Raw genomic sequence first — 115,343 nt, 5'->3', positions numbered from 1 at the left:
ATACCCGGACTAAACGCCAGCACCTGCAAGACGCGATAGTGCGCGCGGCCCAGCCCGTCCTCCTCCAGCACGGGGGCCACGGCCTCGGCCATGTCCCGCGCAGCTAAAAACATGAGTGTCTGCGCCAGTCTCAAGCTTTCTTCGCGCAAAAAGAGCAGGTCAGAACCTGCGCGCTCATGGGGCGGTAGCATAACCATGCGCGTATTTACCCTGCGGCGGGTGCCGGGGTGGATGCCTGCACGCCAAAGCGGGCCTTCAGGCGACCTATGCGCAGCACATCGGCCAGACGCCTGTCTACAAACGCCTCAAATGCGGATTCGTCCTCCCCCCTACTCAGCCAGTACAGAAAAACCGAGGCATACAGACTGCCCAAAGTCAGCCGTTTGCTCACATAGGTCAGACCCGTCGCATCATCCTGCGCGGCCTGCCATATGGCGTTAACCGTGCGCAGCCATGCCCGCCGGAAAGCCTTTTGCCCTACACAGGATAAAAAAACCCGCATCCCCCGCAAAGCTGCCGTACGACGCTGCCTATCTGGCGGCAGGCGTAGCAGAATAGCCTGACGCACCCGCTGGCTCAGCCGGGGCTCCTGCGTGTCCTGCATGGCTTCCACCATCGCGCGGTCACACAGGTCTGACCAGGCTTCCACCATTTCCACCACCCCGGAGGAAAAAAGCAGATCGGCATCCGGCCCTGCCACGGATCTGAGCGTGGCCATGCTCCACCCGCGCTCCCCGGCAACGGAGGCCAGTTTGCGCAATGCGGCATCCCGGCCCATATCCCGCTCCATCGGAGCAGGCATAATGCCCGTTGCCAGCGCCGCCACCGCCAAAGACAGAGCCTGCTCCATTTTTCCCGGCATCATGCTCATGCCTGCACCCCATACCGTGTTATTTCCGCCTCAAAACCAAAGCGGGCCATATCTGTCATACGCATGGGATAGAGGATTCCGTCCAGATGATCCATTTCATGCTGCATGACATTGGCGCAAAAACCCGAAGCCACGCCCTCCACCCGCACACCGTTTTCATCCCAGCCCCTATAGCGCACACGGCGATAACGCGGCACCTCCCCCCTGAATCCGGGAACAGACAGGCACCCTTCAAGGCGTGACATCATATCCGCTCCATCAGGTTCGAGCACCGGGTTGATCAGAGCCTGCACCGGGCGTGGCGGATCGTCCTCCCCCTCACTGCGTGCTGGGGGCACCGAATACAAAAACAGCCTGAGCGGTACATGCACCTGAGGGGCCGCCAGGCCCACACCGCCACTTTCTGCCAGGGTTTCTCGCATGTTTTGGAGCAGTTCCCTGATCCGGGGCGCACTTATATCTTCCACCTCAACCGCGCGTTGCAGCAGAACCGGGTGGCCCATACGGGCAATAGCAAGAACCGACATGCTTTTTGTTGTCCTGTTTTTTTGCGCATCCACAATAAAACACACGGAAGTGCGGGTCTGATGCGCAAGAACGAATTGTATCTTGTCTTAAGGCCGTGTTATAGAGACCGCCAACAGTGGAATCGGCAGCCCGGAAGGGTAACGCGGATCTCCTTCCATAATGGCTTCCCAAAAACCGGTTTGCCGGATTTTTTTTGAACAGGGGTTAGTGACCAAGTGCACGTTCTAGTCCGTGACAACAATGTCGATCAGGCTCTTAAAGCGCTCAAGAAAAAAATGCAGCGCGAAGGCATCTTCCGTGAAATGAAACTGCGTCGGCACTTTGAAAAGCCGTCCGAGCGCAAAGCGCGTGAAGCGGCAGAAGCCGTACGCCGCGCACGCAAAATGGAACGGAAGCGTCTGGAACGCGAAGGCTTCTAAGTCAGCCTCCTCCTGTTTTGCAGGCATTAAAGGTCGGTTGTCCCACGGGCTCCGGCCTTTTTGTTTGCCTTAATACAAGCCGGAACGCACTTAAGCCCGCCAATAAAAAAGCCGCCTCACAATACTGTGGGCGGCTTTTTTATTGGAATGTGCTCCAGCTTTAGCTGTTCTGGAGCTTGTCCAGTTCGCGCACAATGGCTTCACCCATAACAGACGTGCCAACACGAGCCATGCCTTCAGCCATAATATCCGCCGTACGCAAACCGCTGCCCAGAACATTGGAAACCGCCTGCTCGATCATATCCGCTTCGGTCTGGAGGTTCAGGGAATACCGCAACAGCATGGCAAACGAGAGAATCTGGGCGATCGGGTTGGCAATGCCCTGCCCTGCGATGTCGGGTGCGCTGCCATGAATGGGTTCATACAGTGCCGGGCGACGACCATCAGCCTGTTCTGCCCCCAATGTGGCAGATGGCAGCATGCCAAGGCTACCCGTAAGCATGGAGGCCAGATCGGACAGAATATCGCCAAACAGGTTGCCCGTTACCAGCACATCAAACTGACGCGGGTTGCGCACCAGCTGCATGGCGCAGTTATCGGCCAACATGTGCGACAGCACCACATCGGGGAACTCGCGGGCATGCACATCGGTCACGACTTCTTTCCACAACAGACCGCTTTCCATCACATTGCATTTTTCCACCGAGCACACGCGGTTATCACGCTTGCGCGCCAGATCAAACGCAACGCGGGCCACGCGCTGGATTTCCGATGTGGTATAAACCTCGGTGTTGATGCCACGCTTGGAACCGTCGGGCAGGGTTTCAATCCCGCGCGGGTCACCAAAGTAAATGCCGCCCACTGTTTCGCGCACGATCATGATATCCAGACCACGCACAACATCGGGCTTGAGCGTACTACTATCCACCAGCGCGTCAAACACCTTGGCAGGGCGCAGGTTGGCAAACAGCCCCAGTTCCTGCCGCAGCTTGAGAATGGCGACCTCTGGCCGCTTGTCAAAACTGACATGCCCCCATTTGGGGTCCCCCACCGAGCCGAAAAGAACAGCATCGGCGGCCCAGGCCTTCTCGATCACCTCATCACGGATCGGCACGCCGTATTCCGCCAGAGAGGCACCACCCACAAGGTCTTCGGTCAGTTCAAATGTCAGGCCGCGCTTTTTTTCCAGCCATGCAATAATCCGGCCGACTTCGCGCACAACTTCGGGGCCAATCCCATCTCCGGGCAGGACAAGAAGTTTAACAGGCTGCTTGGGGTCTGTCATGGCGGTGCTCCGTAGGAATCTGTTCAGTCAAATTGAATGGTGGGCAGCCAGGATTTATCCTGATCCTGCCGTTTTTCGTATCTTGTAATCGTGGCTTCGTGCTTGAGGGTCTGGCCGATATCATCCAGCCCTTCGAGCAGGAGATGCTTGCGAAAGGCATCAATCTCGAACGGGACTTCTTCCCCATTGGGACGAATAACAACCTGACGCGGCAGGTCCACCGTCAGACGGGCGTTGCTGCCCATCTGGGCGTCACCCATCAGTTTGTCACACACCTCACGCGGGAGGTGGATGGGCAGGATGCCGTTCTTGAAGCAGTTGTTGAAGAAAATATCAGCAAACGACGGCGCAATAACGCAGCGGATACCAAAATCCAGTAGCGCCCACGGCGCATGCTCGCGCGAGGAACCACACCCCAGATTGTCATACGTGATCAGAATTTCAGCTTTGCGCCAGGGCAACTGGTTGAGTACGAAATCCGGGTTTTCCGCGCCATCGGGCAAGTACCGCATGGCATCAAAGGCGTGCTTGCCAAGACCGGTACGCTGCGTGGTTTTCAAAAACCGGGCTGGAATAATCTTGTCCGTATCAATATTGGCCTGCGGCAGGGCCGCAGCAATAGCGGACAGCGTGACGAACTTTTCCATTATGCCAGTTCCCTCACATCGGTCAGGCAGCCGGTTACCGCCGCAGCCGCAGCCATGGCGGGGGAAAGCAGGTGTGTGCGTCCACCCGGCCCCTGCCGCCCTTCAAAATTACGGTTGGAGGTGGATGCGCAACGCTGGCCGGGGGTCAGGCGGTCGGGGTTCATGCCAAGACACATGGAACACCCGGCCTCACGCCATTCAAAGCCTGCATCGAGGAAAATACGGTCCAGACCTTCTTCTTCAGCCTGCCGCTTGACGTTGCCCGAACCGGGTACGATCATGGCGCGCACGCCCGGAGCCACCTTGCGCCCAGCAGCAACCTGAGCCGCCATGCGCAGATCCTCAATCCGGCTGTTGGTGCATGAACCAATAAAGACCACGTCCACCGGTGTTCCGGCAATTTTCTGCCCGGCTTCAAGCCCCATATAATCCAGCATGCGCTGCAACTGGGCTTTTACGGCCGCGTCCGTTTCCTGCTCCGGGTCAGGCACGGTATCAGTAATAGCCAGAACCGTTTCGGGGCTTGTACCCCATGTCAGGGTCGGGCCAATGTCCTCGGCCCTCAGGGTTACTTCGTGGTCAAAATGCGCACCTTCGTCCGATGCGAGGGTTTTCCAGTAGGCAACAGCCTGTTCAAACCCCTCACCCTTAGGGGCAAACGGGCGGTTGCGCACATACTCGAACGTGGTTTCATCCGGGGCAACAAGCCCCGCACGGGCACCGGCTTCGATCGCCATGTTGCAGATGGTCATGCGGCCCGCCATGTCCAGCCCACGAATGGCAGACCCGGCGAATTCGATCACATGCCCCGTGCCACCGGCTGTGCCGATATGCCCGATAATGGCCAGCATGATATCTTTGGCTGAAACACCGGCACCCGGTGTGCCTTCCACGTTCACACGCATGTTTTTGGCAGGGCGTTGCAGAATGGTCTGCGTAGCCATGACATGCTCGACCTCGGACGTACCAATGCCAAATGCGAGCGAGCCAAGCGCGCCATGCGTGGAGGTATGCGAATCACCGCACACAATGGTCATGCCCGGCAGGGATATCCCCTGTTCCGGCCCGACCACATGCACAATGCCCTGATTGGCCGACAGTAGCGGAAAATAGGGAACGCCAAATTCCTTGACGTTGCGCTCGAGCGTTTCAATCTGGTTGCGGCTGTCCGCTTCCTCGATCGGCAGGCTCCGGTCGGATGTGGGCACGTTATGGTCCACAACGGCCACGGTCCTTTCCGGATGGCGCAGCTTGCGCCCGGCCAGACGCAGGCCTTCGAACGCCTGCGGGCTGGTCACCTCATGGACGAGGTGGCGGTCGATATAAAGAATGGAGGTACCGTCCGGAAGAGTTTCCACGACATGATCATCCCAGATCTTGTCGAACAACGTACGCGCAGCCATGCGCATCCTCCTTATCTTTACATCCGTGCGTACAGCTTTGTATGAGCGCTGCACACACCCTGTTTTATCACAAAGACCCGACTGACCACAGGCCAGTCGGGTTCACACAAGCCGTATCCGGCGTCGTGCCCAAAAGCCTTGTGGCTTTTAGCCTGCGGCTGCCGGAGCAACAACTTCACGCGGGCGTTCTGCAATACGTGCAGACTTGCCGCTACGACCACGCAGGTAATACAGCTTTGCGCGACGTACCTTACCACGACGCACGACCTTGATTTCGGCCACAGTCGGAGCGTACAGCGGGAACACACGTTCCACGCCTTCACCGTTGGAGATCTTGCGCACGGTAAAGTTGCTGTTCAGGCCCTTGTTGGAACGGGCGATCACAACGCCTTCAAACGCCTGAAGACGGACGCGCTCGCCTTCCTTGACCTGTACGGAAACACGCACGGTATCACCGGCATCAAATACGGGCACTGCGCGAGCAGCGGTCAGACGTTCAATTTCGGCAGCTTCGTACTGCTGGATAATGTTCATGTCGGTATCCTTCTCAAACCCCTAGGTCTGCCTGTGCGGCCCCGCCCACAGCTGCAGTCCTGTTTTCATTCTTGCGAGCCAGCCAGGCAGACCACAGATCCGGCCTTCTTTCCCGCGTTGTCTCTTCAGCCTTAGCCTGCCGCCACTGTGCTATGGCGGCATGGTTACCCGAAAGCAGAACCTCGGGCACCTCATGCCCATCCCATACGGCTGGACGGGTATAATGGGGGTATTCGAGCAGCCCATCGGAAAAACTTTCCTCCACACCGCTCTGTTCACTCCCCATAACACCAGGAAGCAGACGAACACACGCATCCAACAGAACCAGAGCCGCAGTTTCCCCACCCGAGAGAACATAATCCCCGATGGAAACCTGCTCGACACCCCTTGCCTGCAAAAAGCGCTCGTCCACCCCTTCAAACCGGCCACACAGCAGCATGACGCCTGGCCCCGCCGCGTAACGCCTTACATCCGCCTGTGTCAGCGGACGCCCCCGTGGCGTAAGGTACACACACGGGATAGTGGCGTCGGCCTGCGTTGCGGCAAGTGCCGCATCGGCCACGTCCGGGCGGATAACCATGCCTGCGCCACCACCAAACGGCGTATCATCAACAGCACGATGGCGACCAAGACCATGCTCACGCAGGTCCTGAGTACAGCAGGACCACACTCCGTTCTCCAGCGCACGCCCCGCAAGGGACTGCCCCAAAGGCCCCGGAAACATATCCGGGAAGAGTGTTACAACGGTGGCCTGCCAGCTCATGCTGGCACCCCCGCCTGCCGCCTGCCAACGCCACGCCCTTCTTCCCCCGAGATTTCCTCGGGACGAACAATGGTTATGGTACGCTCATCCAGCCTGACCTCAGGCACACAGGCCCGGGTAAAGGGAACAAGCGAGCCATCGCCCAGTTCAAGGCTGGCACCGGCACCGTAATCGTGCACCATGAGGACACGCCCCAGAGAAAGACCTTTTTCAAACGCTTCCATGCCGATCAGATCAGCGTGGTAGAATTCTTCTTCCTCTGGTTCTGGCAGGCAGGAACGCGGCACATACAGGCGGGTATTCACCAACGCCTGCGCTGCGGTCCGGTCCACCAGTGGCTTGCCATCTGCGTCTTTAAGCTCGGCAACGCCCTCCGCACCGCACCAGCGCAAGGACCACTTACGCCCCTGCGCATCTTGCAGAACTGCGTAATCCTCCAGCGTTGCAGCATCCGCCGCATAGGAATGCACGCGCACAAGGCCGCGTACTCCATGCGGTTTACCCACAACACCAATCAGGATCAGGTCAGGCTGCATGGCTGGCTCGGCTTAGCTCAGGCTGCGGCTTCTGCTGCTTTGGCGGCAGCGGCTGCGCGTTCCTGCGCCTTCTTCTTCGGAGCAGACTGCTTGGGCTGCTCGTTAAAGCTCGGCTTGGCGATCAGGCCGGCATTACCAAGGAAGCGAGCAACACGATCGGTCGGCTGCGCACCCTGAGAAAGCCAGTGCGTGATGCGTTCGTTGACCAGACGCACGCGTTCGGCGTGGTCGGCAGGCAGCATCGGGTTGTAAGCACCCACTTTTTCAATAAAGCGACCATCACGCGGGCTGCGGCTATCTGCCACAACAATGTGGTAGTAAGGACGCTTCTTGGCACCAGCGCGGGCAAGACGAATTTTAACACTCATTCGGAATACTCCAGACCGAAAAACAAAACCCGGAAAACTTAGGCAGAAACAGGCCGCATCAGCGGAAGGGAGAACCGCCAGGACCACCCGGCGGGCCTCCACCCATTCCCTTAGGCATGAGCGCAGACATTCCCTGGCGCATGAGACCTTTCATGCCCAGTTTGCTAAAACGCTTCATCATGGTGGACATCATGTCAAACTGCTTGAGCAGCTTGTTGACGTCCTGAACTGTTGTTCCAGACCCTGCGGCAATACGTTTTTTGCGCGAGGCCTTGATAATCCCCGGCGCACGACGTTCGCCCCGGGTCATGGAACCAATAATGGCAAGGTGCTTTTTAAGGACGGACGTATCAAGGTCCTTGTCCCCCAGCGCTTCCTTGACCTTACCCATACCCGGCAACATTCCCAGAATACCGGAAATGGAACCGAGCTTGTTGATCTGGCGGATCTGGGATGCGTAATCATCCAGATCAAACTTGCCAGCCATCATGCGCTGGGCCAGACGCTCACCTTCCTCGTGGTCCAGCGTATCCGCTGCTTTTTCCACAAGACCGGCAATATCACCCAGACCCAGAATACGACCGGCCACACGCTCGGGATGGAACTCGTCGAGCGCATCCAGCTTCTCGCCCGAGCCTGTCAGCTTGATGGGCGCACCGGTAATGGCCTTCATGGACAGGGCAGCGCCACCGCGTGCGTCACCATCCATACGGGTCATGACAACACCGGTCACACCCACGGCCTCGTTAAACGCCTTGGCGGTGTTCACCGCGTCCTGCCCGGTCATGGCGTCCACTACCAGCAGCGTTTCAGCCGGGTGTGTTACGTCCCTGATCTGGCGGACTTCCTCCATCAGCGCTTCGTCAATGGACAGACGACCCGCCGTATCGAGGATAACGACGTCATACCCTTCCTTACGCCCCACATCGAGCGCACGGTAGGCAATCTCAACTGGCGTCTGCCCCGCAATAATGGGCAGGGAAGTTACGCCTGCCTGCTGGGCAAGCTGGGCCAACTGCAACTGGGCGGCCGGGCGCTGCGTATCAAGCGAGGCCAGCAGCACCTTTTTACGCTCACGCGTAGCAAGACGCAGGGCCAGCTTGCCCGATGTCGTGGTTTTACCCGAACCCTGAAGCCCGACCATAAGCACCGGCACGGGTGGGGTGGCATTCAGGTTAAGGGGGGCAACACCTGCGCCGCCGAGGGCATCAATCAGCGCATCGTTAACGATTTTGGCGACAGCCTGACCGGGAGAAATGCTTGCCAGCACCTCCTGACCGACTGCGCGTTCCTTAACCTTGTTAACAAAGTCCTTAACAACGGGCAGCGCAACGTCCGCATCCAGCATGGCCAGACGGACTTCGCGCATGGCCTCCATCACATCGGCTTCAGACAGCGCGCCACGTTTGGCGAGACCATCAAAAACCCCGGAAAGCTTGCCTGAAAGAGCTTCGAACAAGTGCAACACACCCCATAACGAGACGCGCCACTGCGCGAACACTCGCGGAGTGGCGGTCCTGATTTAATGCAGGGCTTACGGTACGAGCGGGCCCTGAGTCAAGGAACTTCTGGTTTTTACTTCTTCTGGCTGTCGGAAGAAATCTGCTGGGCAGGATGCTGCAATGCATTCAACTGGCTGAGCAGGTCATGAATCTTCCGCTGCCGCTCGCGCATCTGGGTAAGCTGTCCGGGGGTCAGCACGTCATGAATCCGGCTGGCGGTCTGGAGGTGCCGTGCCTCCCGCTCTGCGCGCAGGGCAGCCATTTTCTGCTGCACCTGGGCAATCTGGTTCTGATCAAGCGGACCGGGTACGCTCAGCAGGTCCTGTATCTGCTCATGCAGGTTTTCAAATGCCTCCTGCGTATCCTGCGCCTGATCCTGATCATGCGCTTCCTTGAGGATGGTTGTAATCTGGTTGCGCTGTTTGCGGGTAAGGTCCAGCCCGTCAAGCACATTACCGCCCGGACCACCAAAGGTGGAGCCAACGCCCATGCCGCCACCCCAGCCGCCCGGCCCCGCCGCATGCGCCGACAGACCAGAGAGAGAAAGCCCCGCGATCATTGCCGTAGCCAAGATACCGTTGCTGATCTTCATGACCTGAAATACTCCCCTGCAAAAACGGATGCCACTGTATTGACAGTGACCAGAAAAACACCAAAACGCCCCATACGCAAACACCCCCCGCCACCGCGCCTGCGAAGCATGGGAGACCAGCGCTCAGGCCTGATGCATTAACGCTTCAAACCGTGCTGCTGTTTCCAGTTCCATCTGCAGACGGGCAATGCGGTCTGTGACCTCCGTATCCTGCCCCCAGACTGCCATCTGCTGGCGTTCATCCACCGTAGCGCAGGCGACCAGCTCCTCCACCCGCGCGCCACCAAGCAGGGCCAGCCCCAGCACCAGACTCCCCAGCGCCGGAACAGCCACCCCCAGCACGGCAAGCTGCGCGTCTGTCATGGTGCTCATAACCGTGCCGAGAACCCGCAGAGCCTGATCGGACTGATAGATGGGCATGACCCCCATCGTGGTCTGAAACGTAGCACCGTAGGTTTTGTCCAGCCATGCCAGCCACGGGTCCCACAGGGCCGCCTGCTGTTGCGCCAGCTTGCCGCCAGCGCCATCGCGGTAGCAGATCAGATCGCTATTGGCATAAGCCAGCAGGCTTTGCACCACACCGTCCCGCGCCTGCGGGATACGTTCGAGCATGGAGCCCGCCATACCGGTTAACGGCAGGTCATCGGGGGTAAAATAACCCTCCGCGGTTTGCCCGGCAGCCTGCCATTCAGCCACCAACGCTTCGGCCAGTGCGCGCGAGGAGACACACAAAACCGTTTTACCCGGCAGACGTACGCTGCGCCCATCCAGACTGACGGCTAATCCCCCTTCATGCGGGACAAGCTGGACCTGCTTCCAGAACCGTTTGCGACCTGCCGGAATACGCCCGGGCATACCCGTTCCGTTCGCGCTCACCGGAACAGCCCCAGACCATGCAGCATGTTCATGATCTTTTCCTCCCTGCTGGCTTTTTTTGTCACCATAGTCGGGCTTGGGCCATCGGCCCCCTCACGCGCAGCAGCAAGGAGCGCAGCGCAGGAAGGTGCTTCATCCCCCCCACCACCAATGGTAATGCCAACCCGTCCATCCTGTGCGGGGGCCATGCTCACCTGCGGACCGTTCCACGGCCCCGTAACATGCAGGAAGGACGAAGCCGAAGCCCCGCCAAGAAGAACCCGCGGAACCAGTTGCATGTTAAGCTCATGCGTCTCCAGAGTAACCGTTCCCTGCCCGCGCAGATTCAAAAAAGGGCTTCCCAGCCCTACCTGATCAATACGGGCCACACCATTGGCGAACTGCGCGTGCACGCCAAAGCAGCGGACGGGCATCTGCCCCTTGACCGGCACCTGCGGCCCCAGCAACCGGCGCACGAGCGCTCCCCCCACGCTCCCGTCCACCACGGACGCACCAAGGTGCCCGGCAAGGGAACTCCGGCGCGCAACCGCCGCATCCCCTTGGGCAGAGAGTGCACCCACAAGCTGGACCGTGCCCTGCATATCCGGGGCAACCTGCATCCATGCCTGCACAACCGCCAGAGGCAGGAACACCGAACGGGCGGAAGCCTCAACCTGCGCCTGCGGGCCGGACAGGTCATACACAAACCGGGCGACCTGCTGCTGACCATTACCCACGGCATGGATGGGGTCCAGCGCCAGACGGGCCTTGGCAAGCGCCACATGCGTCTGCACCTGCGACCACGTAACACCCTGCCAGCTTACGGCCTGCACCTGCATGTCCGCCGCCAGCACAAGGTTATGCATGACACCGGCAACCGTATGATTTTTGTACAAAAACGCCGTTTTATCGCTTTCAACATGCCCGCTCACCGTAAGCCCGGTGACATCTGGCCATTGCGCGCCAAACGCCAGATGGCCCAGCGTACCCTGCACATCCAGCGCGGAACGGGCAGCACTGAGCGCACCTTTGACCTGCATGGATGACTGCCCCTGCGTAAGCGCCAGATCAACCGGCACCGGAGTCTGATCCTGCATTTGCACAAGCTGCGCCAGAGCGCCCACAGACCCGTTAAGACCAACAGGCTGATTGCCCAGCTGCCCCTCCACATGCAGACTGAGCGGGGCTGCGGGGGTTGGTCCGTCCACAACAGCACGGACAAGAGTAGCCTGCGGCAGCCAGCGCCCCAGGTCCACACGCCCCGTGCGCACATGCAGGCTCTGGACCTGCGGAGCATCCCCACTCCCCGCCACGCTCAGATCAACCGAAAGATTTTGCCCATCGGGCAGGTTCGCATGGGGGAAAAAGGCGTTCAGGTCCTGCAATTGCCCGACCGAGCCGCCTATATGCAGGTTATACACGCGCTCGGCCTGTGGTGCGTTGATCACGCCATCCACATGCGCAAGACCTATGGAATGACCACCATTGTTCAGGCTCAGGCGGAGTTGCAGGGGCAATTGCGCGCCAAGCGGCCAGAACGGACCAGTCTGCCCGGTCAGGCTGAAGCTGGCGGCTCCTTTCTGGCCCTGTATGTCCAGATCGGGGGCAGTGCCATCCAGCCCGCGCAACATGGCCTTGCGCAGCCCGAACGTGCCCGAATACTGGGTAAGCGCATCATCCCACACCACATCCGCCTGCACAATATTCAGGTCGGATGCGCTTACGTTCCAGTGCATACGCACGGCAGAGGCAGGGAGACCCCCCTGCTCCGTGGCAGCGGGGGGGGGCGTAAGCAACCAGTCTGCCCGGCCATCACTCAGGCGGCGCACGGTGATTTTGGGGGCGATTACGCTCACCTCCCGAAACGTAATGCGGTGGGAAAACAGCGGCATGATGGATAACCGCGCCCGCACCTGCTTGACCACCAGAACGTCCGGGCCACCATCCTCCACGCCGGAAAGGCGCACATCCTGCGCTTCCACCCACGGAAAAGGCAGCACCCACACATGCAGTGCGCCAATACTCAGGTGCCGCCCCGTGCTTTGTTCCACCGCGTCACTCAGGCGGGTTTTCAGCCATGTGGCATCCTGCGTTGCGGAAAAAATTGTTCCGCCACCCGCGGCCACAGCCACAACACCCGCAAGCAGGCCAATTTTCCACTTAAACCGCATTGTCATGTTTTCTCCCGCGCGAGGTCGGTTGCCGCTCAGCCACCCTTGCGCGCAGGGGGCGGCGTTGTTCCGGGTGTAAAGCCAAGAGCGCGGAAGGTCTCGCGCATATGCGGCGGGAGCTCAGCGCTCACAACAAGGCGACCCCCCGCAGGGTGCGGCATGTCCAGCTCGCGCGCATGCAGGTGCAACTGGTCCGTAAAGCCGGACGGATGCGCCGTAGCCCCGCCATATTTGGGGTCTCCCAGAATAGGGGTGCCCAGAGATTCGCAATGTACGCGCAACTGGTGTGTACGCCCCGTAAGGGGGGAAAGCCCGAGCCACGAAAACTTGCGGGCTGCCGAATCCAGCACTTCGTACACGGTGCGGGCGGACTGGGCATCCTCGTCCTTGCGGTCGGCGGCAACGGTAATGGCACCCGGCCCGGCACCCAGACGCGCAAGCGGCTGATCGATCTCGCCCGAGAGCGGGTCCGGCCGACCGACCACAACAGCCCAGTATGTTTTTTTAACATCCCGCCCACGGAAGGAGGCCGCAAGCTTGGCAGCCACACCGGGGGTTCTGGCCAGCAGAAGCAGGCCCGATGTATCACGGTCAATCCGGTGGACCAGCCTTGGGCGGGGATCATCGGGGTTTTCACGCAGGCCATCGAGCATCATGTCCACATGGCGGGTAATGCCCGGACCACCCTGCACGGCAAGGCCGGAGGGTTTGTTCAGCACGATCAGGTGCCTGTCCTGATAAACGACCATACGCTGGACTTCGCGCACCAGCTTGTCGTCCAGCGGACGCGGCACATCACGCGCGGGCCGGGCAGCCATGGGAATGGGCGGCACGCGCACGCTCTGCCCCGGCTCCAGCCGGGTGGAGGCATCCACCCGTTTACCCTCAACGCGAATCTGGCCAGTACGGCACAGTTTTTGCAGCGCGCCCTGGGTCAGATGCGGGTAATGACGACGGAAATAACGGTCGAGGCGGATACCGGCCTCGTCCTCGCTCACGGTAAGATTGACAACACTCATGCGCTGATATTCACGACTGGCGCCGTTCCCGCAAGCGGGACCATGCTTCCAGCCTGTGTTTGACCTCCCGTTCGTAGCCTCTATCCGTTGGATTATAAAAGGTCTGGCGGCGCATACCATCGGGGAAATAATTCTGCCCCGAAAAACCTTCCTCCGCATCGTGATCGTATTCGTACCCCTTACCGTAGCCAATATCCTGCATCAGCCGCGTGGGCGCGTTCAGGATATGCGCCGGCGGGATAAGGCTGCCCGTGGCCTTGGCCGCGCGGCGTGCGGCCCCATACGCCTTGTAGGCCGCGTTGGATTTGGGGGCGGTCGCCAGATGCACCACAAGCTGGGCCAGAGCCAGTTCGCCCTCGGGGGAGCCAAGCCGTTCATATGTCTCCCACGCGGCCACGGCCAGTGGCAGGGCGTTGGGGTCGGCCATGCCCACATCCTCGGTGGCAAAGCGGGTCAGGCGGCGGGCCAGATAACGCGGGTCTTCCCCCCCTTCAAGCATCCGCGCAAACCAGTACAGTGCAGCATCGGGGTCCGAGCCACGGAGTGATTTGTGCAGGGCGGAAATAAGGTTGTAGTGCTCCTCCCGGTCCCGGTCATACAGAATGGCCCTTTTCGCCAGCAACCGGGCCAGAGCCTGCGCATCCAGCGGTTTTGTATTTTTCAGGCTCAGGACCTGCTCAACCATGTTCAGCAGATAGCGCCCATCCCCATCGGCCATGGCGCGCAGGGTGGCTCGCCCATCCTCCGTAAGGGGCAGGGGGGAACCTGTCTCTTCCTCCGCGCGGACCAGCAGGGCTTCGAGTGCCGGGTCATCCAGCCGGTTGAGCACCATAACCTGACAGCGCGAGAGCAGCGCCGAGTTCAGGGCAAAGGAAGGGTTCTCTGTTGTGGCACCCACCAGAACCACGGTTCCGTCCTCCACCACGGGCAAAAACCCGTCCTGCTGCGCACGGTTGAAGCGGTGGATCTCATCCACAAACAAAAGTGTGCCCACGCCCCCCGCCGCCAGCCTGCGTGCGGCATCGAACGCTTTTTTCAGGTCCGCCACCCCGGAAAACACGGCCGAAATCTGCATGAACCGCAACCCGGCGGCCTGTGCCAGCAGGCGGGCTATGGTGGTTTTGCCCACACCCGGACCGCCCCACAAAATCAGGCTGGGCAGCGTGCCGCGTTCGAGCATGAGTGTAAGCGTACCCTCCGGCCCCAGCAGGTGCCCCTGCCCCACCACATCGGCCAGACAGGCCGGGCGCAGGCGGTCCGCCAACGGCTGGGTTGGGGCTGGCCTGCCACCCGTGCGCACCGGAGCGGCATCGACACCCTGCGTGGGAGAGGCCCCGCCAAACAGGTCTTCCCCCGTCATGCTGCTCTGTGCCGTGTGGTCATGGCGCTCATACCTTCAGTCTCAAAATCCATCCTGTCCGCCATATAATATCGCCACGCGCGGCCCGTTTTTCCAGTAGCTGCGCAAACCGGCCGCACTGGGCCGATTCCGTTTGGAAAGACGCTATTCTTCAGGCTGAGCAGGCAGGTCGAACATGCTGGCCGGAATATCCGCCCCCGGATGCACATCAAACAGGGTAACGCGGGTCTCGCGGCCCTGTGCATCCAGCACGCTCCATGAGCGCAGAGCCAGCGGAGTTTCATAAAACACCAGTGTCAGGCTACCATCCCCAGGCGATGCCGTGCGCACCAGTTTGACCGCAACCAGCCCGGCTTCGTGGCGGAAGGCCGTTATTATTACCCCATCGGACAGGCTGACATGCGGGGCCAGCAGAAGCCCCAGCGGGGTCCGGTCCATGGGAATGACCGTCGTCTGGTCCAACTGGCTGTCGCGGAACACCACCTTGCCCTGATTAGCCACCAGCAGCAAAGGAGAGGGCGGGTCATAGGCCAGACGCATCTGCCCAGGGCGCTTCATCCACACCGTGCCGGTTGTGCGCTTGCCTTCCGCATCCACCTGCTGGATGCGGGCCTTGAAGGTGAGAGAATGGTTCAGCTCCTGCTCGATTCTGGCAACCCATGCCTTGTCCGCAGCGCTCAACCGCGCGGGTGCCACGGCGCTGGTCGTAGCAGCTTCGGCGCTACCTTCGGCATCCTGCGCATGGGCAGCCCCCGCCAGCAGAAGCAGACCGGCACATAATGGCGCAACAGCACGAAAAACTCTTATCATGAACAGGCATCTCACTTTAGACTGCCAGCTCTTACAGCCAGCCATTACCGCAAGCAAAAAACGCAGATACTCTCAAACCACCAGCAACCCGAGTGCTAACGCCAGCGCAATGGTCAGCCCGATTTTGCGATTGGCGTAAAACTGGGCAAGACACAAAGCCGGTTCAGCCGGGTCAACCGCTACAGCCTGCCGCCAGAACAACACACAGGGCAGCAACAGCGCGGGCCAGAACAGCCCCCCCACACCCGCGAGCACGCCAGCACATGCCAGCAGCACAAGGGTCAACCCATAGCACACACCAATAAAAAGCCGTGCCCGCCCCGCCATAAGGCGCGAGGTGGATTTAACGCCTATCCGGGCATCATCCTCCATGTCCTGAAAGCCGTAAATCGTATCGAACCCAAGCTGCCAGACAATCGTGGCGGCATAAAGGGCGACCTGCGCCCATGCCAGATCCCCCGCAGCCGCCGCGTACCCCATGGGTGCACCAAAACCAAACGTAAACCCCATGACAAGCTGGGGCCACCAGGTAAACCGCTTGGCCAGAGGGTAAAGACCTACCAGCACAAGCGAAGATACTCCCAGCCCCCAGGAGAGGGAGTTAAGCTGCACCAGCACCCCCAGCCCCATGATCAGCAGCAATGCCAGAAAGCCCGTGGCCTGCCGCATGCCCAGCGCGCCAGACGCCAGTGGCCGCCCCGCCGTGCGCGCAACCTGCCGGTCAATATCACGATCCCACATATCATTTACAACACAGCCTGCTGACCGCATGACCAGACTGCCAATGCCAAACAGCACAATCAGCCTGACCCGCTCCATGGGCGCCACGCCCTGAGGGAGCAGAATGCCCCACACACCGGGCAGCCACAAAAGCCATGTCCCCACCGGCCGGTCCAGCCGGGCCAGCAGGGCATAGGCCTGTAAGGAAGGAGGAAGGCGGGCAATCCATCCCGTAACACGGATGTCGGTATGGCTGGGGGAAGCAGACACGATTCTGATAAGGCCTCTGATCAAAAACAACGGGTACCATTGGGCACCCCTTCCTATGCCACAAACTGGTGCGCCCCATAACCTCCCCTTCACCACCTCCTTTGCAAAACAGGGTCTTTCGTGCGTAAACCAGGCCTGTTCCTCCCTCACCCGAGCAGATGCAGGATAAATGACCGGCATGAATGGCCTCTCCCGCCTCCCCCGCCTGTATGTGGACCCCACCCTTGTGCCTACGGCGCAGAAGGGCGCTCCCTGCCTGCTCACCCCCGAGCAGGCCCGCTATCTGGGCACTGTCCTGCGCAAAAAAGTGGGGGAACAGGTGCGTGTATTCCATGCTGGCATGGGTGAATGGCTGGCCAGCATTGCCGAAATCCGCAAGGATCGGGGCGGTTTGGTCCTTGAGCGCCCGCTACGCGCCCCACAACCCTGCCCGCCCCTGCCGCTGGCTTTTGCCCTGCTCAAGCGCGATGCCACCGATCTGGTCCTGCGCATGGGCACCGAACTGGGGGTGAGCGAATTTCTGCCACTTGTCACCGAACGCACCAACACCCATCGCATCAATCCCGAGCGGCTGCATGCCATTGCCGTAGAAGCGGCCGAACAATGCGAAAGGCTGGATATACCGACCATAGCACAGGTGCAGACCCTGCCCGCATTACTGGGGAACTGGCCGCACCAGACAAGCCTGTTTGCCGCAATAGAACGGCTGGACAAGCGCGAGAACACCCTCCATCTCCCCACACGACAGGTGCAGGAGGGAGACGGACTCCTGATCGGGCCGGAAGGCGGGTTAAGCGATAACGAGTGCCAGACCCTGCTCAAGCGCCCCTTTGTTGTCCCGGTTTCCCTTGGTTCGCTGGTGCTGCGGGCCGATACGGCGGTCGTGGCGGGGCTTGCGTTGCTGGGCAATGGCTTGCGCTCTGCCCCGGTTTCATCACAATAAGGCAATTGCTCCTGTCTTGCCCGCGACCGCAAGGCTGTTTTTGGGATACAGAAAACCTCATGTCCAACCCCGGTGCTTCCGACACAACGCCCATCCATTCCATTGCGCAGTTGGCCGAGCTGCTTGCACAGGGCTGCAAACCGCGTGATGCGTGGCGCATAGGCACCGAGCATGAAAAATTCGGCTTTGTGCGCCCAGAAGCGACAAAAGGCGCAGACGCACCCCAGACAGGCAGCGCAGTCTATGCCACGCCCCCCTATGCCCCACAGGGTATTGAAACCCTGCTGCGCAACCTCCACAAATCCGAACCCGATGACTGGACCTCCGTGCTGGATGATGGACACATTATCGGGCTCAAAGGTCAGGGAGAAGCTGCGGGAGCAGCCATATCGCTCGAACCGGCCGGGCAGTTTGAACTCTCCGGCGCCCCCTTGCGCACCCTGCATGACACGGCGGAGGAACTGAGCAACCACTTTGATGCCGTGCGCCCGCTGGCGCGCAAGCTGGGGCTTGGCTTTGCGCCTCTGGGCTTCCACCCCACCGCCACCCGCGCCGAACAGCCATGGATGCCCAAAACCCGCTACGGCATCATGCGCGACTACATGCCCAGGGTCGGCACCATGGGACTGGACATGATGCAGCGCACCTGCACCGTACAGGTCAATCTGGATTTTGGCTCCGAGCAGGACATGGTGCGCAAGATGCAGGTTTCCATGGCGTTGCAACCTGTGGCCACGGCGCTGTTCGCCAACTCTCCTTTTGTGGAGGGCAAGCCCAACAACTTCCTCTCCAACCGCGCACGCGCATGGACCGATACGGACAATGCCCGCTCAGGCATGCCCGCATGCGTGTTTGAAAAAGACTTTGGCTTTGAACGCTATGTGGAATGGGCGCTGGACGTACCCATGTACTTCATCATGCGTGAGGGCCGGATGCACAATGTGGCTGGCCGCTCCTTCCGCGCATGGATGAACGGCGAGCGGCAGGATGGGCTGGAAGGCTTTACCCCCACGCTGGGCGATTTTGAAGACCACCTGACAACCGCCTTCCCCGATGTGCGGCTCAAGCAGTTTCTGGAAATGCGCGGGGCCGATGCTGGCACGCCCGAAATGATGATGGCCCTGCCCGCCCTGTGGACCGGCCTGCTGTATGATGATTCAGCACTCGAAGCGGCATGGGAACTGGTGCGCGCCCGCCCGTGGGAAGACTACGTAAAGCTGCGCGAACTGGTCCCCATGATGGGGCTGGACACGCCATGGGGCGAAGGCACGGTGCGTGATCTTGCTGCCCATATGCTCTCCATCTCCATGGATGGCCTGCAAAACCGGGACATGGTGGACGAACAGAGCCAGACGAGCGAATGGGTGTATCTGGCCCCGCTCACGGCCCTTGCCGCAGGCGCGCCCACACAGGCCGAACACTGGCTGGAACGCTATTACGGCCCGTGGATGGGCGATGCCTCACGCATTTTTCTTGAAAGCGAAATCTGATTACAGGACGGACAGAAGGCATTGTTCCAGCCGGGCAGACTGGACCGATGCTCTAAGATGCTCCTGCGCCACCGCGCGGGCAGCCTGCCCCATGCCCGGACGCACGCCCGCTTCCAGAACATGGGCCAGTGCCTGCGCCAGTGCCGGTGCATCCCCCGCAGGCACAACCAGCCCCCCCTCGCCAAGCAGGGCTGCCTCCAGCCCGGCCTCGCTGGAGGCTACAACGGGCACACCACACATCATGGCTTCCGCCGCCACACTGGGCAGACCCTCCCGGTCCCCCCCCGCGGCACGCACACTGGGCACAACCAGCGCCACTGCATGTTCAAGCTGCTGGCGGAGCTGACCGGCACTTAACCAGCCCGCAAAACGGATATGCTCAAGCCCTGCGGCATACTGCTCCATGGCCGCACGCATTGGCCCGTCACCTGCCAGCACCACAGGCGGGGTTATCCCCTGTTCAGCCAGAATACGCAGGGCGTCAAGCAGAACAGGCAGCCCTTTTTTTTCCACAAACCGTCCGGCAAATACCAAACGGTCAAACGGCCCTCTGGCAGGTGCTGCATCTTCGGTGCCAATATTCAGCACCTCCAGCTTGTGGGCGGGTACACCACGCTCAAGCAGTCTGTTGCGCACCCCGTCAGACACGCACACGAACAGGGTACTGTAATCCAGCAGACCTTGCCACCGGCGCTGAAAAATAGACGGCGGAAAGCGCCATGCGTAATGCCTGTTCTTAAAGGCATCGCCTCCGTGGAATGTCACCACCAGAGGCAGGCCCAACTGCCGGGCAACAGGCAGGGCCAATGCGCCCCCCCGGCCAAACTGGGCATGCACCACAATGGGGGCCAGATCGGCCACAGCATGACCGGCCCCCCAGCCCAGTTGTTTAAATGCCAGCCGCCGCATCCCCCCCAATGCATGGCCTTCGCCAATAATACGCACAGAGGTGTCCATATCCGCCGGAGGGTGATCACGGTGGCAGCCGACCCAGTGCGGTCGCAGATGGCTGAAAGCCATATACTGCCTGCGCATGAAGGCATGTTCGGAAGCTGGCAAAAGCCGGTCCCTGTACACAAGGCAGGTTTTCATAGAGCCCTCTCCCGAGCTGTGCCCGCACAATGGTGCATTACGCAGAACGCCCACCCAGCAGACGACTGGCGCTGAGAAGTGTTGCAAACAGAGCCACACACCCTGCGACCAGCAGGCATTCACTGTTGGCGGCATCAGCCCGGAAGGTGAAAAAAGCAGCAACTCCCATAGCCCCAACGGTCTGCCCGGCCTGGCGGGCCACCTGCACCATGCCACTGGCACCACCAGCCCTGTGCAGGGGAGCCGCGACCATCATCGCCCGGTTGTTGGGTGGCTGGAAGCAGCCAAACCCCCACCCGGCAAGAGCCGTACGCCAGGCAATATCCCATAGCGCAGGGTGGACGGGCAGTTGCCAGAGCAGAAAAAACCCCAAAGCCGTCAGCCCCAGCCCGATGGAGGACAGGACCCCGGCCGAAATACGGTCTGCCACCCGGCGGATAACGGGGGCCGAGAGCATGATGCCAATAGGCCAGGGTGTTATGAGCAGGCCGGTCTGGGCAGAGCTGAGGCCCAGCGCATCATGCAAGGTAAAAGGCATGGAAACGATATAAAAATTGGACGCAATAAACCCGCAGAACCCGGTCGTGAACGCCACGGCAAAATCGGGGCGGCGCAAAAGGTCAACCGGCAGGATCGGCTGGGTCAGCCCCATCTCGCGCCGGACCAGCCACGCACCGGCCATAAACCCGCACAGCAGCAGGAGCAAAGAGCCAGCCCGGCTCTGGGCGTGGACCAGACCATCGCCCCCCATAATGCAGGCTCCAAAGGCCACAACACACAGCAGGCTTCCGGTAATATCGGGCATATGCAGCGCACGCGGCGTGTTGGGTAGGGCGTAAAACGCCATACCAAGGGCCGCCGCACCCAACGGCAGATTGATCCAGAACAGCCACGGCCATGATGCAAAGGTAAGGATACCCGCAGCAGCCGTTGGCCCCAGAGCCACCCCCAGAGCCACAACCAGTCCGTTAAGCGCCATACCGCGTCCGATTTCCGCCGAAGGGTAAATAAAGCGCACCAGAGCAATATTCACGCTTGTAATGCAGGCACCTCCTATACCCTGCAACACCCGCGCACCGGCCAGTACCGGCAGACTGGTTGCCATGGCGCACAGGAGGGAAGCCACCATAAAAAGCAGAATACCCGCCCGGCACAACCGTGCAAACCCCACCCGGCTGCCAAGAGCTGCCAGCGGAAGCAGGGAGACCAGACTGGCCATCTGGTAGGCATTGACAATCCAGATGGAGGAGGAAGAAGACGCCCTGAGGTCACGCGCAATATCTGGCAGGGCCACATTGGCGATGGCGTAATCGAGCAGCGCCAGAAAAACCGACAGGGCAACCGCCAGCATGGCCCAGTTTCTGGCCGGGCCATGCAAACCATCGGAGGGAGGTGGCTGGCTGGGCATGGTCTGCTGGGGGGGCGTCATGCTGGTTCTGGCTCCTTACTGGGGCAGCACACTGCCTGTGGCAGAACTGTCAGCCCATGACAAAGCCGCAGCAGATACCCTTTTTGCGCATTACCTGACCCGCTCGGGTCAGGTATTTGCGTATGGATTTTTGGTACCGCGCATTTGCAGCCGGATAGGCACACCGGGCATATCAAACGCTTCACGCAGGCCATTGACCAGATACCGCTTGTAATCATCGGGCATCTGCTCGGCTCTTGTACCAAAAACAACAAAAGTTGGCGGGCGGGACTTAACCTGCGTCATGTAACGCAGCTTGAGCCGCCTGCCCTCCACCAGAGGAGGCTGGTGGCGTTCAAGCATTTCCTCAAACCAGCGGTTCAGCGCACCTGTTGGAACGCGGGCATTCCATACGGTCCAGGCCTCGCGCACGGCGGGGAGCAGCTTCTGCACCGCCGAACCGGTCAGGGCGGAAAAAGTGACAACCGGCACACCACGCATCTGGGCAAGAGAAATGCTCAGCCGGTCCAGAATGGCCTTGCGCGTAGCCGTACGGTCTTCCACCGCGTCCCACTTATTCAGGGCGAGCACACAGGCACGTCCTTCACGCTCGATCAGGCGGGCAATCTGAAGGTCCTGCTCATGCACTCCAAGGGTTGCATCCAGCACCAGCACAGCCACTTCCGCCATTTTCAGGGCTTCAATGGAGGCCGAGACGGACATTTTTTCCAAGGCTTCATCAATACGGGCTTTTTTACGCAGACCAGCCGTATCAACAATCTCGAACGTATCGTCCCCGTCCCGCAGGGTTACGGCAATGGAATCGCGCGTAAGGCCCGGTTCGGGGCCGGTAATCATCCGCTCTTCACCCAGCAGCGTGTTCAGCAGCGTGGACTTGCCCGCGTTAGGCCGCCCGACAATGGCAACCTTGAGCGGACCTTTGGGCCGGATGTCCTCCTCCCCCTCTTCAGGCAGGTCGGGTTCGGGAGCCCACTCGTCCTCTTCCTCCTCCACCTTGTCTGCGGGCAGGCGTTCGGCAATTTCCCACATCAGGTCGGTCACGCCTTCGCCATGTTCGGCGGACAGGCCCAGCGGATCACCCAGACCCAGCGCATAGGCTTCCAGCGCGGCTGCCGTACCCTGCCGCCCTTCCGCCTTGTTGGCAATCAGCAGCACAGGCCTGTTCTGGCGGCGTACCCATTGGGCAAAATGCTCGTCAGCAGGGGTAATACCCGCGCGTGCATCTATGCAGAACAGAATAAGGTCTGCTTCCTGCACCGCACTTTCGGATGAGGCACGCATGCGACCGAACAGCGTGTCTGGTGCGGCTTCTTCCAGCCCGGCGGTATCAATCAGGCGTATGTGACGACCACGGACAAGGGCAACCCCTTCCTTACGGTCACGGGTAACGCCGGGAGTATCGGCCACCAGTGCCTGCCTGCGCCCCACAAGGCGGTTGAACAGGGTGGATTTGCCCACATTGGGGCGCCCGGCAATAACAACAACCGGCAGATCCCCCGTCGGTATCGGCGGAAGGGGGCGCATGGACTTGCGACGTTCAACCATAGGAGATCAGGTTTCCGTCATTAGTTACGATAAGCATTTGATTGTCCACAACAATAGGAGGCACGAAGGAGATGGCCTCCATGGCATCGATAGAGATAATTGCGCCGGTTACCGGGTTAATGCGGATCATGCCATTTTCTGGCAGAGTGCTCAGGCACACAAGCTGGCCACCCGCCATAATGGGGCCAAACCATGTAACAATATCCTTGCTTTCCTTGATCTTGCGGAAGCGGCGGAGCTGGGTAATCCAGCGCACATGGCCCGAAAGGCGGTCAATACAGGCGATCTGCTGGTCGAGGGAGACAACATACAGCCATTCCCCCACGCACAGAATGCTGTTCTGGCTGGCAACGGAACGCTCCCACACACGGCGGCCAGTGCGGATATCCACCGCGGCCAGCACCTGCGCCATGCTGATCGCATAAACAACGCTGCCCACAATAACCGGCAGGCCGCGTACGCAGTTCAGGTTGAGCGTGCTGGCCTGTGCGCCAACATTGCCAAGCATTTCGCTCCACACGACCTCACCACTTTCGGCGCGGAAGGCAATCAGGTCGCCCCCACCAAAGCCTGCCACCACAACGCCATTGGCGTAAGCGGGAGCAGCCTGGCCAAACACCGTAGTTTCGGCCGTTGTGGCGGCATATGTCCAGATCTGGTGGCCGGTTGCGGCATCGAGCGCAAAAAACCGCTCGTCAATCGTGCCAAAATAGACCCGCCCTTCGGCAATGGTCGGGGCGGAGCGGCCGGGCGTCCCCACATCGGTGCGCCACTTGACCTTGCCTGTTGCGGCATAAACGGCCACAGCCTGCGAAATGCCGTCCACAATATACAGCACATCCCCCTCAACCCCGATGCCGCCACCGATATTGCTGGAGCGCGACTGCTTGGGCCGCGGGTTAAAGGTCCACACATGCCGCATGGCAGGCCACGCAAAGGCACGGATAACGCCCTGTGCATCCATAACAAACAGCCGACCGTTATGGATAACAGGCGGGCAGGCCAGCATACCCCGCCCAAGCGAACCAAGAGCGGCCCACGCCATAAGGTCCGGCTCGGAAATACCTGCACCGATGCTATGCTTCCAACGGCGATGGAGCCCGCCCCACGCATAGTTGCTGCCCGTATGTTCGGGCACACGGCCACTGATCGGCCATTCAGAAACCGTAACAGGCGCAGGCAGCGTAATGACCGTACGGTCTTCCTTATCCACCATCAGCCCAGCCCCCGATGACAGGACATCCGTACGATGCCCTGCCAGCAGGGGTTTGTTATCGTCATCACCACAAGCGGCCAGTGTGGGGGCCAGAGCGACCCCGGCCAGCAGGCTCCTGCGGGTCAGGCCGGAGCGGGCTGCGCCGCCCGTATATGTTTTGCTGCTCATGGTTTTATCCTGCTGACGGATCAAGGGCCTGCATCATGCCCTGTGCGCGGTTGCGTACACCTGCTGGTGTTTCGGCCGAGTCCACAAGGGCAGACAGTTTTTGACGGGCATCATCCTTATGCCCTTCACGCACATCCAGAACAGCCAGCGCCTCCACGGCAAGGCCATTCCAGGCCTTACCTTGCCCGGCCAGCAGGGAAAGGCGCGAGCGCAGGGTAGGAATATCACCCGTATCAAGCTGATGCTGGCACCACAACAGGGTTGCAATGCTGCGCAGGGCCGGGTCGGCTGCGGGGTTGTCCTGCACGGCGTTCCATGCGGCCAGTGCAGCGGGGACATCACCCCGGGCGGCCTGCACTGCGGCTTCCTGCATCCGGGCCAGCGTTGCCACACCCTGATCACCCGACGTTGCCAGCTTCTGCAGGGCGTCCAGACCGCTCTGCGCCTTGCCAACAAGGGGTACGGGGCTGCTGCCCACCTGATCTGGCAGGTGATCAGTCTGGCGCAAGGCGACCAGATACGTGCCTGTCGCCGCCTGATCCAGAGCCTTGTGCTGTGCAAGCTTCCACGACCACAGGCCCGCACCGGCCACAACGGCCACCGCCGCAGCAACAGCCACACCGGCATAACGCCGGGCGACCGCACGCATGCGTTCAGCCTTCAGCTCTTCGTCAACTTCCCGGTAAATATCCTCTGCCACGATCCGGCCCGTTCCTGTTCCTGCCAATACATGCCTGTCCGTATTATGGCATATCTGCCCCAGCCGGACGCATCATACAAGGCGCAGCGTGTTTGTTATGCACCTGTTTACGGCCTTACGACCAAACAGGCGGCACGGCAAAAACCCCAAAGGGCCTAGTGCGCTGCTTTCTGCAACCTGGCACCCCCCACCTTGAGTGCAGATGTCAGCTGGGTAAAATTGGCCCCTATACGCTGCTGCACGGCGGTGCTGCCATCATGAATATAAGCAATTTTTTCCCGCGCTTCGTTGCTGATTGCGGTTTCTTCCTTCACCGCAATCCTGGAGACACAGGCATTATAGGTGCGGGCGGCTTTTTCATAAGCACTGACCCTGTCCACGCTGACATTATATTTTTCCACGCTGGAGACATCAACCACGGGGGCCTGAGGCTCCGCACCACAGGTGGAGGGCGCCCAGGCCCGCTCCGCCGCATGGGCAGGAGCACATGCGACCATCGCCACCAGCCCCCCGATGGAAGCCAGTAAAAAACCTTTCTGCAACATTGCCAAAATACCTTTATTGCCCGGACAGTGGACCATCAGGCAGGCGGCCTGCTCCATCCGGGCGGGCCAGCCTGCGCTGTAACGCTCCATCTTCTGGCATATGCCGCGCAAATGTCCATATCTGCTCTGCTTGGAAAAGACACGAAGAAACAGTATAGCCTGATGGCATGCGCATTCTTTTTATTACGGCCACCCGTCTGGGGGATGCGGTACTTTCCACCGGCATCCTCAACACACTTCTACAGCAATGGCCCGATGCGCGCATAACCGTTGCCTGCGGGCCTGTTGCGGCCGGGCTGTTCAGCCACATGCCCGGACTCGAGCGGGTTCTGGTCATGCACAAACGCCGCTACGACCTGCACTGGCTGGATCTGTGGAAAGCCTGCGCCCCCATCCGGTGGGACATGACCGTGGACCTGCGCGGCTCGGTCATCAGCTTTGTCCTGCGCTCCGGGCGGCGGTTTGTCATGCGGGGGGGACGCAGGCCCGGCAGGCGGGTTGGACATCTGGGCGCTCTGCTCGGCCTTTCCCCCGCCCCGCACCCTACGGTGTGGCTCAACAATGCGGACCATCAGGCCGCCGCGCAGATGATACCGCCACACACGCCTGATGCGCCGGTGATTGCCCTTGGCCCTACAGCCAACTGGCACGGCAAAGTCTGGCCGACCGGGCATTACCTCCCTCTGTGGCAGCGGCTTGCTGCCACCTACCCCCATGCCCGCCCTGCCATTTTTTATGGTCCCGGCCCGCAGGAGGCAGAACTGGCCAGCTCCGTGCTGCATGACCTGCCCCACGCCATAGACGCCGGAGGACGGTTTACCCTGACCGAAACCGCCGCCATGCTGGCCCGTTGTGCTTTGTATATCGGCAACGATTCCGGGTTAATGCATCTGGCTGCGGCGGCGGGCACACCCACACTGGGGCTGTTTGGCCCCTCCCGCGCATCGGAATATGCCCCCACCGGGGCCATTACGCGCTGGGTGGAGGCACCAGGGCCGGAGGGACACGCCCCTATTGCCGGGTTAAGTGTGGAGTGCGTAGCCCATGCGGCCCTGACACTCCTGCGTCATGGCCGGACATGAGCAGCCTGCCTATGGCTCCACTGCCCCACCCGGTCTAAAGTCTGCGCCTGCGGCCTGCATCCTTGCAAAAAAGGACAACACACCATGCCATTGCCTGCCCCACCCCACATCACCCGGCTTGAGGGCCGCACCATCCTCAAACTTTCCGGCGCGGACCGTGTGCGGTTTTTGCAAGGTCTGGTCACGGCGGATATTGCAGCCCTGCAACCAGCACAGGCGGTATGGGCCGCATGCCTGACCCCACAGGGCCGCTGGCAGGCAGATTTTTTTGCCCTGTCCGACCCCGATGATACCTGCCTGCTGCTGGACTGCGCCACCGAACAGGCCGAGGCCCTGCGCATGCAGCTCATGCGCTTCCGGCTCCGTTCGGATGTGCAGATGGAACTGACCGCTCTCCCCGTTTATGCCGCATGGGGTAACAGGCCCGAAGCTGCCTTGCTGGAAAACGCAATAAGCGTTGCAGACCCCAGACTGCCCAACGCAGGCTGGCGGCTGATAGATCCGCCCGCCAGCACGGAACAGACCGCCACCCAACTGGACTATGACCTGCACCGCCTGACCCTCGGCCTGCCCGATGGCATACAGGACTGCGAACCCGGCCGCACACTGGCAGCAGAAGCCAACATGGACCTGCTTGGCGGCATTGCCTGGAAAAAAGGGTGCTACATGGGGCAGGAAGTCACAGCCCGCATGCACTACCGCACGCTACTCAAGCGCCGCCTTGTACCCATTGCCGCCACAGCGCCCCTGCCCGCCCCCGGCACACCCGTCCTGCATAACGGGCAGGAGGTTGGTACCCTGCGCTCCTCGCGCGATCATGTCGGGCTGGCACTGCTCAAGGTGGACATGGTCGACAAACCCCTGACCTGCCTTGACCATAACGTGATTGCCCGCCCTCCCGCGTGGCTGCTACCAGCCCTTGGCACGCCACCAGAACCCTCCGCCACCACACCGGACAAACCATGACCTACACCGCACCTGACGCCACAGTGCTTGATGCAATGCTCAGCACAATCAAATACGATGCTTCCGGCCTGATTGCCGCCATTGCCCAGCAGCATGATACGGGCGAAGTGCTGATGATTGCATGGATGAACGCCGAAGCCCTGCGTGAAACACTGCTGAACGGGCGCGTCTGCTACTACTCGCGCAGCCGCAAAAAGCTGTGGCGCAAGGGGGAGACATCCGGCCAGATCCAGCATCTGCACGAAGCCCGGCTGGATTGTGATGCAGACGCCGTTCTACTTCTGGTCAACCAGATTGGCGTTGCCTGCCATACCGGTCGCAGAAGCTGCTTTTACCGCGCATTCTCCCCCACCGGGCTGCTGGAACTGACCAAGCCTGAAACTGACCCCGCCGAGCTTTATAAAACCCACGACCACACGCACGCCTGAGGAGCTGGGCCTACACCCGCCCCCGTAATGCCAGCAGGTCCAGCACGGCAGATGCCGCTGCATCCGCTGGCAGGCTCCCCCCCGGCCCTTCCAGCCCATGCAGGACCGTGGCAAAGGCCGCCTTCTGGGCCTGAGCCACCGCAGAGTTTTCAAATAACGTCCGCACTTCCCGCGCCAGCACGTCTGGCGCGCAGTTTTCCTGCAACAGTTCGGGCACGACCGCATGCCCTGCAAGCAGGTTGACCATAGCCACATATGGCACCCGGATCAGCCTGCGCGCCATAAAGGCCGTAATGGGGTTAACCCGGTATGTTACCGCCATGGGCACACCGGCCAGCGCCAGTTCCAGCGTGGAGGTTCCCGATTTGGTCAGGGCAGCCCCGGCTGCGGCAAATGCGTCGTGCTTGTCATCCACATCAGTCACCACAATCGGGCGAACGGGCCAATGATGCACGGCCTGCTCAACAGTAGCCGCCACCACGGGGGAAACTGGCACAACCGGCACCACATCAGGCATGCTGGTGCGAAGCTGGACCAGCATCTGCCTGAACACGGGTAACAGCCGCGGCACTTCCGAGCGGCGGCTGCCGGGCATAAGCACCAGCACCCGTGCGTTATCCGCCAGCCCATGCCTTGCCCTGAACCGGGCTGCATCCCCCTCCTGAGCACCGGATTGCAGAACCGGGTGCCCCACAAAGCGGGTTTTCAGGCCGTGCCTGCCAAAAAACTCTTCCTCAAACGGGAGCAGGCATAGCAGTTCGTCCCAAAGACCGGGGAATTTGCGCACCCTTTTCTGCCGCCACGCCCATACCTGCGGGGCCACATAATGCACGCGCAAAATACCCATACCTGCAATCCGCCGGAGCAGGCGCAGGGCAAAACCGGGGCTGTCTATGGTAATGACCAGATCGGGTTTCTGGGCCGCAATGTCTGCCACAGCCTGATTGAGCCTACGTGAAAGCTGGCGTACACGGGGCAGGATTTCCACCAGCCCCATAACCGCCAGGTCCCGCATGGGAAAAAGGCTGACAAGCCCTTCCTGCGCCATGCGTGCCCCCCCCACCCCGGCAAAGCGGATATGCGGGTTACGCGCACGCAGAGCGTGCATCAGCCGGGCACCCAGCACATCCCCGCTCGCCTCTCCGGCAAGGATCCATACAAAAGGTGATGACGGAGGGAATTCAAGCATATTCATGCACCTGGAACACAACACAAGCGAGTCACCATTCCGGCCAGACAGGGAATGTGCAAGCCGCGATAAGAAAAGAAAAACCTTTCCACTGCCACACAGGCCGACACGGCCTACATCTGCCCCTTAAACCGGGGTCGGGCGGCTTTTCTGCGTTTTGGGGAGCAGCCGCGTTGCCAGCACCGCAGCCGCTATGGCCGCATAGATAAATGGCTCAATGCGCCAGACCTTGAAGGCAATGCTGTAATGCACGCAGGCCAGCACCATGGCCACGTAAACCGTCCTGTGCAGCGGTGCCCACCGCTTGCCCAGCCGCATAATGGACTTGCGCGTGGAGGTGGCGGCCAGCACGCACAGGATTACAAAAGCCAGCAGGCCAAAACTCAGGAACGGGCGGGTGGTAAAATCTGCCCGGATCAGGGCAGGGTCAAGCCCGCGCGCCCATGTCAGATAAAGTGTTATGTGCAGGGCCGCGTAAGTAAAGGCCAGCAGTCCCAGCGGCCTGCGGTAGAGCATGAGGTTCATTCCGGCAAATCGCCGCAAGGGCGTGACCATGAGCGAAACCAGCAGAAAGCGGAACGCATAACGCCCAAAATCATGCAGACATTCACGGTAGGGTTTTGGCCCCAGCCAGCCTAGCCAGCCTTCCACCAGATCAAACACGGCGGGAAGCAGGAACAGGCTGTAAAGCAAAACCTGCCGCGCCAGTGGCGACAGGTTGTTGCGCCGTGCGCGACCAGCAACTGGTAGAGCCATGATCTGCCCTTATTCCTCCCCTGTGCCTGACCCGTGCCTGACAGCACATCCAGACCATGCGCCTTAACCTTGAAAGGAGTTTGTGCGTTATGTCCATAATACGCAAGAACATGCAGGAGTCTCTGATACCATGAGCACAGCAAAGACAATCGGCTTTATCGGGTTTGGCGCAATGGCCAGCCGCATGGCCACAAACCTGAAAAAAGCAGGGTTTGCAGCCGTGGCCTACACACCCTCCGGCAAGGGAGGGGATGAGAACACCGCCTTCCTGCCCAGCCCGGCAGATGTTGCCAAAACGGCGGATATTGTTCTTGTGTGCGTACCCGATGATGAATCCCTACGCGCCAGCATGTACGGCCCGCAGGGTGCGCTGGCTGGCATGCCTGAAGGAGGGCTGTTACTCAATACAAGTTCCGTCTCCCCCGAGGCGGCGCAGGACCTGCTCGATGCAGGCCGGAATCTGAAGATCAGCGTTGTGGACTGTCCTGTTTCCGGCAGCACGCCCGAGGCGGACAGCGCAGCTCTGGTTGTACTGGCGGGGGGCAGTGAGGATGAAATGGCACGCGCCAAACCGGTGTTTGACGCCATTGGCCGCCTGACCATTCATACCGGTCCTGCTGGAAGCGGCGCACGGCTCAAGCTGGTGATCAACGGGATTATGGGGGCCGGGCTGGCCGCTGTGGCCGAAGGCATTGCCTATGGTCTGGCCGCAGGGCTTGACCGCGCCATGCTGTTTGACGCGCTGGATAACATGGCCGTGATTTCCCCCCATCACAAGCGCAAGATCAAAATGGCCAAGGATGGCGATTTTTCGCCCCAGTTCCCTACCCGGCTGATGCAAAAGGACATGCGCCTGCTTATGGATGCCTGCGCCCGTCTGGCCGTACCCGTGCCGACCATGGCCGCAGTCACGCAGGAACTCTCCCTGACCCGCCGCGCCGCAGCGGATGCAGACTATTCCGCCCTGATCGGAGTCATGGAAAACATTGTGGCCAACGACCCGTAAGGGTTTTGTACGCTCACAAGCCGTTCAACCGCGCCCGAACGCACGCAGGGCCTTAACACCCTGCCACATGAGTGCAGCGCGGTCCCCCAGCCCACGAGGTTGCCCTGCCTGCGCGGCTGTGCCTGCAAGGTCCCGCCGTGCCAGTACAGCAGGCAGGGCCGCAAGGCGGAAAGGTCCGGGCAGATGGGGCCAATCCAGCGCGGCCAGCCATACCCGCCCCTGTAGCCTGAGCGCGTCCACCTGTGCAGGCCAGATAAACCGCCCCGATTGCTCGAGCACAGGCCAGTGCCGCAGCATGGCCCCTGCCCCATAAGCCATGCCACAGGCTTCCAGCCTGAGCAGAATGGCAGGGTCTTCCACCCCGAGCAGTTCGCCCACCGCGCGTTGCAGCGCTCCGGGGCCATCACGCATCATGCCCTCCCATGCAGGCTGATCGCGCGCGCCAGCCAGCTCCATCTCGCAAGAGTGAACAAGGCGGAGCAGCGTGCCCTGCCGGGCCTGCCCGCACGCCATCATCTCCAGCAGAAAGGGGGCCAGAATATGTTCGGGGGGACGTTTTTTTTCCAGCACCTCGCGCCACCATTGCAGGCGGATCAGCCCGGCCATCGGCCCGGCAACCGCAGCCGAGCGGGCCGGAGCCAGCACACGAATCAGCTCGTTATGAAACGCCAGCAGCACAAGCCCGCCCGGCTGTGCTGTGACAGGCAGAAAACGCGCACAGAGCAGCCTGTCCGCATCCCCCGCCGCAAGCTCCGCCAATACCTGCATATCGCTGTGTGGTGGAGGGGTGTTCATGACTGTATCCTGCTTCTCTTACCCGGTGGCATGTTGCAAATACATGCTGTTTCATGCGTAATGCACATATAGCTTTCCTTACGGACTGCCGCGCCACCCCACCCCCACCAGCAGGGCAAGTTTCCGTGAGCAAGGGATAAAGAGACATCGGACCTTCATCCGCTGGCTCTGTGCCGCAATGGCGCACCCATAGCTCTGGACAGGCGCGTTTTTAACACGCCCTGCTTGATACGACGGAGTTACGTCATGGCTTTTGAACTGCCAACCCTCCCCTACGCCCCCAACGCCCTTGCCGCCCGTGGCATGTGCCAAGAAACGCTTGAGTTCCACCACGGCAAGCACCACCTGGCTTACGTAAACACCCTGAACACGCTGCTTGAAGGCAAGCCCGACCTTGCTGGCAAGTCTTTGGAAGACATCATTCTTGCCGCGCACGGCAAGGCTGACCTGACCGGCCTGTTCAACAATGCCGGTCAGCATTGGAACCACTCGTTCTTCTGGAACAGCCTGTCCACCTCCGGCGGTGCCATGCCCGAAAAGCTGGGCGCTAAAATTACTGCGGATTTTGGCAGCATTGATACCTTCAAGGAAGAATTCCGCAAGGCCGCCATCTCCCAGTTCGGGTCTGGCTGGGCATGGCTTGTGCTGGGCAAGGACGGCAAGCTGGCCATTACCAAAACCCCTAACGGCACCAACCCGCTGGCCGAAGGTCAGGGCACGGCGCTGCTGACAGCGGACGTATGGGAACACTCCTACTATCTGGACTTCCGCAACCGTCGCCCGGACTACATCACCAACTTCCTGGACAAGCTGGCAAACTACGAATTTGCCGAGGCCCAGCTGAACGCGGCCTGAACGCAAAACCACTGACTACAGGTGGGTCTTGTATAAAAAAGGCGGAGCTCCCACGGGGCTCCGCCTTTTTTCATATCGGCCATTCCATCGGGTGTGTGACATATGCACACATCCCCCTTGATTGTGCTGTTGCCTCTTCCAATCTTAGGAAGTGTCAACACGACAGACCATGCCTTCCATTGCCGCAGAGCGGGATGGGGCAAGGCCTTCAGTCGCCTAAGATAAAGGGACAAGAGGGATATTATGGATATTGCAAAATTTACCGAACGGTCACGCGGTTTTCTGCAGGCGGCACAGACGATTGCGCTGCGCGATTTTAACCAGCAGCTCACCCCCGAACACCTGCTTAAAGCCATGCTTGATGATGAGGAAGGTGCCGCATCGGCCCTGATCCGTGCCGCTGGTGGCAACCCCGATGCGATCCGCGCCGCCAATGAGCAGGCTCTGGCCAAACTACCCAAGGTGCAGGGCGGAGGCGCTGGCCAGCCAGCCGCCACCCCGGATCTGGTGCGTGCACTGGATTCCGCCGAACAGATCGCCCAGAAGGCAGGCGATAGTTTTGTCGCTCAGGACCGCCTGCTGGTAGCCCTTGCCGCAACCGACAGCGCGGCGGGTCAGGCGCTCAAAACCAACGGCGCGACCCCTGATGCGCTGGAAAAAGCCATAGCCACCATCCGCAAGGGACGCACAGTGACCAGCGAAAACGCTGAAGCCAATTTTGACGCGCTAAAAAAATATGCGCGGGATGTGACCGAAGTTGCCCAGCAGGGCAAGCTGGACCCGGTTATTGGCCGGGATGAGGAAATCCGCCGCGCCATTCAGGTTCTGGCACGCCGCAGCAAGAACAACCCGGTGCTTATTGGCGAACCCGGCGTGGGTAAGACCGCCATTGTGGAAGGTCTGGCCCAGCGCATTGTAAACGGCGATGTGCCCGAAGCGCTTAAAAACAAAAAACTCCTCTCGCTCGACATGGGCGCACTGGTGGCGGGTGCCAAATATCGCGGTGAATTTGAAGAACGCCTGAAAGCCGTGCTCAAGGAAATTGAGTCCGCCGAAGGGCAGGTCATCCTGTTCATTGATGAAATGCACACGCTGGTCGGCGCAGGCCGGACCGATGGTGCCATGGATGCCTCCAACCTGATCAAGCCTGAACTGGCGCGCGGCACACTGCACTGCATTGGTGCCACCACGCTGGACGAATACCGCAAGTATATTGAAAAAGACGCAGCTCTTGCCCGCCGCTTCCAGCCCGTTTACGTGGGTGAGCCTTCCGTGCCCGATACCATTTCCATCCTGCGCGGGATCAAGGAAAAATACGAACTGCACCATGGTGTGCGCATTACCGATGGCGCGCTGGTGGCTGCGGCAACCCTGTCCAACCGCTATATCACGGACCGCTTTCTGCCCGACAAGGCCATCGATCTGATAGACGAGGCCGCAAGCCGGCTGCGTATGCAGATCGACAGCAAACCCGAAGAGCTGGACGAACTGGACCGCCGTATTATCCAGCTCAAGATCGAGCGGGAAGCACTGCGCAAGGAAGACGACACCGCAAGCAAGGACCGTCTGGTATCCGTTGAAACCGAACTGGCTGATCTGGAAGAAAAGTCCAACACACTCAGTGCCACATGGCATGCGGAAAAAGACCGTGTGAACGCGGTGCAGAAGTTGCAGGAACAGCTGGATCAGGCTCGCTCCGATGTGGAAGTAGCCCAGCGCAAGGGCGACCTGCAACGCGCTTCCGAGCTGATGTATGGCGTTATTCCCAACCTGCAGGGCCAGATTGCCAGCGCGCAGCAGACAGAGGGACAGGAATCCAGAAGTGCGAACCTTGTCTCCGAAGCGGTGACTGATCAGGGCATTGCCTCGGTTGTCTCACGCTGGACGGGTGTACCCGTGGACCGGATGCTCGAAGGCGAGCGCGCCAAACTACTGCGGATGGAAGACGAACTGCGCAAATCCGTTGTGGGGCAGGAACCCGCCCTGCGTGCGGTCGCCAATGCCGTGCGCCGTGCCCGCGCCGGCTTGCAGGATCCCCACCGCCCGATCGGGTCTTTCCTGTTCCTTGGCCCAACGGGTGTTGGCAAAACGGAACTGACCAAGGCGCTGGCGCGCTTTCTGTTTGACGATGATAAAGCCCTGCTGCGGATTGACATGAGCGAGTTCATGGAAAAGCACGCCGTAGCCCGCCTGATTGGCGCGCCCCCAGGTTATGTGGGGTATGAGGAAGGGGGCGTGCTGACCGAAGCCGTGCGCCGCCGCCCCTATCAGGTCATCCTGTTTGACGAGGTGGAAAAAGCACATGAAGATGTGTTCAACATTCTACTGCAGGTGCTCGATGATGGCCGCCTGACCGATGGTCAGGGCCGCACCGTGGACTTCCGCAATACGCTGATCATCCTGACCAGTAACCTCGGCTCCGAATATCTGGCCAACCAGCCGGATGGAGATACACCAGCCATGGTGCAGGCACAGGTCATGAAGGTGGTGCGCGAGCACTTCCGCCCCGAGTTCCTGAACCGTCTGGATGAAGTTATCCTCTTCTCGCGTCTCCAGCGGGTGGATATGGCCAAGATTGTGGACATTCAGGTCAGCCGTCTGCAAAAACTGCTCGAAGACCGCAAGATTGGCCTGCATCTGGATGCTCTGGCCGAAACATGGCTGGCGAATGAAGGGTACGACCCGGTTTATGGTGCACGCCCCCTTAAAAGGGTTATTCAGCGCAGCCTGCAAAACCCGCTGGCGGGGCTGTTACTGGAAGGTGCGATCCATGATGGTGAGACCGTAAACATTTCTGCCAACGGGGACGGTCTGCTGATCAACGGTCAGGCCGCCACAGAGCCTGAACCAGCCTACTAACCCCAATACCCCCGCCTGTGGACAGCGCATAAAAAAACGGGAGGGCGCATGCCTTCCCGTTTTTTTATTGAACAAGAAAGGAATACAACCATGTCCGAGCCTGAATGGCTCATCTGGGCCAGAGAGGTTCAGGCCATTGCCCAAACCGGACTGACCTTTGCCAACGACCCGTTTGACCGTGAACGCTACGAAATGCTGCGCACTCTGGCCGCAAAAATGATGGCCCGTGGCAGTGGCGCCCCCCTCCAGCAGATAGAAGACCTGTTTGCCCAACAGGCAGGCTACGCCACCCCAAAGCTGGAGGTGCGTGCCGGGGTATTTGACGCCCATAACCGCCTGCTCATGGTACGGGAAGTAATGGATCAGAACCGCTGGACCGTGCCCGGCGGCTGGGCAGATGTAAACCTGAGCGCATCGGAATCCGCCGCCAAGGAAGTACGGGAGGAAACCGGCTACACGGTACGGATTACCCGCCTAGCCATGGTTCTGGACCGGGCAAGGCAGGGGCATGAACCGCCCGAGGCTTTCTCCATCACCAAACTGTTTTTTCTGGGAGAACTCACCGGTGGAGCCCCCACCACCAGTATTGAAACCAGCGAGGTCCGGTTTTTTGCACGCAATGAAATCCCGCACGATCTCTCAACCGGGCGTATCTCGCGCTATCAGATTGACCGTCTGTTTGCACACCATGCCAATCTGGGCCTGCCAACCGAATTTGACTGATTAAAAACGCCTGCCCGGCCAGATCAGACTGACTGATCCACCGGGCCGGGCTGCCCCGGCTACAACACTAGGCTATCTGGGGCGTAATGTGCTGGAACTGCCGCTCAAAACGCGCACGGTCTTCAACCAGCAGGCGCACGGTAATATCCGCCTCCTCCTCTCGGTCGTGGCGGCCTATAACCTCACCATGCTGGTACAGCCATGCCAGAGCTGCGCCATCGGCCAGTGGCAGGGCGTAACGCACCATTTCCATTCCCGCTGTAATGCGCTGGTCAATGCGGGCCAGAAGTCGATCCAGCCCGTCACCCGTAATGGCGGAAATGGCAACGCTGTCATCCCCTTGCAGGGCAGCCGCATGTTCGCCCAGCAGGTCCACCTTGTTCAGCACCTCAACCATGCGACCCGGCCAGTCCTGCTCAAGCATGTTATCCTTGGCCATGCTCTGCAAAACGCCCAGAACGTCCTTTTTCTGGGTTGCGCTATCGGGGTGGGCAATGTCGCGCACATGCAGGATAATATCGGCCTCGGCCACTTCTTCCAGCGTTGCGCGGAAGGCGGCGATCAGCTCTGTTGGCAGGTCGCTGATAAAACCCACCGTGTCCGATAGAATAACCTGCCGCCCCGATGGCAGCTCAATGGCGCGCATGGTCGGGTCCAGTGTTGCAAACAACTGGTCCTGCGCATAAACGGTGGCCCCGGTCAGGGCATTGAACAGGGTGGATTTGCCCGCATTGGTGTACCCTACAAGGGCCACGACAGGGAATGGCACACGCTTGCGGGCCTGCCTGTGCAGCCCGCGTGTGCGGCGCACCTGCTCCAGATCCTTTTTAAGGCGCACAATGCGCTCGCCAATCATCCGGCGGTCAGCCTCGATCTGGGTTTCGCCCGGACCACCCAGAAAGCCAAAGCCACCGCGCTGGCGCTCAAGATGGGTCCACAACCGCACAAGGCGGGAACGCTGGTACTCCAGATGCGCCAGTTCAACCTGTAATGTCCCTTCCCGCGTAGCGGCTCGGGCACCAAAAATATCCAGAATAAGGCCGGTTCGGTCGATCACCTTGCAGCCGAACTCGGTTTCCAGATTACGCTGCTGGGCGGGGGTCAGTTTGGTGTCCACCACCATTACGTCAATATTGTCGGCCTTGACTGCAATTCTGAGGGAATCGATCTGTCCCTTGCCCAGCAATGTGGCCGAGCGGCGCATACGCAGCAAAAGAACGGCTTTACGGACAATAACCAGACCGATTGAGGCCGTCAGGCCAACGGCTTCTTCCAGCCGGGCCTCCGCGGCCCTGACGTCCTGCCCATGGACTGAGCGCTCCCATGGCAGAATAACGGCAGCACGCGTTGCAACCGTTTGTTTTTTCTCAGTAAAACTCGTCGCCAAGAGATGGTTCCTTGTCCGCCTTTGCGTCCGCTCCGGTGGAGTCTGCAATATCTACGGGAATACTGGGCATAACTGTGCTGATGGCATGTTTGTAAATAAGCTGGGTCTGCTCATCACGCCGGAGAAGCACCACCTGATCATCAAACCACGTAATAAAACCCTGAAGTTTGACACCATTGACCAAAAATACGGTCACAGCCGCCCGGGAACGGCGAATCTGGCCTAAAAATGCATCCTGCACATTATGTGCACTCTCTTTTTCCACTGTGTGCGACCCTATTCCATTTTCTTTTTTCTTGGGAGCCAGATCCAACGCCTGCCCTGACTCGTAACAACTCACTGATCAGCCAGTGTTCCGCTCGTCCGATGTTACACCAAGCTGCTTGAGTTTACGATGCAAAGCGCTCCGCTCCATGCCCACAAACAACGCTGTGCGGCTTATGTTCCCTCCAAATCGTAATAATTGTGCCTGAAGGTACTGAGTTTCAAACAGGTCCCGCGCCTCGCGCAGTGGCAGGCTCATGACATCGGTCGAAGCATCAAACTTTAACAGCCCCGGTGCGTTCTCCCCTATTGTGGAAGGCAGCATGTCCGCACGGATCAGGTCCTGACTGCTGCCGGGCTGCATGATCAGCACCCGCTCCATCAGGTTCCGCAATTCACGCACATTCCCCGGCCAGTCATACGCCTGCAGAACCGCTACGGCATCAGGCGACAGATCGCGTGAGGGCAGGCCTGCCATCTCCGCCGCACGGTGCAGGAAGAGCGTGGCCAGACCGGGAATATCGTCCCGTCGTTCCTTGAGGGCTGGCATCCGCAAAGGCACGACCGCCAGACGGTAATACAGATCCTCGCGGAAGCGCCCGCCTACAATTTCGGCCTGAAGATCGCGGTTGGTGGTCGCCAGTACGCGCACATCCACCTTAACGCGGGAGCCACCACCCAGCCGCTCAAAAGTCTGGTCCTGCAAGGCGCGGACGATCTTGCCCTGCGTCTCCAGCGGCATGTCCGCCACCTCGTCCAGCAGCAGGGTGCCACCATGGGCGCGTTCGAGCACGCCTGTACGGCGGCCAACACCATCCACCCCGCCTTCCAGCCCGAACAGTTCCTCCTCAAACCGGCCCGGGGCCAGCGTGGCACAGTTGAGCGCCACAAAAGGTCCATCCGTCCGGCGGGAGCGGGCATGGATCATGCGGGCGGCCACCTCCTTGCCTGACCCCGGACCGCCACTGATCAGCACGCGTGAGCCGGTGGGTGCCACCTTTTCTATCTGGTTGCGAATGGCCACAATCTGGGCGCTGCTGCCATACAGGTCTGCATCCTGCCCCGCACGCAGGCGCAGTTCCTCGTTCTCGCGCGCAAGGCGCGATGCCTCAAGCGCACGGCGGACAATGACCAGCAGCCGATCGGCCTGAAACGGTTTTTCTATAAAATCGTAGGCACCATGCTGCAAAGCCGCCACGGCGGTTTCGATCGTGCCATGGCCCGAAATCATGACCACGGGCACGGAGGCTTCCTCCGCCTTCATGGTCTGCAGGATTTCCAGCCCGTCCATATCCGAGCCCTGCAACCACACGTCCAGAATGACCAGAGACGGCCTGCGAACCCGAAAAGCCGCCAGAGCCGCCTCGGAACTGGAGGCCACGCGGGCCTCGTACCCTTCATCACACAGAATGCCTTCTATCAGCATCCGGATGTCGGGTTCGTCATCAACGATCAGGATTTCATGCGCCATGGTCGTCTTTCACCGGCAAAACCAGAGTAGCCACAGTTCCCTTCTCTCCTGCCCTGTCTTCCAGACGAAGCGTTCCACCATGATCTTCCATGATTTTTTTCACAATAGCCAATCCCAGCCCTGTTCCCTTGGCTTTGTGCGTTACGTAAGGCTCGGTCAGGCGGTTCCTGTCGTCCTCGGGAAGCCCCACTCCATTGTCGGCCACGACAATAACAATGTTTTCCCCCTCCTGCGCAATACGCACCCACACCTCTCCTCTGGGAGCCGCTTCCGGCCCGGATGCGTCTGCCTGCCGGGGGAGCATGGCAATGGCATCGGCCGCATTTTGCAGCAGATTGATCAAGGCCTGACTGATAAGCCGCCGGTCGCACCGAACCAGAGGTCCGTGCTGTGGCAGATCAAGGTGGAACAAAATCTCATGATGGGCGTTACGTTGCAGGATGAGCACCTCCTGCGCAATACGGGAAAGGTTCTCACCCTTCATAACGGGCTGCGGCATACGGGCAAAAGCCGAAAATTCATCCACCATGCGCCCGATATCCCCCACCTGACGCACGATCGTGTCCGCGCATTGGGCGAATGTATCGGGGTCGGAGGTAATTTCCTTCAAAAAACGGCGTTTGAGCCGCTCGGCCGCAAGCTGGATGGGAGTAAGCGGATTCTTGATCTCATGCGCAATGCGGCGGGCCACATCCGCCCAGGCCGCCTTGCGCTGGGCCTGCTGCAAAGCGGTAATGTCATCAAAAGTCATGACATACCCTTCGGTTACGGAGCCGCGCAGTTCCGCCCCCACACGCACAAGCAGGGTACGCTGGCTGGTGGCGTGGCCGATCTGGATTTCACGCGTGAACACGGTCTCGGGCGAGAGGGTGATCTCTTCGAGCAATCCGGAAAATTCCGGCACACGGGTTGCCAGCGGCTCGCCCGTGGCATCTGCCAGATTGGTCTGGAGCAGCACGCTGGCCGCACGGTTTGGCAGTTCGATCCGCTGCTCCACATCCAGCCCGATCACCCCTGCGGATACACCGGACAGAACAGCCTCGGTAAAGCGCCTGCGCTCATTGATCTGCCCATAAGCCTGCATCAGTTCCGAACGCTGGCTGTCCAGTTCTTCCGTCATGCGGTTAAAGGCGCGGGACAGGCTTGCCACTTCGTCATCCCGGTCGGTTTCGGGCACATGGACGCGCAGATCGCCCTCGCTCACCCGGCGGGCAGCCATGCTTAGCAGGCCAAGCGGGCGGGCAATCTGGTTGGCCAGTGCAAAGCCGATCAGGGCGGCAACAGCCAGCACCAGCAGTGCCACCAGAGCAAAGATCATAACAAAGGTAAGCTGAATTTTGGCCTTGTTTCTATTGAGGTGTTTGTAATCCGCCACCACTTTTTCCGTCCGGTGCATATGCTCCAGAATGGACGGGTCAACCAGCCGGGTAATCACCAGCATGAGTGTGGGCGTTTGCGACAGTTCCACAACCGCACGCACCGTGCGCTCGTCCGGAGAATCCAGAATGGCCACATCATTGGAGCGCGCCATGAGCGTGGCCGCAGGCGGAGGCAGGTCCTGCAGGTAGCCTGTCCGGCTCATCAGCCCGCCCGCCGCCACAACGCGGTTGGTAATGGGGTCATACACAAGTGCTTCGGTCAGCCCGCGTATGGTCGCCTGACTGTCGAGCATCTGGGACAGGGCATCATGGTCTTGCAACAGTTCCATGCCGCTGGCGGCCAGCTCGTTCTGCGCACTCATGATGTAATTGGACATCGAGAACGCATCTGTACGGATATTGGCGTTATGCTCCTGCAAATACCCCCGTGATGTCTGCAAGGCCTCGTTCAGCGCCGTGTTGACCCGGTCGGAAAACCATATCTGTATTCCGTAATGGAAAAACAGGGTGGCAAACACACCCACCACCACTGTGGGAGCAACGGCCACAATGCCAAACAGGGTAACAAGGCGCACATGCAGGCGCGTGCCCGCCAGCCCCTTGCGGTATTCCACCAGAATAGGCCAGCCACGGACCCCCATGGCCAGCAGCACCAGCAGCAGCACCAGCCCGTTAACAAGCAGCACCAGCGGTTCAACCACAGCGTAATGCCCAAAAGACATCCCGCCCGAAAGCACAACAAATGTTGCAAACACAAGGCATAGCGCCAGAGCCACCAGCGTTACGGCCACGCTCCTGCGCTCAAGCGCACGCAACAGCCATTGCAGGCGCGTGCGCGAAAACAGGTTGGAAAAGGAGAACCGTGTTGCGTGTGTCATACCCGTGGCTAGACTACGCCACGCACAACGGGAATCTCAAGGTCACGTATTTTTTTACGCAAGGTATTCCTGTTCAACCCCAACATGGCGGCGGCCTTGATCTGGTTGCCCCGTGTTTCCGTCAGCGTCATCAGGATTAGAGGACGTTCCACTTCAGCAATAATACGGGCATGCAGATCATGCAACGGCATACCTTCGCGCCCGGCTTCCAGATAACGGGCAATATGGCGCGAGACTGAATCAACCAGTGGTTCGGCCACCTGCCTGCACTCTGGCACAAAATCATTCCCCAAAGGGTCAGCCAGTTCCGCATCTACCAGATCAGCCGTAATGGTCTCCTGCGAATACAGGGCCACAATGCGGCGGATCAGGTTTTCCAGTTCCCGCACATTGCCCGGCCAGCGCCATGCCTGCAGGCGGGTCATGGCGTCCTCATCCAATGTCCGGTAGCCTCCACCCGCCTCGCGGCACTGGGCCAGAAAATGGCGGGCAAGGAGGGATATATCCTCCCGTCGCTCACGCAGGGGGGGCAGACGCAGGGGTACCACGTTCAGGCGGTAATACAGGTCCTCGCGGAAAGCACCCGCCTGTATGGCCTGCCGCAGATCCCTGTGCGTGGCGGCCACAATCCGCACATCGGCATGCAGGGGGGTGGAGCCACCCACGGTTGTAAACTCCCCTTCCTGCAACACGCGCAGGAGGCGGGTCTGAGCTTCCTGTGGCATATCCCCGATCTCATCAAGGAAAAGCGTACCACCCGATGCCTGCTCAAACCGGCCGGGCATGCGACCCAGATTACCGCCCCGCTCGTAGCCGAACAGTTCGCTCTCAATCTGCTCACGCGGGAGGGCGGCCATGTTGACAGCAATAAACGGCCCACTGCGGCGGCGACCATATTCATGCAGGGCACGGGCCACCAGTTCCTTGCCAGTGCCACTCTCACCCGTAATCATAACAGTCAGGTCCGAGGTCGTCAGTCTGGCAATGCTACGGTAAATGCCCTGCATGACCACGGATTGCCCGATCAGCGGCAGCCGTTCCTCCGGCGTCTGGGGGGATGCGGGTTTTTCCGCCTCCTGCACCGGGGTTGTCAGCGCACGCGCCACAACCGCAAGCAGTTCCTTAAGGTCGAATGGCTTGGCCAGATATTCAAAAGCGCCGCGCTGCGTGGCCTTTACGGCAGTTGTCAGCGTGGATTGGGCACTCATGACAATAACCCGCAGGTCAGGCCGGATCTGGCGGATACGCGTGACCAGCTCCAGCCCGTTGCCATCAGGCATGGCCACGTCGGTAATGACCAGATCACCTTCTCCCTCCTGCACCCATTGCCATAGGGTGGAAGCATAGGGCGTGACCTGAACCTGATAACCCGCACGACCAAGTGCCTGCCCCAGCACGGTACGGATGGAGCGGTCATCATCAGCAACGAGAATGGTGGGCAGCGGGGTCATGCGTTTGGAACCAGAGGAATAACAACAGGGAGAGGCTTATCAGGCGCGGGCAGCCTCAAGGTCAAGACAGTCCAGCCCTTTCTTCCGCCAGCGGAAGGAAAAGACTGATCTCCGTTCTGCCCGGTCGGCTTTCGACTTCCATAACTCCGCCGTGATCATCCATTACCTTGCCCACCAGCGCCAGCCCCAGCCCGCTACCGTTGATCTTGGTGGACACAAAGGGCTCAAACAGATGCGGCCTGACAGTCTCCGAAATACCTGGCCCTGTATCCCTTATGGTGACCACCAGCGGCAGGTGCCGCCACTGGGTTGTGCCAGGAGCAGTCACGCGAATACCCGGGCGGTAACTGGTCATCAGGGTAATATCTCCCTTTCTGCCTGCTTCATGCAGAGCTTCCGCCGCGTTCTTGACCAGATTGAGCAGCACCTGCACCAACCTGTCCCGGTCCCCCCATACGTGGGGGAGCGAGGGGTCATACTGCTCTATAATCCGCAGGTTTTTGGCAAAACCATTGCTGGCCAGAAGCTTTACGTGTTCAAGCAGACGATGGATGTTCAGGGCGCGGTAGTCCATCTGCGCCTCACCAAACATGCCCATGCGCTCGACCAGCGCATCTATGCGGTCCACCTCATCACAGATCAGGGTAGCCAGGTCGCGGTCTGCATCTCCTACGGCCTGCTCAAGCAACTGGGCCGCTCCCTTTATGCCCGAAAGGGGGTTGCGTACCTCATGGGCCAGCATGGCCGCCATACCCGACACACTGCGCGCCGCCGAGCGGTAGACCTGCTGCTGGTCCAGCACCCGTGCGGTGGAAGGCAGATGAAAGGTAAGCAGCAGATGCCCCGGATGGTCCAGCACCTCTGCCCCCTGCACGCTCACCCCCTCGTGGTGGAAGCGTGGGGAACTGAACAGGAGGTCATGCTCGGTAACACTCCCCCCGCGCTGGCGCAGATGGGCAAGCAGAAGGTAAATCGGATGGTCAGGGGGGGCAATTTCGGCCATACCACCAGCCCTGATCTGCTGGCGGGACATACCAAAAAACTCTTCCGCAGCCATATTGAGCGCCAGAACAGAATTCCCTACCCCGACTTCAAGCAACGGGACAGGCAGACTATCCAGTAAAAGCGCCGCGTCAGGCTCTGCCCTGTCTGGCGCTTTTGTGCTCACGCCGCGTGAGCCTGTTCTTGCTGGCGCGCAACCTCCTGACGGGAGGCACGCGGTTCCCGCTGTGCACCGGCGGCAATCTGCTGGTCATAAAATTCGGCAATCCGGGCCAGAGCCTCATCCGGTGTTTCCACCTTGTTGAAGGCAGCGCGGAACGCAGCCGAAGCTGGCAGCCCGGCCGAGTACCAGGACACATGCTTGCGGGCCAGCCGCAGGCCGGGGCGTGGGCCAAAATGCTCCAGCATCATATTATAATGCTCCAGCACAATAGCTTTTTCCTGTGCCAGAGCCGGGTCTGGCATTTCCTCCCCCGTGCGCAGGGCATGGGCAACCTGTGCCAGAAACCACGGCCGCCCATAGCAGCCGCGCCCGATCATCACCCCATCAGCACCAGACTGGGCCAGTGCGTTACGGGCATCCGCCGTGGTCAGGATATCTCCGTTGACAATAACGGGCAGGTCCACCGCGTTTTTGACTGTGCGCACAAAAGCCCAGTCCGCCGTGCCGTTATAAAACTGCTGGCGGGTACGCCCATGCACTGTAATCATACGAATACCCGCATCCTGCGCAATACGGGCCAGTACGGGGGCGTTAAGGTGCTCATGGTCCCAGCCCATGCGCATTTTGAGCGTAACAGGCACGGACACCGCCCTGACCACAGTTTGCAGCATGCGCTGCGCCGCAGCCTCGTCCCGCATCAGGGCGGAACCAGCCATCTGCCCCACAGCTACCTTTTTAACCGGGCAGCCGAAATTAATATCGATCAGATCCGCGCCACGGTCCACGGCAATGCGGGCGGCCTCGGCCATGGCCTGCGGGTCACACCCGGCCAGCTGTACGGCATTGGGGCCACCGGCATCAGCCACTTCGGCCATACGCAGGGTTGTATCGTTCTCGCGCACCATTGCCCATGAGGCAATCATTTCGGAAACAACAAGGCCAGCCCCCAGCCTGCGGACCAGCCGCCGGAAAGGCAGGTCGGTCACGCCGGACATGGGCGCCAGAATTACTGGCGTATCAAGAACAACACCGCCCAGATCAATCGGACGCAGCAGAGGTTGCGTTTGCACAGTCATTTCCATTTGCCTACGAATTAGGCAGAAATACCGGTCCACGCGCCCCTGTGCAATGTTTTTTCGCTCTCGCTACACAGCAGGGCTTTACGGTACCAGAACGCTGACCGTAGCCGCACAGGCAATGCCTTCTTCCCGCCCGGTAAAGCCCAGCCGTTCAGACGTTGTGGCCTTGACCGAAATACGGTCCACATCCACTTCCAGCAATGCGGCAAGGCGTTCACGCATGGCCTGCGCATGAGGGCCAATTTTGGGGCGTTCGCAAATCAGGGTCAGGTCGGCATTGACCAGCATGCCCCCCCGCTCGCGAATACGCTGACCGGCATGGATAAGGAAGCGCGCGCTATCCGCATCCTTCCACTCGTTCTGGCTGGGAGGGAAATGCCTGCCGATATCACCTTCGGCCAGCGCGCCATAAATGGCGTCACACAATGCATGGATACCCACATCAGCATCGGAATGACCGGCAAGACCATGTGTGTGGGGGATGGTAATCCCGCACATGATCAGCGGACGCCCTGCCTCAAAGGCATGAACATCGTACCCAAGCCCCACACGCGGCAGCAATGTGGGGCCAATCAGCCTTTCAAGACGCACCAGATCAGCCTCGTATGTCAGTTTGATATTGTCTTCATCACCTGGCACAAGCGCCACGCTAAACCCGGACTCTTCAAGCAGTCTGGCGTCATCCGTGGCGTTAAGCGAGGCGGCTGCGCGGTGCAGGTCCAAAAACAGGCCAAAGCGGAAGCCCTGAGGTGTCTGCGCACGGAACAGATGCTCCCGCGAAACGGTGCCATCAATCACGCCATCTTTTTCGCGCTTGAGCGTATCAGCGACCGGCACAGCGGGAATGGCCCCCGGATGCTCCGCCAGAGCCGCCACAACATCGGCTACCAGTTGCCCGGTTACATAAGGGCGCGCGCCATCATGCACCAGAACCAGATCGGGCTTCTGCTCCGGCGGCAGGGCGTCCAGCGCCTCCAGCCCGGCGCGCACGCTGGCCTGCCGGGTTTGCCCACCCTGCACAGGTGGCAGAACAGCCAACCCCTGCAGCGCATCACTCAGGGAGGAAGGGTCCCCCACCGGCTGAATAGAGGAGACATGCGGCAGAAGAGCCTCTGCGGCATGTCGGATAACGGGCTGGCCTGCAAGCAGCACGTACTGCTTGGGCGTGGCGCACCCCGTGGTGGCGGCATAGCGGCTGCCTGTACCGGCAGCCAGTAGAATGGCAGCTACTCGCATGTCCGAAGCAATGAGGCCACACCCTTGCCTCGTCAAGTCTGAAAATGGGAAAGAGAGGCAGCCCCCACATGCGGGGTTGCCACCCTGATGGCCGCAAGGGCAGGCACCCAGACCCGGGGTTGCCAAACCCACCCTGCCACCAGACCGGTCTGCCCCTTAAAGAGCGGCATCCCCCGTCTCACGCGTGCGGATGCGGATGACACGGGCAAGGTCACTGACAAAAATTTTGCCATCCCCGATCTTGCCCGTATGCGCTGCATCCAGAATCGCTTCCAGAACCTGATCAAGCAGGGCATCGCTCACAGCGACTTCCACCTTGATCTTGGGCAGGAAGCTGATCCGGTATTCAGCTCCACGGTAAATTTCCGTCTGCCCTTTCTGGCGACCAAACCCCTTGACTTCCGAGACAGTAATCCCCTGAACACCCAGCGGCGCAAGCGCTTCACGGACATCATCGAGTTTAAAGGGCTTTATAATGGCGGTAATCAGCTTCATACTGCCTGCAACTCCCTGCTGCAAAACATTTCCATGACGTTACGATATTGGCACAGTTAAACACCAATTGCCAAGAGCTTTGATGCACCTCAAGGCAAGACGGCTGGTTTTGTCGCAATGGAGGGCGCATAGAAGAGGCATGATCCGCAACAGCCTGTGCGGCTTTCCGGGTTTGCCGCCTGCCAGATGTGTGAATGTTAAGGAAAAACCGCATGAGCCCAATCTCCCCCGACGCCACGGCAGAACACGCCAGCATCCACCACCCGCATGTGGCGGATGTGGATGTGTGCATTATCGGCGCGGGGCCTGTTGGCGCCGCCCTTGCGTGCCGTCTGGCACGTGGCGGCATGCAGGTGGTCGTAGTGGACAAGGCGGCCCTGCTCCCCATGGAACACCCCGATCTGGACGGACGGGCCTACGCCATTGCCGCAGGCCCCAAGGAGTTTCTGGAAAGTGCCGGGGTATGGGATCTGCTCCCCGCCGCTTCCTGCCCGATTGAGGAAATTCTGGTAACCGACGGCAGGCCGGGTGAGCCCGCATCCTCTCTTTTTCTCGAATTCACGCGGGAAGATGCCTCACAGCCTTTTGGCTGGATGGTGGAAGCCCGCGCCCTGCGCGTGGCGCTGAACAAATGCCTGAACACCACACCGGGCGTGACCGTTCTGGCCCCTGCGGAAGCAAAAATTACCCGCACGGCGCAAAGTGCGCATGTGCAACTGCTGGATGGCCGCAGCTTTAATGCCCGCCTGATAGTAGCTGCCGATGGTCGCCGCAGCCGCCTGCGCTCCGAAGCTGGCATCCCCCTGACCCGCCTGCCTTACGGGCAGACCGCCATTGTGTGCGCCATTGCCCATGAGTTCCCGCATGACAACAGCGCGCTGGAACACTTCCTGCCCGCAGGCCCGTTTGCGCAGCTCCCCATGACAGGCACGGACGAACATCCTTACATGTCCGCCATTGTATGGAGCGACAAGGACGGCATAGCCGAACGCTTTGCCGCCCTGCCCGATGACGCCTTTGCCCGGCAGGTGGAACGCCGCATGGGTAATACCCGCCTTGGCCGCGTAACACCCGTAGGTCGCCGCTGGACTTACCCGCTTTCCGCCCAGTATGCCGCACGTTATACAGATACACGGCTACTGCTGGTGGGGGACGCCGCACACGGGATTCATCCCATTGCGGGTCAGGGGCTTAACCTTGGGTACCGGGACGTCATTCACCTTAGCCCGCTACTGCTGGACATACACGCACAGGGCAAGGACCCCGGCGCGCCCGCAGTGCTTGCACGCTATCAGGCCTTGTGCCGCCCGGCCAATATGCTCATGCTGGCCGCAACAGATGCGCTGGACAGGCTGTTCAGTAACAATAACCCGGTCCTCCGTCTGGCGCGCGATCTGGGTATTGCGGGTGTGCATCGCTTTCCTCCCCTGCGGAAAGCCTTTGTAAAGCACGCCATGGGTTTGTAATTGCGGAGTAGCCGGAATGCAGGACGGTAACGTTGCCTCAGTCAGTTCCAGTCATTTTGAAGAAAGCAGCATGATGTGTGCGTCACAGCTGACCATCCTGTGGCAGCAGATGACGCAGGAAGCATGCAGCTGCCATGACCCGCTGGTACGCGGCCTGCTGGCAACCGGCGTACGGAGCCATTCCAGCTTTGCCTCGGCTCTGGCAGCCCTGATTGGTCGCAAACTGGGAGACCGCTCTGTGGCCGCCGATGCACTCTCCGAGCTGGTGGAGGAAGGCTTTGACGCCGAACCCGATCTGGTGTGCGCAGGCGCCGCCGACCTGCTGGCCATTCGGGAGCGGGACCCGGCCTGCCCGGACTTTGTAACCCCGTTCCTGTTCTTCAAAGGCTACCACGCGGTACAGACCTACCGCGTAGCACGCTGGCTCTGGCTATCCGAACGGCGGCATCTGGCCCTGCACCTGCAAAGCCGCGCATCGGAACTGTTCGGGGTGGATATTCATCCCGCCGCACAGCTTGGCCGCCGCATTCTGTTTGACCACGGCACCGGCATTGTGGTGGGAGAAACATCCATTATTGAAGACGATGTTTCCATTTTGCAAAATGTTACCCTTGGTGGCACAGGCAAACATTGCGGGGACCGCCACCCCAAGGTCCGCCGGGGCGTGCTGATTGGCGCTGGCGCCAAAGTGCTTGGCAATATTGAAATTGGCGAGGGGGCCAAAATTGGCGCAGGCTCTATTGTACTGGAGCCCGTTCCCCCTTTTACCACTGTGGTGGGCAACCCTGCCCGCAAGGTCGGTGTACGCCACAAAGGCATGCCCGCCCTGAACATGGACCAGACACTCCCCCCTATTGACTACATTATCTGACCATCCGGAGCACGGGGGCGCGCGCTACGGTGTTCTGCCCCCATACGCCTTGCCCAGCCCACTATTGGCACGACGGTTTACCCAGCCCCGCGGTACAGTGCGGCACCAGACAGTCCGGCGCAGAGCAGGCACAAAAAAAGAGCGGAGCGTGATCCTCCACCCTGACAGAATTTTACGGATTAAAAACTGGCGCGCCCTATTGGATTCGAACCAATGACCCACAGCTTAGAAGGCTGTTGCTCTATCCGACTGAGCTAAGGGCGCGAAAAGCCTCCTTCCCGCATAAAGGGAATGGAGGCCAAAAATCAGTGTGTCCAGTTCTGAACCCGGTTATAGCCAAAATTGTCAGCATAAACCTTGGGACGACGATGCCGCTGCACTGGCTGCTCGACCTCATAAGCAATTTGCTCATGCCGGGCGTAAGCCTCGGCCGCCTCACGGCTGTCAAACAGAAGGCGGAGCTGGGAACGGGTATCCGTGCTGCCGGTCCACCCCATAAGGGCGTCCTGCTGACGCGGAGCACCCTGACCGTATTCAAACACCCATTTACGGGTGCCTGCCAGACCGGACTGAGCAGCCGGTTTGGACTGCTGATAAATACGCGCTGGCATTATGTGCCTCCCGCTTTATTTATGGTCGGGGCGCCCGGACTCGAACCGGGGGCCTCGTGTACCCAAAACACGCGCGCTACCAGGCTGCGCCACGCCCCGAACAAGCGGGAAACTAGGCGTCTAATCATAAACTGGCAACCCTGTTGCGCTAAAAAAATTACTCCACACACTCTTTTTTGTTGCTGACCAGTGGCGGCACGAACAACGGAGCCGTATCCCACGGGAAAAGAACCCATGTCTCCTGTGGAACTTCCGTAATGAACAGGTCGGTCAAGGGCTTACCGGCAGGTTTGGCGTACAGGCAGGCAAAATAGGCTTTGGGCAGATATTCGCGCACAAAGCGCGCGGTCACGCCGGAATCGACCAGATCATCAATAATCAGGAACCCTTCTCCATCCCCTGCGGCCACTGGTGCCTTGATAATCTGGGGCTGACCTTTTTCTTCTTCGTCATAAGTCACGACGGAAATGGTCTCGATCAACCGGCAGCCCAGTTCCCGGGCTGCAATGGCTGCGGGGATCAACCCGCCACGGGTAACCGCGACAATACCTTTAAAGGGCATTCTGGGCATAAGGGCCGCCGCCAGTGCCCGTGCATCCCTATGCAGTTGCTCCCATGTTACCGTGGCATAATGCACCGCCATAAACACCATCCTTTAACAATCACGCCGCAGGCCGGGTTCCCCCACCTTCATGCGCCCTGTCTAGCAGGAAGATACGCCAGTTCCTACAGAGTGTTGCGCACCCGCAATCACCCATCTGTCAGGCCAGATCAAAACCGGGGCCAACAGACTGGCAGACCGCAGCGGCTACTGTGGGGTGATCAGTCTTCATTCTCCCCGCCGGGGGTATCACCAATCCGTTCCAGATATTCGGGTTCCCCGTAATCGCCTACGTCTTCATCCACATCCATACGCACAACAACGGCACCGGCAACATGCAGGATACCAGCCCGGATTTTATCTACACGCCTGCGCGCATCTTCCACATTCGGGCACACAACAGGCACTCCCGCCCGCAACACCGCCCCTTGCCATACAAATGGCTGAAACACGATCCGCTCCGCCACCGCCATGCTAGCCTCCCACATGCAATACGTTCCCAATTTGTTCTATCATGGATGCATGCTCGGACAAAAGCGATAATGCGCAGCCTGCACGGGCATACCATTACCTTTGTACAGTACCCTCAGCCGCCATATGGGGAAGCGGCATGCCATACTGCTCTCCATATCGTGCGGCAAACACATCACGTTCCAGCCGTTCGCAATAATCCAGATAGCGGATGAGTGCTTTTTCTGCCCGTACCGTACGGCCATAACTCCGTTTGTAATGCCGCCAGAGGATCAGCACATTCACGGACCATGCATCATAACTATGCCGGGTTACGCGCTGGCGTATGCTGGGAGGCAGGGCATCGAATGCCTGCCAGTCGTTTCCATCATACCTGCGCCAGACCTCATGGCGCAGGGTACGTTCGTTGCCGAAGGCTGGCGCGCGGGTCATTGCGCTGCGGGCTCCATCTGCCACGCAGGGAACCGGTCTGGCAGATTTGCAAACTCACTTGCATCAAAAAGAGTTTGTCCGGTATCTGGCACAAGACAGGCTTCCAATGCGGCGCGAATGGCAGCCTCATCCATATCATCCGTGCCGATAAACACCATTTCCTGTCTGCGGTCGCCATAAAGCCGGTCCCACCGGGAAACCAGCATATCCTGCCATTCCGTATCTTCCGGCCAATGTTCGGGGGGAATGGCAACCCACCAGTGCCCGGCAGCCTGCGTTTGCACCAGCGCACCAGCCTGTCCCAGCTCACCCACCCACATGGGTCTGGTCGCCAGCCAGAAATACCCCTTGCCGCGCACAACGCCCTGCCAGGCATGATCTATAAAAGCCTTGAATTTTTCGGGAACAAACGGACGGCGCGCCCTAAAAACAAAACTGCGGATACCGTATTCATCCGTTTCGGGAGCATGGTCTGCAAACCCGTAAAGCTCTTTGTACCATAATGGGTTTTTGTGAGCTTTTTCGTAATCAAATCGGTGCGTATTCAAAACCCTGTCCAATGGCACCACGGAATTGTCTGTTTCTACAAGATCGGCATCAGGGTTCAGGCTCATGATAATCTGGCGGGCGGCTACACGCTGTTCAGGCGTGGCGCTGGAAACCTTGTTGAGCACAACAACATCCGCAAATTCAATCTGCTCCACCAGCAGGGAAACAAGGGCGCGCTCATCGTCCTCCCCCGCGATTTCTCCCCGATCCTTGAGAAAATCGGTTGAGCCGTAATCCTTCAGAAGGTTAACCGCATCCACAACGCTTACCATGGTATCCAGCCGGGCTATGTCCGCCAGACTGGCTCCGGCTTCGTCGCGGAACTCAAACGTGGCGGCAATGGGCAGGGGTTCCGCAATACCGGTTGATTCCACCAGAAGGTAATCAAACCGCCCATCTTCGGCCAGCCTGCGCACCTCCTGCAACAGGTCATCACGCAAGGTGCAGCAGATGCAGCCGTTGCTCATTTCCACCAGTTTTTCGTCCGTGCGGGAGAGGTTGCTCCCACCGCGCACCAGATCGGCGTCTATGTTCACATCGCTCATGTCATTCACAATGACCGCGACCTTGCGGCCTGTGCGGTTATTCAGAATGTAATTGAGCAAGGTTGTTTTTCCGGCACCAAGAAAACCGGACAAAACGGTAACAGGCAGTCTGGCGGACATGGGAGAACCTTATTGTTGCAGCACACTCCCTCCGGTATATACGTTATAATATAACATAACAATTATGACCTGAAATTAAAGCGCCACTCCGCAGGCAAAGCAGCCCCAGAGCAGGCCATGCACCCATGCCCCACTCCGCCCATACCCGCTTTATGGCGCGCTGAGATGCGTATAAAGAATGGAACAGCCTATGCCGATCAGCGCGCACCCGCCCAGAATTTCTGCGTAACGGCCAATCCACACGCTGGCATGTCGGCCAATAATCACCCCCATTGTAGCCACAACGGTTGTAACACCGCCAATAACCAGACAGGCGGACAGAATATTCACCTGCATGACACCCAGACTAACCCCCACAGCCGTTGCATCAATGCTGGTGGCCAGTGCGGTTGTGACCAGACCGAGCACCCCACGCCGCGGCGACGCCTGATCCACAACCTGTTCTGGCTGGGTCTGCTCTTTCCCCCGCACGGCAAGGCGGATCATATTACCGCCAATGGCCAGCAGCAGGCCAAAGGCGATCCAGTGGTCAACCGCTGCAATCCATGTGCTGAGCGCCAACCCCAGAACCCAGCCGATGACTGGTGTTATGGCTTCAAAAAAACCAAAGACCGCACCTATGCGCACGGCGTCATTCAAACGGGCGTTCTGCTGGCTTGCCCCTTTACCAACTGCCGCGGCAAAGGCATCTACCGACAGGCTGAGCCCCAGAACACCCAGCGTGAAAAAACCAGTCATGAGAAGTCCACGGGCCGCAGGAAACACAAACAGCAGACAGAAATCCCCCGGCCACAACTGGGACTCCCTCCGCCGTTGGTCTTGCCTGGCGTTTTTTGCAAAACGCTGCCTCCACCATGGCCCTAAAGCCAAGTATGTTGATGAAGGCCCCTCAAAACTGAGGGTAACTACTCCCCAAGGACTGCGCGATGCCTACCAAGTGCTGCGCAGGATTGCAACCCTGTGTTTATCCGCTTTTCATCCACAGGCTTACCCACGCAAGCATCCTCAGAATCTGTGGATAATATAAGGGTCAACAACTGGTCTGCGCAGTCATGCGCCCTGATCTCTTTCCAGCAGTTTTTTGAACTCCTCCCCCCCTACTCTGTGAATAACCCGCCACTACGCCACACAACACGACCCACAATCCTGACGGGATAACTGCCATCTCGGGTCATTTGCTGTGCTTCCTGCGCGTTGATCTCATCGGTGGGATAACGCGGATTATCGCTCATAACCAATAAATTGCCATTTGCACGAAGAGAAAGCCTTTTTACCAGAAGCTGGTTGCCAACTCTTAAAGCATAGACACCACCTGTAAAAATATCTTTATCCATCAGATCGAAAACAACGCTGTCACCAGAAAAAATAACAGGCTCCATACTATCACCACGCACGGTAAAGCTGACCAACCTGCGTGATCTGGCTTTAAGATGATCTGGCAAAAGAGATGTGCTTATTTGGAAAGATATACTTTCTTCAGCATATACTGACGAAACACCATGCCCGACTGATAATTCCACATCATAGCCGGGGATATGCATGAGTTCTGTGGGTGTTTTCTGCCTGCATGCCACTGCGTTACTGCATGAATTGGGCTGATCGCCAAACAGCAGCCATTGCAGGTCCACATCGCACGCCTGTGCGATCTGTTCCGCGATCCCGATTTTCCACTCTCTTCCGTTCATGTAACCGCTAAGAGTGGTTGTACCGACGTTTGCCGCCACGGCGACATAAGCCAGCCCTCCGGCATTCTTTACAGCCTGCTTCAGGCGCGAAAAGCGCGAAAGCTCTTCCCACTTGCGATCTGCTTCTGGAAAATCACCGATTTCGGTGTTTTTCATGCTCATTTTTGGGAGTTTTCTGACGCTTTCCAGTGTTTATCCACAAGATATCCACTGAAAAGACGTGGGCACCAACCGAAAACGATTGACGTAATTCGGTGTGTCGCTATTTTCACGTTAGTTCCTCCGTTCATAACAGACGCGGTTGGACGAAAAAAAGAGGCCGGGGGGCAACCGACCTCAAAGCTCAGGGAGTCCACTTATGGCACAAAAGCCATCAGGGATGCACGCAGAGGATATTAACGCCAAACTTCGTAAGTGGTTTAAATCTCTCGCTACACTACCCCGTTATATGGGGAAGAAACCCGCCCCTGTTAGCGCCACGATCAGTCAGTCTGGATCTTATGGAAATGGAAACCACCTCCATTCAGGGTAGAACCCTTTGCGAGGTTTGGGAGCGGAGCCGGTTTCATACAGATGGGTTTTCTGTCTGTATACGTGTTGTATGGCCCCAATAAATGCACTGTGGATTGTCATGGTGGCTCCCATGGGACGCCCCGCCACCCGGCGTCAGACCGCTTTTACCCCTCCATGCCTTCGTGCACAGATACCGGCACAACATACATCCATACACATGGGCTTTTTTCCAATCTAAAATAATGAAAAAAATCATGGTGTATAATCGCATAATACTCCCACAAAGTTATCAAAACGTAATTGAAAAAACCTAACATCTTCTATACTTTGCGTGGAATCTTAGAATAAAAGAGATTATTTTGCTCCATTCCCTTGCATCTCGGATCATCTTTGTCGGCTTCATCGTCAGCGCTAATCTGATCTGCCTTTCCTTGCTGCTGCTCTCCGCCTCCGACAACATGATCTCCAGCTTTGAATGGAATGCCCACAGGCAGAAAATTACCGAAGTAGTCTCCGAAACCCTGTCTGACCTGCGAGAATCCCAGGCCGAAGAACGCGGCTATCTGCTCACCACAGACCCTTCCTTCGCCAAGGATTTTGACGACCGCATTGCCTCGGCCCTCGCCAATGTCAACATGCTTGAACAACTGGTGCAGGATAACCCCATACAGCATGAACGGGCACAAAGCCTGCAAGTTGCCACCAATGAGCGGCTGGATACCCTGAGCAAACAGATCGCACTGGCCCGTCAGGGCCGGTTTGATGAGGCCCGGTCACGGGTTATCGTCGGACAAGGGCGTATAAACATGGCCATTATTGCCCAAAAAGCCAATGAAATCCTACAGACAGAACAAGAACTGCTCATTGCGCGGGAAGCCACGGCCAGAGCGCACGCGACATGGAACAGGAAGCTGGTCATTGGCGGATGTCTGATTATTGTTCTGCTGGTAAACAGCCTTCTGTATTTTGTGCTCAATGGCATGCGCCGTTCCGTCAGCCAGATTACGCGCGCCATGTCCGATTTCGGGAATGGTAACCGCACCGTCCGTGTGGACGATCAGATGGGCTGTACGGAGTTTGATATGCTGGCCCATGGCTACAACACCATGGCCGAACGGCTGGACGCCGCCATGCAGGCCCAGGAAGCCAGCGACTATAAGCTGCTCCAGGCCAATGCCGAACTCAAACGCAACAACAAAGCCATGGAACTGCTGGGCGAAATGGCGCACCGCCTTCAGGCTGCCCGCACCAGCAGCGAGCTTTCTGCCATTATCGGCGCTTTTGTGCCCCGCGTACTACCCGGCATACCTGGTGCGCTGTACACACATAACCATATCACCAACCAGCTTGAACGCATTGCACACTGGGGTAGCCGTACACCCGTTGGCCGTGATGGCCTGCACCCTTCGTCGTGCTGGGCGCTGCGGCTGGGGCAGAGTCACTCCGTCAACTCTCCTGGCGGAGACGTGACCTGCCAGCATGTCGATAGCGATGTCAGCATCTACCATTGCGAACCCCTGTTTGCGAGTGGCGAGGTTGTGGGGCTTTTGTACCTGCAAAGCCATGTGGCGGAAGAAAACCGCTTCCGTCTTGTTGCACTGGTGGAAAACATTGCCTCTGCGCTGGTTAACCAGAACCTGCAAAAAGACCTGCTTGAACAAACAATCCATGACCCGCTGACAGGCCTGTTCAACCGTCGCTATATGGAAGAAGCCCTGAACACCGAAATTGCCGCAGCCAGCAGGAACAACACGACACTGAGCCTGATTATGGCCGATATTGACCATTTCAAACGCGTTAACGATGAATTCGGGCATGACGCGGGGGACATGGTCCTGCGCACCATTGCCAATGAAATCCAGAACTCCTTCAGAAGCAACGACATTGTATGCCGGTTTGGTGGAGAGGAATTCCTGATCATCACAACCTATCACCCGTTGAACGCGCTCATCCAGCGGGTGGAAAACCTGCGGTCGAACCTGTCCCGGCTGGAATTACATTACAGTGGCCGCGCTTTGGGCAAAGTCAGCATGTCGTTCGGTGTAACCACATGGGACAAATCCTTACCAACGGAAACGACCGCCATTATCCGCAAGGCTGACGCGGCTCTTTATCAGGCCAAAAAAAACGGACGGGACCGTATTATTGTCGGCTGATACCCACCGCATACGCGACAACGCCGGAATACACCCCCTGCCCCTCTCTTGATCTCGCGCCCGATCCGACCCATTCTAGGCCGGAACAAGATATCGCCTGACGCGCCAAAGCGTCCTACGCAATGTAGCACCGGCTGCCACGTCAGGAGACGTGCCATGCGCAGTAACGAGAAACATAGGACAAAGTTCATGGACCTTCTGCATACTCTCAAGCACCGTCATGCAACCAAGGCGTATGACAGGGAGCGCAAAATACCTGCTCCTGTCATAGCACAACTGCTGGAAGCCCTGCGTTACAGCCCCTCCTCCGTCAATTCCCAGCCATGGCACTTTTTTGTGGCCGACACGGACGAGGGCAAGGCCCGGATTGCCAAATCCACCAGCAGCATCTTTGCCGTTAATACACCTCGTGTCATGGACGCATCACACGTCATTGTGCTGAGTGCTCGCAACACGCTGCCGCCCGAATACCTGCAAACCCTCGCAGATCAGGAACAGGCTGATGGCCGCTATATCGATGCAGATGCCCGCGCGCTAACGCATAAAGGGCGGTTGGGGTTTGTGGGGCTGCATGAACAGGCAGGTGACGTACCCACATGGACACAAAAACAGACCTATATTGCACAAGGTTTTCTGCTTCTGTCTGCTGCTCTTCTTGGCGTGGATGCCACCCCCATGGAAGGTTTTGATGCAGCTCTTCTGAGCAAGGAACTGGAACTGGAGGAAAAAGGCCTGTCACCAGCCGTTATTGTGGCTCTTGGCTACCACTCGGATGCTGACTTCAATGCCAAGCTCCCCAAATCCCGCCTACCCGAGGAAGCCATCTTCTCGCATATCTGACGCCCTCCCTCTCCTGCACCTGAATCATCTTGAGCAGGAGAGGATTTTTTCCACAGATATGATGGATTAGGACCCGCCGCTGGTGTTGATCGGGTCATCATTGATTTTCATTTTTTTAATAATTTGCGCAAGTTCATGCGCATAGGCTGTTTTGACATCGGTAACAGCCTTGCCCACCCGCTCCTTGGGGTGTTTCTGACATTCGTCCCTTATGGCTTTGGACAGGCCTTTTGTAACCTCATCTGGCGGGCGGGACTCACTCATTTTGTCGCCTGAGTAATCTTCATGCTCGGAGTTGAGGTAATCTATACAGATTCCATTAGCGTTATTGGTTGTCTTCTGCATCAACGCCTTAAAGTCCCCGTCCTCCTCATTATCCTGCGCCATGGCAGGAACCGAGCACACGGCAAGCACACCGCCCAGAACAAGACTTATAAGCTGTTTACGCATGGTCCGTGCCTTCCATATTCCTGCCCCATGGGCATATGGCTGCCGATGTTACCATACCCGTCCATGACCTGCCTAACCGGCAGGATCTTCTGGCGTATAAAACTGGCGTAACTGTTGGTGCTGGTTACGGCCTTGGCCGTGGGCAACATGTCTCCTCTGCTGGCACCTGAGCCACTTTTTCCTCCCGGCAGGCTGATTGTTCCTATCCGGAATGAGTAAGCACGCAGCTACGCGCAGATGTAAGGAGCAATTCTTCCAGACGAGGTTATGGAGGCTTTTCCCTACACCGCTGTATTCCAGAACGGGGTTTTTCGGGGCATTACAGGGTGCCAGAGCGCCATAACACTTCAGCACCCGGTTACTTCCTGCAAACTTTGTCCAACATTTTTAACTTTTCAGTAATACCTGCCGCTCATCCTGTCAGATACTGACGTATAGCAGGATCCTTCCATGACAACACTTAACACGGCCCAACCAGCTCATATGGGCCTCTCCCACGCAGCCGGGTCCTACAATACGGCATTCAGCACAAACAATGCAGCGTCCGCTCCCGCCGCAGACAGTGGCAGCGCCACCACGGCGAAGCTGCCGGACACAGAAAAATCTGTACAAATAACATTATCTCAGGCTGGCATTGATTTTTTGGCAAATACATCTTCTGCGACCAGCGCGTATCTGGCCTCTGCGCAGTTGGCGCTGGGCAGACTGGATCAGCTTGCCAAATCAGGCCATGCCTCCGCCAAAGAACAGGCAGAGGAAAAGGTCAATATTCTCAAGGCGCAGATGCGCCAGCTTATGCAGTTCAAAGCTTTAATGTCGCCTAAAGCACTGGCGCAGGCTCTGGCACAGCTCGCACAGCAGCTTGCCGCAGCCGTTGCCCAATATACGCAAAGTGGTGGCAGCAATGCAGCCATAGGCAATGCCCTGCTGGCAACCCCACAGGGCACGTCCGGTACTCAGGGCGCCCCTGCCACACAAACACAACAAACCGATGCAGATACAGGCCAGAACAGCACCGCAACTGATAGCGCACAAGCTGCACCTTCACCTGCAAACGTAACAGACACAAAAAATTCGGAAAATCAGGATTTTGCACAATCGGTGCGGGGACTGGCCGCACAGATTAAAGCACTTCTTCCAGACAGCAGGCACCATTTTAAGAACACAGATACTCCCGCCGATACCGACCTCAAGGCCACACAAAATGCCCTTGACGCCGTGGAGCAGATGAGCCCGCTCCTGAGCGGGCAATAACCACGGCGCAGGCTGACACACAAAACAGGCAGGGGGTGGAAAAACAGCCTCTCTGGACTTTCCCCGACAAAACCGATTAAGAAAAACTTATGAGATGGTTTGCAACAAGCATGATCTGCCGCGTTCTCGGGCATAAATGGGGACCATGGCAGCGTCAGCGGTCATGGGACGGTAACGGGGAGTTCCAGCACCGCAAATGCATGCGGCGCGGTTGTCTGGCTACAGAGCAACGACAGGCGGGTAATGGTCCCGTCCGGGCAGTAAAGCCAGAAAGTTAACTGTTTTCCGTTGCATGGGATGGGATGTTGACAGAGGCGCAATACTCTTGAGCCTTGACCGCGTTATTTACGATTGCCCTGAAGAATCGACACTGGATTGACCGCTATGCCGGAGAATGAGAATTGGCGGAAGGGGTGGGATTCGAACCCACGGTACGCTCTCACGCACGCCGGTTTTCAAGACCGGTGCCTTAAACCGCTCGGCCACCCTTCCTTACCTGTTCAGGTGGCAGCCTTATAAACAGGATACAGCGGTTCTGTCCAGCGTGACAAAGCGGGGGAGTTCTCCGCGTAGCGCTTGCCCTTCCCGCCATGGAACTGTACAAGCCCCAGACAGAATAGCCATTCCTCTCAGGAACCAAGTATGAAACAGCAGGCAAACCTGATCCGTGCCGGTCAGGTGATTGAGCATGATGGCCGTCGCTGGACGGTTTTAAAACAGCAGATCATTACCCCGGGTAAGGGTGGTGCATTCATTCAGGTTGAAATGCGCGATCTCAAGACCGGCAACAAAACCAACGAGCGCTGGCGCACGGCAGATACGGTCGAACGTCTGATGACCGAAGACCGCGAATATCTGTATTCCTATACAGATGGCGAACTGCTGGTTCTGATGGACCCCGAAACCTTTGAACAGCTTTCTGTTCCTTCCGCCCTGCTGGGCGATCAAGCTCCCTTCATTCAGGATAACATGACCATCAACCTGCATCTGGTTGAAGGAGACCCGGTTGGCATTGACCTGCCCCCGCATGTCACGCTGGAAGTGGTTGAAGCTGATCCGGTTGTCAAAGGCCAGACTGCCAGTTCCTCCTACAAGCCTGCCATGCTGTCCAATGGTGTAAAAACCATGGTCCCGCCGTTTATCGAAGCGGGTGAACGCATTGTGGTCCGCACGGAAGACGGGTCTTACGTCGAACGCGCCAAGGACTGATTTTTTCAGTTTTTTTCTCTCCAGAGTCAGGACTTAATTACAGTGGCCATGCGTCTCTCCCCCGTCATGATGGTGATGCAAACCGCAGCCCAGAAGGCGGCCAAGCGTCTCCTGCGCGATTTTAACGAAGTCGAGCAGCTTCAGGTAAGCATCAAGGGGCCGGGTGACTTCGTTTCCCAGGCAGACCTCCGTGCAGAACAGACCCTGCGTGAAGAACTGGAACGTGCCCGTCCGGGTTATGCCTTCCTTATGGAAGAATCCGGGGAATCAGGCAGTGATAACTGGACATGGCGCTGGATTGTTGACCCGCTCGACGGCACCTCCAACTTCCTGCACGGCATTCCGCACTGGGCCATTTCCATTGGCCTCCAGCGCCGTCTGCCCGATGGCAAGGTGGAACTGGCTGCGGCTCTGATCTACAACCCCGCAGCAGGTGAAATGTTCTGGGCCGAAAAAGGGAGTGGCGCATACCTGAACGAGCGGCGCATTCGTGTGTCTGCCCGGCGGGATATGCCCGAATCCCTCTTTGCCACGGGTATTCCCTTTGCCAAGGTTCCTGCCCGCCAGCGCCTGCCCTTTGCCCGCGTGCTGGGCAACCTTATGCCCCGCGTGGCCGGTGTGCGCCGCTTTGGTGCGGCCTCGCTGGACCTCGCATGGGTCGCGGCAGGCCGTTACGAAGGGTATTGGGAATTCGGCATCAAGCCGTGGGACTGTGCCGCAGGTATTCTGATCGTGCGTGAAGCGGGTGGTCAGGTTACAGCCCCTGATGGCACGGAACTCGATGACCTGCCTGATGATATCATGATTGTCGCAGGCAATGGCAACATGCACGGCAAGCTGCTCGAAATTGTTGCCGACAGTCTGAAAAACCCGGAATAACACCCCGCCGACCAGCCTCTGGGCCACGCCTGAACTGGGGAGAGTAGCACTGCATGACTACGCATTTACCTCCTCACACAATCTCGGCTGGTCCAGAACCCGGTTTGGCATCCCCCCATACCCCAACAGAATGCCCACTCTGCCGCGCACAGGGAGCCGCTTTTGCATTCAGCAAAAATGGCTACGACCTGTTCCGCTGCCCCGACTGTGATTTTCTGTTCGTTCATCCCTATCCGGATGCCGCCACACTCCGTGCGTTTTACGAAACAGCGTATCGCGGTGCATCAGCCGATTTTTACCCCAAAGCCTTCAGCCGCCGCTGGCGCGCAGTGTGGAGGAGCCTCCCGTTCCTGCCCTATGTGTGGCGCAAGAATGTTCTGGATTTTGGGTGTGGTGGTGGTTTTATGGCCGAAGCATTCAGTCGGCTGGGCGCGCGTGTAACGGGTCTGGACATTAGCCAGAACAGCATTGCCTACGCAAAGCGCCACTTCCCCCAGGCCACATTCTACTGTGAAGATTCAGACGCTTTCCGCCAGCGCAACCTGACATTTGACTTTGTATTCAGCTCCGAAGTGCTGGAACATGTTGCCGGACCAGACGCGTTTATGCAGACACTGGCCGCAATTACCCGCCCCAATGGTTTTGTCTATATCTCTGCACCGGATGCGGGACACCCCGCCGTGCCACAGGACCTTCCATCATGGACGGATATTTGTCCCCCTGAACATTTGCAGTTTTTCAATCATCACAACCTCTGCCTGATTTTTGAACGCTACGGTTTTGTCATGCACAAAACCATAAAGAGCCTTACACCAGCCCACTCGGTCATTTTCCAGCGCAAGAGTTCCTGACCTACATCATTGCCGCTCGGCTCTGGCATTTGCCGCAGGAATCGCTCATGTAAAGTAAACCATGCAGCCATCCTTTCCTTCAGCCCACGAAGCCCCGGCCCTTATTCCCCATCAGGGACGGTTTTCGCTCCTGACAGAGGATGGAGAACTGCTCAGCCTGAGTGCTGGCGAAGTGCGCGAACGACTGCATGCCATGCCAGCCCCGCTGGTAGTGCATGCCCCGGCACTGGCCCGCAAACTGGACCTCCCTCCCACGGGCCAGCCGTCCCCCTGGCTGGACCTGCTGGAACTTTTCACATTTGTATATCCAGCCCGCCCCGTAGCCCCAACCCCGCGCGGCCTTGCGCTGGCCCTTGGGCTGGACGCACAGAGTATTGAGCAGGCAGAGGCGGACGTACTGCCCAACCTTTTATCCATCCTGCTGGGTGAACTGGCACGGCAGGCCAGAACCGGGCAGATTGACCTTCTGGCAGCCCTGACCGTCCGGCTCGGGCAGGCTGGCTGGATATGGACCGGTACTGTGGCGGAAACCATAGGCCTGCACAGCCGCATGACCAACAACGGCAGGCTGGCGGAAGATGCCATGCAGCCCACAGACGCCCTGCGTGTATGGCGGCACCTGCCCAAATGGGAGGAAAGCGCACAACGCCCTCCCCCCGCCTCCCACCCCATCAGCCCGGCGGAAGCGCGGGAGCGGCTGGTCAACATTCTGGGAAGCGATGCAGAGGTCCGGTCCGGGCAGGCGGATTTTGCCAGTGTCTCAACCGAGGCATTTACCCCACGCACCATGCGCGGCGACCCGGCCATTGTACTGGCCGAAGCCGGAACAGGCACCGGCAAAACACTGGGTTACATAGCCCCAGCCAGCCTGTGGGCGGAACGTAACGATGGCGCGGTGTGGCTGAGCACCTACACACGCCACCTGCAACGCCAGATCGAGCAGGAAACAAAACGCCTTTACCCCGAACCCGCAACACACCGCCAGAAGGTGGTGCTGCGCAAAGGGCGTGAAAACTACCTGTGCCTGCTGAACATGGAGGAAGCCGTCAACTCCGCAGCCTCCCGCCCCGCAGGCATTACCATTGCCCTGTGCATGCTTGCACGCTGGGCCCTGACCACAGCAGATGGAGACCTGTTTGGCGGGGATCTGCCCGGCTGGTTTGGAGACCTGTTCGGCCACGGCAACCTTGCCGGTGTGGCTGACCGCAGAGGGGAATGCATACACGGAGCCTGCCCGCATTATCAGCGCTGCTTTGTTGAACACTCCATCCGCCGCGCGCATGATGCCGCACTGGTCATTGCCAACCATGCGCTGGTCATGACACAGGCTGCCTACGCTCAGGCTGGGATGAGTGATGATGACGAAGCAGGCGAACAGGGCAACATTCCCACACGCTATGTGTTTGACGAAGGGCACCATCTGGCCGATGCGGCAGACAGCGCTTTTTCTGCCGAACTGTCGGGGCTGGAAACAGCCGAACTGCGGCGCTGGCTACTGGGGGCGGAAGGCCGACGCTCACGCGCAAGGGGGCTCAAGCGCAGACTGGATGATCTGGTTGTTGGCCATCCGAAGCTTGAAAACCCGCTGGATGCCGCCCTGCTGGCCGCCACGGCCCTGCCTGCGCCGGGCTGGTCCACGCGTCTGGCGCCAGAGGCGGCGAACACACCACCACCAGAACCCACGGAACTGAATACCCCGTTCCCGCCCGAACCTGCGGTAGACCAGCCGGTTATGGAAAACCCTACAGAAGCCTTTTTACGCCTGTTGCGTCAGCAGGCCATGGCCCGCTCGGCCGAGGGGGGCAAGCAGTCCATCCACACAGCCATGGAGTGCGACCTGCACCCGCTTGTACCCGACATGGCCGAGGCAGGCCAGCAACTGGCACGCGCGCTCAGCCGAATTGTGGAGCCCCTGCGCACCCTGAGCGAACGCCTGCAAGCCCGGCTGGAAGAAGATGCAGACACGCTGGACGCGACAACCCGTGGTCGCATAGAAGCCATGACCCGCGCCCTGCGCCGCCGCGCCATATCCCGGCTGGATGCATGGATGACCATGCTTGCAGCACTGGACCAGCCGCCAGAGCCAGGCAGCACACCTGCGCATATCCACTTCATCCGCCTTGAACGGCGCGACAAACAACGCATGAACGAGCAGGACGTGGGGCTTTACCGCCACTGGCTGGACCCGACCATTCCCTTTGCAGGCATTATGGCCATGCCTGCGCAAGGCATGCTCATGACCTCCGCCACCCTGCGTGACCAGCAGGGCGGCGGAAAAGAAAGTGACGAGGCCGAAACCGCATGGGAAGCCGCCGAAGCCCGTACCGGGGCCAATCATTTCCCCTCCCCGGCCCTGCGGGCCAGTCTGGCCAGCCCGTTTGATTATACCCGTCAGACCCGCGCCTTTATTGTAACAGACGTGGACAACAGCAGTCTTGTGGATTTGTCTGCGGCGTTTCGTACCCTTTTCCAGTCCTCTGGCGGGGGGGGGCTTGGTCTGTTTACCGCCATATCCCGCCTGCGCGGCGTGTATGACCGTATCGCCCCTACGTTGGAAGAAGAGGGCCTGCCCATTTACGCCCAGCATGTGGATGCAATGGACAACAATACGCTGGTTGATATTTTCCGGACCGAGGAACATGCCTGCCTGTTAGGCACGGACGCCATGCGCGATGGAGTGGACGTTCCGGGCAATGCCCTGCGTCTGGTTGTATTTGAGCGCGTACCATGGCCCCGGCCAGATATTCTGCACCGTGAGCGGCGGATTCATTTATCCGGAGGAGACCCGAAAGGGTTTGATGACCGCATTGCCCGACTCAGGCTGCGGCAGGCCTTTGGACGGCTGATTCGCCGACAGTCAGACCGAGGGGTTTTTGTCCTGCTGGACCGGCGTACACCTACGAGGCTTTTAAGCGCCTTCCCTGATGGGGTCGCCGTCGAGCGGTGTGGGCTTGCGCAAACGGCACGCCAGATCACCGCTTTTCTGGCGGAACAGGCCGGACAAAACTGACCAGCCCGCTCCCAGACCGCCTGATTAGAGCGGCTTAAGGTTGGTGGCCGCCTGCTTACCGCGCTCCTCCACCATGTCGTAGGACAGTTTCTGTCCATCATTCAACGCGCGCAGACCGGCTGCCTGTACAGCGGTAATATGCACAAACACGTCTTTCCCTCCATCATCGGGGGCAATAAAACCAAACCCTTTGGTGGCGTTGAACCATTTAACGGTACCTGTCGACATGAGCGAAGTCATCCTTATTTCGGCCAGTTACTCCTCCTGCACACGACGCGCCGCGAGGAGAAATGACATTCTCCCCCATGACCGGGGGCGCTTGTCAATCACAATTCAGCCTGCACCCCAATTCCTTTTGCCCGGACACCTTACGGATTGAGCCTGCTTTTGAGGAAGACAAGGCTGCGTTCCTGTGCCTGTACAAAGGCCTGCGCATTGTAAGATGCCCGTTCCTCACAGCCAAAACCGTGTTCCGCATTGTCATAAACATAAAGTTCGAGGTTGGGCTGAGAGGAACGGATTGCGGCGATATCGGTATGGGGAATACTCGTATCCCGCTCACCAAAATGTAATTGCACGGGGCAGCGTGGAGTCTCCTCCCTGTGGGCAGCTATACCCCCACCATACCAGCTTACGGCCGCAGCAAAATCATCCGTGCCTGTAGCGGCATCCCACGCCAGGGTGCCGCCCCAGCAATACCCGATCACCCCGACCTTGCGCGCCTTCAGCGCACGGGCTGCGGCCTGGACATCCAGCAGGGTTTTGGCGGTGGGTATCTGCGCACGCAGGGCAAGGCCTTTTTGGGCACCATCTGTTGTGTATTCCAGTTCCACCCCACGTTGTGCGCGGTCAAACAGGGCAGGAGCGATAACGTGAAAACCCGCCTGGGCAAACCGCTCGCATACCGTGCGGATATGGTGATTTACGCCAAAAATTTCCTGTAGCACCACCAGCGCGTACGGATGTGCGCCACGCCCGGTCTCCCACGCGGCAAACTGGTGGCCATCGGCGGCTTCCAACGTGCGTTTCTGTCCCATGTTCAATCTCCTTGTCTGGAATGACGTTAAAACAAAAAGAAACTTTACCCCATTCCTTGACTCACCCATGGGGCGTACCTACTTTCTGCCTTGGCACTCCTGATGATGGAGTGCTAACGCGACGCGGCGTTATGTTACGCGCGGTTCAAACGGGTGGCGCTGCTTTCTGACAAAGGGCGTCATCACAGCAAATGAATGTGGAGTGATCCATAATGACGAAGTTTCGTCCCTTACACGACCGGGTAGTTGTACGGCGCCTTGAAGGCGAACAGAAAACCGCCGGTGGCATTATTATCCCCGACACGGCCAAGGAAAAGCCCATGGAAGGCGAAGTGGTCGCTGTTGGCGCGGGTGCCCGCAATGAACAGGGTCAGGTTGTGGCGCTTGATGTCAAGGCCGGTGACCGCGTTCTGTTCGGCAAGTGGTCCGGCACGGAAGTGAAGATCGACGGCGAAGAGCTGCTGATCATGAAGGAAAGCGACATTCTGGGCATTGTCGCAGCCTGATCCGCACTGATCCGACCGTTTACCCACTCAAGATCCTCACAGGAGAAATTCAATGGCTGCCAAAGACGTAAAGTTTGGTGCAGACGCACGCCAGCGCATGCTGCGCGGTGTGGACATTCTGGCTGACGCCGTAAAGGTAACGCTGGGCCCCAAGGGCCGTAACGTTGTTCTGGACAAGAGCTTCGGCGCACCCCGCATTACCAAGGACGGCGTTTCCGTCGCCAAGGAAATCGAACTGGCTGACAAGTTCGAAAACATGGGCGCACAGATGCTGCGCGAAGTCGCGTCCAAGACCAACGACGTGGCTGGTGACGGCACGACCACCGCAACCGTTCTGGCTCAGGCCATTGTGCGCGAAGGCCTGAAGGCCGTTGCCGCTGGCATGAACCCGATGGACCTCAAGCGCGGTGTGGACAAAGCCGTTGCCGTGGTTGTTGAAGAGCTGAAGAAGAACGCCAAAAAAGTTACCACCCCGGCGGAAACTGCACAGGTCGGCACCATCTCTGCCAACGGTGAAGTTGAAATCGGCAAGATGATCTCCGAAGCCATGCAGAAAGTTGGCTCCGAAGGCGTTATCACCGTTGAAGAAGCCAAGCATTTCCAGACCGAACTGGACGTGGTTGAAGGCATGCAGTTCGACCGTGGCTACATCTCTCCGTACTTCGTGACGAACCCGGAAAAGATGACGGCCGATCTGGAAAATCCCTACATCCTGATCCATGAAAAGAAGCTCTCTTCTCTTCAGCCGATCCTGCCCCTGCTGGAATCCGTTGTTCAGTCCGGCCGTCCGCTGCTGATCATTGCTGAAGATGTTGATGGCGAAGCGCTGGCAACCCTGGTTGTCAACAAGCTGCGCGGTGGCCTCAAGATTGCTGCTGTCAAGGCTCCGGGCTTCGGCGACCGTCGCAAGGCCATGCTGGAAGACATCGCTATCCTGACCGGTGGCCAGGTTATCAGCGAAGACCTCGGCATCAAGCTTGAAACCGTTACGCTGAACATGCTTGGCACCGCCAAGAAGGTTCACATCGACAAAGAAAACACGACCATTGTTGACGGTGCTGGCAACGGCGACGACATCAAGGGCCGCGTCAAGCAGATCCGTGCGCAGATCGAGGAAACCACCTCTGACTACGACCGCGAAAAGCTGCAGGAACGTCTGGCCAAACTGGCTGGCGGTGTTGCCGTAATCCGCGTTGGTGGCTCCACGGAAGTGGAAGTGAAAGAACGCAAGGACCGCGTGGACGACGCCCTGCACGCAACCCGCGCTGCGGTTGAAGAAGGCATTGTTCCCGGTGGTGGTACGGCTCTGGCCCGCGCAACCAAGGCTCTTGCCAACCTGCACTACCACAATGACGATCAGCGCGTTGGTGGCGGCATTATCCTCAGCGCCCTGCAGGCTCCCCTGCGCCAGATCGCCCTCAACGCGGGTGAAGATGGTGCCGTGGTCGCCAACAAGGTGCTTGAAAACCCTGACTACAACTTCGGGTTTGACGCACAGGCTGGCGAATACAAGAACCTGGTTGAAGCCGGTATTATTGACCCGGCCAAGGTTGTCCGTACCGCTCTGCAGGATGCAGCCTCTGTTGCTGGCCTGCTGATCACCACGGAAGCCATGGTTGCAGAACGCCCTGAAAAGAAGGCAGCCCCTTCTGGCGGTCCTGACATGGGCGGCATGGGTGGCATGGACTTCTAAGCTACCCGGACCAGCCTTAAGGAATGGTGGAGGTGCTGGCCTGTCCAGCCCTCCACCACTCCCCCAAACAGGCATAAGGGCGTGCAGACCATTATGGTGTGCACGCCCTTTTTTTATGGCTTTTTTCAGCCATAAATCAGATTGTGAAACAATTCGGTATCAAACCGGATTGCCACCTCGGTCATTCCGGAATAGATACAATAAGATTAGGCCCATCGCTCCTTACACGAATCTGGCGAGCGTCAATGGCTGCGTATTTTAAGGAGAACGCATCATCATGTCAGCGCGACCCTTCCAAGCTGTCAATCCGGCGAGAGGTCCAGTTATTCGCAAGACCACGGCTGTTCTGTCAGCCTGTCTTGTCGCAGCCCTTGGCTGCTCTCAGGCTTATGCCGCAGACGCTCCCCCGCCCATAGACACGGGGGATACGGCATGGATGCTCACCAGCACCGCACTGGTGCTGATGATGACCATACCCGGCCTTGCCCTGTTCTATGCTGGCATGGTGCGTAAGAAAAACGTGCTGGCAACACTCATGCAGTCCTTTGCCCTGTGTTGCATCATGTCCATTGTATGGATGGTCGCGGGGTATTCCCTTGCCTTTACAACCGGGTCGCCATGGATCGGGGGGTTCTCCCGCGTGCTGCTCAACGGTATTGGCGCGCATATCCATAATGGCGCAGATGTTGGCTTTACACTGGGTGCGGATAGCCCCAACGCCACCACCATGACCATTCCTGAGAGCATCTTCATGATGTTCCAGATGACCTTTGCCATTATCACGCCCGCGCTGATCTCGGGCGCTTATGCAGAGCGCATGAAGTTCAGCGCCATGTGCGTGTTTTCCATCCTGTGGTCTCTGGTGGTGTATGCCCCCATTGCGCACTGGGTCTGGAGCCCGATCGGCTGGCTGGCTGGCCTTGGTACGGCTGACTTTGCCGGTGGTACGGTTGTCCATATCAACGCCGGGGTCGCCGGTCTGGTCTGTGCTCTGGTGCTGGGTCGCCGCAAGGGCTACGGGCAGGATGATCTTTCCCCCTTCAACCTGACTTACGCCGTTATTGGTGCCGCCCTGCTGTGGGTTGGCTGGTTCGGCTTTAACGCAGGGTCCGCTGTGGGCGCCAACGGCCGCGCAGGCATGGCTATGGCAGCAACCCAGATTGCTGCCGCAGGTGCAGGCGTATCGTGGATGCTGGCGGAATGGCTCCGTTCGGGCAAACCGACTGTTCTGGGTGTAATTTCCGGCGCTGTTGGCGGTCTGGTCGCCATTACCCCCGCTGCCGGTTTTGTGCTGCCGGGCAGCGCGCTGGTCATTGGTCTGGTGACAGGCGTTGTCTGCTACTGGGGCGCGACATCCCTCAAACACATGATGGGGTATGACGACAGCCTGGATGCCTTTGGCGTGCATGGTGTTGGCGGTATTGTTGGAGCACTGCTGACCGGTGTGCTGGCCTATGGCCCGCTTTCCGCTACCGATGCCAATCCTTCGGGTGTTGTGGGCTCCCTGCACCAGCTTGTTGTGCAGAGCGAAGCGGTGCTGGTGACCATTATATGGTGTGCCTTTGCCTCCTTCATCATCCTCAAGGCGATTGATCTGGTCATGGGTCTGCGCGTCACTGCGGATCAGGAACTGGAAGGGCTGGATATGTCCTTGCATGGTGAACGGATCAACAACTGATCCGTTCACCCGCCCGTCTTTTGGGTAAAAAGCCTCCGTGCTCTGGCATGGAGGCTTTTTTTATGGGCTCACGGTGCGCACGGGCATACAAACCATGCTATGCCCCGACCATGGCCATTCCGATCCTTCCTGCACTGTCTCTGCCTGAATCCGAACTGGAGGTCAGTTATATTCTGGCATCCGGCCCCGGCGGGCAGAACGTGAACAAGGTCGCAACGGCCGCACAATTACGCTTTGATGCCGCGCATTCACCCTCTCTTCCCGAACGGGTCCGTGTACGTCTGCTGGAACTGGCGGGTACCCGCGCCACACGGGAGGGCGTTATTGTCATAACCGCCCGGCGGTTCAGGACACAGATACGCAACCGCGAGGATGCCATAGAACGGCTGGTCGGCCTGATCCGCGAGGCCGCTCACCGCCCTGCTTTCAGGGTCGCGACACGTCCGGGCCGGGCCGCACGCCAGCGCAGGCTGGACGGCAAAGCCCACCGCGCCAGTGTAAAACGTACCCGCTCAGCCCGGTTTGAAGACTAGGCCTGCACTCCGGCCGGGCAAGGTATTGAACACGCACGGAGCCGCGCGGAGCATTAACTGATATTAATTTTCAGATACGGGCAAAAAGCCGTCAGGCTTGCATTTCTTACACATAATTTTTCATGATAATGATGGAATGCTGGCAGCATGGGCTGCCGCTCTCTTATCCTCCTTGCATGAGGTATATTCATGACTGTTGTTGCCCGCACCGGACTGGCCGCTTTGCTGCTTGGCTGCGCCACAGCCCTTTCTCTCCCCAGCGCCCACGCCATGACGGTGAAGGAGTGCCACGAGAAGTTCACACAGGCCAAAAACGCCAACACGCTCAAGGGCCAGTCCTTCAAGGAATTCAAGGCCAGCTCGTGCGATGTAGCCGCCACCCCGGCCAGTGCTGCCCCCAAAGCCCCCACACCAGCAACACCCGCCAGTACTGAGGCTCCCAAACCTGCCAAAGCTGTGACCGCCGCAGGGGCCGCTCCCTCCAGCGCAACCCTGCCCACCGCCGTAGCGCCGCAATATGCCAAGCTCAGCGCAGGCAAGGCCCGTATGCAGACCTGCCTTGACCAGTACAACGCCAACAAGGCCAGCAACGCCAATGCCGGTCTGAAGTGGATTGAAAAAGGCGGCGGGTATTACAGCATCTGCAACAAACGCCTCAAGGGCGAATAACGCCCCAAACCCTGGCCAGTGCTGGGGAATTTTTCTTCCCCAGCACTGGCGGTTGAGCAGAGCATAATCCGATCTGCCTGCTTCATATCCTGCGGCAGCAATACGACGGCCTCTACAGCGGCCCGCTACGATAAACTGAAACCAGCTCTTCTCGCAGCGCCGTTCAGTGCGCTTCCATTATCCTCCTTCTTGACTGACGGCACGCTCCTGACGGGTGTGACCCGTTGCAGGCATGACGTAGAGCATGTGCGTGCGATACGAAATCCATACCCTGTGGGCGGCAAACCAGTCCGCACCCAGCAGCATGTCCACCGTATCCTGCACGGGGGCGACCGTGAGCACGGGGGATTTTTCCTGCTCCTGCCCAATCTGCATCATGCCGAATTTGTGCCAGTGGTAGGTTTGCTGGTGGCCATCCACACCTGTTGTCAGCCCGCCGGGATCGGCAGCCAGCGTGTGCTGGCTCACGCCCATACGCTCTGCCGTCTGGGTTGAAACAATGCACGAGCGCGCTCCACTATCCACCAGAGCCTGCAGGGCGTGGCCATCCAGTTCCACACGGGCGATCACCCGCTCCCCCGCATTCTGCAACGGAACCGCGCGGTAGATGTAATGCCATCCCTCTGGACCAGAGCAGCCGGACGGACCTGCGGACCAGAAAGAGAGTGTCCCCTGCGCAACGTCAAATTCCACATCATAGCGCGAGAGCATATCCCCCCCCACCAGTCCTTCCACCGCAGGCTCCGTACGTGGCGCAGCAGGTAGCGCATCCACGGGAATGGAAACCGGACCAAACTCCAGCCCTCCTATTTTAAAGGAACGCACCACTGCATTGGGTACAATACGCCCCGCTCCCCCCGTACCATGCACCATGGTACGGGCCGAGCGGTCCAGTTTCGTATCAAACAGGGCGGCGGCCTCGGGCGAGAGCAGGCCACCTTCCGAGCCTGTATCCACGATCATGCGCGCGGCATGGTTGTTCAGGCTGACCGGAATATTCAAAAACCCCAGATCATTGCGCAAAGCCACACGGGCCATCAGCCTATGGCAGGACTGGGCACTGGCGGTCTGGAGCCCTGCCCCCATGCCAGCTACAACAGCCGCAGCGGCGGCACAATACCGCCATCCCCATTGGCTCTTCTGCCTGCCGTGCCGAGGTGTCATGCCAGTTCCTGCGCAAAATGGTCCGTGGCATTGAGCAGGGCGGTCAGAATACCGGGCTCAAACAGAGCGTGGCCTGCGGCATCGACAAGCTGAAAATCCGCCTCCGGCCATGCCCTGTGCAGGTCCCACGCCGTGCGCACGGGAGTTGCCATATCGTACCGCCCCTGCACGATCACGGCAGGAATATGGCGGATACGCGCCACATTGGCGATAAGCTGGCCTTCCTCCAGCCAGCCGCCATGAACAAAATAATGGTTTTCTATGCGTGAGAAAGCCAGTGCGTAATCGGCCTCATCATGCTGGTGTTCCATTTCCGGGCAGGGGAGCAGGGTCAGGGTCCGTCCTTCCCACAGGCTCCACGCCCTTGCGGCGGCCAGCCGCTCTGCCACGTTGTCCGAAATCAGGCGTTTGCGATATGCTCCCATCATGTCGCCCCGCTCCACAGGGGGGATGGGGGCAACAAAATCCTCCCATTTATCGGGGAACAGCCAGGATGCGCCTTCCTGATAATACCAGAGCAGTTCGGCCTGACGCAGGGTAAAAATGCCGCGCAGCATAAGGGCACTCACACGCTCGGGGTGGGTCTGGGCATAGGCCAGAGCCAGCGTAGACCCCCATGACCCGCCAAAAACAGCCCATTTTTCCACCCCGAACAGGGTACGCAACCGTTCAATATCGGCCACCAGATGCCATGTTGTATTAGCTTCAAGCGAGGCATGCGGGCGCGAACGCCCACACCCGCGCTGGTCAAACAGCACAATGCGGTAGCGTGCGGGGTCAAACATCTGGCGTTGTGCGGCCGAACATCCGCCACCGGGCCCACCATGCAGGAACACAACCGGAATACCATCGGGATTACCACACTGCTCCCAGTAAACCTGATGCCCTTCCCCCGTATCCAGATACCCTTGGGCGTAGGGTTCTATTTCCGGCCACGGGGTGCGGTATGCTGTGGTGATCATAACCCTCAACCTTCTTTTTTATGGGCGTTGTGCTCCATTTGCGCACGCGGATGCGCACGCGTCCAGACATCCAGCAGCCGCGCCTCATCCGCCAGTGTGTAACGTTGTGTTGTGGACAGGCTGGCATGGCCCAGCAGTTCCTGAATAACGCGCAGGTCAGCCCCCCCTTCCATTAAATGGGTGGCAAAGGAATGGCGCAGGGCATGGGGGGTTACATGCTCGGGCAGCCCGTTGCTGACCCGCCATTCCCGCATGGCCTTCTGGGCAATGGCGGGTTGCAGGCGCCCCCCACGGACCCCGACAAACAGCGGGCTGTCCGGTGCGGGGGCTGGGTGGCGTCTGCGCCATGCTTCCAGTGCCTTGCACACGGCCGGAAGCACAGGCACCAGCCGCTCCTTGCCCCCTTTACCGTGAATACGCAGAACCCCGCTGCCTTCCATGGTGCGCAGATCGGCAATATTCAGGTTCAGCGCTTCTGAAATCCGTAGCCCACAGCCATAAAGCAGCAGGAACAGGGTAGCGTTCCGCTGCTCCTCCATAGGGGTGTGGGCCATACTGGCTATCTCGTCCGGGGCGGCCAGTGCATTCTCCCGCGTCAGGGGGCGAGGCAGTGTCTTTTTGGTACGGGGCAGACGCAACAGCGAGACAGCCGGATTCTCCACCCCTTCCCTGCGCGCCAGATATTTAAAAAATGAACGCAAGGCAGAAACCCGGCGCGCACGGGTACGGGCTGCCTGATCCGATGTACTCCGGCGTGCATGGGGGCGACTGGCCTGCTCCTGCGCCTGTGCCACCTCATACGCAAGCCATGCCCTGAGGTCGCGCAGGGTTATGCTGGCAAGGCCGCTCATGGCTGGTGGGCCACCCAGATGTGTGGTCATAAAAGCCAGAAAACGGGCCAGATCCCCCCGATAGGCATCTATGGTCAAAAGGGAAGACCGTTTTTCCACCGCCATCCATGCCAGAAATTTTTGCACCGCGTCTTCGGCCGTCATATCCATGCGCCCCCGCTCCATGCTCCCTTTATCCTACGTTCAGGCAAAAAGCCCAACAGACAACCCCCTGTTCTTTGCGCTGCTGCGCGCTTAAACATAAGAGCATGGCAGTGGCACCTCCCTTCCCTCCTATGCATGTCTCCGGCACGGACCAGCCCGTAACGGAAGGGCTGCGCGTGCCCGTTCTGCTGCCCATGCCCTTTACTGGTCCCTTTGACTACAAAGCTCCCGCCAGCATGGCGCTCAAGCCGGGCGATATTGTAAGCGTACCTTTGGGTAACCGCCGCCAGACCGGCGTGGTATGGAACACACAGACCACCTTGCCACCAGACCTTGCCCACCCCACGCCGGGCAAAACAGTGGCAGATAACCGCCTGCGTGCCGTGGCCGAGCGGCTGGAGCTTCCCCCGCTTAATGCCGAACTCCGCCGGTTTGTGGACTGGGTGGCCGCCTATACGCTTTCCCCCCCCGGCATGGTGCTGGCCATGACCCTGCGCCTGCACATGAAAGGGGCCACACCCGCACCCACCATGGGCTGGGCCCCCCACCCAGCCCCGCCAGACGGTCTGCGCATAACCCCAGCACGCCAGAAGGTGCTGGACCTTATGGTGGATGGCTGCCCGCGCACCACTCCCGATATTGCCAGTGCAGCAGGGGTCAGTGCAGGTGTGGTCAAGGGACTGGCGGATGCGGGCGCGCTGCGCCCGGTTCTGCTCGAACCTGCCAGCCCGTTTGCCCGGCCAGACCCGCTGCACCACCAGCCTGTGCTTGAAGGAGCGCAAAAAGAGGCTGCCACCGCCCTGCGCCACAGCGTGCAGGACAAAAAATTTTCCGTCACCCTGCTCGAAGGGGTAACGGGCTCGGGCAAGACCGAAATCTACCTTGAAGCCATAGCCGCCTGTCTGGAGCAGGGCCAGCAAGCCCTTGTACTCCTGCCCGAAATTGCCTTGTCCGCCCAGTGGATGGACCGGTTTACACGCCGCTTTGGCGTGCGCCCCGCCGTATGGCACTCCGAAATCGGGCAGAAGGCACGCCGCCAGACCTGGCTGGGAGCTTCTGATGGTTCCGCTACGGTCATTGTGGGCGCACGCTCGGCCCTGTTCCTGCCGTTTTGCAACCTCGGCCTGATTATTGTGGATGAAGAGCACGAATCCCTGTTCAAGCAGGAGGAAGGTGTCATCTACAACGCGCGGGACATGGCGGTGGTGCGCGCAAGGCTGGCGGGGTTTGCCGCTGTGGTGGTCTCCGCCACTCCCAGCCTGGAAACACTGGCCAATGCGCAGGCCGGACGCTACCAGCGCCTTGCGCTGCCCACCCGCCACGGCGGCGCATCCTTACCGCAGACCCATCTGCTGGACATGCGTGAGGCCCCACCCGAGCGGGGGCTCTTCCTCTCCCCCAGGCTGGTGGAAGACATAGCCGCCACATTAGAGCGGGAGGAGCAGGCCATGCTGTTCCTTAACCGCCGGGGTTATGCCCCCCTTACACTATGCCGCACCTGTGGACACCGCATGGAATGTCCGCACTGCACCGCATGGCTGGTGGAACACCGCAACCGTCAGGTGCTCAGTTGCCATTACTGCGACCATACGGAGCCTATGCCCCCTGTCTGTCCAACCTGCAAAACCGAACACAGCCTGACTGCCATTGGCCCGGGGATCGAACGCATAACAGAGGAGGCACGCCAGTGCTTCCCCGATGCGCGCATTCTTGTCATGTCGAGCGATACGCTGGGAGGCCCTGCCGCCACGGCGGAAGCAGTTGCCAGAATTGCCCGCCGTGACGTGGACCTGATTATTGGCACCCAGATTGTCGCCAAGGGCTGGCACTTCCCCCACCTGACACTGGTTGGCATTGTGGATGCCGATCTGGGGCTTGGGGGGGCGGACCTGCGGGCCGGGGAACGCACGATCCAGCTTTTGCATCAGGTCGCAGGCCGTGCGGGCCGCGCCAGCGCACCGGGGCGCGTGGTGCTGCAAAGCTACATGCCCGAACACCCGGTTATGCAGGCCCTGCTTTCGGGCGATTTTGACCAGTTCATGGAGCAGGAGGCCGAACAGCGCCGCCACGGCTTCTGGCCCCCTTACGGGCGGCTGGCAGCGTTGATCATCAGCGCGGAGACCCCTCAGGCAGCCGATGACGCCGCAGCACGCTTTGGCCGCGCGGCTCCTTATGGGGAGGGGATTCAGGTGCTGGGGCCTGCTCCGGCGCCACTTGCCATCCTGCGCGGGCGGCACCGCCGCCGCCTGCTGCTGCGCACATGGCGCAGCATTGCGGTGCAACCTATTCTGCACCGCTGGCTGGGACTGGTCCCATTAGACAGGCACGTACGCGTTGAGGTGGATATAGACCCCGTCTCGTTCCTGTAACGGCACCTGCTCCGGGCTGGAACCTAGTCGTTGGCGGGCTTGGCTGTGCTGGTCAGCACGGTAGAAATGGTTTCACGCATCACCATAACGCGCACGTTGGGTGCGATTTCCACTTCCACTTCGCTCGACTCTTCCCTTGTGCGCTGCACAACACCCACAACGCCACCGGCTGTTACAATCCGGTCGCCACGACGGAGGGATTTAAGCTCGGATTTAAGCTGCTTCTGGCGCTGCTGCTGAGGGCGGATGAGCAGAAAATACATAATGGCAAAAACAGCCACGAACGGCAAAAAAGACATCAAGCTCGAAACACCGCCAGAGCTTCCAGCTGTCTGGGCGTAAGCAGCAGGGATAAGAAAATTGGACATAAGACTACAGACCTTCAACAATGGCTGGTTGCGGAAACAGAAGAAGTGACCATAATTTTCAATCCTCCCGCGTCAAGCTCCCATGCTGACGAAAAACCGCCAGAAAGACCCTTAATAAGGAATAAAAGCCGATGAACCAGACCCTTCTGCCTGCATTGGACCGTATTGCCGCGGCTCTGGAGCGCCTTTCCCCTCCCCCCGCAACGCTGGAAGGGGTGGATACGGCAGATGCTTTTGTCTGGCTACCAGAACGCGGGCGGCTGCTACCCATCCCCCACGTAGCCCATGTGCGCGCTGACCTGTTGCAGGGCATAGACCTGCAAAGACGCATTCTGCTGGAAAACACGCGTCATTTCGCCCATGGCCTGCCTGCCAACAATGCCATGTTGTGGGGCGCGCGCGGCATGGGCAAGTCCTCTCTGGTCAAGGGAGCGCATGCGCTGGTCAACCAGGTGGACGACAAACCCTGCACGCCCGGTAAGGGACTGGTCGCGCTGATAGAAATCCAGCGCGAGGACCTGACAAGCCTGCCGCTGCTGCTCAGCCTGCTGCGCGAAAACCACCGTCGCTTCATTCTGTTCTGCGATGATCTTTCGTTTGAAAAAGAGGACCGGGATTACAAAGCCCTCAAATCCGTGCTGGATGGCGGCATTGCCGGACGACCGGAGAATGTCCTTTTCTATGCCACATCCAACCGCCGCCACCTGATGCCGCGCGACATGATAGAAAATGAACGCTCAACCGCCATCAACCCCTCCGAAGCCACGGAAGAAAAAGTCTCCCTCTCCGACCGGTTTGGCCTGTGGCTTGGCTTCCATGCGTGCGGGCAGGACACCTATACCGATATGGTCAAAACCTACGCTCAGGCACGTAACCTGCCCATTGCCACCGATATGCTGCTGGCGCGCGCCAACGAATGGGCCATTACCCGTGGCAGCCGCTCGGGCCGTGTGGCATACCAGTTCATAGAAGCCCTGACAGCCGAGCTGGCAGCGCATTAATTTGCGCAACCGGGTCCTGTGATCTTGCATCCCACATGGGTATGAGTTGAGATAGCCTTCGCAAATGGTGGCATCGGCCCGATGCCGCGGGGGTTTCCCTGATTCGAGGCGACATGAACCAGACAGTACCGCCCAATTCTGATGATACGTCCTTTGGTGCCGAGGCGCGCTCGAACACAACGGACATACGCAGGGTACGCTCCAACCCGCACTACTGGTATCCGGTTGCATGGTCGCGCGAACTCAAACCCGGCAAAACCATAGGCACACGTTACGCTGGTCAGCCCATAGCTCTGGTACGCCCGGTGGACGGTCCCATTTTTGCGCTGGAGGACCGCTGCGCCCACAGGCAGGTGCCGCTCAGCAAGGGAGTCGTTGCGGGTAGTTCGGTCAAATGCTGCTACCACGGCTGGGCCTATGGGCGCTCGGGCAGGTGTATTGATGTACCCTATCTGGGCAAGGGCAAGCTGCCCAACGGGGTGCGCACCTACCCCTGCCGCGAACAGAACGGCATGATCTTTGTCTTCCCCGGTGATCCGGAAAAAGCCGACAGCGTGCCTCTGGCCCCGCATCTGGCAAAGGCGGATAACCCTGCTTACAAAACCCGTTATTTTGGCCGCACCGTAGCCTGCCACTACAGCTTCATGCATGAAAACCTGATGGATATGAACCACCAGTTCATGCACTCCAAACAGATGGGGCAGATGAAGCCCCGCTTTTTGGGCCAGAAACGCGAACCCGGTCTGGTGGAGGCCCGCTACAGCTTTGCGCGCACGGGGGGCAAGCAGCCCTTTGGTGAGACGCTGATTTTTGGCGAACGACGCGACGCATCGGAAAAATTCCAGCACCGGGATGTCATGACCATCCGCACGGAATACCCCTACCAGACCCTGCGTATCCAGACCGGGGATGAAGACCCGGTGATGGACCTGTGGATTGTGTACACCCCCCAGAGTGCTGACGAACTGACCAACCGGACCTTTGGCCTGCTCTCGGTCAAACGCCCCAAAATCCCCGGTATTCTGGATATGGCCTGGCCCCTGCTTGTCGCCTTTACCGAGCGGATTTTTGCCGAAGACCGCGAAATTGTTGAACTGGAACAGACTGCATGGTGCGAACTGGGGGGAGACCATAATGTGGAGGTCTTCCCCGTGATTAACGCGCTCAGGGCTTTGCTGGTTGAATGTGGCACTCCCCCTGCTAGCGAGTCTCATGCCTGATACCGGACCTCTGTTACTGGATGCAGGTCCATGCCGCCTGCGCCCGCTCCACCCTGATGATGCAACAACCCTGCACCACCTGGTCAATGACTGGGAGGTTGTGCGCATGCTCAGCCGCCTGCCCTTCCCTTACCCTCGGGAGCTGGCGGATAGCTGGATTGCCTCCACCTGCCAGATGCAGGCCAGCGGCGAAGGCTACCATTTTGCCATAACCGCACCTGACGGGGCTTTTATGGGCTGCATCGGGGTGCGTCTTCACACCATGCCGCAGGTGGGGCGCGTGGGCGTGCTGGGGTACTGGGTCGGCCGCCCCTACTGGGGGCAGGGCATTGCCACCCATGCCGCCACCCGCATGACGCGCTGGGCGCTGGCCCATCTGGACATTACCGCCCTGCGCGCAACAGCAGCACAGGATAACCCTGCCTCCATCCGCGTTCTTGAACACGCAGGCTTCCGCCATTGCGGCACGGACCGGCAGATGTTCACCGCCCGTGGCACGGAACTGCCTGTCGCCATGATGGAAACCAACCGGACTGATCTGGACATGAGCACAACCCCCACCACCACACAGCGCAAGCTGGTGCTGGTTTCCGCCGCAGCGTTAATAGATGCACAGGGCCGTATTCTGCTTGCGCGCAGGCCGGAGGGCAAAAGCATGGCCGGGCTATGGGAGTTCCCCGGCGGCAAGGTGGAAGCAGGAGAAACGCCAGAGGCTGCTCTTGTGCGCGAACTGCACGAAGAGCTTGGGCTGGATATGTCCCGCGCATGTCTGGCGCCCTTTACATTTGCCTCGCACGCCTACCCCGGCTTTGACCTGCTGATGCCGCTGTATCTCTGCCGCCGCTGGCAGGGCGTCCCCACCGCGTGTGAAGGGCAGAAACTGGCCTGGGTTGCCCCGGCTGATCTGCGCCGCTACGCCATGCCCGAAGCCGATCTGCCGTTTATTCCCCTGCTACAGGCCCTGCTCTAGCCAAAACCACACCTCTGCCTTGTGGAATATACCCATAAAACGCCAACATACATTCTTGACGAATGATAAGGAGCGGGATTAACCAGAAAGCAGAATGTTTCTGCAAGAAACCTTCCCTCGTGATTTGTTCAGCCGGCTTGCGGCGAGGTAAAAGAAACGCGCTAAAGAGGCTTTGACGGCGCGCATAACCCGACGTCATGGTTTCCACGGTCAATTTGAGAGATGCACCCCTGTGGATGGACGCATGCCAGCGTCTGCCTCACGGTCTGGATCAGACACGAAAGAACCGGATACAAGTCCCATGAGCGATAACCAGACATCCCCTTCCAAGGCGTGGCGTCCTGCCACACGCCAGCTCCATGCCGGTCTGGAGCGCACCGAATATGGTGAAACCAGCGAAGCCCTCTTCCTGACCTCCGGTTTTGTGTATGACAGCGCCGAACAGGCCGCCAAAACCTTTACGGGCGAAGTCACGCACTATCAGTACAGCCGCTTTGGCAACCCCACCACCGCAGCGCTCGAACGCCGTCTGGCGGACCTGGAAGGGGCCGAAGCCTGCATCACCACGGCAACGGGCATGGGGGCTGTGTCCTCCGCCCTGCTCTCCCACGTTACGGCAGGTGGGCGTGTTGTGGCCTCCCGCGCGCTGTTTGGCTCCTGCCACTGGATTGTAAACCACCTGCTGCCCCGCTACGGCGTGGAAACCGTATTTGTGGATGGTGGCAATCTGGCTGAATGGGACGAAGCCCTGTCCGTGCCCACGGATGCGGTACTGCTGGAAAGCCCCTCCAACCCCATGCTTGATATTCTCGACATTGCAGCCATTTCCGAGCGTGCCCACAAGGCAGGTGCGATTGTGATTGTAGACAATGTGTTTGCCTCCCCCATCTTCCAAAAACCGCTCGAACTGGGCGCGGATGTGGTGGTCTATTCCTGCACCAAGCACATTGATGGTCAGGGCCGTGTGCTGGGTGGTGCGGTGCTGGGCCGCAAGGACTGGATAACCGAAACCCTCCAGCCCTTTACCCGCAACACCGGCAATGCACTTTCGCCCTTTAACGCATGGGTCATGCTCAAGGGGCTGGAAACCCTGTCCCTGCGTGTGGAGGCCATGGCCCGCAATGCCGCCGTGGTGGCGGATTATCTGGCCTCGGCTCCGGGTATCAAGCTGGTGCGCTACCCCGGCCGCAAGGACCACCCGCAATACGAGCTGGCCCAGCGCCAGATGCATGGCCACGGCACACTTGTGGCGTTTGCCGTAGACGGCGGACAAAAAGAAGCCTTTGCGTTTATGGACGCCCTGCAACTGATCGCCATTTCCAACAATCTGGGGGATTCCCGCTCTATGGTGACCCACCCGGCCACCACCACACACTCCAAGATCAGCCCCGAAGAACGCGCAGCTCTTGGTATTACGGATGGCGCCATACGCTTTTCCGTCGGTCTGGAAGACAGTGCGGATCTGATAGACGATCTGGCGCGCGGTGTTGCCGCCCTCAAGGCGCTTTAAGCACCATACGCTCCCGCCCGCCATGGCCCGCCCCCTCCCGGGGCCCGGAGCCATGGCCAAGGGGGCATGGCCTGCACACCACGTGTTGGATGCGGCTTTGCACAACCTTCATGTTCATGATACTGGCACGCTCTCGCACCCAATGCGGACCTAGCACACGGAACGGCTGATCTGGGCCGAACCCCTTTCCATTTTGCAGGAGCTGGAGACCCATGGCCGACTGGGCCGTTGCCCCCCTTCCACAATCCCCGGAAGAAGCCCTGAACGAACTGTTCTCCCCCCTCCCTGTGTACGAAGCCGTCACCGATGGCATTCGTGTGCTGGTGCAGGTCTTCTGGCTGTCTGACCAGTCCGAGCCGGATGAACACAGTTACTGCTGGGTTTACCGTATCCGCATTGGCAACGACAGCAGCAGACCCGTACAACTGCTTGAGCGGACATGGCATATTACCGACACATCCGGCCGCACGGAACATGTGCATGGGCAGGGTGTTGTAGGGGAACAGCCCATTATCCAGCCCGGCACGCTTTACGAATATACATCTGGCGCATCTCTTGCCACACCCGGGGGGTTCATGCGTGGGTCATTCCTGCTGCAAGCCACCACGGACCGCGCCCGGTTTGACGTGACCATTCCCGCCTTCAGTCTGGATAGCCCTTTCCAGAACCACCAGCTCCAATAACCAAAGCAGGAGACCGGCATGAGCGTGCCTGAGCACCACACAGACCGCCCCACCCAACAGGAAGCCGAACAGGCTGTACGCACCCTGCTGCGCTGGGCAGGCGATGACCCAACGCGTGAAGGTCTGCTGGACACGCCCGCCCGCGTTGCCCGTGCCTATACCGACTTTTTTTCGGGCTATGCCATTGACCCGGCCTCTCTGCTTCGCCGGACTTTTTCCGAAGTGGATGGGTATGACGAGATTGTTCTGCTCCGTGACATTCGCTTTGAAAGCCACTGCGAGCACCATCTGGCCCCCATTATTGGCCGTGCCCATGTTGCCTACCTGCCGCGCCAGAGGGTTGTCGGCATTTCCAAACTGGCACGCGTGGTGGACGCCTATGCCCGCCGCCTCCAGATTCAGGAACGCATGACCGCCCAGATCGCCAACACCATCAATGACGTGCTTGAACCCCATGGTGTAGCCGTCATTATTGAATCCGCACATGAATGTATGACCACACGCGGCGTACACAAACCCGGCGTCTCCATGGTTACCAGCACCATGCTGGGCGTGTTCCGTGATAATTCCGATACCCGGCGTGAGCTGATGGCCATCCTCAACCGCCCCGCCGTAAACGGCTACTAAATGCCCAGCACCCCCGGCTCCCATACGGTGCCGGGGGCCTGCGCAGGCCATACCAGCGCACCACCATAACAATACCTGGTCATGCGCTGCGTGGCTTAAATACTGATGTTTGCGCCAAGCACCTTTAGGAACCGGGCAAGCCATGCCGGGTGGGCAGGCCATGCGGGCGCGCTCACCAGTTCACCATCCGTTATGGCATCCGTAACCGCAATATCGGCATAAATGCCGCCAGCCAGTTCCACCTCCGGCCTGCATGCCGGGTAGGCTGAAACCTTGCGCCCCTTGATAACCCCGGCTGCTGCGAGCAACTGTGCGCCGTGGCAGATGACCGCCAGAGGCCGGTCCGCGAAGGCGCGCACAATCTCGAGCACCCTTGGGTTAAGCCGCAGATACTCAGGTGCTCTGCCACCGGGAACAATAAGGCCCAGATAATCATCCGTGTCGATCGCATCAAAATCCGCGGTCAGCGTAAAGGCATGACCGGGTTTTTCGCTGTAGGTCTGCGCCCCTTCAAAATCATGGATGGCGGTCAGAACCTTGTCCCCCGCCTTTTTGCCCGGGCAGACCACATCCACCGTGTATCCCAGCATGGAGAGCGCCTGATACGGGACCATGATCTCATAGTCCTCCACGTAGTCCCCTGCCAGCATCAGCAGTTTTACGTCATCAGTCATGATGTGTGTTCTCCTTCAGCCCTTCGCGCAGGCGGGGCATCAGTTCCACAAAGTTACACGGACGGTGGCGGCTATCGAGCTGGAACACCAGAATGTCGTCCCATCCATCCTTGACCGCACCGGTGGAGCCGGGAAGCGCAAACAGGTAGGTCCCGCCTGCAACACCTGCCACGGCGCGTGACTGAATGGTGGATGTGCCGATCTTCTGGTAGGACAGCATGCGAAAAAGCTCGCCAAACCCTTCAATCCGTTTTTCCATAACGCGCTCGAACGCCTCTGGCGTCACATCGCGGCCGGTTACACCTGTGCCGCCATTGGTGATGATCACATCCACCAGCGGGTCCGCAATCCATGCGCTCAACTGCGCTGCAATCAGGTCTGCATCATCCGAAATAATGGTACGTGCTGCGACAGTGTGCCCTGCGGCCTCGATCCGCGCCACCAGGGCGGCGCCGGAAGTGTCCGTCTCCAGAATGCGCGAATCCGAAACAGTCATAACAGCAATACGCACAGGCAAAAACGGTCGGTTCATATCTATCTTGGACATGGCTGACTGTTATATCTCCGCAACTATGATGCAAAAACGCATCAGGGGAATGAATAATAGCCGTCTGAGGCAGAAAATAACCCCACAAAGGCAACCTTTTGCCTGCACCGGCTCTAAAAAACATTTAGGAACTGGAGTTGTTACACCCCGATAAACCATGATTGGGCCTGTTGCTCACGCGCAAGACCAACCCAAAGACAAAAAAATTGGGATCATGAGCAAACATAATTTTTTTCCTTTTCGCGCCGTCTGGCTTTTTGCCTTCCTTTTGCCTCTTCTGGCTTCACCCCTTCCCGCACGGGCGCAACTCCTGCCCGGTGGCAACAGTTCTATTGGTCTTTTACCCAGTCTGGAAGTTGATAACGAGGCCAATCTGGTCGAAGACCCCGGCCCCCTGTTTTCCGCCCCTTATGGCAAGGACCATTTTTTTGGCAACTGGGGGGGAACACAACCCTGGCTGCTCAACCACGGCATCCATATTCTGGCCGATGTCCATGAGGAACTGGCTGGCAACTTCCGGGGAGGACGCGAGCAGGGCGTCACCAATGCGGGCCAGGTCGGTGTTGAACTGGATGTGGACTGGGGCAAGCTGACCAACACGGACCTGTTCAGGAACTTCTGGACCCATATGATGGTCGTTAACGGCCATGGGCGGAACCTGAGCACCAATTATATCGGGGACTCCATTGGCGGCGTGCAGCAGATTTATGGTGCGCGTGGTAACGTGGTGGCCCACCTTGTTTACCTGTATGCCGAACATTCACTGTTCCATAACCACGTGGACATCAGCGCGGGCTGGATCCCGCCGGGCAGCTTTTTTGCCGCCTCCCCCCTGTTCTGCATGTATATGAACGTAGCCATGTGCGGTAACCCCGCCCCCACCAAATACACCGAAGGCTCGCGTGACTGGCCATCGGGCAACCTTGGATTTGTGGTGCGCGCCATGCCCACAAGCAGCACCTACATCATGGGTGCGCTGTTTGCCGTTTCCCCCCATGCGTTTAACGGCGGCATTTCCGGCTGGGCATGGGCGCAGGATGGTCTGGGCAAATTCTCCTCCCCGGTAGAAGTGGGCTGGCTGCCAAAATTTGGCAAAAACCATCTGAACGGGCACTACAAAGCCGGTTTTGGCTATGACAATTCCAGCTACCCCGACCTACTGGATGACATACACGGCAACCCGTGGATTGAAACAGGCATGCCCAAACGCTACCGCGCAGGCCGTGCCAGCGCCTGGGTCATGGCGGACCAGATGCTGGTCCGCAACGGCGATGGCCCGACCAATGGCCTGATCGCTCTGGCTGGCTGGATGTGGTCCGACGGGCACACCACCGCCATGTCCCACCATATCTGGGCTGGCATGGTGGAAACCGGGGCCAGATGGGGCCGCCCGATGGATAGCATAGGCGCCATGTACCAGTGGGAGCTGATGAGCCGCGCATCCACCTTGCAGCAGGAAGCCGCCGCCAATGCCGGTATTCCCTTCCCCCCCAACCAGTGGGGCACCGTATGGGGTATTCAGTCGCACGAGAACATTTACGAAGTGTTCTATAATGCCCACGTCGCTCCCGGCATTTCGTTGCAGCCAGACTTCCAGTACATCAACCGCCCCGGTGGCAGCACCGTATTCCACGATGCAGCTGTTATGGGGCTCCAGTTCAACGCCGTTCTGTGATCAGCTCGGAACCGTAAAACGCTCCATCGGGCGCAGGCTCAGCATCCTGCCCCGCAGGGGGGTGAACTGCTCCGCGTGACAGGTCAGCAGTATGACCTGCAAACGCGTTGCGGCATCGGACAGAACATCAAACAGGGTTTCCAGCCGCTGGGAGTCTGAAAAACTCAGCGCGTCATCCAGCACCAGAATGGCTGGTGCCCCCCGCTTGTGCAGCAGTTCCGCAAAGCCCAGCCTGACCAGCACGGCAATCTGTTCCCGCGTACCATCAGACAGGTCCTTTATATCCTCCGCGCGCTGGCGGGTCAGGCCGGTCAGGGCGAACTGCGTATCCACTTCCAGTGTTACCCCACGGAACAGGGCGGAAAAGGCGGGTTGCATGGCCTGCACCAGCGGGGCCAGGTACCGCTCGGTCTGAGTGGTTTGGGCATGCAGGAGCGTGGCTTCCAGCAACGCAAGGGCCGCGCGCTCGCGCTCCCATGCCTCCAGTTCCCCCTGCACCTGTGCAGCATGGCGCTCCGCACTGGCCAGTTGCTCATCCAGCCCATCCCCTTCCGCCTGACGGATACGTGTTTCACGCTCCATCTGTTCCATGGACAGGCGTGTAATCTGCTCACGCAGGCGCTCCATATCCTGCTCGCGGCGGAGAATACCCTGCTCCACCACGCTCAACGGCTCCTCCTGCTGGCGTATGTGCGCAATCCGGGCCAGTTCGGCCTGTGCGTGCTGCCTGTCCTGCATGCTACGGGTAGCGCGGGCCAGCAGGACCGGGTCCGGTTCGTGCTCAATCCAGACTTCCAGTTCGCTCCGGTCACGCTGGAGCGCCTGCTGCTGCTGTGCAGACTGGGCCAGAGCCTGCTCCTGCCTGGCATGGGCCATGCGATGCTGGTTTAGTACCTCCTGCTCATACTGGCGGGCGGCTTCCACCGCCATAAGCGCATCCTGCTCCTGCGCACGGGCCTGTTCCACGTCGGGTTGTGGGCCTTCATCTTCAGGCCAATCCGCCTGAGCGGCCTGCTCCCTGGCAAAAAGAGCTTCCCGCTCGTTCAGTTTGTGCCGCGCTGCGTCCAGAGCGGCTGCAATATCGCCGGGTTGGACCACACATAAAAGCGCCATACATTCGGCACTGGCCTGCTCTACCTCCCGCTCGGCCTGCCTGCGGGCTTCATGCTGGCTTTCGGCCTGATCGACACTGTGGCACCCGACCTCCTGCAACACCTCATCCAAAGCACTCCGGGCCGTGGCAAGGGCGGTGTGCAGGGCATCGCTCTGCCGGGTTGGGGGGGTTATGGTAAAGCGGCCCACGCCGTCCACCACCAGTTCGCTCACATCTGTCAGGGACTGGGGGCCAACCGGGCAGGGGTTGCCATTCAGCCATACCGTGCCTGCTGCATCGGGGAGCAGGGTTGCCTCCAGCCGTGTCGCCTGCGCCTGCATGCGCGCCTGTGCCTGATGCACCGCCTGCACCACCTTGCCCAGACGGCGCATAAAAGCTGCATCCACGGGCATGACACTCAAGGCCGCCTGTGCTTTTTCCAGCCTTGCCCATCCGGCGTTGGCCCGCTCGAACGCGGCACGCTCCTGCGCCACTGCCTGCTGGTTATGCGTCAGCGTAGCCTTGTGCATAACGCGCGACACCATGGTGCGGGCCTGCTGGTAGCAGTTCTGGGCGCTTTTCAGGCTGGCCTGTGCATGAACCAGTTTCTGGTCCGCCTCCTGTACGGCAAGGCCCAGCCGGGTGTGCCCGCTCCGGGCATCGGCCAGAACCTGCTCCAGCCGGGCAATATCCGCCCGGCGGGTCAGGCGGCGCTCCTGCTCGGCCAGAATATACTGCGTGTTCTGCTCGGCCGCACTCAGTTGCGCCTGTGCAGCCTGCTCCTGCGCCACAAGCCCGCGCAACTGGTCACGTATTTGCCTCAGGGCTACGAGTTTTTCCTCGTCCTGCCTGCGCCGTTCGGGGTTGCTGCTCTGGGCCAGCATACGCCGGACCTGCTCCAGCGCGCTTATGTCCTCCTGCAAGGTCTCCTTGCGGGCCAGAAGGGTGGCGACCTGCGCACGGGCCTGCTCGCCTTCCTCCTGCATCTGCCGCATACGCTGGCTGGTTTTGCCTGTTGCGGTCTGGTACTGGGCGATCCGTTTGCTCACCAGAGCCAGCATGGCGCTGGCCTCGGCCGTGCCGGTCACGCCCTGTATGTTCTGTTGCAGACAGGCCTGCAGACTGGCTCGCCCTGCCCCTTGCAGCGGAGGCTGGGCAAAACTTTCGCCCTGTTCCACCAGCAGGGCGTTCCACAACCCGGCGGCTTCGAACTTGCTGATTTTTTCCAGCTCGAACAGGGCCTGCAGGCGCTCTTCCGCCTCCTCCCCATCAAACCGTTCGGCTCCCATATCCAGGCGGGCGAGGTTGCCGCTGCCGAATTTTTTTTCCAGCCAGCAGGATTGACCTTTCCATGTGAAGGCCACGCCAACATGAGGTGAGCCTCCACCATAAGGCAGCAGGTCCTTGAACGGCTGGGCTTTGGAAGTGTGCCGCAGGGTCAGCACGGTTCGCAGGGCCTTGAGCACAGTGGATTTTCCGGCCTCATTGGGGGCAGCCAGAATGTTCAGCCCAGCGCCCAGTCCTTCGACCCGAATGGGGGAGGTAAAACGGCGCACGGCTTCGATCTGGATATCTGTCAGGATCATGGTGCCGCCCTCCGCACTTCACCCCAGAGCAGAAAGAGCCTTTGCAGCGCCTCCTGCGCAACACTGGCCCCGGACCCACCGGCATGAACCTGCTCCAGCAAGGCAGCGGCGGCCGTGCGCACTGGCCCGGACGCACCGAGCATATCCAGATCATCCGCCCCGGCGGCAAGACTGGGGGCGCCACTCAGCCGCAGGCAGGCCAACGCACTGCGCAGGCGGTGGTCGATCAGATTTTCATAAAGTGTCAGGTCTTCCACCCCCAGCATGCCACCCAGTTCCAGCCATGCCAGAATGGTGTGAGGCTGCTCGGGGGCTATGGCGCGCACGCGGTTTTCCAGCGCATGGATATCCGCGCTGCTGGTCAGCACCACGTTGTCAAACTTGCACCATGTAAAGCGGCCGGTTCTGTGCGTGCTCAGCCGTGGCGGAGCTGTGGGGCCATCAAACGCCACCACAACACACTCCCCCCCGCCATTGCCCCCGGTGCCAAACCGGTCCACCTCCGGCGTACCAGCGTACACCGTACGGTCATTGATCCTGTTAAAACCATGCCAGTCCCCCAAAGCCAGATATGCGAGCCCCGCCCGTGCGGCGCGGTCAATGGCTATGGGGTTGTTCCGGGCTTCTTCCTCATTCCCGAACCCCACCACCGAGCCGTGGGCAAGCCCTATGCGCAAAGCACCTTCGGGGGTGGGGGCGTCGTCCATATAAGCAGTCAGGTCAGACAGGGTGTGCCGCCGCTGCAACACGGCAGGCAGCAGCCAGACATTATGAGCGCTATCCAGCTCAACCGGTACGGAAGCAAGGTGGAGCTTAACATTGCCCGGAACCGCATTGTCGCGTTGCAGGCGGGTCCATACGCCCTGAGGGGTATGAGCATCGTGGTTACCGGGAATAAGGTGCCAGCTTATATCCGCAAACTGGCGCATGCGCTCCATGGGCTGGCGCAATGTATGCCCCGAAGGAGTTTCGTGCTCATACACATCGCCTGCGACAAGCACGTGGGCGGCCCCTTCCGCCCGCGCCAGCATGCCTATGCGCTCGATCACATTCAGCCGCTCGGCCTGAAGTGCGCCCAGTGCATCATCATCTACAAAACTGAAGGCCCGGCCTATCTGCCAGTCAGAGGTATGAACAATTTTCATACGCACTGTTGTGCCCGCACCCCCGATCTCCCGGCAAGTAGGGAATATGGCATGACGGCCAGCACAGCCCCGCAGTCAGGAACGCCATCATGCGCGCCTGACCCGGAATTGATTAGGCCCATTATAGTTCTCAGACTTATCATTCAGATCTGCTGCGCGTTCAACGCAATGCCAAGCTATGGGCAGAGCGCCCCCTAAACATTATATTTTATTTTAATATGCCCCCGACAATACGGATTCGGGGGCAACCCCAGCTCAGTGGCCACAGCAAAAGCAGACCCAAATGACCGCTGAGAAAACAGCTTTCATGCACAGACCGGGATGGAAGAGCTGGTTCCTCCAGCTCCCGCCCTCCGTGTTTTCTCCGGGCTGGTTCCTGTTCTGCCTAAGAACGTGGCTGTCTGCCGTGCTGGCGTTGAGTACGGCGTTCTGGCTCCAGCTTTCCTCCCCCGGCACAGCGGCGGTTACGGTCATGATCTTGGCCCAGCCTTTGCGTGGGCAGGTTCTCTCCAAAGCACTTTACCGTCTGGCAGGCACCATTATTGGCGCGTTTGTCGCTCTTTTCCTGACTGCCTGCTTTAATCAGGAACGCGGGGTTTTTCTGGGCGGTGTGGCGCTATGGCTGACGCTATGCACCATTGTTGGCACACTGGAACGCGATTTTCGGGCTTATGCAGCCATGCTCTCGGGCTATACGGTTGCCATTGTAGGGATCAGCTGCATTGATAACCCGGCTGGTATTTTTGACGTCACACTCAACCGCGTGTCCTGCATTGTGGTGGGCATTGCCTCCACCGCCGCGATCAATGACATTTTTGGTTCCCCCACCGCGTTTGAAAAACTGACCACCAATCTGCGCCGCACATCTGACATGGTGCGCCGTATTGCCAAGGATGCGCTGGCTGGCCACAGCATTCCCGACAGCATGACCTGTGCGGGCCTTGCTGGAGAAATTATTGCCCTGACATCGCAGATTTCCTTCGCCAAGACCGAACTGCCCGATGCACGGCTGCGGCTTGCGGGGGCACGCTCGGCCATGGTGGCACTACTGGAAATGCTCTCGTGCAGTCAGGCCATTGCCCTTGTGCTGCGCAAGGGCGAGGTTTCGGCCACGGTGCTCAAGCACATCCGCAATTCCTATGGCGATGGCACACCAGTCAACTCTCCCGCGCAGGCTGTGCATGACCTGGAAGACCTTGCGCGGGAGGCCCATAAAAACGAACTCAGTCTTGGCCCAACGCTTGATGAAGCCTGGCTGATCGAACGGTCCATGGCCCTGCTCTCCGATACGCGCTGGGCAGTGGATGGCATAGATGCGTTTGAACATGGCCAGCGGGCGCGCACGCAGGCCCCCGAGCTCAAGATTGAACAACATGACGACGTGATTGCCGCATTGCTCAACGGCCTGCGCACGCTTATCGGTTTTTCCGTGGCGGCGGGGCTATGCATTATTTCCGATATTCCAGCCACGTATTCAGCACTCTCGCAGGTCGCCATTATCCTGACCCTTGCCGCGACGACCTATAATGTACGCGGTTTTGGCATGGGCGCGCTTCTGGGCACGCCATTGGCCATTCTTGTAGCGGCAGTGCTGAACTTTGGCGTACTGCCCCACGGGGCGGACATGCCTTTTCTGGCCATGGCCATCATTCCCGTTATTTTTGGCGGCTGCCTGCTGCTCATGCACCCCAAAACAGCCACGGTCGGGTTTAACGCCGGGGTGTTCTTTTTTGTTATTCTTGGAGTGGCTGACCAGCAGAACTACGAGCCATCCACCTTTATTGACCGCAACGTGCTGTACCTGTTCGCCGCAATCATCATCTTCATTGCACTTGTGCTCCTGCTGCCTCCCTCCGCGTCCCGCAGGCGGTTCAGGGTAGGTATTACCATCGGGCACGATCTGCTGCTCCAGTTTAAAGGGCATGGCGAGCAGGCAGGCTCCGCGCTGATCAGCCGCCATTATGACCGGCTGTGCCGTATTCTGGAATGGAACCGCTACCTGCCTGCCAACAAGGCACGCCAACGTGTTTTTGCCCGTCTTGCCAGTCTGGATGCCCTGAATCTTGAACTGGCCCGCGCACGCCGCCACCTGCAACGCGCTGCCACCATTCCCGCCATCCGGCTGGATGCGGAATCCGCCTACCGCTCCACCATTATTTACAACGTGGATGCAGCCTTGGTGCGCATGCGGCACAAGGCCCGCATTCTGCTCGACCATGCCATAGCGCTGCCCCATGGGCAGATGGCCACGGCCCTTGCCGCCGTATCTGCCATGGTGGGTGCGATCCGTCTGCTTGAGCACAACCGCTCCGCCCTGCACCTGTATGACCTGCTGCCCGTGCCCGACCAGCAGTGGAAGGCCCGCTGACATGCAGTTCCAGCCTGTTCTGGATATTGGCGGCCTGCTGGTTTCTTCCTTTGTGGTGCATGCAGGGCTGGCCATTGCCACCCTGCTTGCGCTCAACCCGCTTTTGGCCAAGGTGCGTGCGCGCCGTGTGGTGTGGAACCTGCCCCTGGCCGAATTTGGCATCCTGATCTGCCTTCTCGGCCTTTACACCATCCTTCTGTGAAAGAGCTTTTCCACCGTGTTTGAACGTGCGCGCCACCTCCTGCAATTTGTGACGACCGGCATTATTCTGGCCATTGCAGCCGTGGTCTGCTTTGTCTTATGGGATTACTATACCGCCGCCCCATGGACCCGTAACGGACAGGTACGCGTACAGGTGGCCGATATTGCGCCACGTGTTTCGGGTCAGATCATAGATATCAAGGTACGCGACAACCAGTTTGTCCATGCGGGCGATGTTCTGTACGATATCGATCCATTTGACTTCAAGGTAGCTGTGGCCTCCGCTACCGCTCTGCTCAACGAGCGGCAGGCGGATATGGTGCTCAAGACCGCACAGGAATACCGACGCAACAACCTGACCGATGCCGCCGCCTCCCGCGAGGAAAAACAGGTGTTCCAGGCCACGGCGGAAGTTGCCAGGGCGCAGTATGCCTCGGCCATGGCGGCTCTTTCCCAAGCCAACATCAACCTTGACCGCACCCATGTACGCAGCACCGTAACCGGCTACGTCAACAACCTGATCATGCGTGTGGGGGACTACGCCACCGCAGCCAAGGCGAACGTTCAGGTCATTGATGCCTCCTCCTACTGGGTGGACGGATATTTTGAGGAAACCAAAATCCGCTCCATCCATATTGGTGACCGCGCCAGGCTGGACCTTATGGGTTATCGCCAGCCCATGTGGGGGCATATCACCAGCATTACACGCGGAATTGCCACCCCCAATGCAACGCCTTCCACACAGGGTCTGCCATCAGTGGACCCGGTCTATACATGGGTGCGGCTGGCGCAGCGTATTCCCGTCCGGGTGCAGATTGACAGTATTCCCCCCGGCACCCAGCTTGCCGCAGGCATGACCACCACAGTCACCATTGTTGGCAGCAAGGGCAAACGTGCCCATGATTCCCTGACCGAAGCACTGGACAGGCTGCATGATGCCCTTATGGGCGGCACAGGCGGGAACGGCACACGGCATTAGGAATAGAGTATGGACGCCCGCCCCCCATACTGGCACAAATGCAGGCATGCACCATTCCTTTACCCTGCCCCGCCGCACTGCCATATCCTGCGCCCTTGCCCTGTGCCTGAGCGCTGGCGCACAGGCACGGACCATATCCGGCCAGCGGGTACAGGTAAGCGCACCGTGCCTGAGCACCCTGCATGTTGTAACCGACCACACCCTGTCTGACGGGGTGGACATTCCCGAGGCATGGCCTGCTGGCCTGCAAAGCGCCACCGCCGCGGATGGTACCATAACCCTGACGCAGACGGGCTGCCCCAGTGGGCAGAACCTTGAACTGCACACGCCATCGACCATGCCACTGGCCATAGACAGCCCGCAGGCTACGCGTATCGTCATTGATACCCGCAAAGGCCCCTTGTCCATCCAGTCCGGCTCGGGCGGTATCGAGCTGAGGCGAACCGGGCCGATTGATCTGGCATCAGACTCTTCCGGACCTATCCACATTGACACACTGGCAGGCTCGGCCCGCCTGCGCTCCACCACATCCGCCCCCATTATCATCCGCCAGATCAATGCTCCGGCTCTGGCTGTGTATCTTGCTGGCACAGCCAGCCTGAGTGCTCCTGCGGGTACGCTCAAGGCGCTGGACATCAACAACACAGGCAAGGGTGATGCCAGTTTTGGTGGCACCACGGGCGTTGCGGCCCTACATGTGCAGGGTTCTGGCAATATCAGTGTACACAAAGCCACCGGCACTGTGGCCACGGAACGCGATGGCAAGGGACGGATTGACGTCAACCTGCCCGATGCCTCCTCCACGCAGCAGAACTAATACGGCTGGATAAACACACACACACCACCCAGCAAAGCCAGAGGAGCCCTGCCGGTGTCTTTTAGTCGGCTGTTCATTATGCGCCCCGTTGGCACAACCCTTATGGCGGTTGCGTTTATGGTGGCGGGGCTTTTTGCCTACCGTGCCATGCCGGTTGCGGACCTGCCCAATATTTCCGTCCCGGTCATTTACGTCATTGCCACGCAACCCGGCAGTTCCCCCCAGCAGCTGGCCAGTGCAGTCACCACCCCGCTGGAACGCAGGCTTGGCCAGATTGCGGGCGTAAGCAGCATGCGCTCGGACACAACGGATTCCAGCGCGTTCATCCTGCTGTTCTTTGATAATAACCGTGACATCAATGGTGCGGCGCGGGATGTGGAGGCCGCCCTGCGCGCGGCAAGGGCGGACATGCCCCACACGCTGCTCGACCAGCCCCAGTACTACAAGGCCAATCCATCGGATAGCCCGATCATGATTGCGGCCCTTACATCGGCCACACGCAACACCACCGCCCTGCGAGACCTGGGGGAAACACACCTCAAACCCATGCTGGCCGGGGTTAAGGGGGTGGGCTGGGTAGATGTTGTGGGCTCGGACAAACCCGCCATCCGTGTGGAGGTTAACCCCCAGCTTCTCTATCAGTACGGAATCGGCTTTGAAGACGTGCGTTCCGCCCTTGCCTCGGCCAACGCCAATACGCCCAAAGGATTTATAGAAACCGGGGGACAGCGGCTGACACTCCAGACCAATGATCAGGCCCACAGCCCAGAGCAATACCGTGATCTGGTAATCGGCTACCGCAATAACCGGCCCGTGCGGCTGAGCAGCGTGGCAACCGTGCGCTCCGGCCCGCAGAATGAGCGCACCGCGGGGTGGTACAACAGGCAGCCCGCCGTTCTGGCCATTATCCGCGCACAGCCGGGTACCAATGTGATCGAGGTAACCGACGCCATTCGCGCGCGCGCAGCCATCCTGCGCAATGCCCTGCCCGCGGATGTTGCGTTTACACTGGTCTCGGACCGTTCCATTTCCATCCGTGGAGCTCTGGAAGACACGCAGGAAACCCTGCTTGGTTCCGTTTTGCTGGTGGTGCTGGTGGTGCTGGCGTTTTTGCGGAGCTGGCGCTCCACCTTTATTCCCGCCGTTACGGTGCCGATCTCGCTTGCGGGGTCTCTGGCCTTCATGCACCTGCTGGGTTTTTCGCTCGACACGCTCTCACTCATGGCATTGACCATCGCCACCGGCTTTGTGGTGGATGATGCCATTGTGGTGGTGGAAAACATTGCCCGTCATATGGAAGAAGGCATGGACCGCATACAGGCCACCTTGCAAGGTGCGCAGGAAATCGGTTTTACCATTCTGTCCATCACCATTTCCCTGATCGCGGTGTTTCTGCCCCTGCTGCTGATGGAAGGCATTGCGGGCAAGATCTTTTTTGAATTCGCCATGACCCTGACCATCGCCGTCTCGGTCTCCTTCTTTCTGGCAGTCTCGCTTACCCCCATGATGTGCGCACGCTTTCTGGACGTGCATCCGGGTCCGCAGGCTCCAGCGCAGCAATCCTCCAACCCGCTCGTACGGGCAGCCCATCTGCTGGCCGATGCCACGGACCACGCAATGGCATGGATGATACGGTTCTACCGCTCCACGCTGGACATTGCCCTGCGCCACCCGTGGCTGACACTGCTCTCGCTCCCGCTCAGTTTTGTGGCGACCACAGGACTGATTTTCATCATCCCCAAAACCGTTCTGCCTGCGGAGGATATAGCCTTTTTGCAGGGGTATCTGAGCGTGGACCAGACCTCCTCCTTTTCTGCCATGTCCGCCAAGACCCGTACGGTGCTTGATGCCATGCAGGCCGCTCCGGGGGTGGAAGGTGTGCTCGGCTTTACGGGCGAAGACGCCGCGAACGAAGCAGAGGTCTATGCCCAGCTCAAGCCCAAAAACCAGCGCACGCAAACGCCAGAAGACATTGCCAGCACCATACAGCAGAGCGTGCGCGCCATACCGGGGCTTACAGCCAGCATTTCCAATGCGGGCGATATTAATGGTGGTGGCCAGCGTGTGCATGAGGGCGCGTACAGCTTTGTCTTCCGCAGCGAAAACGACGCCGATATTGACCAGTGGGTGCCCCGCATCACCGAAGCCCTGCGCAACAGCGCCATACTAAGCGGGGTCAGCAGCCACACGGTGGGGCATGGCATGGCGCTGCATGTGCTGATCAACCGTGACAATGCCGCCCGCTACCAGATTACCCCCCAGCTTATTGGTAACGCCCTGTACGATGCGTATGGCCAGCGCACGGCTTCAAGCATTTCCACGCCGCTGACCACTTATTACGTGGTCATGGAGGTGCAAAAACAGTTCCGTGACAACCCGGAAATGCTGAAAACCCTATGGATATCCACTGCGGGTGGCACGGCATCGGGGGCTGTGGCCTCCAACACCATACGGGTACGCAAACCTGTCGATACCTCTGCCGCACGCAGCGACAGCCTTTCCGAGCAGTCCTTCCGCAACGCCATTGCCAACCGGCTGGCAGGTGGTGGAGCCGGAGCCTCCAATGGTTCCGCCGTTTCCGCAACATCCGAAACCATGGTGCCCCTGCCCACGGTTGCGCGCATAGCCAGCGCACCCACTCCGTTACAGGTCAGCCACGAAAACGGTTTTGTCTCTGGTGCGCTCTCCTTCGACCTGGCGGACGGTCATTCTCTGAGCGAGGCGGAAACCGAAATCCGCCAGATCATGCGTAACCTGCATGCCCCTGAAAGCCTGAAAGGTGATTTTTCGGGCGAGGCAGGCGATCTGCACAAGGACCTGGTAAACGAAGCTCTGGTGTTTATCGCCGCCATTGCCACCATGTACATCACACTGGGTATTCTGTACGAAAGCTACATTCAGCCGCTGACCATTCTTTCCACCCTGCCCTCGGCCGCCTTTGGGGCCGTACTCACGCTCTGGCTGTCCGGGCAGCCGTTCTCGCTGATCAGCATGATTGCAGTGATCATGCTTGTCGGCATTGTGAAAAAAAACGCCATCCTGATGATCGACTTTGCCCTGCACGCCGAGCGAACCCGGAACCTCCCCCCGCATGAGGCCATAAAGACGGCCTGCCTGACCCGCTTCCGCCCCATTCTCATGACCACCATGGCCGCAGCCTTTGCCGCCATACCCATGATTGTAGGGCGCGGCTATGGGGCGGAACTGCGCCTGCCACTTGGGGTTGCCATTCTGGGCGGGCTGGCCACCAGCCAGTTGCTCACCCTGTATTCCACTCCTGTTGTGTATCTGCTCATGCATCGGCTGGCAGCTTTTGCACGCAAAGCGGCTGCGTGGCTCCAGCGCAAACTGGCAGGATGGACAGGCAGGCACCCCAGAACCGCAGCCTAACACGACTGGCATTGCATGGCTTTTCTGCTCAAAAGCTTATAAAACACCGTTCGAACAATCATTTTACCAAGGAAATTTCCGTTATGTCCGATGCAATGCCTGACCGTCTTTCCGTCAACCCCAACAGCGCGTTCTATAACGAAACCCTGCTTGAACGCGGCGTTGGCGTACGGTTCAAAGGCGTGGAAAAAACCAATGTGGAAGAATATTGCGTCAGCGAAGGCTGGGTGCGTATCGCTGTTGGCAAAACAGTGGACCGCCATGGTAACCCCTTGACCATGAAGCTGAATGGCCCGGTCGAGGTCTGGCTTAAAGACTGACCTGCCGTCAGCACATGGCACACTGACAATTAAATACTTTATTTAATTGTCAGTGTTTGGAATAGTGTCATGCATCATTCCAGGGCAGATCAGAAGGAACACCATGCCATGACCCAGACACCCCCGCGCACGGGAGCCGATATCAGGCACACTATTGTTATTGTTGGCGGTGGGTCCGCTGGCATTGCGGTTGCAGCCCGCCTGCTACGTGCACGCCCCACACTGGATGTTGCCATTATCGACCCCGCCACAACCCACACCTACCAGCCCGGCTGGACACTGGTTGGCGCCGGGGTCATGAAGCTGCGCGACACACTGGAACAGGAAGGCGGGCTTATTCCCAAAGGCTGCACCTGGCTGCGGGCTGCCGTCAGCACCTTTGAACCCGACAGCAACACCCTGACCCTGACGGATGGACGCATCGTTGCCTATGGCCGCCTGATTGTCTGCCCCGGCCTACAGCTTGACTGGGACAAGATTGAGGGCCTGAGCGAAACACTGGGCCGCAATGGGGTGTGCTCCAACTACTCCAAAGATACGGTGGAATATACCTGGGCCTGCATCCAGTCCCTGGCTGGGGGCACTGCCCTGTTCACCCAGCCGCCCATGCCGATCAAATGCGCAGGCGCTCCGCAAAAAGCTGCCTATCTTGCCGCCGATCACTGGCGCAAGCAGGGTACACTGAACCGCACCAGTGTGGATTTCTGCCTTGCGGGCGATGCCCTGTTTGGCGTGCCCTATTTCCGCCCTGCCCTGCAGCAGGCCGTGGATTATTACGGCATCAACCTCCATTACAAACATAATCTGATTGCCGTGAACGGTCCCGAACGCAAGGCAACTTTTGCAGTCACCGGGCCCGACGGCAAAGTAACAAAAATTGTGCGGGAGTTTGACATGCTCCACGTAACCCCGCCCCAGAGTGCTCCTGACTTTGTTAAAAAAAGCCCGCTGGCCGATGCTGCTGGCTGGCTGGATGTCAATGCGACAACGCTCCAGCACGCCCAATATCCTTTCATCTTTGGTATCGGGGATGTCACGAACACCTCCAACGCCAAAACCATGGCCGCCGCACGCGCGCAGGCCCCTGTTGTCGTAAGCAATGTTCTGGCGTCTCTGGATGGTCACCCGTTAAGCGGGCAGTATGACGGATACGGCGCATGCCCGCTGACCGTGGCGTACGGCAAGATCGTACTGGCCGAATTCCTGTATGGCGGCAAGCCTGCTCCGAGCTTCCCCTACGACCAGCGCAAACCCAGCCGGTTTGCATGGTTCCTCAAAACTACCGTATTCCCCCATGTTTACTGGGACATGATGCTCAAGGGCCGCGATATTGAAATGCCGCATCACCCGGAATGGTCCAAAGACTGACACACACCACTCCTGCCGCACATGTCCAACCTGCTGCAGCAGAAGATGTGAACACACACATAAAAAAACCTCCCCTGTTCGGGGGAGGTTTTTTTTATGCCTGTTTACCGGAATATCAGATCAGCCAGTGCTCCGACCAGTACACCTCTGGCTCAATCCTCATCAATGGCGCGTTTGGGAAGCAGGGCTGGTACGAACACCAAAGTCCCCAAAAGCGTGCAGGCCAGAGAAAGCAGGAGCAAGCGCCCCATGCTGGCTGTACCGGGATGATGCGAAAGAGCAAGCGAGCCAAAAGCCGTACCCGTAGTCAGGGCGGAAAACAGCACAGCCCGCGCTGTGGGGGATGCCAGCGGGAATTTAACCCCATCACGCCAGTTCATGACAAAATAGATATTGAAGGATACGCCAACACCAAGCAGCAGCGGCAGCGCGATAATGTTGGCGAAGTTGAGCGTTTCTGGCAGCAGCACGACCAGAATAACCGTCATCAGTGCAGACAGCAGCAGGGGGGCCAGCACAAGCGCCATATCCTTGATCCTGCGCAGAGCGATCATCAGGATAATGGCGATCATGACCACGGCGGCCCCGGCGGCCTGTTCAAACGCACGCACAATTGAGCGCGCACTTTCCACAATATCCACCGCCGTACCGGCCATGTCAGGTTCGACCTTCTGCAAGGACCCGACAAACTTGCGCAATGCGCCAGAGCTGCTCATCACCCCCTTGGGGTGCACTTCCACAAGGGCGCGGCCATCGGGGAGCAGATAATCGTTTGCAATGCTTGGGGGTACGTCATGCATGGTAACGGGCCCGGCCTGCAACATGCTCCGCAACTGGTTGAGCTCTGGTGGCAAAAACCGTACCAGAGCGGTATTGGCGGCCTCAAGCGTGGCATCGGGCGCTGTGGCCAGACGGGCCAGAGCAGCCTGAATCCTGCGCAGGGGGTCGTTGGCGGGCAGCTTGTCCAGCACCTCGGCCAATGCTCGGGCGGTGTTGGCGGCCGCTGTACGCAGGGTGGCTGCATCTGGCGCAGGTTTGGGGGTAGGCACAATCAGCGTTGGCAGCAGCAGGGAGGCTGCATCCTGAATAAGAGCAAGTTTTTCAGGCTGCTGCGTGGGCACATACGAACCAAGCCACATGACATCATGCACATCGGGCAGTTCACCCAGACGGTCAGCCTGTTTTTCGGCATCGGCCAGAGACGCCACCAGCAGTTCCGCGCTGTAGGGGGATGTCTGCGGGTTGTTGATCAGCAGGCTGAGGGCGCGCATACCCTCGGAATTGGGGTTTTTGGTATGCAGCGGGTCGCCATCAAACTGCAAGGCGGGAACCAGCACCAGCCCGACAACTGCAACCACGCCAAAAAAGGCCAGCAGCCATTTGCGATGCTGCCGGATTTTGACATCCACCGGCTTCATCCACACATACCCCATGCTGGGGCAGTTGAGCGGCGGGTGACAGATGCACAGCAGCGCAGGCAGCAAGGTGGTGGTGCACACAAACGCCACGATCATGCCAATACCCGCAATAAGCCCTAACTGGGCCACACCCAGAAAGGCCGTGGGCGTAAACGCCAGAAAACCTGCAGATGTGGCAAGGGAGGCAACCAGAATCTGATGCCCCGTTTCCTCCCCCGTCATGCGCAGGGCTTCATACATGCCTTCCCTGCCTGTGGCCGCAGGTATCTGTGCACGGAAGCGGACAGAAAACTGGATGGCAAAATCCACCGCAATCCCCACGAACAGAATGGCGAATGCGACCGAAATCAGGTTCAGGGTGCCAACCGCCACTGCGGCAAAGCCCGTGGTCAGCAGCAGCCCCACAACCAGTGTTACCACAATAGGCAGCACCACACGCCATGAGCGCACAGCCAACGTAAGCCACAGCGTAACCAGCAGCAAAGACCCCACAAGCCCTGCCACCATGCCTTCGGCCACGGTTGCGAACTCTTCATCATCAAGCTGCACCTGCCCGGTCAGGTGCACCTTGGCATGGCCGCTGCGCACAAATTCAAGATCCCTGATCACGGCACGCATGGCATCCGTGGCCTCGCCTCCGGGCTGGAAGGAGCCATAGTCCAGAATGGGCTGGGTCATGACAAACTGGTAACGCCCGGCAAGGTCGGACAACTGCCCCCCAAGCAAACGCTGCCAGGAAAGCGGAGATGCCTGACCATCCGCCGCTTTTTCCAGCGTATTGGCAAAGCCGGTCAGCGGGGCCTGAAAACCTGCCAGATTAGCCTGTCCGGTCTTGACCCCTTCCGCAATAAGGGAGAGCGCACCAAAAAGCCCGCGTGCGGATGGGTCCTGCGCAAGGGCGGACAAAAACGGCTGTGCGGCAATCGTGTCGTTCAGGATTCCCGCAAGAGGTTTGGGCTCCAGAAACATAAGCCCGTTGCGCTCAAGGTACGGGTTGGCATCCGGCCTGTTGGCAAAGGCAAAGTGCTTGTGGTCCGCTGCCAGCTTTTCGGCCAACTGGCGTGCGGTTTCCTGCCCTTCTTCTGGCAGGTCGGCTTCCACCACCGCGACCAGAAGATTCTCTTTCTGCGGGAACAGGCGGGCCATTTCATCCGAGCGCTGCTTCCACTGCAAACGGGGAGAGAGCATTTTGCTCGTATCCGTGGTGACGCCAAGCTGGGTCATACCCGCGTAAACGCCAGCGCCTGACAACACGCAAAAGAGTGCCACGACCAGCCACGCATGGCGCGCACAAAGGGTGATGAAACGACCTATGGGTGCAAAGAGCATGATAAACGACAGGATCCTAGAAAAGTCATGGCGTCAGGCACAAAACCGCCTTGGTTTGCCCAACCGCTTCGCACGATGCAAGTGACTATCTGTGCAAGCCACTCTTCTTTTACCGCCCGGAATGCGGAAAATGGGATTTTTCCGGGCCATTCCGGTGGTCAGACCATGCGTGCTCCAGCCACTGCCACAATACCAGTGCAGGCACTCCCCAGGCGATTTCGCGCAGGCGCTTGATCAGTGAAAGCGCAATGGCAACAGGGGGCGCAATGCCAAACAACCCCCCGACAACCATATATCCCCCTTCCGACACACCCAACGCGCCGGGTACGGCAAACCCTGCGGATTTTGCGGCTTCTCCCACGCCTTCAATAACAAAACCTGTCGCCAAAGAGCAGTCATGGCCCATAAAATGCAGGATCAGGCAGACTTCCACCGCCCCCAGCGCCCAGGCGGCAAACTGAAGGAGCAGGCTGCTCACCGCGTTGTTCCGGGTCTTGTACAGGCCCAGCACCTCCTGATGAATACCGCGAATACCCTCAACCCCACCCCAGCCCAGATGGGCGGCAATCCGCTCAAGCAGTTTTTCCACCAGAGCTACGGCCCCAAGCCACTGACTGGCAAAGACGGCTACGCCAATAACGGCCAGTACAAGAGCACTTTCCAGCAACCTGTCGGTCACAGCCGACCGCTGGACCAGAACAAGCAGCAGAAGCAGCCCCGCCACAGTAAACAGAACCTGACTGAGCAGTTCGATCGTAAGGTCACAGATTGTAGCGGCTGCGGCACGACGCAAACCCAGCCCCCGCCGGGAGAGCAGGCGGCTGGCAACAACCTCCCCCCCTACCTGAGCCACGGGGAGCAGGTTGTTCACCCCCTCACGCACACAGCGAAGCATGAAAAAGTCACGCAGGGGAAGATGGGGCGGCAGGTCACGGCGCGCAATGATACGCCACGCCTGAGCGGAAAGAGACACCTGAACGGCATGAAAAACAATGGCGGCAAGGATTCCCCAGCCGCCAGTCATAACAAGCGCAAAAATGGCCTGTGCGCCAAAACGCGAGAGCATCCACACCGTCAGCCCCAGCCCCAGAATACCGGCCACAAGAGTGATGCGCTTCATGCAGTCTCCCCATTTCATGCCCGCGCTGGCGCTTCCTCCGGCATGCCGCTCTTTTTATTCCTCCCTGATCTGTCGCAGGAGAGCAAGAGATTCCACACAGGCAGCAGCAGCTTCGCGGCCTTTATTATGCACATCATCCCCAGAACGCACAGTCGCCTGTTCTTCTGTGTAGGTTGTGAGAATACCAAACGCGATCGGCACTTCGGTTGCAAGGCTGGCCTGCACGATGCCAAGGGTAGCCCCAAGGCTAATAAATTCAAAATGCGCCGTATCTCCCTTGACCACACAGCCAAGGCAGATCACCCCTTCGTACCCCCCGGTTTTGGCCAGCGCCTGCGCCAGCAGCGGCATTTCAAACGCGCCGGGGGCTGCAAACACATCGCTTTCAGCCACGGCAATGCCATGCTCGTCCAGCCATGCAATAGCGCCATCCCGCAGGCCACCTGTCACCGTCTCGTTAAACCGGCTGACAACCAGCGCCAGACGGGGTGCGGGGGAAAGAGCCTTGAGGTCAGGCAGAGTAACAGGGGAACGTGTACCCATAAGTCGTATTATCCTTTTGAATCACTGCGTCTTGAATACAGACAGTTCAGGCCGGAACCTTGTGTATTGCAGGAGCCGGTGCATCACAGCTCAGGTGGTGGCCCATGCGTTTGCGTTTGGCATGCAGGTACGCACGATTGAACATGTTGGCCGGAATTTCCAGCCCCAGTCTTTTACGCACTACAAAACCCCTGCTTTCCAGCGCCCGTACCTTATCGGGGTTGTTGGTCAGCAGGTCGAGCTGCCCCACCCCAAGGCTGCGCAGGATACCTGCCGCCGCATTCCAGTCGCGCGCATCGGTTGCAAAACCGAGCCTGTGGTTGGCCTCTACCGTATCCAGCCCGGCATCTTGCAATTCGTAGGCGCGTATCTTGTTCACAAGACCAATACCCCGCCCTTCATGCCCACGCACATAGACCAGCACACCACACTCCGCCTGCCCGATGGCCTGCAACGCAGCCTGCAGCTGAGACCCGCAATCGCACCGCAGGGAGCCAAGCGCATCCCCCGTGACACATTCGGAATGCAGGCGCACCAGCGGCACCGGGCCATTGGGGCGGACATCTCCCTTGACCAGCGCGACATGTTCCACACCTTTTTCGTCCCTGAAGGCATGAATGATCAGGTCATTCCCACCATACACGCTGGGCAGGGCAGCTCTGGCCAGATCAGGCACGACTGCGTCCACCGCAGGTGCGGGGGGCTGCGCAGGCTGTGGCTCCAGCGGCGCCAGACCATGCGCGCCAATCCATGCCACCAGTTCGGCAATGGAAATAATGGGCATGTCATGCTGCCGGGCAAAAACATCCAGCTGAGGGCGGCGGGCCATTGTGCCGTCTTCGTTCAGGATTTCGCAGATCACGGCGGCGGGTTTGAGCCCGGCAAGGCGCAGCAGGTCAATGGAGCCTTCGGTATGGCCGATACGCGCCAGCACACCGCCGGGTTCGGCCCGCAGGGGGAAGACATGCCCCGGAGAGGCAATATCCGCCGGTGTCGCCTCATCTGCCGTGGCGACCAGTACGGTCTGGGAGCGATCGGCTGCGGAAATACCGGTACTGACCCCCTCACGCGCCTCGATCGACACGGTAAACGCCGTGCCATATTGTGCGGTGTTCTCGCTCTGCCGCACCATCATGGGCAATTCCAGCTGCGCCACGCGCTCGGCGGTCAGGGGCAGGCAGACCAGCCCACGGGCATGGGTGATCATGAAGTTCATGGCCTGTGGAGTCATGAACTGCGCCGCCATAACAAGGTCGCCCTCATTTTCGCGGTCTTCATCATCCACCATCACAACCATGCGGCCCGCCCGCACGGCGTCCAGCGCACGTAGCAGACGCTCGGAAGGCCGGAGCGGTGCGGTTTGCCCCTGTGTCATTTTGTCTGACATTGTGCCTCCACATATTTTGCAATGATATCCACTTCCACATTCACGGCATCCCCCACCCTGAGCGTACCCAGTGTCGTGTGGTCCCATGTGTGCGGAATGATCATGAGGGCGATGCGGAACATGCCATCATGCACCGCCCCCACTTCGTTCAGGGTCAGGCTGATCCCGTCCAGCGCGACCGAGCCTTTTTCCACCATGTAGCGGCGCAGGTCCGCGGGAATGTCAAACTCCACGCGCCGGGCACCGCCCGAAGGCGTAGCCCCCACAAACTTGCCCAGCCCATCCACATGCCCCTGCACGATATGCCCGGACAGGCGGGTGGAAGGTGTTACCGCACGTTCCAGATTAACCCCGGACCCGACCACAAGCGTGCCCAGCATGGTGCGGTCCAGTGTTTCACTGCTGACAAAAAAACGTACTGGCATGTTCTGTGCCGGAGCCACGGCTGTCAGACAGACACCGTTGACGGCAATGCTCTCGCCCTCCGCCACATCGCTCAGCCCCGTCTGCACTTCCAGCATGAGGGAGCGCGCACCCTGCTCGACGGCAAGGACCTGACCAAGAGATTCTATAATACCGGAAAACATGTCTGCTCCTGCGTGCACCGCGCCCATTGTGGAAAAAGGGAAAGCGGGGAAATGTCGTGTCGGGTTGAAACAGAAAAATGGTCGCACCCATGCGCATCCTGGCCGATATGCAGCCAGTCATCCCACATCCCCTGCGCGCTGATGGCACGCAACAGGGTCGGACCGGCCTCGACCATCACCCACAAGGCCGGAGTACTGGCCAGCACTCCGGGCAAATCGGAGCAGTCGGGGCAAAACAGAACATCAAAGTGTACTTCCGCCTGCTCCAGCCAGTGAGCAGGCACGGTGGTGGACGCCCCACACACCACCAGCACCCTCCGTCGGCTGGCGTGATCTGGCACATGCCGCACGGTAAAGGCGGGCAGATCGGCCCGTATTGTGCCCGTGCCTGTTACAATGCCATCGGTTGCACGCCGCAGGGCGTGGGCAAACTCGAGCGATTGCCGGTTTGTAAATGTTGTGCTGCCAGCCGGAGGTCGCATACTGCCCTGCGCATTAACCGCCTGCTTGACCGTAATCCACGGCCGTCCATGCGCCATGCGCCACGCAAACGGGGCCAGTAACGCCCTGCAGCGCGCCATGCATGCTCCACCGTTGGAGGCATGGGCCAGCCAGCGCACATCCAGCCCTCTGGCCTGCAAATACGCAGCGCCACCACCAGACACATGGGGGTTGGGGTCCGCGCAGCCAATCCATACCGTTTGCACAGGCGTGGACAAAAGCGCTTCCGTGCATGGGGGAGTGCGACCAGTGTGATTGCACGGCTCCAGCGTAACGACGGCAGTATGAATCTGCTCCACTACGCCAAGCGCCTGCGCCTGTTCCACCGCCAGACGCTCGGCATGCCATGCGCCCGCCTTGTGATGGGCGGCTACCACCAGCACTTTTCCCCGAGCATCCAGCAGCGCACACCCCACGGCGGGGTTAGGCGCAGTCTGCCCGACAAAACGCCATGCTTCGGACACAGCCATATCAAAAGCCGCGCCAACATGCTCTGGCATGGTGTGGGCAAAAGATTGTGAAATACTGTTCACCCTGTGTCTCTTCTAGTCCATACCTGTTCATGACAGACGGACTCAGGGCGCCAAGAAGGGTTACCCGCTTTATGCACGCAAGCCGGATTCCGGCTGAACGGACAAAAAACGAGTCTCTCTTTCCCGCTCTCTTTCATCCGGACTATGACCGTCGGCTCCGGAGTTACACCGGATCTGCTGACCCTGCCGAAGCAGGCGCTCGCGGGCTTGGGGCAGCGCACCACCCCTTTACCGCCGGTAGGGAATTACACCCTGCCCTGAGAACGTCACACCCGCACAAACGGATGCTCTTGCCAATATGATGGCCCTAACCCCAGTGTGTTGCAAGGATAAAACTTTTCACATCTGCTTATGGCTGGTCCAAACCAGCCCAAAAAGCCATTCCCCCTTGCCTAACATTCCGACACTGTTATGAGAGAGAACAGGCAGCCTTGACTTCAGGCACGGATCAGTCGGGCAGCTTTTGCAACCCCGAGGAGCAGACAGGACATTCCCGCGCGTCCTGGAATTCCTGCCTGGTGGGTGCCTATGCACTGTATGTTGGAGTTTTCCTAATCCCCATGGACCAGCCATGACCCAGCCAGACCCGGCACCCCGGACCCCCCCGCCCCACGCCGCCATGACCGGCCTTGCAGGGTGGGTTGAAGCACGCCTGCCTGTTATTTCTGCCTTCCGGGCAGAATATATTGACTTCCGCCTGCCCCGGAACCTGAACGGGTTATGGAATTTTGGGGCCATCCTGACTGTTGTTCTGCTGCTTATGCTGGCTACCGGCATTTTTCTGGCCATGAACTACACCCCGACCAATGCGGGGGCTTTCCTGTCGGTCGAGGCGATAGACCGCCAGCTTGCCGGTGGGTGGCTGCTGCGCGCCATGCATATGACCGGGGCCAACCTGTTTTTGGCCGCACTCTACGTGCATCTTTTTCGCGGGTTGTATTACGGCTCCTACAAGGCCCCGCGCGAGCTGCTGTGGCTGAGCGGACTTGTGCTGCTGGTTATGGTCATGGCCACCGCCTTTGCCGGTTACATGCTGCCGTGGGGCCAGATGTCCTATTGGGGGGCCGACGTCATAACCAAGGCCGTGGGTGCCATACCCGGCATTGGCCCCAGCCTCGAACACATTATGGCCGGAGGCGACCATCTGGGCGATGTATTTGTGCACCACTTTTTTGTGCTGCACTTCCTGCTCGCCTTTCTGGTCGTTGGGGTTGTGGGGCTGCACGTGAGCATGGTGCATATCAATGGGTCCAACAACCCGCTGGGTATTGAACCCCGCACCCCGCGCGACACCGTACCATTCTACCCCTACTACATCAGCAAGGATCTGGTCGGGCTTATTGTGTTCGCCATGGTATTTGCAGCTCTTATGTTCTTCTGGCCCAATCTGCTGATCGAGGCGGACAACTACACACCCGCCGACCCCATGCACACACCGGCCGATATTGAGCCGGAATGGTATTTCCTGCCGTTTTACAGCCTGCTCCAATCCGTACCGTCCAAATTTGGTGGCCTGCTGGCCTCTGCCGCGTCGTTGCTGATCCTGTTTGCCCTGCCATGGCTGGACCGCTCCCCCGTGCGCTCCATGCGCTTCCGCCCGCTATGCCGCATTGGCCTGTTCGGGCTGGTCGCCGCGTTTATTCTGCTGGCGGTGGCAGGCAAGCACCACGCACAAGGTGGGTGGCTGATTGTGGCGCGTCTGGCGGGCATTTATTACTTCAGCTACTTTGTGGTGCTGCTCCCCCTTGCTTCCCGCAGGGAAAAAACACGTCCACTCCCCACCTCCATAGCCGCTGCGGAAGGAGATCAGTAATGCAGGGTTCTTTTTCCCGTCCTGCCGCTGGCCTGCTGCTGGCACTTGGCCTGTCTGGCGCTGCACTGGCCAATGAGCCGGGCAAAACACCGCCCCATCAGACCTGGAGCTTTGAAGGACCATTAGGCCAGTATGACCAGCCCGGCCTGCAACGCGGCTTTGTGGTGTTCCAGCGCGTCTGCTCCACATGCCACGGCATGCAGAACCTGACCTATAACGATCTCGCAGGCATTGGCCTGACCCGCCAGCAGATTGAAGAGACCGCAAAAGCAAAACCACAGCCCGGCGCGCCGGATGCCACGGGCCAGCCCACCACGCGGCCGGGATTACCCGACGACCACCTGAGCTCCCCCTTCCCCAGCGATGCAGCGGCTGCGGCCATGATGGGCGGCGTGGCTCCGCCCGATCAGTCCCGCCTTGCCATGACCCATCCCGGCGGGCCGGACTGGCTATACGCGTTCCTGACCGGCTACCGTATGCCCCCGCCAGCTGACGCCCCCATGGTGCCCGGCAAGTTTTATAATGACTGGGTCTCAGGCCACATGATTGGCATGCCCCCTCCGCTCATGAACGGCATGATCCAGTATCCTGATGGTACACCCGCCACGGTGGAACAGCAGGCCCGCGACATAACCACTTTTCTGGTCTGGGCGTCCGACCCGCATCGCAATGAACGACACAGCATTGGCAAGGCCGTTATGGTCTATCTGGCCGTGCTGCTTGCACTGGCCATTGCATGGAAGCGCAAAATCTGGAAACGCCTGAAAACGCAGTGAAAAACAGAAAGCACGCAAGCATATGACACGCGAGACTGACACAACCCCGGCTCCTGAACAGGCTCCCGGCCGCCGTGACTTTCTGGGCATGGTCACCACGGCTGGCACGGTCACAGGCATTGCTGCCTGCGCCATTCCATTTGTGGAAAGCCTGCAACCGCAGGACAGCGCCGCCGCACACCTGCCGGTTGACGTGAATATTGCCCACCTGACCCCCGGCCAGCAGATGGTCGCCGTATGGCAGGGCAAGCCCATCTTTATTATCCGCCGCACACCGGAAGAACTGGCAGGACTGCAGAATGCGGAATTGAACGCATTGCTCAAGGATGCCAGTTCCACCGCCAACCAGCAGCCCGGTTATGCCCGTAACTGGCACCGCTCCATTGTGCCCGAATATGGAGTTTATGTGGGCATCTGCACACATCTGGGCTGCGTACCGACCTACACCCCTCCGCAGGGTTCCGGGCCGGAGGCATCTGGCGGGTATGGCTGCCCCTGCCATGGCTCCAAATTTGATCTGGCAGGACGGGTGCAAAAAGGTGCGCCAGCTCCCTATAACCTTCCTGTGCCTCCTTATGTCATGCCGTCCGCTACAGTGATCCGGCTGGGCGAAAACCCCAAGGGAGAAAGTTTCGACTTCTCTTCCATAGAACAGATCTGACCCCTCCCCCCCCCGCCAGCCTTTGTCTGGCGGTTTTTTTTGGGGGACCATGCCTTTGCAAACCTCACACCTGTAGTGTGAGATGCTTTTTCCCAAAAGCAACTTATCAGCCATAGCGCGCTGCGCCATGCTCGGGTTACGAACAGCCGGGCTTCTCCAGCCCGGCCCAAGGGAGTTACTGAGATGTCGGGAATTGTTGTTGTTTATCACTCAGGTTATGGTCACACGCGCAAAGTGGCCGAACATCTGGCTCATGGCGCCAAGGCCGAACTGATTGCCATTGATGAGAATGGTGACTTGCCAGAAAACGCATGGGACAAGCTGGCCGAGGCCAAAACCATTGTTCTGGGCGCGCCTACCTATATGGGCAATGCAAGCTGGCAGTTTAAAAAATTCGCTGACGCCACTTCCAGAATCTGGTTCACGCGGGGCTGGCAGAACAAGCTGTTCGCAGGCTTTACCAACAGCGCAAGTCCGGTGGGCGATAAGGGGCAGACACTGGCATGGCTGCAAACCCTTGCGGGACAGCATGGTGGCATATGGATCAGCCTTGGCATGCTGCCTTCCAATACAAAAGCAGCCAAGGACACGGACCTGAACGCTCTGGGTGGTTCCACCGGTCTGCTGGTGCAAAGCCCATCTGACGCCAGTGTGGACGAGATTCCACAAGGCGGACTGGACACGGCCGCCGCATTTGGCGCGCGCATTGCCGAAATTACAGAGAAATTTGCATAAAAAACTCATATCTTCGGCACAAAACTGTGCCGAAGCCGTTTATTTTTAGAAAAATATAAATCCGCATGTCCCATGGTCAGCGGGCATCACGAAAGTGTGATGCCCGCTTGTCGTTTTTGGCATTTCATTATGGAACCGGAATGTTACCTATCGGAATAGTCAATCACCTTGGCAGCACATATAAATACAATACGAAGTGTGGGAATCTGAATGATGAATCTGTCCGGAAAAAAATCAGGTCTTGCCGTGGCCCTTGGCGTTGCCTCGGTTCTGGTGGCGGTTCCCCTTAAATCAGCAAAGGCTCAGGTTCACCCTTTTTCAGCTTTTTCAAGTGGGGGCTCCGACCTGTCACACTGGCTGTCGGACGTAACCTTGATTGGCCAGATTGAAGGCGGCATCATGGCCAACCCGGCCCGCCCCAACCCCGGCTACAACTTTGGCGATTTTCTGGCAGACCATGCCAATCAGGTCCAGTTGAATCAGGCGGAGTTCACGCTCTCCAAAGCCATCGACCCCAGCAAAAACACCTATCAGATCGGCTTTACGCTTGAAGGTCTTTATGGCTCGGATGCCCGCTACTACCATCTGGTTGGAGTATCCGATCAGGAATGGAAGGCCCGCTACCAGCTTATTCCTGCACAGGCCCATGTGGACGTACACCTGCCCTGGCTGACCTCGGGCGGGCTGGACATGCAGGCCGGTATTCTACAGGCCCCCATGGGAGTAGAAGGGCTGGACCCCTCCTCCCGCGCATTCTACACACTGGCTTATACGTCTGAATATTCCGTGCCGTTCCAGCATGTGGGGGCTATGTTCAACTGGCATGTCACCCCCATTCTGGACGTCACTTTCGGGATTGATACAGGAAACCAGACAAGCTTTGGCGCATCGGACAACAACAGCCGTCCCGCGGGATATTTTGGCTTCAACCTGAACAATCTGCTCGGTGGCAAACTCCGTATTGTCGAACTCAGCCGCGTGGGGCCTGAAAACTCATGGAAGAGCGTTGGTCATTACGAGGCAGACCACGCACAGCGCTTCTGGAACGATATTAACGCGACCTATCAGGTAAACGACAGGCTGAGCCTGACCGCAGAATTCAACTACCTGCATGACGAAGGCATACACGGCGCTCGCCCCGATGGTCAGTTCCGCGGCACGGATGCCGAGAGCTTTGTCAGCTTCCTCAGCTACAAGATCAACAAGGACTTCACCTTCAACTATCGCGGCGAAATCTACCGCGACAACAACAACCTCATGGTTGCGACCTTTACCAGCAACAATTCTTACATGAATGCCATTGCAGGACGCCCTTACAGCACAATGACCGGCCCAGGCGGGCACGGCACCACTTATGGCGACCTCTCGCTCAACGTTGCCTACCGCCCCGATCTGGGCAACCACATACGTATCTTCCAGCTTCGTCCTGAAATCCGGTTTGACCGTTCGCTCAACAGCACCTCACCCTTTAACGGTGGCCGCAACAACGGCATGTTCACCTTTGGTGGCGATGCGATTATCGGCTTTTAAACAATATGCCATGCAGGCAGGTCCGCTCTCCCGCAGAAAAGCAGACCTGCCTGCATGTTTTTTACCCTGCCGCCGCGCCTGCAGCAGTAGTAATGATCATAAGCCCGGTCCATATGCTGAGCGTATGGAACCACCTGTGATAACGGCCCAGTATTAAAGAATTAAAAAATAATCGCTGCTTTGCACCAAAAGCTTTAGAGTATTTGAGGTAAAGGCGCTTTGGCCTTAACTTTGTCACGCTTACGGGAGATAAAGCCCTGCGTTATTCTAATCTGTGCCAGATTAGCGTAATGTCGATCCAAGGAAGACAAGGCTGACAAGGTATGTTAGACGAAAAACACAATTGCTGGCGGCACCATCATGGCCTGCCGCATATGTGTCAATTTGGGAATTGTTGAGATAGGCAATTGATTTGTTTGAAAAAAGCAGGGAAACTCGTCAGAAAGTAGCTGTCGTCAGCGGTGCGTCCGGCGGCATCGGGCGTGCTTTGTGCCATCAGTTGCGCCAGCGTGGATATCGGGTCATTGGCCTGTCACGCCAGCACGCTCCGGCAGCAGAGACATCTTATGTTGACTGCATGCTGGCATGCGACCTGACCAATTCACATGCCATCACTGAAACTGCCCGTGCAATCGGGCAGGCCTGCGCCAGTATTGACCTCTTTATATTCTGTGCTGGCGTTATTTCTCCGCAGCCAGTAGCAACTCTGGAACATGCCCCGGTTATTGAGCAAATCCAGACCAATCTGCTCGGCGTAATGCTGCTGACCAATGCCATTCTGCCAGCAATGGCAAAAGACTCCCATATTATTTATGCCAACTCCATGGCGGGTATTTTCCCTCTGGCGGGCAGCAGCGCCTATACTGCTTCCAAATTCGGCTTGCGCGGCTTTGCTCTAGCACTGGAGCAGGAACTCAAGCCACGCCATATTCGGGTGTCCTCCGTCTTCCCAGGCAGTGTGAATACCTCCATGCTGACGACAGAAATGGAACGTGGCGGGTCGGTCCTGAACTTCATGTCCGCTCCACAGGAACCAGAAGCAATAGCTACATGGATTCTTTCCTCCCATGTCCGGAACCATGTTGAAAACTTCCCATCCAGCTTTGACAGGCTGTTTTGCAGCCTTTTCCTGTGGTCACCTGTTTTCCTGCGTCTTTGCCTGCCACTGATGACCGCATGGGCCAAATCCCGCCGCGCACACTACAAAAAAAATGGCAGGAATACTGGATAAGGGCCGTCTGTCTCCGCTTTTGGCATACAGCCCTCCGGACAGATCAGGCTCAGGCCATGAGCCGCTCCACGCTCCAGCTTGAAGGAAGGGCCGGACATAACGCTCCTGACCGGGGTCATTTCATCAGCCCCGTCCTGCCCGATCTTTGTATCGCAAGAGAATATCCGGTGGAGCGTGTTTGACAGGCCCGCTATTTCAGACATTCCTGATCAATGTCAGGTAACATCATTTTCCTATGGTCTGTCCCACATAGACCATGGTCGCCCAGAACCTGAATAACCCGGCATGTTTGCACAGTACCGCAGGTGCATTGCTCCACCATACGCTCCAGTTCCTTATGTAAGGCATTCAGCCGAACAAGGCGGTGTTCCACCTCCGCAAGCTGGCGTTTTGCAATAGCGTCAATAGCCTCACAACTTTGTGCGGGATCATCCGACAGAGCCAGCAGTTCCCGGATATCATCCAACGGGAACCCCAATTCACGCGCATGGCGAATAAAATTCAGGCGTTCGCGGCTCGTGTTATCGTAAATCCTCTGCCCGCCGTCATTCCGTTCTGGCCGAGGGAGCAGCCCGATCTGCTCATAATACCGGATGGTTGGCACCTTTACACCCGTCAGCCCAGACAGTTTTCCGATACTCAACATGCAGAATCCTCTTGAACCTCTAGCCACTAGAGGATGTAGCTATCTCATTCTCCCGCGTTGGGACAGGAGGATAAAATGCCAGATACACATGAGTGGCTTATAACAGGGATGGACTGCCCGTCCTGCGTTGCAAAAATAAAAGGAGCCGTAACCCAGTTACCGGGCGTTGAAGCCGTTGAAGTATCTCTCATGTCCCGAAAACTCCGGGTTACGACAACAGCGCATGCCACGCCCGCGGCAGACATTGCAAACAGGGTAAAAAGCCTTGGCTACGGTCTTGAAGCCATTGCACGGACACAGGACGCATCTGCACCACACACGGGTGCTGAAGAGCACATCACGCAAGCCGATGCCCCTTGGTACAGGACGGGAAAAGGGCATCTGGTTCTGCTTACCGCGACTTTGCTCTTTGTTGCATGGGGGCTTGTGCTTGTGCTCCCTGCGGCGGGAGTCTGGCCTTTTATTGTAGCCTGTCTTGCCGGTCTTATACCTATTGCCCTACGGGCTTTTGCGGCCATCCGTGCAGGACAGCCGTTTTCCATTGAAGCCCTGATGAGCATTGCCGCAACAGGTGCGCTGTTCATCGGCGCGGCGCAGGAGGCGGCGTTGGTTGTCTTCCTGTTTGCT

The 115,343-nt window shown here is 59.2% G+C and carries 108 protein-coding genes, 3 tRNA genes and 3 riboswitches (2 of these 114 running past the window's edge); of the genes, 47 read left to right on the top strand and 64 right to left on the bottom strand.

The genetic code is table 11. The features are described from left to right. The 3 genes in view from PY793_RS05120 to def are tightly spaced (at most 14 nt apart) and all read right to left on the bottom strand, a layout consistent with a single transcriptional unit that may run on beyond the window. On the bottom strand, nt 1-191 hold the 5' end (the start) of the coding sequence (locus PY793_RS05120; RefSeq protein ID WP_275177116.1) for a MarR family winged helix-turn-helix transcriptional regulator. Its footprint begins 322 nt before the window's first position; the window shows 191 of its 513 coding nt (coding positions 1-191); its start codon is at nt 189-191; its stop codon lies beyond the left edge, outside the window. 14 nt (nt 192-205) lie between these two features. Continuing rightward, nucleotides 206-871, bottom strand: a complete 666-nt coding sequence (locus PY793_RS05115) for a rpsU-divergently transcribed protein (protein ID WP_275177017.1) — start codon at nt 869-871, stop codon at nt 206-208. Further along, a complete protein-coding gene (gene def / locus PY793_RS05110; protein WP_275177016.1) occupies nt 868-1,398 on the bottom strand; it encodes a peptide deformylase in 531 nt (176 codons plus the stop codon). The genes PY793_RS05115 and def overlap by 4 nt, the downstream gene beginning before the upstream one ends. A gap of 216 nt (nt 1,399-1,614) precedes the next feature. Here def and rpsU point away from each other — a divergent pair, with 216 nt between their 5' ends. Beyond that, nucleotides 1,615-1,818 carry a 30S ribosomal protein S21 gene (gene rpsU, locus PY793_RS05105; RefSeq protein WP_003623949.1) on the top strand — a complete coding sequence of 68 codons (204 nt, stop codon included), beginning with the start codon at nt 1,615-1,617 and terminating at the stop codon, nt 1,816-1,818. A 160-nt stretch (nt 1,819-1,978) separates the two neighbouring features. Here rpsU and leuB read toward each other — a convergent pair whose 3' ends face one another. The 15 genes from leuB to ubiA all read right to left on the bottom strand — a co-directional run bounded on the left by leuB (nt 1,979) and on the right by ubiA (nt 16,653). Next, nucleotides 1,979-3,103, bottom strand: a complete 1,125-nt coding sequence (gene leuB, locus PY793_RS05100; protein WP_275177015.1) for a 3-isopropylmalate dehydrogenase — start codon at nt 3,101-3,103, stop codon at nt 1,979-1,981. Between the two features lie 23 nt (nt 3,104-3,126). After that, complete coding sequence (gene leuD / locus PY793_RS05095) at nt 3,127-3,750, bottom strand: 3-isopropylmalate dehydratase small subunit (protein ID WP_275177014.1); 624 nt, start codon at nt 3,748-3,750, stop codon at nt 3,127-3,129. Beyond that, nucleotides 3,750-5,153 carry a 3-isopropylmalate dehydratase large subunit gene (gene leuC, locus PY793_RS05090; RefSeq protein ID WP_275177013.1) on the bottom strand — a complete coding sequence of 468 codons (1,404 nt, stop codon included), beginning with the start codon at nt 5,151-5,153 and terminating at the stop codon, nt 3,750-3,752. The genes leuD and leuC overlap by 1 nt, the downstream gene beginning before the upstream one ends. Before the next feature lie 147 nt (nt 5,154-5,300). After that, a complete protein-coding gene (rplS, locus tag PY793_RS05085; protein WP_086645479.1) occupies nt 5,301-5,687 on the bottom strand; it encodes a 50S ribosomal protein L19 in 387 nt (128 codons plus the stop codon). Nucleotides 5,688-5,700: 13 nt separating this feature from the next. Further along, nucleotides 5,701-6,450: a tRNA (guanosine(37)-N1)-methyltransferase TrmD gene (trmD, locus tag PY793_RS05080; RefSeq protein WP_275177012.1), complete on the bottom strand. Its 750-nt coding sequence runs from the start codon at nt 6,448-6,450 to the stop codon at nt 5,701-5,703. Further along, entirely contained in the window at nt 6,447-6,986 is a 540-nt protein-coding gene (gene rimM, locus PY793_RS05075) for a ribosome maturation factor RimM (protein ID WP_275177011.1), read from the bottom strand. The genes trmD and rimM overlap by 4 nt, the downstream gene beginning before the upstream one ends. Before the next feature lie 17 nt (nt 6,987-7,003). Beyond that, complete coding sequence (rpsP, locus tag PY793_RS05070; protein ID WP_275177010.1) at nt 7,004-7,354, bottom strand: 30S ribosomal protein S16; 351 nt, start codon at nt 7,352-7,354, stop codon at nt 7,004-7,006. Nucleotides 7,355-7,412: 58 nt separating this feature from the next. Continuing rightward, complete coding sequence (gene ffh / locus PY793_RS05065; protein WP_275177009.1) at nt 7,413-8,813, bottom strand: signal recognition particle protein; 1,401 nt, start codon at nt 8,811-8,813, stop codon at nt 7,413-7,415. A 116-nt stretch (nt 8,814-8,929) separates the two neighbouring features. Continuing rightward, nucleotides 8,930-9,448, bottom strand: coding sequence for a Spy/CpxP family protein refolding chaperone (locus tag PY793_RS05060; RefSeq protein ID WP_275177008.1), 519 nt, complete (start codon nt 9,446-9,448; stop codon nt 8,930-8,932). Between the two features lie 123 nt (nt 9,449-9,571). Beyond that, nucleotides 9,572-10,303: an ATP12 family chaperone protein gene (locus tag PY793_RS05055; RefSeq protein ID WP_275177115.1), complete on the bottom strand. Its 732-nt coding sequence runs from the start codon at nt 10,301-10,303 to the stop codon at nt 9,572-9,574. Nucleotides 10,304-10,320: 17 nt separating this feature from the next. Beyond that, nucleotides 10,321-12,480, bottom strand: a complete 2,160-nt coding sequence (locus PY793_RS05050; RefSeq protein ID WP_275177007.1) for an AsmA family protein — start codon at nt 12,478-12,480, stop codon at nt 10,321-10,323. 29 nt (nt 12,481-12,509) lie between these two features. Then, nucleotides 12,510-13,493: an RluA family pseudouridine synthase gene (locus PY793_RS05045; RefSeq protein WP_275177006.1), complete on the bottom strand. Its 984-nt coding sequence runs from the start codon at nt 13,491-13,493 to the stop codon at nt 12,510-12,512. Between the two features lie 10 nt (nt 13,494-13,503). Beyond that, on the bottom strand, nt 13,504-14,853 hold the full coding sequence (locus tag PY793_RS05040) for a replication-associated recombination protein A (RefSeq protein ID WP_275177005.1): 1,350 nt from the start codon (nt 14,851-14,853) through the stop codon (nt 13,504-13,506). 144 nt (nt 14,854-14,997) lie between these two features. Beyond that, the gene (locus PY793_RS05035; RefSeq protein WP_275177004.1) at nt 14,998-15,663 is read right to left on the bottom strand and encodes a LolA family protein; all 666 of its coding nucleotides are present in this window, start codon (nt 15,661-15,663) and stop codon (nt 14,998-15,000) included. 72 nt (nt 15,664-15,735) lie between these two features. Then, complete coding sequence (ubiA, locus tag PY793_RS05030) at nt 15,736-16,653, bottom strand: 4-hydroxybenzoate octaprenyltransferase (protein ID WP_275177003.1); 918 nt, start codon at nt 16,651-16,653, stop codon at nt 15,736-15,738. 178 nt (nt 16,654-16,831) lie between these two features. On the opposite strand from ubiA, the gene PY793_RS05025 reads away from it, so the two are divergent. Then, entirely contained in the window at nt 16,832-17,596 is a 765-nt protein-coding gene (locus PY793_RS05025; RefSeq protein WP_275177002.1) for a 16S rRNA (uracil(1498)-N(3))-methyltransferase, read from the top strand. A gap of 59 nt (nt 17,597-17,655) precedes the next feature. After that, a complete protein-coding gene (locus PY793_RS05020; RefSeq protein WP_275177001.1) occupies nt 17,656-19,086 on the top strand; it encodes a glutamate--cysteine ligase in 1,431 nt (476 codons plus the stop codon). Here the strand turns inward: PY793_RS05020 and PY793_RS05015 are convergent, their stop codons facing one another. The 6 genes from PY793_RS05015 to PY793_RS04990 form a co-directional block, all read right to left on the bottom strand. Beyond that, on the bottom strand, nt 19,087-20,178 hold the full coding sequence (locus tag PY793_RS05015) for a glycosyltransferase (RefSeq protein WP_275177000.1): 1,092 nt from the start codon (nt 20,176-20,178) through the stop codon (nt 19,087-19,089). A gap of 37 nt (nt 20,179-20,215) precedes the next feature. After that, on the bottom strand, nt 20,216-21,607 hold the full coding sequence (locus PY793_RS05010) for an MFS transporter (RefSeq protein WP_275176999.1): 1,392 nt from the start codon (nt 21,605-21,607) through the stop codon (nt 20,216-20,218). Nucleotides 21,608-21,715: 108 nt separating this feature from the next. Then, a complete protein-coding gene (der, locus tag PY793_RS05005; RefSeq protein ID WP_275177114.1) occupies nt 21,716-23,131 on the bottom strand; it encodes a ribosome biogenesis GTPase Der in 1,416 nt (471 codons plus the stop codon). 13 nt (nt 23,132-23,144) lie between these two features. Continuing rightward, complete coding sequence (locus PY793_RS05000) at nt 23,145-24,536, bottom strand: PQQ-like beta-propeller repeat protein (RefSeq protein WP_275176998.1); 1,392 nt, start codon at nt 24,534-24,536, stop codon at nt 23,145-23,147. Between the two features lie 4 nt (nt 24,537-24,540). Continuing rightward, nucleotides 24,541-25,236 (bottom strand): hypothetical protein, encoded by a 696-nt coding sequence (locus PY793_RS04995; RefSeq protein WP_275176997.1) that lies wholly within the window; start codon nt 25,234-25,236, stop codon nt 24,541-24,543. Between the two features lie 155 nt (nt 25,237-25,391). Continuing rightward, a complete protein-coding gene (locus PY793_RS04990; protein WP_275177113.1) occupies nt 25,392-25,781 on the bottom strand; it encodes a hypothetical protein in 390 nt (129 codons plus the stop codon). Between the two features lie 167 nt (nt 25,782-25,948). Between PY793_RS04990 and PY793_RS04985 the strand changes: the two genes are divergently transcribed. The 3 genes from PY793_RS04985 to hisI all read left to right on the top strand — a co-directional run bounded on the left by PY793_RS04985 (nt 25,949) and on the right by hisI (nt 28,257). Beyond that, nucleotides 25,949-26,863, top strand: a complete 915-nt coding sequence (locus PY793_RS04985; protein ID WP_275176996.1) for a glycosyltransferase family 9 protein — start codon at nt 25,949-25,951, stop codon at nt 26,861-26,863. A gap of 90 nt (nt 26,864-26,953) precedes the next feature. Next, a complete protein-coding gene (gene ygfZ, locus PY793_RS04980) occupies nt 26,954-27,829 on the top strand; it encodes a CAF17-like 4Fe-4S cluster assembly/insertion protein YgfZ (RefSeq protein ID WP_342803913.1) in 876 nt (291 codons plus the stop codon). Beyond that, nucleotides 27,826-28,257 carry a phosphoribosyl-AMP cyclohydrolase gene (hisI, locus tag PY793_RS04975; protein WP_275176994.1) on the top strand — a complete coding sequence of 144 codons (432 nt, stop codon included), beginning with the start codon at nt 27,826-27,828 and terminating at the stop codon, nt 28,255-28,257. The genes ygfZ and hisI overlap by 4 nt, the downstream gene beginning before the upstream one ends. Nucleotides 28,258-28,267: 10 nt before the next feature. Here the strand turns inward: hisI and lpxB are convergent, their stop codons facing one another. Both lpxB and PY793_RS04965 read right to left on the bottom strand, forming a co-directional pair. Further along, entirely contained in the window at nt 28,268-29,446 is a 1,179-nt protein-coding gene (gene lpxB / locus PY793_RS04970) for a lipid-A-disaccharide synthase (protein ID WP_275176993.1), read from the bottom strand. A gap of 126 nt (nt 29,447-29,572) precedes the next feature. Next, complete coding sequence (locus PY793_RS04965; RefSeq protein WP_275176992.1) at nt 29,573-30,202, bottom strand: protein-methionine-sulfoxide reductase heme-binding subunit MsrQ; 630 nt, start codon at nt 30,200-30,202, stop codon at nt 29,573-29,575. A 130-nt stretch (nt 30,203-30,332) separates the two neighbouring features. On the opposite strand from PY793_RS04965, the gene PY793_RS04960 reads away from it, so the two are divergent. Next, nucleotides 30,333-31,208 (top strand): NAD(P)-dependent oxidoreductase, encoded by an 876-nt coding sequence (locus tag PY793_RS04960; protein ID WP_275176991.1) that lies wholly within the window; start codon nt 30,333-30,335, stop codon nt 31,206-31,208. 24 nt (nt 31,209-31,232) lie between these two features. On the opposite strand, the gene PY793_RS04955 is transcribed toward PY793_RS04960, so the two are convergent. Continuing rightward, nucleotides 31,233-32,003: a squalene/phytoene synthase family protein gene (locus PY793_RS04955; protein ID WP_275176990.1), complete on the bottom strand. Its 771-nt coding sequence runs from the start codon at nt 32,001-32,003 to the stop codon at nt 31,233-31,235. A gap of 246 nt (nt 32,004-32,249) precedes the next feature. Between PY793_RS04955 and PY793_RS04950 the strand changes: the two genes are divergently transcribed. The 3 genes from PY793_RS04950 to PY793_RS04940 all read left to right on the top strand — a co-directional run bounded on the left by PY793_RS04950 (nt 32,250) and on the right by PY793_RS04940 (nt 36,440). After that, a complete protein-coding gene (locus tag PY793_RS04950) occupies nt 32,250-32,858 on the top strand; it encodes a superoxide dismutase (protein ID WP_275176989.1) in 609 nt (202 codons plus the stop codon). Nucleotides 32,859-33,101: 243 nt separating this feature from the next. Beyond that, nucleotides 33,102-35,717: an ATP-dependent chaperone ClpB gene (gene clpB, locus PY793_RS04945; RefSeq protein ID WP_275176988.1), complete on the top strand. Its 2,616-nt coding sequence runs from the start codon at nt 33,102-33,104 to the stop codon at nt 35,715-35,717. 90 nt (nt 35,718-35,807) lie between these two features. Then, nucleotides 35,808-36,440 carry an NUDIX hydrolase gene (locus PY793_RS04940; protein WP_275176987.1) on the top strand — a complete coding sequence of 211 codons (633 nt, stop codon included), beginning with the start codon at nt 35,808-35,810 and terminating at the stop codon, nt 36,438-36,440. Between the two features lie 67 nt (nt 36,441-36,507). On the opposite strand, the gene hflX is transcribed toward PY793_RS04940, so the two are convergent. The 9 genes from hflX to PY793_RS04895 form a co-directional block, all read right to left on the bottom strand. Further along, on the bottom strand, nt 36,508-37,827 hold the full coding sequence (gene hflX / locus PY793_RS04935; RefSeq protein ID WP_275176986.1) for a GTPase HflX: 1,320 nt from the start codon (nt 37,825-37,827) through the stop codon (nt 36,508-36,510). Next, nucleotides 37,808-38,092, bottom strand: a complete 285-nt coding sequence (hfq, locus tag PY793_RS04930) for an RNA chaperone Hfq (RefSeq protein ID WP_275176985.1) — start codon at nt 38,090-38,092, stop codon at nt 37,808-37,810. Before hfq ends, hflX begins: the two co-directional genes overlap by 20 nt. A 78-nt stretch (nt 38,093-38,170) precedes the next feature. Continuing rightward, nucleotides 38,171-39,562, bottom strand: coding sequence for a nitrogen assimilation response regulator NtrX (gene ntrX, locus PY793_RS04925; RefSeq protein ID WP_275176984.1), 1,392 nt, complete (start codon nt 39,560-39,562; stop codon nt 38,171-38,173). Beyond that, nucleotides 39,552-41,819: a sensor histidine kinase NtrY-like gene (locus PY793_RS04920; RefSeq protein ID WP_275176983.1), complete on the bottom strand. Its 2,268-nt coding sequence runs from the start codon at nt 41,817-41,819 to the stop codon at nt 39,552-39,554. Before PY793_RS04920 ends, ntrX begins: the two co-directional genes overlap by 11 nt. Nucleotides 41,820-41,827: 8 nt before the next feature. After that, nucleotides 41,828-43,270, bottom strand: a complete 1,443-nt coding sequence (gene ntrC / locus PY793_RS04915) for a nitrogen regulation protein NR(I) (RefSeq protein WP_275176982.1) — start codon at nt 43,268-43,270, stop codon at nt 41,828-41,830. 61 nt (nt 43,271-43,331) lie between these two features. Beyond that, nucleotides 43,332-44,438 (bottom strand): two-component system sensor histidine kinase NtrB, encoded by a 1,107-nt coding sequence (locus PY793_RS04910; protein WP_275176981.1) that lies wholly within the window; start codon nt 44,436-44,438, stop codon nt 43,332-43,334. Further along, nucleotides 44,435-45,505, bottom strand: a complete 1,071-nt coding sequence (gene dusB, locus PY793_RS04905) for a tRNA dihydrouridine synthase DusB (RefSeq protein WP_275176980.1) — start codon at nt 45,503-45,505, stop codon at nt 44,435-44,437. Before dusB ends, PY793_RS04910 begins: the two co-directional genes overlap by 4 nt. 90 nt (nt 45,506-45,595) lie before the next feature. Beyond that, complete coding sequence (gene ispF, locus PY793_RS04900) at nt 45,596-46,750, bottom strand: 2-C-methyl-D-erythritol 2,4-cyclodiphosphate synthase (RefSeq protein WP_275176979.1); 1,155 nt, start codon at nt 46,748-46,750, stop codon at nt 45,596-45,598. 156 nt (nt 46,751-46,906) lie between these two features. Next, complete coding sequence (locus tag PY793_RS04895; protein ID WP_086638005.1) at nt 46,907-47,245, bottom strand: P-II family nitrogen regulator; 339 nt, start codon at nt 47,243-47,245, stop codon at nt 46,907-46,909. A 212-nt stretch (nt 47,246-47,457) separates the two neighbouring features. Between PY793_RS04895 and PY793_RS04890 the strand changes: the two genes are divergently transcribed. Then, nucleotides 47,458-48,711 (top strand): UbiH/UbiF/VisC/COQ6 family ubiquinone biosynthesis hydroxylase, encoded by a 1,254-nt coding sequence (locus tag PY793_RS04890; RefSeq protein ID WP_275176978.1) that lies wholly within the window; start codon nt 47,458-47,460, stop codon nt 48,709-48,711. 70 nt (nt 48,712-48,781) lie between these two features. After that, a complete protein-coding gene (gene cysE / locus PY793_RS04885) occupies nt 48,782-49,582 on the top strand; it encodes a serine O-acetyltransferase (RefSeq protein ID WP_275177112.1) in 801 nt (266 codons plus the stop codon). Between the two features lie 187 nt (nt 49,583-49,769). On the opposite strand, the gene PY793_RS04880 is transcribed toward cysE, so the two are convergent. From PY793_RS04880 to PY793_RS04840, 9 genes are all read right to left on the bottom strand, one after another. After that, a tRNA-Arg gene (locus PY793_RS04880) sits at nt 49,770-49,846 on the bottom strand. 41 nt (nt 49,847-49,887) lie between these two features. Continuing rightward, nucleotides 49,888-50,193: an ETC complex I subunit gene (locus PY793_RS04875; RefSeq protein ID WP_275176977.1), complete on the bottom strand. Its 306-nt coding sequence runs from the start codon at nt 50,191-50,193 to the stop codon at nt 49,888-49,890. A 22-nt stretch (nt 50,194-50,215) separates the two neighbouring features. After that, nucleotides 50,216-50,292: transfer RNA gene (locus PY793_RS04870), tRNA-Pro, on the bottom strand. 58 nt (nt 50,293-50,350) lie between these two features. Further along, complete coding sequence (gene gpt / locus PY793_RS04865) at nt 50,351-50,836, bottom strand: xanthine phosphoribosyltransferase (RefSeq protein WP_275176976.1); 486 nt, start codon at nt 50,834-50,836, stop codon at nt 50,351-50,353. 179 nt (nt 50,837-51,015) lie between these two features. After that, the gene (locus PY793_RS04860; protein WP_275176975.1) at nt 51,016-51,282 is read right to left on the bottom strand and encodes a hypothetical protein; all 267 of its coding nucleotides are present in this window, start codon (nt 51,280-51,282) and stop codon (nt 51,016-51,018) included. A gap of 79 nt (nt 51,283-51,361) precedes the next feature. Continuing rightward, nucleotides 51,362-51,697 carry a DUF6525 family protein gene (locus tag PY793_RS04855; protein ID WP_275176974.1) on the bottom strand — a complete coding sequence of 112 codons (336 nt, stop codon included), beginning with the start codon at nt 51,695-51,697 and terminating at the stop codon, nt 51,362-51,364. Next, nucleotides 51,694-52,911, bottom strand: a complete 1,218-nt coding sequence (locus PY793_RS04850) for a GTP-binding protein (RefSeq protein ID WP_275176973.1) — start codon at nt 52,909-52,911, stop codon at nt 51,694-51,696. Before PY793_RS04850 ends, PY793_RS04855 begins: the two co-directional genes overlap by 4 nt. Nucleotides 52,912-53,061: 150 nt before the next feature. Then, nucleotides 53,062-53,649 (bottom strand): manganese efflux pump MntP, encoded by a 588-nt coding sequence (locus PY793_RS04845; protein WP_275176972.1) that lies wholly within the window; start codon nt 53,647-53,649, stop codon nt 53,062-53,064. 87 nt (nt 53,650-53,736) lie between these two features. Then, nucleotides 53,737-53,837, bottom strand: a riboswitch (yybP-ykoY riboswitch). A gap of 171 nt (nt 53,838-54,008) precedes the next feature. Beyond that, the gene (locus PY793_RS04840) at nt 54,009-54,758 is read right to left on the bottom strand and encodes a LexA family transcriptional regulator (protein WP_275176971.1); all 750 of its coding nucleotides are present in this window, start codon (nt 54,756-54,758) and stop codon (nt 54,009-54,011) included. A 710-nt stretch (nt 54,759-55,468) separates the two neighbouring features. Here PY793_RS04840 and PY793_RS04835 point away from each other — a divergent pair. Together PY793_RS04835 and nfsB are read left to right on the top strand one after the other, a co-directional pair. Beyond that, entirely contained in the window at nt 55,469-57,265 is a 1,797-nt protein-coding gene (locus PY793_RS04835) for a sensor domain-containing diguanylate cyclase (protein ID WP_275176970.1), read from the top strand. 189 nt (nt 57,266-57,454) lie between these two features. Beyond that, entirely contained in the window at nt 57,455-58,105 is a 651-nt protein-coding gene (gene nfsB, locus PY793_RS04830; protein ID WP_342803912.1) for an oxygen-insensitive NAD(P)H nitroreductase, read from the top strand. 66 nt (nt 58,106-58,171) lie between these two features. Here nfsB and PY793_RS04825 read toward each other — a convergent pair whose 3' ends face one another. Next, on the bottom strand, nt 58,172-58,555 hold the full coding sequence (locus tag PY793_RS04825) for a hypothetical protein (RefSeq protein WP_275176968.1): 384 nt from the start codon (nt 58,553-58,555) through the stop codon (nt 58,172-58,174). 5 nt (nt 58,556-58,560) lie between these two features. Between PY793_RS04825 and PY793_RS04820 the strand changes: the two genes are divergently transcribed. Continuing rightward, nucleotides 58,561-58,725: a hypothetical protein gene (locus PY793_RS04820; RefSeq protein WP_275176967.1), complete on the top strand. Its 165-nt coding sequence runs from the start codon at nt 58,561-58,563 to the stop codon at nt 58,723-58,725. Nucleotides 58,726-59,005: 280 nt separating this feature from the next. Beyond that, nucleotides 59,006-59,809 carry a hypothetical protein gene (locus PY793_RS04815; RefSeq protein WP_275176966.1) on the top strand — a complete coding sequence of 268 codons (804 nt, stop codon included), beginning with the start codon at nt 59,006-59,008 and terminating at the stop codon, nt 59,807-59,809. Nucleotides 59,810-60,211: 402 nt separating this feature from the next. Here PY793_RS04815 and PY793_RS04810 read toward each other — a convergent pair. Then, nucleotides 60,212-60,301: transfer RNA gene (locus PY793_RS04810), tRNA-Ser, on the bottom strand. A 150-nt stretch (nt 60,302-60,451) separates the two neighbouring features. On the opposite strand from PY793_RS04810, the gene efp reads away from it, so the two are divergent. The 4 genes from efp (at nt 60,452) to PY793_RS04790 (ending at nt 65,758) form a co-directional block, all read left to right on the top strand. Continuing rightward, nucleotides 60,452-61,018, top strand: coding sequence for an elongation factor P (gene efp / locus PY793_RS04805; RefSeq protein WP_275176965.1), 567 nt, complete (start codon nt 60,452-60,454; stop codon nt 61,016-61,018). A 48-nt stretch (nt 61,019-61,066) separates the two neighbouring features. Further along, entirely contained in the window at nt 61,067-61,897 is an 831-nt protein-coding gene (locus PY793_RS04800; protein WP_275177111.1) for an inositol monophosphatase family protein, read from the top strand. A gap of 53 nt (nt 61,898-61,950) precedes the next feature. After that, entirely contained in the window at nt 61,951-62,748 is a 798-nt protein-coding gene (locus tag PY793_RS04795; RefSeq protein WP_275176964.1) for a class I SAM-dependent methyltransferase, read from the top strand. Nucleotides 62,749-62,809: 61 nt separating this feature from the next. Further along, nucleotides 62,810-65,758 (top strand): ATP-dependent DNA helicase, encoded by a 2,949-nt coding sequence (locus PY793_RS04790; protein WP_275176963.1) that lies wholly within the window; start codon nt 62,810-62,812, stop codon nt 65,756-65,758. Between the two features lie 24 nt (nt 65,759-65,782). Here PY793_RS04790 and PY793_RS04785 read toward each other — a convergent pair whose 3' ends face one another. Both PY793_RS04785 and PY793_RS04780 read right to left on the bottom strand, forming a co-directional pair. Further along, the gene (locus tag PY793_RS04785) at nt 65,783-65,986 is read right to left on the bottom strand and encodes a cold-shock protein (protein WP_025827469.1); all 204 of its coding nucleotides are present in this window, start codon (nt 65,984-65,986) and stop codon (nt 65,783-65,785) included. 140 nt (nt 65,987-66,126) lie between these two features. Then, nucleotides 66,127-66,795: a dienelactone hydrolase family protein gene (locus PY793_RS04780; protein WP_275176962.1), complete on the bottom strand. Its 669-nt coding sequence runs from the start codon at nt 66,793-66,795 to the stop codon at nt 66,127-66,129. A gap of 212 nt (nt 66,796-67,007) precedes the next feature. Between PY793_RS04780 and groES the strand changes: the two genes are divergently transcribed. The 5 genes from groES (at nt 67,008) to PY793_RS04755 (ending at nt 71,874) form a co-directional block, all read left to right on the top strand. Continuing rightward, nucleotides 67,008-67,301 (top strand): co-chaperone GroES, encoded by a 294-nt coding sequence (gene groES, locus PY793_RS04775; RefSeq protein WP_059024221.1) that lies wholly within the window; start codon nt 67,008-67,010, stop codon nt 67,299-67,301. Between the two features lie 52 nt (nt 67,302-67,353). Beyond that, nucleotides 67,354-68,994 (top strand): chaperonin GroEL, encoded by a 1,641-nt coding sequence (gene groL, locus PY793_RS04770; protein WP_275176961.1) that lies wholly within the window; start codon nt 67,354-67,356, stop codon nt 68,992-68,994. A 277-nt stretch (nt 68,995-69,271) separates the two neighbouring features. Continuing rightward, complete coding sequence (locus PY793_RS04765) at nt 69,272-70,672, top strand: ammonium transporter (protein WP_275176960.1); 1,401 nt, start codon at nt 69,272-69,274, stop codon at nt 70,670-70,672. A 110-nt stretch (nt 70,673-70,782) separates the two neighbouring features. Then, entirely contained in the window at nt 70,783-71,205 is a 423-nt protein-coding gene (gene arfB, locus PY793_RS04760) for an alternative ribosome rescue aminoacyl-tRNA hydrolase ArfB (RefSeq protein WP_275177110.1), read from the top strand. A gap of 189 nt (nt 71,206-71,394) precedes the next feature. After that, a complete protein-coding gene (locus tag PY793_RS04755) occupies nt 71,395-71,874 on the top strand; it encodes a superantigen-like protein SSL4 (RefSeq protein WP_275176959.1) in 480 nt (159 codons plus the stop codon). Nucleotides 71,875-72,051: 177 nt separating this feature from the next. On the opposite strand, the gene PY793_RS04750 is transcribed toward PY793_RS04755, so the two are convergent. Genes PY793_RS04750 through PY793_RS04740 form a run of 3 tightly spaced genes read right to left on the bottom strand, consistent with a single transcriptional unit; the run spans nt 72,052 to nt 74,995 of the window. After that, nucleotides 72,052-73,038 (bottom strand): retroviral-like aspartic protease family protein, encoded by a 987-nt coding sequence (locus tag PY793_RS04750; RefSeq protein ID WP_275176958.1) that lies wholly within the window; start codon nt 73,036-73,038, stop codon nt 72,052-72,054. Continuing rightward, nucleotides 73,035-74,000, bottom strand: coding sequence for a prolyl aminopeptidase (gene pip, locus PY793_RS04745; protein ID WP_275176957.1), 966 nt, complete (start codon nt 73,998-74,000; stop codon nt 73,035-73,037). Before pip ends, PY793_RS04750 begins: the two co-directional genes overlap by 4 nt. A 5-nt stretch (nt 74,001-74,005) precedes the next feature. Next, nucleotides 74,006-74,995, bottom strand: coding sequence for a tyrosine recombinase XerC (locus tag PY793_RS04740; protein WP_275177109.1), 990 nt, complete (start codon nt 74,993-74,995; stop codon nt 74,006-74,008). Nucleotides 74,996-75,126: 131 nt separating this feature from the next. Between PY793_RS04740 and PY793_RS04735 the strand changes: the two genes are divergently transcribed. Further along, the gene (locus PY793_RS04735) at nt 75,127-77,364 is read left to right on the top strand and encodes a primosomal protein N' (RefSeq protein WP_275177108.1); all 2,238 of its coding nucleotides are present in this window, start codon (nt 75,127-75,129) and stop codon (nt 77,362-77,364) included. Nucleotides 77,365-77,387: 23 nt separating this feature from the next. Here PY793_RS04735 and yajC read toward each other — a convergent pair whose 3' ends face one another. Next, complete coding sequence (gene yajC / locus PY793_RS04730) at nt 77,388-77,732, bottom strand: preprotein translocase subunit YajC (protein ID WP_275176956.1); 345 nt, start codon at nt 77,730-77,732, stop codon at nt 77,388-77,390. A 131-nt stretch (nt 77,733-77,863) separates the two neighbouring features. On the opposite strand from yajC, the gene PY793_RS04725 reads away from it, so the two are divergent. The 6 genes from PY793_RS04725 to folE all read left to right on the top strand — a co-directional run bounded on the left by PY793_RS04725 (nt 77,864) and on the right by folE (nt 83,743). Beyond that, nucleotides 77,864-78,733 carry an ATP-binding protein gene (locus tag PY793_RS04725; protein WP_275176955.1) on the top strand — a complete coding sequence of 290 codons (870 nt, stop codon included), beginning with the start codon at nt 77,864-77,866 and terminating at the stop codon, nt 78,731-78,733. A 113-nt stretch (nt 78,734-78,846) separates the two neighbouring features. Next, complete coding sequence (locus PY793_RS04720; RefSeq protein WP_275176954.1) at nt 78,847-79,953, top strand: aromatic ring-hydroxylating dioxygenase subunit alpha; 1,107 nt, start codon at nt 78,847-78,849, stop codon at nt 79,951-79,953. Continuing rightward, nucleotides 79,946-80,923, top strand: coding sequence for an 8-oxo-dGTP diphosphatase MutT (mutT, locus tag PY793_RS04715; protein WP_275176953.1), 978 nt, complete (start codon nt 79,946-79,948; stop codon nt 80,921-80,923). The genes PY793_RS04720 and mutT overlap by 8 nt, the downstream gene beginning before the upstream one ends. A gap of 106 nt (nt 80,924-81,029) precedes the next feature. Then, nucleotides 81,030-81,109, top strand: a riboswitch (SAM riboswitch). Between the two features lie 115 nt (nt 81,110-81,224). Then, entirely contained in the window at nt 81,225-82,433 is a 1,209-nt protein-coding gene (gene metZ / locus PY793_RS04710) for an O-succinylhomoserine sulfhydrylase (RefSeq protein ID WP_275176952.1), read from the top strand. A 212-nt stretch (nt 82,434-82,645) separates the two neighbouring features. Continuing rightward, on the top strand, nt 82,646-83,116 hold the full coding sequence (apaG, locus tag PY793_RS04705; protein ID WP_275176951.1) for a Co2+/Mg2+ efflux protein ApaG: 471 nt from the start codon (nt 82,646-82,648) through the stop codon (nt 83,114-83,116). Nucleotides 83,117-83,134: 18 nt separating this feature from the next. Next, nucleotides 83,135-83,743, top strand: a complete 609-nt coding sequence (gene folE, locus PY793_RS04700; protein ID WP_275176950.1) for a GTP cyclohydrolase I FolE — start codon at nt 83,135-83,137, stop codon at nt 83,741-83,743. Between the two features lie 95 nt (nt 83,744-83,838). Here folE and PY793_RS04695 read toward each other — a convergent pair whose 3' ends face one another. Further along, entirely contained in the window at nt 83,839-84,417 is a 579-nt protein-coding gene (locus PY793_RS04695) for a DJ-1/PfpI family protein (RefSeq protein ID WP_275176949.1), read from the bottom strand. Then, nucleotides 84,410-84,964 carry a molybdenum cofactor biosynthesis protein B gene (moaB, locus tag PY793_RS04690; RefSeq protein ID WP_275176948.1) on the bottom strand — a complete coding sequence of 185 codons (555 nt, stop codon included), beginning with the start codon at nt 84,962-84,964 and terminating at the stop codon, nt 84,410-84,412. The genes PY793_RS04695 and moaB overlap by 8 nt, the downstream gene beginning before the upstream one ends. Before the next feature lie 214 nt (nt 84,965-85,178). On the opposite strand from moaB, the gene PY793_RS04685 reads away from it, so the two are divergent. Further along, entirely contained in the window at nt 85,179-86,639 is a 1,461-nt protein-coding gene (locus PY793_RS04685; RefSeq protein WP_275176947.1) for a carbohydrate porin, read from the top strand. Here the strand turns inward: PY793_RS04685 and PY793_RS04680 are convergent, their stop codons facing one another. After that, entirely contained in the window at nt 86,640-89,318 is a 2,679-nt protein-coding gene (locus tag PY793_RS04680; protein WP_275176946.1) for an AAA family ATPase, read from the bottom strand. Continuing rightward, nucleotides 89,315-90,463, bottom strand: a complete 1,149-nt coding sequence (locus PY793_RS04675; protein WP_275176945.1) for a metallophosphoesterase family protein — start codon at nt 90,461-90,463, stop codon at nt 89,315-89,317. Before PY793_RS04675 ends, PY793_RS04680 begins: the two co-directional genes overlap by 4 nt. A gap of 283 nt (nt 90,464-90,746) precedes the next feature. Between PY793_RS04675 and PY793_RS04670 the strand changes: the two genes are divergently transcribed. From PY793_RS04670 to PY793_RS04640, 7 genes are all read left to right on the top strand, one after another. Then, nucleotides 90,747-92,831: an FUSC family protein gene (locus tag PY793_RS04670; RefSeq protein ID WP_275176944.1), complete on the top strand. Its 2,085-nt coding sequence runs from the start codon at nt 90,747-90,749 to the stop codon at nt 92,829-92,831. Between the two features lies 1 nt (nt 92,832). After that, complete coding sequence (locus tag PY793_RS04665) at nt 92,833-93,033, top strand: DUF1656 domain-containing protein (protein WP_275176943.1); 201 nt, start codon at nt 92,833-92,835, stop codon at nt 93,031-93,033. Nucleotides 93,034-93,048: 15 nt separating this feature from the next. Next, entirely contained in the window at nt 93,049-94,011 is a 963-nt protein-coding gene (locus PY793_RS04660) for an HlyD family secretion protein (RefSeq protein WP_275176942.1), read from the top strand. Further along, entirely contained in the window at nt 93,965-94,828 is an 864-nt protein-coding gene (locus PY793_RS04655; RefSeq protein WP_275176941.1) for a GIN domain-containing protein, read from the top strand. The genes PY793_RS04660 and PY793_RS04655 overlap by 47 nt, the downstream gene beginning before the upstream one ends. Before the next feature lie 54 nt (nt 94,829-94,882). Then, the gene (locus tag PY793_RS04650) at nt 94,883-98,218 is read left to right on the top strand and encodes an efflux RND transporter permease subunit (protein WP_275176940.1); all 3,336 of its coding nucleotides are present in this window, start codon (nt 94,883-94,885) and stop codon (nt 98,216-98,218) included. 83 nt (nt 98,219-98,301) lie between these two features. Further along, nucleotides 98,302-98,538 carry a DUF3297 family protein gene (locus tag PY793_RS04645; RefSeq protein WP_275176939.1) on the top strand — a complete coding sequence of 79 codons (237 nt, stop codon included), beginning with the start codon at nt 98,302-98,304 and terminating at the stop codon, nt 98,536-98,538. A 108-nt stretch (nt 98,539-98,646) separates the two neighbouring features. After that, nucleotides 98,647-99,906: an NAD(P)/FAD-dependent oxidoreductase gene (locus PY793_RS04640; RefSeq protein WP_275176938.1), complete on the top strand. Its 1,260-nt coding sequence runs from the start codon at nt 98,647-98,649 to the stop codon at nt 99,904-99,906. A 152-nt stretch (nt 99,907-100,058) separates the two neighbouring features. Here PY793_RS04640 and PY793_RS04635 read toward each other — a convergent pair whose 3' ends face one another. The 6 genes from PY793_RS04635 to ribD form a co-directional block, all read right to left on the bottom strand. Continuing rightward, nucleotides 100,059-102,653, bottom strand: a complete 2,595-nt coding sequence (locus PY793_RS04635; protein WP_275176937.1) for an MMPL family transporter — start codon at nt 102,651-102,653, stop codon at nt 100,059-100,061. Nucleotides 102,654-102,762: 109 nt separating this feature from the next. Further along, nucleotides 102,763-103,773: a lysylphosphatidylglycerol synthase domain-containing protein gene (locus PY793_RS04630; RefSeq protein ID WP_275176936.1), complete on the bottom strand. Its 1,011-nt coding sequence runs from the start codon at nt 103,771-103,773 to the stop codon at nt 102,763-102,765. Between the two features lie 54 nt (nt 103,774-103,827). Further along, complete coding sequence (gene ribH, locus PY793_RS04625) at nt 103,828-104,316, bottom strand: 6,7-dimethyl-8-ribityllumazine synthase (protein ID WP_275176935.1); 489 nt, start codon at nt 104,314-104,316, stop codon at nt 103,828-103,830. A gap of 46 nt (nt 104,317-104,362) precedes the next feature. After that, nucleotides 104,363-105,703, bottom strand: coding sequence for a 3,4-dihydroxy-2-butanone-4-phosphate synthase (gene ribB / locus PY793_RS04620; protein WP_275176933.1), 1,341 nt, complete (start codon nt 105,701-105,703; stop codon nt 104,363-104,365). Further along, complete coding sequence (locus PY793_RS04615) at nt 105,688-106,290, bottom strand: riboflavin synthase (protein ID WP_275176932.1); 603 nt, start codon at nt 106,288-106,290, stop codon at nt 105,688-105,690. Before PY793_RS04615 ends, ribB begins: the two co-directional genes overlap by 16 nt. Then, nucleotides 106,272-107,324, bottom strand: a complete 1,053-nt coding sequence (gene ribD, locus PY793_RS04610; RefSeq protein WP_408744663.1) for a bifunctional diaminohydroxyphosphoribosylaminopyrimidine deaminase/5-amino-6-(5-phosphoribosylamino)uracil reductase RibD — start codon at nt 107,322-107,324, stop codon at nt 106,272-106,274. The genes PY793_RS04615 and ribD overlap by 19 nt, the downstream gene beginning before the upstream one ends. 121 nt (nt 107,325-107,445) lie before the next feature. Beyond that, nucleotides 107,446-107,593: riboswitch (FMN riboswitch) on the bottom strand. Nucleotides 107,594-107,895: 302 nt separating this feature from the next. Here ribD and PY793_RS04605 point away from each other — a divergent pair. The 6 genes from PY793_RS04605 (at nt 107,896) to PY793_RS04580 (ending at nt 114,070) form a co-directional block, all read left to right on the top strand. Beyond that, on the top strand, nt 107,896-109,137 hold the full coding sequence (locus tag PY793_RS04605) for a cytochrome b (RefSeq protein ID WP_275176931.1): 1,242 nt from the start codon (nt 107,896-107,898) through the stop codon (nt 109,135-109,137). Then, nucleotides 109,137-109,913, top strand: a complete 777-nt coding sequence (locus PY793_RS04600; RefSeq protein WP_275176930.1) for a cytochrome c1 — start codon at nt 109,137-109,139, stop codon at nt 109,911-109,913. The genes PY793_RS04605 and PY793_RS04600 overlap by 1 nt, the downstream gene beginning before the upstream one ends. Nucleotides 109,914-109,935: 22 nt before the next feature. Further along, entirely contained in the window at nt 109,936-110,574 is a 639-nt protein-coding gene (gene petA, locus PY793_RS04595) for a ubiquinol-cytochrome c reductase iron-sulfur subunit (RefSeq protein ID WP_275176929.1), read from the top strand. A 183-nt stretch (nt 110,575-110,757) separates the two neighbouring features. Further along, the gene (locus PY793_RS04590; protein WP_275176928.1) at nt 110,758-111,309 is read left to right on the top strand and encodes a flavodoxin family protein; all 552 of its coding nucleotides are present in this window, start codon (nt 110,758-110,760) and stop codon (nt 111,307-111,309) included. Between the two features lie 213 nt (nt 111,310-111,522). After that, a complete protein-coding gene (locus PY793_RS04585) occupies nt 111,523-112,839 on the top strand; it encodes an outer membrane beta-barrel protein (protein WP_275177106.1) in 1,317 nt (438 codons plus the stop codon). A gap of 412 nt (nt 112,840-113,251) precedes the next feature. Continuing rightward, nucleotides 113,252-114,070, top strand: a complete 819-nt coding sequence (locus tag PY793_RS04580) for an SDR family NAD(P)-dependent oxidoreductase (RefSeq protein WP_275176927.1) — start codon at nt 113,252-113,254, stop codon at nt 114,068-114,070. Nucleotides 114,071-114,260: 190 nt separating this feature from the next. On the opposite strand, the gene PY793_RS04575 is transcribed toward PY793_RS04580, so the two are convergent. Then, nucleotides 114,261-114,716, bottom strand: a complete 456-nt coding sequence (locus PY793_RS04575) for a MerR family transcriptional regulator (protein ID WP_275176926.1) — start codon at nt 114,714-114,716, stop codon at nt 114,261-114,263. A gap of 75 nt (nt 114,717-114,791) precedes the next feature. On the opposite strand from PY793_RS04575, the gene PY793_RS04570 reads away from it, so the two are divergent. Continuing rightward, nucleotides 114,792-115,343 carry the 5' end (the start) of a heavy metal translocating P-type ATPase gene (locus tag PY793_RS04570; RefSeq protein ID WP_275176925.1) on the top strand. 1,599 nt of this gene lie beyond the right edge of the window, so the window shows 552 of its 2,151 coding nt (coding positions 1-552); the start codon lies at nt 114,792-114,794; its stop codon lies off the right edge, out of view.

The sequence above is a fragment of the Acetobacter fabarum genome (genome assembly GCF_029069195.1).
In the GTDB taxonomy this organism is placed as follows: Bacteria; Pseudomonadota; Alphaproteobacteria; order Acetobacterales; family Acetobacteraceae; genus Acetobacter; species Acetobacter fabarum_A.
The sequence above is the reverse complement of the archived record's forward strand: the minus strand, read 5'-3'. Positions and strand labels throughout refer to the sequence as shown.

Bases quoted from the DNA above. Each gene is read 5' to 3' on its own strand.
- moaB (WP_275176948.1), bottom strand. From the start codon at position 84,964: ATGTCCAAGATAGATATGAACCGACCGTTTTTGCCTGTGCGTATTGCT.
- yajC (WP_275176956.1), bottom strand. From the start codon at position 77,732: ATGTCCAATTTTCTTATCCCTGCTGCTTACGCCCAGACAGCTGGAAGC.
- PY793_RS04825 (WP_275176968.1), bottom strand. From the start codon at position 58,555: ATGCGTAAACAGCTTATAAGTCTTGTTCTGGGCGGTGTGCTTGCCGTG.
- PY793_RS05000 (WP_275176998.1), bottom strand. From the start codon at position 24,536: ATGAGCAGCAAAACATATACGGGCGGCGCAGCCCGCTCCGGCCTGACC.
- PY793_RS04670 (WP_275176944.1), top strand. From the start codon at position 90,747: ATGACCGCTGAGAAAACAGCTTTCATGCACAGACCGGGATGGAAGAGC.
- PY793_RS04815 (WP_275176966.1), top strand. From the start codon at position 59,006: ATGACAACACTTAACACGGCCCAACCAGCTCATATGGGCCTCTCCCAC.
- ntrX (WP_275176984.1), bottom strand. From the start codon at position 39,562: ATGGCGCATGAAATCCTGATCGTTGATGACGAACCCGACATCCGGATG.
- der (WP_275177114.1), bottom strand. From the start codon at position 23,131: ATGCGCCCCCTTCCGCCGATACCGACGGGGGATCTGCCGGTTGTTGTT.
- leuC (WP_275177013.1), bottom strand. From the start codon at position 5,153: ATGGCTGCGCGTACGTTGTTCGACAAGATCTGGGATGATCATGTCGTG.
- arfB (WP_275177110.1), top strand. From the start codon at position 70,783: ATGGCCATTCCGATCCTTCCTGCACTGTCTCTGCCTGAATCCGAACTG.
- gpt (WP_275176976.1), bottom strand. From the start codon at position 50,836: ATGGCGGTGCATTATGCCACGGTAACATGGGAGCAACTGCATAGGGAT.
- PY793_RS04845 (WP_275176972.1), bottom strand. From the start codon at position 53,649: ATGACTGGTTTTTTCACGCTGGGTGTTCTGGGGCTCAGCCTGTCGGTA.
- nfsB (WP_342803912.1), top strand. From the start codon at position 57,455: ATGGACCTTCTGCATACTCTCAAGCACCGTCATGCAACCAAGGCGTAT.
- PY793_RS04800 (WP_275177111.1), top strand. From the start codon at position 61,067: ATGCGTCTCTCCCCCGTCATGATGGTGATGCAAACCGCAGCCCAGAAG.
- folE (WP_275176950.1), top strand. From the start codon at position 83,135: ATGAGCGTGCCTGAGCACCACACAGACCGCCCCACCCAACAGGAAGCC.
- PY793_RS04965 (WP_275176992.1), bottom strand. From the start codon at position 30,202: ATGGCTCTACCAGTTGCTGGTCGCGCACGGCGCAACAACCTGTCGCCA.
- PY793_RS04840 (WP_275176971.1), bottom strand. From the start codon at position 54,758: ATGAGCATGAAAAACACCGAAATCGGTGATTTTCCAGAAGCAGATCGC.
- PY793_RS05040 (WP_275177005.1), bottom strand. From the start codon at position 14,853: ATGACGGGGGAAGACCTGTTTGGCGGGGCCTCTCCCACGCAGGGTGTC.
- rplS (WP_086645479.1), bottom strand. From the start codon at position 5,687: ATGAACATTATCCAGCAGTACGAAGCTGCCGAAATTGAACGTCTGACC.
- PY793_RS04750 (WP_275176958.1), bottom strand. From the start codon at position 73,038: ATGACACCTCGGCACGGCAGGCAGAAGAGCCAATGGGGATGGCGGTAT.
- PY793_RS04895 (WP_086638005.1), bottom strand. From the start codon at position 47,245: ATGAAGCTGATTACCGCCATTATAAAGCCCTTTAAACTCGATGATGTC.
- PY793_RS04635 (WP_275176937.1), bottom strand. From the start codon at position 102,653: ATGCTCTTTGCACCCATAGGTCGTTTCATCACCCTTTGTGCGCGCCAT.
- ribH (WP_275176935.1), bottom strand. From the start codon at position 104,316: ATGGGTACACGTTCCCCTGTTACTCTGCCTGACCTCAAGGCTCTTTCC.
- PY793_RS04645 (WP_275176939.1), top strand. From the start codon at position 98,302: ATGTCCGATGCAATGCCTGACCGTCTTTCCGTCAACCCCAACAGCGCG.
- petA (WP_275176929.1), top strand. From the start codon at position 109,936: ATGACACGCGAGACTGACACAACCCCGGCTCCTGAACAGGCTCCCGGC.
- PY793_RS05025 (WP_275177002.1), top strand. From the start codon at position 16,832: ATGAATGGCCTCTCCCGCCTCCCCCGCCTGTATGTGGACCCCACCCTT.
- PY793_RS04590 (WP_275176928.1), top strand. From the start codon at position 110,758: ATGTCGGGAATTGTTGTTGTTTATCACTCAGGTTATGGTCACACGCGC.
- rimM (WP_275177011.1), bottom strand. From the start codon at position 6,986: ATGCAGCCTGACCTGATCCTGATTGGTGTTGTGGGTAAACCGCATGGA.
- pip (WP_275176957.1), bottom strand. From the start codon at position 74,000: ATGATCACCACAGCATACCGCACCCCGTGGCCGGAAATAGAACCCTAC.
- PY793_RS04940 (WP_275176987.1), top strand. From the start codon at position 35,808: ATGTCCGAGCCTGAATGGCTCATCTGGGCCAGAGAGGTTCAGGCCATT.
- PY793_RS04720 (WP_275176954.1), top strand. From the start codon at position 78,847: ATGAACCAGACAGTACCGCCCAATTCTGATGATACGTCCTTTGGTGCC.
- PY793_RS04950 (WP_275176989.1), top strand. From the start codon at position 32,250: ATGGCTTTTGAACTGCCAACCCTCCCCTACGCCCCCAACGCCCTTGCC.
- groES (WP_059024221.1), top strand. From the start codon at position 67,008: ATGACGAAGTTTCGTCCCTTACACGACCGGGTAGTTGTACGGCGCCTT.
- rpsP (WP_275177010.1), bottom strand. From the start codon at position 7,354: ATGAGTGTTAAAATTCGTCTTGCCCGCGCTGGTGCCAAGAAGCGTCCT.
- hisI (WP_275176994.1), top strand. From the start codon at position 27,826: ATGACCTACACCGCACCTGACGCCACAGTGCTTGATGCAATGCTCAGC.
- PY793_RS05060 (WP_275177008.1), bottom strand. From the start codon at position 9,448: ATGAAGATCAGCAACGGTATCTTGGCTACGGCAATGATCGCGGGGCTT.
- PY793_RS04785 (WP_025827469.1), bottom strand. From the start codon at position 65,986: ATGTCGACAGGTACCGTTAAATGGTTCAACGCCACCAAAGGGTTTGGT.
- PY793_RS04575 (WP_275176926.1), bottom strand. From the start codon at position 114,716: ATGTTGAGTATCGGAAAACTGTCTGGGCTGACGGGTGTAAAGGTGCCA.
- leuB (WP_275177015.1), bottom strand. From the start codon at position 3,103: ATGACAGACCCCAAGCAGCCTGTTAAACTTCTTGTCCTGCCCGGAGAT.
- PY793_RS05015 (WP_275177000.1), bottom strand. From the start codon at position 20,178: ATGAAAACCTGCCTTGTGTACAGGGACCGGCTTTTGCCAGCTTCCGAA.
- cysE (WP_275177112.1), top strand. From the start codon at position 48,782: ATGATGTGTGCGTCACAGCTGACCATCCTGTGGCAGCAGATGACGCAG.
- PY793_RS04875 (WP_275176977.1), bottom strand. From the start codon at position 50,193: ATGCCAGCGCGTATTTATCAGCAGTCCAAACCGGCTGCTCAGTCCGGT.
- PY793_RS04920 (WP_275176983.1), bottom strand. From the start codon at position 41,819: ATGACACACGCAACACGGTTCTCCTTTTCCAACCTGTTTTCGCGCACG.
- PY793_RS04860 (WP_275176975.1), bottom strand. From the start codon at position 51,282: ATGTGGGAGGCTAGCATGGCGGTGGCGGAGCGGATCGTGTTTCAGCCA.
- PY793_RS05115 (WP_275177017.1), bottom strand. From the start codon at position 871: ATGAGCATGATGCCGGGAAAAATGGAGCAGGCTCTGTCTTTGGCGGTG.
- ispF (WP_275176979.1), bottom strand. From the start codon at position 46,750: ATGCGAGTAGCTGCCATTCTACTGGCTGCCGGTACAGGCAGCCGCTAT.
- PY793_RS04725 (WP_275176955.1), top strand. From the start codon at position 77,864: ATGAACCAGACCCTTCTGCCTGCATTGGACCGTATTGCCGCGGCTCTG.
- PY793_RS04735 (WP_275177108.1), top strand. From the start codon at position 75,127: ATGCATGTCTCCGGCACGGACCAGCCCGTAACGGAAGGGCTGCGCGTG.
- trmD (WP_275177012.1), bottom strand. From the start codon at position 6,450: ATGAGCTGGCAGGCCACCGTTGTAACACTCTTCCCGGATATGTTTCCG.
- PY793_RS04790 (WP_275176963.1), top strand. From the start codon at position 62,810: ATGCAGCCATCCTTTCCTTCAGCCCACGAAGCCCCGGCCCTTATTCCC.
- def (WP_275177016.1), bottom strand. From the start codon at position 1,398: ATGTCGGTTCTTGCTATTGCCCGTATGGGCCACCCGGTTCTGCTGCAA.
- PY793_RS04665 (WP_275176943.1), top strand. From the start codon at position 92,833: ATGCAGTTCCAGCCTGTTCTGGATATTGGCGGCCTGCTGGTTTCTTCC.
- PY793_RS04615 (WP_275176932.1), bottom strand. From the start codon at position 106,290: ATGTTTTCCGGTATTATAGAATCTCTTGGTCAGGTCCTTGCCGTCGAG.
- PY793_RS04960 (WP_275176991.1), top strand. From the start codon at position 30,333: ATGAGCACAGCAAAGACAATCGGCTTTATCGGGTTTGGCGCAATGGCC.
- PY793_RS05050 (WP_275177007.1), bottom strand. From the start codon at position 12,480: ATGACAATGCGGTTTAAGTGGAAAATTGGCCTGCTTGCGGGTGTTGTG.
- PY793_RS04850 (WP_275176973.1), bottom strand. From the start codon at position 52,911: ATGTCCGCCAGACTGCCTGTTACCGTTTTGTCCGGTTTTCTTGGTGCC.
- clpB (WP_275176988.1), top strand. From the start codon at position 33,102: ATGGATATTGCAAAATTTACCGAACGGTCACGCGGTTTTCTGCAGGCG.
- PY793_RS04765 (WP_275176960.1), top strand. From the start codon at position 69,272: ATGTCAGCGCGACCCTTCCAAGCTGTCAATCCGGCGAGAGGTCCAGTT.
- PY793_RS05010 (WP_275176999.1), bottom strand. From the start codon at position 21,607: ATGACGCCCCCCCAGCAGACCATGCCCAGCCAGCCACCTCCCTCCGAT.
- apaG (WP_275176951.1), top strand. From the start codon at position 82,646: ATGGCCGACTGGGCCGTTGCCCCCCTTCCACAATCCCCGGAAGAAGCC.
- PY793_RS04755 (WP_275176959.1), top strand. From the start codon at position 71,395: ATGACTGTTGTTGCCCGCACCGGACTGGCCGCTTTGCTGCTTGGCTGC.
- PY793_RS04685 (WP_275176947.1), top strand. From the start codon at position 85,179: ATGAGCAAACATAATTTTTTTCCTTTTCGCGCCGTCTGGCTTTTTGCC.
- PY793_RS04990 (WP_275177113.1), bottom strand. From the start codon at position 25,781: ATGTTGCAGAAAGGTTTTTTACTGGCTTCCATCGGGGGGCTGGTGGCG.
- PY793_RS04675 (WP_275176945.1), bottom strand. From the start codon at position 90,463: ATGAAAATTGTTCATACCTCTGACTGGCAGATAGGCCGGGCCTTCAGT.
- PY793_RS04680 (WP_275176946.1), bottom strand. From the start codon at position 89,318: ATGATCCTGACAGATATCCAGATCGAAGCCGTGCGCCGTTTTACCTCC.
- PY793_RS04890 (WP_275176978.1), top strand. From the start codon at position 47,458: ATGAGCCCAATCTCCCCCGACGCCACGGCAGAACACGCCAGCATCCAC.
- ntrC (WP_275176982.1), bottom strand. From the start codon at position 43,270: ATGACCCCGCTGCCCACCATTCTCGTTGCTGATGATGACCGCTCCATC.
- metZ (WP_275176952.1), top strand. From the start codon at position 81,225: ATGAGCGATAACCAGACATCCCCTTCCAAGGCGTGGCGTCCTGCCACA.
- PY793_RS04655 (WP_275176941.1), top strand. From the start codon at position 93,965: ATGATGCCCTTATGGGCGGCACAGGCGGGAACGGCACACGGCATTAGG.
- PY793_RS04640 (WP_275176938.1), top strand. From the start codon at position 98,647: ATGACCCAGACACCCCCGCGCACGGGAGCCGATATCAGGCACACTATT.
- PY793_RS04695 (WP_275176949.1), bottom strand. From the start codon at position 84,417: ATGACTGATGACGTAAAACTGCTGATGCTGGCAGGGGACTACGTGGAG.
- PY793_RS04985 (WP_275176996.1), top strand. From the start codon at position 25,949: ATGCGCATTCTTTTTATTACGGCCACCCGTCTGGGGGATGCGGTACTT.
- PY793_RS04855 (WP_275176974.1), bottom strand. From the start codon at position 51,697: ATGACCCGCGCGCCAGCCTTCGGCAACGAACGTACCCTGCGCCATGAG.
- PY793_RS04605 (WP_275176931.1), top strand. From the start codon at position 107,896: ATGACCCAGCCAGACCCGGCACCCCGGACCCCCCCGCCCCACGCCGCC.
- ribB (WP_275176933.1), bottom strand. From the start codon at position 105,703: ATGTCAGACAAAATGACACAGGGGCAAACCGCACCGCTCCGGCCTTCC.
- mutT (WP_275176953.1), top strand. From the start codon at position 79,946: ATGCCTGATACCGGACCTCTGTTACTGGATGCAGGTCCATGCCGCCTG.
- PY793_RS04585 (WP_275177106.1), top strand. From the start codon at position 111,523: ATGAATCTGTCCGGAAAAAAATCAGGTCTTGCCGTGGCCCTTGGCGTT.
- PY793_RS04630 (WP_275176936.1), bottom strand. From the start codon at position 103,773: ATGAAGCGCATCACTCTTGTGGCCGGTATTCTGGGGCTGGGGCTGACG.
- PY793_RS04780 (WP_275176962.1), bottom strand. From the start codon at position 66,795: ATGGGACAGAAACGCACGTTGGAAGCCGCCGATGGCCACCAGTTTGCC.
- lpxB (WP_275176993.1), bottom strand. From the start codon at position 29,446: ATGCTTGAATTCCCTCCGTCATCACCTTTTGTATGGATCCTTGCCGGA.
- efp (WP_275176965.1), top strand. From the start codon at position 60,452: ATGAAACAGCAGGCAAACCTGATCCGTGCCGGTCAGGTGATTGAGCAT.
- PY793_RS05055 (WP_275177115.1), bottom strand. From the start codon at position 10,303: ATGCCCGGGCGTATTCCGGCAGGTCGCAAACGGTTCTGGAAGCAGGTC.
- groL (WP_275176961.1), top strand. From the start codon at position 67,354: ATGGCTGCCAAAGACGTAAAGTTTGGTGCAGACGCACGCCAGCGCATG.
- PY793_RS05035 (WP_275177004.1), bottom strand. From the start codon at position 15,663: ATGATAAGAGTTTTTCGTGCTGTTGCGCCATTATGTGCCGGTCTGCTT.
- PY793_RS05045 (WP_275177006.1), bottom strand. From the start codon at position 13,493: ATGAGTGTTGTCAATCTTACCGTGAGCGAGGACGAGGCCGGTATCCGC.
- PY793_RS04600 (WP_275176930.1), top strand. From the start codon at position 109,137: ATGCAGGGTTCTTTTTCCCGTCCTGCCGCTGGCCTGCTGCTGGCACTT.
- PY793_RS05020 (WP_275177001.1), top strand. From the start codon at position 17,656: ATGTCCAACCCCGGTGCTTCCGACACAACGCCCATCCATTCCATTGCG.
- leuD (WP_275177014.1), bottom strand. From the start codon at position 3,750: ATGGAAAAGTTCGTCACGCTGTCCGCTATTGCTGCGGCCCTGCCGCAG.
- PY793_RS04955 (WP_275176990.1), bottom strand. From the start codon at position 32,003: ATGAACACCCCTCCACCACACAGCGATATGCAGGTATTGGCGGAGCTT.
- PY793_RS04740 (WP_275177109.1), bottom strand. From the start codon at position 74,995: ATGACGGCCGAAGACGCGGTGCAAAAATTTCTGGCATGGATGGCGGTG.
- PY793_RS04795 (WP_275176964.1), top strand. From the start codon at position 61,951: ATGACTACGCATTTACCTCCTCACACAATCTCGGCTGGTCCAGAACCC.